Origin of the sequence: Mesorhizobium sp. B2-3-11 (genome assembly GCF_006442215.1) — a bacterium.
Classification (GTDB): domain Bacteria; phylum Pseudomonadota; class Alphaproteobacteria; order Rhizobiales; family Rhizobiaceae; genus Mesorhizobium; species Mesorhizobium salmacidum.
On record NZ_VFVS01000015.1, the window covers coordinates 1 to 112,521 of the forward strand.

At 63.3% G+C, this 112,521-nt stretch carries 107 protein-coding genes, 1 tRNA gene and 1 riboswitch (1 of these 109 only partly in view); of the genes, 36 read left to right on the forward strand and 72 right to left on the reverse strand.

Annotation, left to right across the window (positions count from 1 at the left end; genetic code table 11):
• Positions 1-298 precede the first annotated feature (298 nt).
• Positions 299-466 (reverse strand): hypothetical protein, encoded by a 168-nt coding sequence (locus FJ960_RS29550; protein ID WP_181166567.1) that lies wholly within the window; start codon positions 464-466, stop codon positions 299-301.
• A gap of 94 nt (positions 467-560) precedes the next feature.
• Here FJ960_RS29550 and FJ960_RS19845 point away from each other — a divergent pair, with 94 nt between their 5' ends.
• On the forward strand, positions 561-1,073 hold the full coding sequence (locus tag FJ960_RS19845) for a MarR family transcriptional regulator (protein ID WP_140716236.1): 513 nt from the start codon (positions 561-563) through the stop codon (positions 1,071-1,073).
• Here the strand turns inward: FJ960_RS19845 and FJ960_RS19850 are convergent.
• The 3 genes from FJ960_RS19850 to FJ960_RS19860 all read right to left on the reverse strand — a co-directional run bounded on the left by FJ960_RS19850 (position 1,070) and on the right by FJ960_RS19860 (position 4,176).
• Positions 1,070-2,038 (reverse strand): amino acid ABC transporter permease, encoded by a 969-nt coding sequence (locus FJ960_RS19850; protein WP_140716238.1) that lies wholly within the window; start codon positions 2,036-2,038, stop codon positions 1,070-1,072. The genes FJ960_RS19845 and FJ960_RS19850 overlap by 4 nt on opposite strands.
• Positions 2,035-3,339, reverse strand: a complete 1,305-nt coding sequence (locus FJ960_RS19855; protein WP_140716412.1) for an FAD-binding oxidoreductase — start codon at positions 3,337-3,339, stop codon at positions 2,035-2,037. Before FJ960_RS19855 ends, FJ960_RS19850 begins: the two co-directional genes overlap by 4 nt.
• A gap of 72 nt (positions 3,340-3,411) precedes the next feature.
• Positions 3,412-4,176, reverse strand: coding sequence for a transporter substrate-binding domain-containing protein (locus tag FJ960_RS19860; protein ID WP_245262126.1), 765 nt, complete (start codon positions 4,174-4,176; stop codon positions 3,412-3,414).
• Between the two features lie 430 nt (positions 4,177-4,606).
• Between FJ960_RS19860 and FJ960_RS19865 the strand changes: the two genes are divergently transcribed.
• Positions 4,607-5,053, forward strand: coding sequence for an Lrp/AsnC family transcriptional regulator (locus tag FJ960_RS19865; RefSeq protein ID WP_198028776.1), 447 nt, complete (start codon positions 4,607-4,609; stop codon positions 5,051-5,053).
• A gap of 66 nt (positions 5,054-5,119) precedes the next feature.
• Here FJ960_RS19865 and phhA read toward each other — a convergent pair whose 3' ends face one another.
• On the reverse strand, positions 5,120-5,956 hold the full coding sequence (phhA, locus tag FJ960_RS19870; protein WP_140716242.1) for a phenylalanine 4-monooxygenase: 837 nt from the start codon (positions 5,954-5,956) through the stop codon (positions 5,120-5,122).
• 139 nt (positions 5,957-6,095) lie between these two features.
• Between phhA and FJ960_RS19875 the strand changes: the two genes are divergently transcribed.
• The 3 genes from FJ960_RS19875 to FJ960_RS19885 all read left to right on the forward strand — a co-directional run bounded on the left by FJ960_RS19875 (position 6,096) and on the right by FJ960_RS19885 (position 8,804).
• Positions 6,096-6,572: an Lrp/AsnC family transcriptional regulator gene (locus FJ960_RS19875; protein WP_027143838.1), complete on the forward strand. Its 477-nt coding sequence runs from the start codon at positions 6,096-6,098 to the stop codon at positions 6,570-6,572.
• Positions 6,573-6,681: 109 nt separating this feature from the next.
• Complete coding sequence (gene bchE, locus FJ960_RS19880) at positions 6,682-8,268, forward strand: magnesium-protoporphyrin IX monomethyl ester anaerobic oxidative cyclase (protein ID WP_140716244.1); 1,587 nt, start codon at positions 6,682-6,684, stop codon at positions 8,266-8,268.
• Positions 8,269-8,345: 77 nt separating this feature from the next.
• Entirely contained in the window at positions 8,346-8,804 is a 459-nt protein-coding gene (locus FJ960_RS19885) for a RidA family protein (protein ID WP_140716246.1), read from the forward strand.
• Positions 8,805-8,831: 27 nt separating this feature from the next.
• Here FJ960_RS19885 and argB read toward each other — a convergent pair whose 3' ends face one another.
• The 4 genes from argB to FJ960_RS19905 all read right to left on the reverse strand — a co-directional run bounded on the left by argB (position 8,832) and on the right by FJ960_RS19905 (position 12,846).
• Positions 8,832-9,725: an acetylglutamate kinase gene (gene argB / locus FJ960_RS19890; RefSeq protein WP_027143840.1), complete on the reverse strand. Its 894-nt coding sequence runs from the start codon at positions 9,723-9,725 to the stop codon at positions 8,832-8,834.
• Positions 9,726-9,826: 101 nt separating this feature from the next.
• The gene (locus FJ960_RS19895) at positions 9,827-10,702 is read right to left on the reverse strand and encodes a hypothetical protein (RefSeq protein WP_140716248.1); all 876 of its coding nucleotides are present in this window, start codon (positions 10,700-10,702) and stop codon (positions 9,827-9,829) included.
• A gap of 88 nt (positions 10,703-10,790) precedes the next feature.
• Complete coding sequence (locus FJ960_RS19900) at positions 10,791-12,308, reverse strand: amidase (protein ID WP_140716250.1); 1,518 nt, start codon at positions 12,306-12,308, stop codon at positions 10,791-10,793.
• A 106-nt stretch (positions 12,309-12,414) separates the two neighbouring features.
• On the reverse strand, positions 12,415-12,846 hold the full coding sequence (locus tag FJ960_RS19905) for an SgcJ/EcaC family oxidoreductase (RefSeq protein ID WP_140508403.1): 432 nt from the start codon (positions 12,844-12,846) through the stop codon (positions 12,415-12,417).
• A gap of 184 nt (positions 12,847-13,030) precedes the next feature.
• Between FJ960_RS19905 and FJ960_RS19910 the strand changes: the two genes are divergently transcribed.
• From FJ960_RS19910 to msrB, 3 genes are all read left to right on the forward strand, one after another.
• A complete protein-coding gene (locus FJ960_RS19910; protein WP_140716252.1) occupies positions 13,031-13,570 on the forward strand; it encodes a sigma-70 family RNA polymerase sigma factor in 540 nt (179 codons plus the stop codon).
• Entirely contained in the window at positions 13,567-14,289 is a 723-nt protein-coding gene (locus tag FJ960_RS19915; protein ID WP_140508442.1) for an anti-sigma factor, read from the forward strand. Before FJ960_RS19910 ends, FJ960_RS19915 begins: the two co-directional genes overlap by 4 nt.
• A gap of 266 nt (positions 14,290-14,555) precedes the next feature.
• Complete coding sequence (gene msrB, locus FJ960_RS19920) at positions 14,556-15,059, forward strand: peptide-methionine (R)-S-oxide reductase MsrB (RefSeq protein ID WP_140508404.1); 504 nt, start codon at positions 14,556-14,558, stop codon at positions 15,057-15,059.
• A gap of 118 nt (positions 15,060-15,177) precedes the next feature.
• On the opposite strand, the gene FJ960_RS19925 is transcribed toward msrB, so the two are convergent.
• Both FJ960_RS19925 and FJ960_RS19930 read right to left on the reverse strand, forming a co-directional pair.
• On the reverse strand, positions 15,178-16,770 hold the full coding sequence (locus FJ960_RS19925; protein WP_140716254.1) for a DHA2 family efflux MFS transporter permease subunit: 1,593 nt from the start codon (positions 16,768-16,770) through the stop codon (positions 15,178-15,180).
• Positions 16,771-16,844: 74 nt separating this feature from the next.
• On the reverse strand, positions 16,845-18,035 hold the full coding sequence (locus FJ960_RS19930) for an HlyD family secretion protein (protein WP_140716256.1): 1,191 nt from the start codon (positions 18,033-18,035) through the stop codon (positions 16,845-16,847).
• A gap of 127 nt (positions 18,036-18,162) precedes the next feature.
• Between FJ960_RS19930 and FJ960_RS19935 the strand changes: the two genes are divergently transcribed.
• Together FJ960_RS19935 and FJ960_RS19940 are read left to right on the forward strand one after the other, a co-directional pair.
• A complete protein-coding gene (locus FJ960_RS19935; RefSeq protein ID WP_140508410.1) occupies positions 18,163-18,882 on the forward strand; it encodes a TetR/AcrR family transcriptional regulator in 720 nt (239 codons plus the stop codon).
• Between the two features lie 140 nt (positions 18,883-19,022).
• A complete protein-coding gene (locus tag FJ960_RS19940) occupies positions 19,023-19,835 on the forward strand; it encodes a tetratricopeptide repeat protein (RefSeq protein ID WP_246672880.1) in 813 nt (270 codons plus the stop codon).
• On the opposite strand, the gene FJ960_RS19945 is transcribed toward FJ960_RS19940, so the two are convergent.
• The 9 genes from FJ960_RS19945 to rpmH form a co-directional block, all read right to left on the reverse strand.
• Positions 19,832-20,347, reverse strand: a complete 516-nt coding sequence (locus FJ960_RS19945) for a hypothetical protein (protein ID WP_246672881.1) — start codon at positions 20,345-20,347, stop codon at positions 19,832-19,834. The two genes, FJ960_RS19940 and FJ960_RS19945, sit on opposite strands and share 4 nt — an antisense overlap.
• 257 nt (positions 20,348-20,604) lie before the next feature.
• Complete coding sequence (gene yihA / locus FJ960_RS19950) at positions 20,605-21,264, reverse strand: ribosome biogenesis GTP-binding protein YihA/YsxC (protein WP_027143852.1); 660 nt, start codon at positions 21,262-21,264, stop codon at positions 20,605-20,607.
• A complete protein-coding gene (locus FJ960_RS19955; protein WP_140716260.1) occupies positions 21,261-21,899 on the reverse strand; it encodes a CatB-related O-acetyltransferase in 639 nt (212 codons plus the stop codon). Before FJ960_RS19955 ends, yihA begins: the two co-directional genes overlap by 4 nt.
• A gap of 378 nt (positions 21,900-22,277) precedes the next feature.
• Positions 22,278-22,838 carry a fasciclin domain-containing protein gene (locus FJ960_RS19960; RefSeq protein WP_140716262.1) on the reverse strand — a complete coding sequence of 187 codons (561 nt, stop codon included), beginning with the start codon at positions 22,836-22,838 and terminating at the stop codon, positions 22,278-22,280.
• 215 nt (positions 22,839-23,053) lie between these two features.
• Positions 23,054-25,024: a protein-L-isoaspartate(D-aspartate) O-methyltransferase gene (locus tag FJ960_RS19965; RefSeq protein WP_140716264.1), complete on the reverse strand. Its 1,971-nt coding sequence runs from the start codon at positions 25,022-25,024 to the stop codon at positions 23,054-23,056.
• Positions 25,025-25,080: 56 nt separating this feature from the next.
• Positions 25,081-25,299 carry a hypothetical protein gene (locus FJ960_RS19970; RefSeq protein WP_140716266.1) on the reverse strand — a complete coding sequence of 73 codons (219 nt, stop codon included), beginning with the start codon at positions 25,297-25,299 and terminating at the stop codon, positions 25,081-25,083.
• A gap of 385 nt (positions 25,300-25,684) precedes the next feature.
• Positions 25,685-27,505 (reverse strand): membrane protein insertase YidC, encoded by a 1,821-nt coding sequence (gene yidC / locus FJ960_RS19975; protein ID WP_140716268.1) that lies wholly within the window; start codon positions 27,503-27,505, stop codon positions 25,685-25,687.
• Between the two features lie 14 nt (positions 27,506-27,519).
• Complete coding sequence (rnpA, locus tag FJ960_RS19980; RefSeq protein WP_015314390.1) at positions 27,520-27,873, reverse strand: ribonuclease P protein component; 354 nt, start codon at positions 27,871-27,873, stop codon at positions 27,520-27,522.
• A 14-nt stretch (positions 27,874-27,887) separates the two neighbouring features.
• Complete coding sequence (gene rpmH / locus FJ960_RS19985) at positions 27,888-28,022, reverse strand: 50S ribosomal protein L34 (protein ID WP_008833937.1); 135 nt, start codon at positions 28,020-28,022, stop codon at positions 27,888-27,890.
• Between the two features lie 277 nt (positions 28,023-28,299).
• Here rpmH and FJ960_RS19990 point away from each other — a divergent pair, with 277 nt between their 5' ends.
• Positions 28,300-29,787, forward strand: coding sequence for a HAMP domain-containing sensor histidine kinase (locus FJ960_RS19990; protein WP_140508425.1), 1,488 nt, complete (start codon positions 28,300-28,302; stop codon positions 29,785-29,787).
• Between the two features lie 250 nt (positions 29,788-30,037).
• Positions 30,038-30,114, forward strand: a tRNA-Arg gene (locus tag FJ960_RS19995).
• Between the two features lie 77 nt (positions 30,115-30,191).
• On the opposite strand, the gene FJ960_RS20000 is transcribed toward FJ960_RS19995, so the two are convergent.
• From FJ960_RS20000 to FJ960_RS20020, 5 genes are all read right to left on the reverse strand, one after another.
• Positions 30,192-31,850, reverse strand: a complete 1,659-nt coding sequence (locus FJ960_RS20000) for an FAD-binding dehydrogenase (RefSeq protein WP_140716270.1) — start codon at positions 31,848-31,850, stop codon at positions 30,192-30,194.
• A 107-nt stretch (positions 31,851-31,957) separates the two neighbouring features.
• Positions 31,958-32,944 (reverse strand): Gfo/Idh/MocA family oxidoreductase, encoded by a 987-nt coding sequence (locus FJ960_RS20005; RefSeq protein WP_140716272.1) that lies wholly within the window; start codon positions 32,942-32,944, stop codon positions 31,958-31,960.
• A 124-nt stretch (positions 32,945-33,068) separates the two neighbouring features.
• A complete protein-coding gene (locus tag FJ960_RS20010; protein WP_027143862.1) occupies positions 33,069-33,644 on the reverse strand; it encodes a YceI family protein in 576 nt (191 codons plus the stop codon).
• 70 nt (positions 33,645-33,714) lie between these two features.
• Entirely contained in the window at positions 33,715-34,284 is a 570-nt protein-coding gene (locus FJ960_RS20015; RefSeq protein ID WP_140716274.1) for a cytochrome b, read from the reverse strand.
• 52 nt (positions 34,285-34,336) lie between these two features.
• Positions 34,337-35,227, reverse strand: a complete 891-nt coding sequence (locus FJ960_RS20020) for a LysR family transcriptional regulator (protein WP_140716276.1) — start codon at positions 35,225-35,227, stop codon at positions 34,337-34,339.
• A 96-nt stretch (positions 35,228-35,323) separates the two neighbouring features.
• Here FJ960_RS20020 and FJ960_RS20025 point away from each other — a divergent pair, with 96 nt between their 5' ends.
• Positions 35,324-36,319 (forward strand): aldo/keto reductase, encoded by a 996-nt coding sequence (locus FJ960_RS20025; RefSeq protein ID WP_140716278.1) that lies wholly within the window; start codon positions 35,324-35,326, stop codon positions 36,317-36,319.
• Between the two features lie 65 nt (positions 36,320-36,384).
• On the opposite strand, the gene FJ960_RS20030 is transcribed toward FJ960_RS20025, so the two are convergent.
• The 8 genes from FJ960_RS20030 to infC all read right to left on the reverse strand — a co-directional run bounded on the left by FJ960_RS20030 (position 36,385) and on the right by infC (position 43,636).
• Entirely contained in the window at positions 36,385-36,573 is a 189-nt protein-coding gene (locus FJ960_RS20030) for a hypothetical protein (RefSeq protein WP_210243289.1), read from the reverse strand.
• Between the two features lie 326 nt (positions 36,574-36,899).
• Positions 36,900-37,502, reverse strand: coding sequence for a nucleotidyltransferase family protein (locus FJ960_RS20035; RefSeq protein ID WP_140716280.1), 603 nt, complete (start codon positions 37,500-37,502; stop codon positions 36,900-36,902).
• A 46-nt stretch (positions 37,503-37,548) separates the two neighbouring features.
• A complete protein-coding gene (gene pheT, locus FJ960_RS20040) occupies positions 37,549-39,957 on the reverse strand; it encodes a phenylalanine--tRNA ligase subunit beta (protein WP_140716282.1) in 2,409 nt (802 codons plus the stop codon).
• Between the two features lie 43 nt (positions 39,958-40,000).
• On the reverse strand, positions 40,001-41,053 hold the full coding sequence (gene pheS, locus FJ960_RS20045; protein ID WP_246672882.1) for a phenylalanine--tRNA ligase subunit alpha: 1,053 nt from the start codon (positions 41,051-41,053) through the stop codon (positions 40,001-40,003).
• A gap of 300 nt (positions 41,054-41,353) precedes the next feature.
• Positions 41,354-41,755, reverse strand: coding sequence for a 50S ribosomal protein L20 (gene rplT, locus FJ960_RS20050; protein WP_006201247.1), 402 nt, complete (start codon positions 41,753-41,755; stop codon positions 41,354-41,356).
• Between the two features lie 92 nt (positions 41,756-41,847).
• Positions 41,848-42,051, reverse strand: coding sequence for a 50S ribosomal protein L35 (gene rpmI / locus FJ960_RS20055; RefSeq protein WP_006201248.1), 204 nt, complete (start codon positions 42,049-42,051; stop codon positions 41,848-41,850).
• A gap of 182 nt (positions 42,052-42,233) precedes the next feature.
• Positions 42,234-42,860 carry an isoprenylcysteine carboxylmethyltransferase family protein gene (locus FJ960_RS20060; RefSeq protein ID WP_140506875.1) on the reverse strand — a complete coding sequence of 209 codons (627 nt, stop codon included), beginning with the start codon at positions 42,858-42,860 and terminating at the stop codon, positions 42,234-42,236.
• A 239-nt stretch (positions 42,861-43,099) separates the two neighbouring features.
• Entirely contained in the window at positions 43,100-43,636 is a 537-nt protein-coding gene (infC, locus tag FJ960_RS20065; protein ID WP_010912915.1) for a translation initiation factor IF-3, read from the reverse strand.
• 217 nt (positions 43,637-43,853) lie between these two features.
• Here infC and FJ960_RS20070 point away from each other — a divergent pair, with 217 nt between their 5' ends.
• The 4 genes from FJ960_RS20070 to FJ960_RS20085 all read left to right on the forward strand — a co-directional run bounded on the left by FJ960_RS20070 (position 43,854) and on the right by FJ960_RS20085 (position 47,230).
• Positions 43,854-44,627, forward strand: coding sequence for an alpha/beta hydrolase (locus tag FJ960_RS20070; RefSeq protein ID WP_140716284.1), 774 nt, complete (start codon positions 43,854-43,856; stop codon positions 44,625-44,627).
• A gap of 2 nt (positions 44,628-44,629) precedes the next feature.
• On the forward strand, positions 44,630-45,814 hold the full coding sequence (locus FJ960_RS20075) for a benzoate/H(+) symporter BenE family transporter (RefSeq protein WP_140506894.1): 1,185 nt from the start codon (positions 44,630-44,632) through the stop codon (positions 45,812-45,814).
• A gap of 75 nt (positions 45,815-45,889) precedes the next feature.
• Positions 45,890-46,372, forward strand: a complete 483-nt coding sequence (locus FJ960_RS20080) for a DUF2852 domain-containing protein (protein ID WP_027143871.1) — start codon at positions 45,890-45,892, stop codon at positions 46,370-46,372.
• 99 nt (positions 46,373-46,471) lie between these two features.
• Positions 46,472-47,230, forward strand: coding sequence for a M48 family metallopeptidase (locus FJ960_RS20085; RefSeq protein ID WP_027143872.1), 759 nt, complete (start codon positions 46,472-46,474; stop codon positions 47,228-47,230).
• Positions 47,231-47,305: 75 nt separating this feature from the next.
• On the opposite strand, the gene FJ960_RS20090 is transcribed toward FJ960_RS20085, so the two are convergent.
• A complete protein-coding gene (locus FJ960_RS20090) occupies positions 47,306-47,524 on the reverse strand; it encodes a hypothetical protein (RefSeq protein WP_140506871.1) in 219 nt (72 codons plus the stop codon).
• Positions 47,525-47,636: 112 nt separating this feature from the next.
• On the opposite strand from FJ960_RS20090, the gene FJ960_RS20095 reads away from it, so the two are divergent.
• From FJ960_RS20095 to FJ960_RS20115, 5 genes are all read left to right on the forward strand, one after another.
• Positions 47,637-48,296 (forward strand): phosphoribosylanthranilate isomerase, encoded by a 660-nt coding sequence (locus tag FJ960_RS20095; RefSeq protein ID WP_140716286.1) that lies wholly within the window; start codon positions 47,637-47,639, stop codon positions 48,294-48,296.
• Positions 48,297-48,387: 91 nt separating this feature from the next.
• Positions 48,388-49,608 carry a tryptophan synthase subunit beta gene (gene trpB / locus FJ960_RS20100; protein ID WP_140716288.1) on the forward strand — a complete coding sequence of 407 codons (1,221 nt, stop codon included), beginning with the start codon at positions 48,388-48,390 and terminating at the stop codon, positions 49,606-49,608.
• Positions 49,609-49,610: 2 nt separating this feature from the next.
• Positions 49,611-50,450 carry a tryptophan synthase subunit alpha gene (trpA, locus tag FJ960_RS20105; RefSeq protein WP_027143876.1) on the forward strand — a complete coding sequence of 280 codons (840 nt, stop codon included), beginning with the start codon at positions 49,611-49,613 and terminating at the stop codon, positions 50,448-50,450.
• A 48-nt stretch (positions 50,451-50,498) separates the two neighbouring features.
• Positions 50,499-51,425 (forward strand): acetyl-CoA carboxylase, carboxyltransferase subunit beta, encoded by a 927-nt coding sequence (gene accD, locus FJ960_RS20110; protein WP_140506864.1) that lies wholly within the window; start codon positions 50,499-50,501, stop codon positions 51,423-51,425.
• A gap of 168 nt (positions 51,426-51,593) precedes the next feature.
• On the forward strand, positions 51,594-52,919 hold the full coding sequence (locus tag FJ960_RS20115; protein ID WP_140506862.1) for a folylpolyglutamate synthase/dihydrofolate synthase family protein: 1,326 nt from the start codon (positions 51,594-51,596) through the stop codon (positions 52,917-52,919).
• An 18-nt stretch (positions 52,920-52,937) separates the two neighbouring features.
• Here the strand turns inward: FJ960_RS20115 and FJ960_RS20120 are convergent, their stop codons facing one another.
• The 13 genes from FJ960_RS20120 to FJ960_RS20185 form a co-directional block, all read right to left on the reverse strand.
• On the reverse strand, positions 52,938-53,219 hold the full coding sequence (locus FJ960_RS20120; RefSeq protein ID WP_140506860.1) for a cupin domain-containing protein: 282 nt from the start codon (positions 53,217-53,219) through the stop codon (positions 52,938-52,940).
• A gap of 131 nt (positions 53,220-53,350) precedes the next feature.
• On the reverse strand, positions 53,351-53,674 hold the full coding sequence (trxA, locus tag FJ960_RS20125; RefSeq protein ID WP_027143880.1) for a thioredoxin: 324 nt from the start codon (positions 53,672-53,674) through the stop codon (positions 53,351-53,353).
• Between the two features lie 74 nt (positions 53,675-53,748).
• The gene (addA, locus tag FJ960_RS20130; protein WP_140716290.1) at positions 53,749-57,255 is read right to left on the reverse strand and encodes a double-strand break repair helicase AddA; all 3,507 of its coding nucleotides are present in this window, start codon (positions 57,253-57,255) and stop codon (positions 53,749-53,751) included.
• Positions 57,252-60,386: a double-strand break repair protein AddB gene (addB, locus tag FJ960_RS20135; protein ID WP_140716292.1), complete on the reverse strand. Its 3,135-nt coding sequence runs from the start codon at positions 60,384-60,386 to the stop codon at positions 57,252-57,254. The genes addA and addB overlap by 4 nt, the downstream gene beginning before the upstream one ends.
• A complete protein-coding gene (locus tag FJ960_RS20140; protein WP_140506851.1) occupies positions 60,383-61,111 on the reverse strand; it encodes a nucleotidyltransferase family protein in 729 nt (242 codons plus the stop codon). Before FJ960_RS20140 ends, addB begins: the two co-directional genes overlap by 4 nt.
• Complete coding sequence (gene tsaE, locus FJ960_RS20145) at positions 61,108-62,619, reverse strand: tRNA (adenosine(37)-N6)-threonylcarbamoyltransferase complex ATPase subunit type 1 TsaE (protein WP_140716294.1); 1,512 nt, start codon at positions 62,617-62,619, stop codon at positions 61,108-61,110. The genes FJ960_RS20140 and tsaE overlap by 4 nt, the downstream gene beginning before the upstream one ends.
• 8 nt (positions 62,620-62,627) lie before the next feature.
• Entirely contained in the window at positions 62,628-65,183 is a 2,556-nt protein-coding gene (locus FJ960_RS20150; protein ID WP_140716296.1) for a PAS domain-containing sensor histidine kinase, read from the reverse strand.
• Between the two features lie 188 nt (positions 65,184-65,371).
• Complete coding sequence (ahcY, locus tag FJ960_RS20155; protein ID WP_140506845.1) at positions 65,372-66,772, reverse strand: adenosylhomocysteinase; 1,401 nt, start codon at positions 66,770-66,772, stop codon at positions 65,372-65,374.
• A 172-nt stretch (positions 66,773-66,944) separates the two neighbouring features.
• Positions 66,945-67,241 (reverse strand): HPr family phosphocarrier protein, encoded by a 297-nt coding sequence (locus FJ960_RS20160; protein ID WP_015314359.1) that lies wholly within the window; start codon positions 67,239-67,241, stop codon positions 66,945-66,947.
• Positions 67,238-67,639 (reverse strand): PTS sugar transporter subunit IIA, encoded by a 402-nt coding sequence (locus tag FJ960_RS20165; protein ID WP_010912939.1) that lies wholly within the window; start codon positions 67,637-67,639, stop codon positions 67,238-67,240. Before FJ960_RS20165 ends, FJ960_RS20160 begins: the two co-directional genes overlap by 4 nt.
• Positions 67,640-67,803: 164 nt before the next feature.
• Positions 67,804-68,262 (reverse strand): HPr kinase/phosphorylase, encoded by a 459-nt coding sequence (locus FJ960_RS20175; protein WP_140716298.1) that lies wholly within the window; start codon positions 68,260-68,262, stop codon positions 67,804-67,806.
• 12 nt (positions 68,263-68,274) lie between these two features.
• A complete protein-coding gene (locus FJ960_RS20180) occupies positions 68,275-70,059 on the reverse strand; it encodes a sensor histidine kinase (RefSeq protein WP_140506841.1) in 1,785 nt (594 codons plus the stop codon).
• Positions 70,060-70,142: 83 nt separating this feature from the next.
• Positions 70,143-70,844 carry a response regulator transcription factor gene (locus FJ960_RS20185; RefSeq protein ID WP_010912942.1) on the reverse strand — a complete coding sequence of 234 codons (702 nt, stop codon included), beginning with the start codon at positions 70,842-70,844 and terminating at the stop codon, positions 70,143-70,145.
• A 344-nt stretch (positions 70,845-71,188) separates the two neighbouring features.
• On the opposite strand from FJ960_RS20185, the gene FJ960_RS20190 reads away from it, so the two are divergent.
• A complete protein-coding gene (locus tag FJ960_RS20190; protein WP_140716300.1) occupies positions 71,189-72,799 on the forward strand; it encodes a phosphoenolpyruvate carboxykinase in 1,611 nt (536 codons plus the stop codon).
• Positions 72,800-72,835: 36 nt separating this feature from the next.
• Here the strand turns inward: FJ960_RS20190 and FJ960_RS20195 are convergent, their stop codons facing one another.
• A complete protein-coding gene (locus FJ960_RS20195; RefSeq protein ID WP_140716302.1) occupies positions 72,836-73,663 on the reverse strand; it encodes an oxidoreductase in 828 nt (275 codons plus the stop codon).
• Positions 73,664-73,744: 81 nt separating this feature from the next.
• On the opposite strand from FJ960_RS20195, the gene FJ960_RS20200 reads away from it, so the two are divergent.
• The 5 genes from FJ960_RS20200 to FJ960_RS20220 all read left to right on the forward strand — a co-directional run bounded on the left by FJ960_RS20200 (position 73,745) and on the right by FJ960_RS20220 (position 77,881).
• Positions 73,745-74,680 carry an AraC family transcriptional regulator gene (locus FJ960_RS20200; protein WP_140716304.1) on the forward strand — a complete coding sequence of 312 codons (936 nt, stop codon included), beginning with the start codon at positions 73,745-73,747 and terminating at the stop codon, positions 74,678-74,680.
• Positions 74,681-74,761: 81 nt separating this feature from the next.
• Positions 74,762-75,199 (forward strand): alternative ribosome rescue aminoacyl-tRNA hydrolase ArfB, encoded by a 438-nt coding sequence (gene arfB, locus FJ960_RS20205; RefSeq protein ID WP_140506833.1) that lies wholly within the window; start codon positions 74,762-74,764, stop codon positions 75,197-75,199.
• Between the two features lie 90 nt (positions 75,200-75,289).
• A complete protein-coding gene (gene lysM / locus FJ960_RS20210; RefSeq protein ID WP_140716306.1) occupies positions 75,290-75,760 on the forward strand; it encodes a peptidoglycan-binding protein LysM in 471 nt (156 codons plus the stop codon).
• 212 nt (positions 75,761-75,972) lie between these two features.
• A complete protein-coding gene (locus tag FJ960_RS20215) occupies positions 75,973-76,602 on the forward strand; it encodes an alpha-ketoglutarate-dependent dioxygenase AlkB (RefSeq protein WP_140506829.1) in 630 nt (209 codons plus the stop codon).
• A gap of 55 nt (positions 76,603-76,657) precedes the next feature.
• Positions 76,658-77,881: a glycosyltransferase family 87 protein gene (locus tag FJ960_RS20220; protein ID WP_181174276.1), complete on the forward strand. Its 1,224-nt coding sequence runs from the start codon at positions 76,658-76,660 to the stop codon at positions 77,879-77,881.
• A gap of 18 nt (positions 77,882-77,899) precedes the next feature.
• Here FJ960_RS20220 and FJ960_RS20225 read toward each other — a convergent pair whose 3' ends face one another.
• The 4 genes from FJ960_RS20225 to FJ960_RS20240 form a co-directional block, all read right to left on the reverse strand.
• Entirely contained in the window at positions 77,900-79,462 is a 1,563-nt protein-coding gene (locus tag FJ960_RS20225) for a hypothetical protein (RefSeq protein ID WP_140716310.1), read from the reverse strand.
• Positions 79,463-79,582: 120 nt separating this feature from the next.
• Positions 79,583-80,209 carry a hypothetical protein gene (locus FJ960_RS20230; RefSeq protein WP_246672883.1) on the reverse strand — a complete coding sequence of 209 codons (627 nt, stop codon included), beginning with the start codon at positions 80,207-80,209 and terminating at the stop codon, positions 79,583-79,585.
• 93 nt (positions 80,210-80,302) lie between these two features.
• The gene (locus tag FJ960_RS20235; protein WP_140716312.1) at positions 80,303-81,403 is read right to left on the reverse strand and encodes a hybrid-cluster NAD(P)-dependent oxidoreductase; all 1,101 of its coding nucleotides are present in this window, start codon (positions 81,401-81,403) and stop codon (positions 80,303-80,305) included.
• A gap of 64 nt (positions 81,404-81,467) precedes the next feature.
• Positions 81,468-82,715 (reverse strand): aromatic ring-hydroxylating dioxygenase subunit alpha, encoded by a 1,248-nt coding sequence (locus FJ960_RS20240; protein WP_140716314.1) that lies wholly within the window; start codon positions 82,713-82,715, stop codon positions 81,468-81,470.
• Between the two features lie 114 nt (positions 82,716-82,829).
• Positions 82,830-83,032, reverse strand: a riboswitch (cobalamin riboswitch).
• A gap of 492 nt (positions 83,033-83,524) precedes the next feature.
• On the opposite strand from FJ960_RS20240, the gene FJ960_RS20245 reads away from it, so the two are divergent.
• The 3 genes from FJ960_RS20245 (at position 83,525) to FJ960_RS20255 (ending at position 84,312) form a co-directional block, all read left to right on the forward strand.
• Positions 83,525-83,731 carry a DUF680 domain-containing protein gene (locus tag FJ960_RS20245; RefSeq protein ID WP_140506819.1) on the forward strand — a complete coding sequence of 69 codons (207 nt, stop codon included), beginning with the start codon at positions 83,525-83,527 and terminating at the stop codon, positions 83,729-83,731.
• 71 nt (positions 83,732-83,802) lie between these two features.
• Positions 83,803-84,006 carry a DUF680 domain-containing protein gene (locus FJ960_RS20250; protein WP_140716316.1) on the forward strand — a complete coding sequence of 68 codons (204 nt, stop codon included), beginning with the start codon at positions 83,803-83,805 and terminating at the stop codon, positions 84,004-84,006.
• 66 nt (positions 84,007-84,072) lie between these two features.
• Complete coding sequence (locus FJ960_RS20255; protein WP_140506815.1) at positions 84,073-84,312, forward strand: DUF680 domain-containing protein; 240 nt, start codon at positions 84,073-84,075, stop codon at positions 84,310-84,312.
• A gap of 79 nt (positions 84,313-84,391) precedes the next feature.
• Here the strand turns inward: FJ960_RS20255 and ugpC are convergent, their stop codons facing one another.
• From ugpC to FJ960_RS20280, 5 genes are all read right to left on the reverse strand, one after another.
• Positions 84,392-85,504 (reverse strand): sn-glycerol-3-phosphate ABC transporter ATP-binding protein UgpC, encoded by a 1,113-nt coding sequence (gene ugpC, locus FJ960_RS20260; protein ID WP_140716318.1) that lies wholly within the window; start codon positions 85,502-85,504, stop codon positions 84,392-84,394.
• Between the two features lie 29 nt (positions 85,505-85,533).
• On the reverse strand, positions 85,534-87,198 hold the full coding sequence (locus FJ960_RS20265) for an alpha-glucosidase (protein ID WP_140716320.1): 1,665 nt from the start codon (positions 87,196-87,198) through the stop codon (positions 85,534-85,536).
• Positions 87,199-87,202: 4 nt separating this feature from the next.
• The gene (locus FJ960_RS20270; RefSeq protein ID WP_140506809.1) at positions 87,203-88,357 is read right to left on the reverse strand and encodes a carbohydrate ABC transporter permease; all 1,155 of its coding nucleotides are present in this window, start codon (positions 88,355-88,357) and stop codon (positions 87,203-87,205) included.
• A 1-nt stretch (position 88,358) separates the two neighbouring features.
• Positions 88,359-89,372, reverse strand: coding sequence for a sugar ABC transporter permease (locus FJ960_RS20275; protein ID WP_140716322.1), 1,014 nt, complete (start codon positions 89,370-89,372; stop codon positions 88,359-88,361).
• Between the two features lie 176 nt (positions 89,373-89,548).
• On the reverse strand, positions 89,549-90,904 hold the full coding sequence (locus tag FJ960_RS20280) for an ABC transporter substrate-binding protein (RefSeq protein WP_140506805.1): 1,356 nt from the start codon (positions 90,902-90,904) through the stop codon (positions 89,549-89,551).
• Between the two features lie 363 nt (positions 90,905-91,267).
• Here FJ960_RS20280 and FJ960_RS20285 point away from each other — a divergent pair, with 363 nt between their 5' ends.
• Positions 91,268-92,290, forward strand: coding sequence for a substrate-binding domain-containing protein (locus FJ960_RS20285; protein ID WP_140716324.1), 1,023 nt, complete (start codon positions 91,268-91,270; stop codon positions 92,288-92,290).
• 121 nt (positions 92,291-92,411) lie between these two features.
• Positions 92,412-92,897 carry a hypothetical protein gene (locus tag FJ960_RS20290; protein ID WP_140716326.1) on the forward strand — a complete coding sequence of 162 codons (486 nt, stop codon included), beginning with the start codon at positions 92,412-92,414 and terminating at the stop codon, positions 92,895-92,897.
• A 142-nt stretch (positions 92,898-93,039) separates the two neighbouring features.
• On the opposite strand, the gene FJ960_RS20295 is transcribed toward FJ960_RS20290, so the two are convergent.
• From FJ960_RS20295 to puuE, 15 genes are all read right to left on the reverse strand, one after another.
• Positions 93,040-94,470: a S8 family serine peptidase gene (locus FJ960_RS20295; protein WP_140716328.1), complete on the reverse strand. Its 1,431-nt coding sequence runs from the start codon at positions 94,468-94,470 to the stop codon at positions 93,040-93,042.
• Positions 94,460-95,128, reverse strand: a complete 669-nt coding sequence (locus tag FJ960_RS20300) for an anti-sigma factor (RefSeq protein WP_140506797.1) — start codon at positions 95,126-95,128, stop codon at positions 94,460-94,462. Before FJ960_RS20300 ends, FJ960_RS20295 begins: the two co-directional genes overlap by 11 nt.
• Positions 95,125-95,691: a sigma-70 family RNA polymerase sigma factor gene (locus FJ960_RS20305; protein ID WP_140716330.1), complete on the reverse strand. Its 567-nt coding sequence runs from the start codon at positions 95,689-95,691 to the stop codon at positions 95,125-95,127. The genes FJ960_RS20300 and FJ960_RS20305 overlap by 4 nt, the downstream gene beginning before the upstream one ends.
• A 181-nt stretch (positions 95,692-95,872) precedes the next feature.
• The gene (locus FJ960_RS20310; protein ID WP_140716332.1) at positions 95,873-96,712 is read right to left on the reverse strand and encodes an alkaline phosphatase family protein; all 840 of its coding nucleotides are present in this window, start codon (positions 96,710-96,712) and stop codon (positions 95,873-95,875) included.
• Positions 96,713-96,794: 82 nt separating this feature from the next.
• Positions 96,795-98,381, reverse strand: coding sequence for an ABC transporter substrate-binding protein (locus FJ960_RS20315; RefSeq protein ID WP_140716334.1), 1,587 nt, complete (start codon positions 98,379-98,381; stop codon positions 96,795-96,797).
• 218 nt (positions 98,382-98,599) lie between these two features.
• Positions 98,600-100,255 (reverse strand): ABC transporter ATP-binding protein, encoded by a 1,656-nt coding sequence (locus FJ960_RS20320; protein WP_140716336.1) that lies wholly within the window; start codon positions 100,253-100,255, stop codon positions 98,600-98,602.
• Positions 100,255-101,079, reverse strand: coding sequence for an ABC transporter permease (locus FJ960_RS20325; RefSeq protein WP_140716338.1), 825 nt, complete (start codon positions 101,077-101,079; stop codon positions 100,255-100,257). Before FJ960_RS20325 ends, FJ960_RS20320 begins: the two co-directional genes overlap by 1 nt.
• An 8-nt stretch (positions 101,080-101,087) precedes the next feature.
• Complete coding sequence (locus FJ960_RS20330; protein WP_140716340.1) at positions 101,088-102,047, reverse strand: ABC transporter permease; 960 nt, start codon at positions 102,045-102,047, stop codon at positions 101,088-101,090.
• A 16-nt stretch (positions 102,048-102,063) separates the two neighbouring features.
• Positions 102,064-103,650 (reverse strand): ABC transporter substrate-binding protein, encoded by a 1,587-nt coding sequence (locus FJ960_RS20335; protein ID WP_140506785.1) that lies wholly within the window; start codon positions 103,648-103,650, stop codon positions 102,064-102,066.
• Between the two features lie 154 nt (positions 103,651-103,804).
• Positions 103,805-105,790 (reverse strand): CocE/NonD family hydrolase, encoded by a 1,986-nt coding sequence (locus tag FJ960_RS20340; RefSeq protein WP_140506783.1) that lies wholly within the window; start codon positions 105,788-105,790, stop codon positions 103,805-103,807.
• Between the two features lie 79 nt (positions 105,791-105,869).
• Positions 105,870-106,256, reverse strand: a complete 387-nt coding sequence (locus FJ960_RS20345) for a type II toxin-antitoxin system MqsA family antitoxin (protein WP_140506781.1) — start codon at positions 106,254-106,256, stop codon at positions 105,870-105,872.
• A gap of 72 nt (positions 106,257-106,328) precedes the next feature.
• Complete coding sequence (locus FJ960_RS20350; RefSeq protein ID WP_140506779.1) at positions 106,329-106,922, reverse strand: nucleoside deaminase; 594 nt, start codon at positions 106,920-106,922, stop codon at positions 106,329-106,331.
• A complete protein-coding gene (locus FJ960_RS20355; protein ID WP_140506777.1) occupies positions 106,922-107,425 on the reverse strand; it encodes an ureidoglycolate lyase in 504 nt (167 codons plus the stop codon). The genes FJ960_RS20350 and FJ960_RS20355 overlap by 1 nt, the downstream gene beginning before the upstream one ends.
• Positions 107,422-108,285: a bifunctional allantoicase/(S)-ureidoglycine aminohydrolase gene (locus tag FJ960_RS20360; RefSeq protein ID WP_140506775.1), complete on the reverse strand. Its 864-nt coding sequence runs from the start codon at positions 108,283-108,285 to the stop codon at positions 107,422-107,424. The genes FJ960_RS20355 and FJ960_RS20360 overlap by 4 nt, the downstream gene beginning before the upstream one ends.
• Before the next feature lie 9 nt (positions 108,286-108,294).
• Entirely contained in the window at positions 108,295-109,713 is a 1,419-nt protein-coding gene (puuE, locus tag FJ960_RS20365; protein ID WP_140716342.1) for an allantoinase PuuE, read from the reverse strand.
• 204 nt (positions 109,714-109,917) lie between these two features.
• Here puuE and uraH point away from each other — a divergent pair, with 204 nt between their 5' ends.
• The 3 genes in view from uraH to xdhB are tightly spaced (at most 3 nt apart) and all read left to right on the forward strand, a layout consistent with a single transcriptional unit that may run on beyond the window.
• On the forward strand, positions 109,918-110,292 hold the full coding sequence (gene uraH / locus FJ960_RS20370) for a hydroxyisourate hydrolase (protein ID WP_140716344.1): 375 nt from the start codon (positions 109,918-109,920) through the stop codon (positions 110,290-110,292).
• 3 nt (positions 110,293-110,295) lie between these two features.
• Positions 110,296-111,777 (forward strand): xanthine dehydrogenase small subunit, encoded by a 1,482-nt coding sequence (gene xdhA / locus FJ960_RS20375; RefSeq protein ID WP_140716346.1) that lies wholly within the window; start codon positions 110,296-110,298, stop codon positions 111,775-111,777.
• Positions 111,777-112,521, forward strand: the start of a protein-coding gene (gene xdhB / locus FJ960_RS20380) for a xanthine dehydrogenase molybdopterin binding subunit (RefSeq protein ID WP_140506768.1). The gene runs 1,619 nt beyond the window's last position; the window shows 745 of its 2,364 coding nt (coding positions 1-745); the start codon lies at positions 111,777-111,779; its stop codon lies off the right edge, out of view. Before xdhA ends, xdhB begins: the two co-directional genes overlap by 1 nt.

The following is a 112,521-nucleotide window of genomic DNA, read 5'->3' on the forward strand; positions in this document are numbered from 1 at the left end:
ATCCAGCCAGCATCTTGAATCACAAATCCGACCGACCGGGAATCCCTTCCGATTCAATCAAGCGATGAAACGCTCTAATGCCCGTCGGCCGTCGCAACGAGGCAGGCGGCCACAACACGGCGTCCTCAATGGTGGGCGCCAGGGTGAGAACGCACCTTCGCTAGAGGCTTCGCGCGATCGTGCCTCGAGTAGGCAGACGCCAACTGTTTGCCGACGAAGCATGGCGCAAGAGCCAGCCCGGCGACGCCGGCGCCAATGATGGCGACTGGCAATGCCTCGGTGGCGGCGACAGCCATCATTACAGGCCGTAGACGGCGATGCGCATCAGTACGGCGGCGGCTGCCAGCGACACCAGCAGGATGCCGACGCCGATGGGCGAGCCCCAGCCGTACCATTCCATCGCCAGCTTGGCATATTTGAACTCTTCCTCATGCGAGAGAGGCGCATGTTGTTGGATCGGGCTCATTTTCCACTCCTCGTTGGCGGCCGACCCTTGCCTACAGCAAGCCGCGGCCGCATATTGCTATAACAGTCTAAATGTTAGACGGATTGATAATTAGATGATCGAAACAAATTCGTCAAGCGGAGATCGCACCGAACTGGCCACCGCGATCGGCCTTGCCATCATGCAGTGGCAGGACGCGACGCAGGCCTATGACGAGGCGGTGGGGGCGAGACTCGGCCTCAACATGGCTGAGCGCCATTGCATCGGCCTGCTCCATGGCGGCCCGCAATCGGCCGGTGCGATCGCGACCGCGACCGGGCTGACACCGGCAGCGGTGACGGCGCTGATCGATCGGCTGGAGGCGCGCGGCCTGTTGACGCGCACGCGTAGCCTCGAGGACAGGCGCAAAGTGGTCATCGAGGCAACGGAGGCAACACGGGAGCTGTCGGCGCGATATTACGGCGCCATCGCGCGGGAAGGCGAGAAGGTCATTGCCTCATTCAGCGACGCCGAGCTTGCCACCATTCGGCGCTTCGTCACCGCCGCGCTCGATCTGCAACGCGACCAGCTTGTGCGGCTGAAGGCCGAGGCGCCGCAACCGCGCCGATTTGAATCGTCAACCGCCTAGCGTTCCGATCGGCCGAAGCGCCGTTCGAGATAGGCTTGGCCGAATTCTAGCGCGATCGATAGGACCCAGTAGATCATCGAGGCGGTGATCAGCATCTCGATGTGACGGAACTCCGTCTGACCCATCGTGCGGGCGAGATACATGATCTCCCAGACGCCGACGACCGATACCAGCGAGGAATCCTTCAACATGGCGATGAACTGGTTGCCGGTCGGCGGAATGATGACGCGCATGGCCTGCGGCAGGATGACCAGCGCCATGGTCTGGCCCGGACTCAGGCCGAGCGCCGTTGCGCCTTCGCTTTGGCCGCGCGGAATGCTTTCGATGCCGGCGCGGAAGATCTCGGTCATGTAGGCGCCATAACACAGCGACAGCGCCACGATGCCAGCCGGCACCGCGCCGATCACGTAGCCGACCTGCGGCAGGCCGAGATAGATGATGTAGATCTGCATCAGCAACGGCAGGCCACGAAACAGCGACGTGTAGAAGGTGGCCAGTCCGTAAACGATGCCGTTGCCAGTCAGTTTGGCGATGGCGCCGACCAGCGCGATCAAGGTCGCGATAAGGATCGAGATCGCCGAAATGTAAAGCGTCGTGGTGACGCCCTGGGTGATCAGGAAGCCGACCTTCCTGGCGATGAAGGCAAAGGAGAGGTCGAAGGAATAGAAGAACAGCATCAGCAGCGCGAACAGCTCGATCCAGACGCCGGCGATCTGCTGGCGTCGGGGCAGGAGCAGCAGCAGCTTGCAGTTCACCAGCACCAAGAGCGCGATCAACACGGCCGAGAGGGCGCGCGACAGGGCTGGGTTGGCATGCAACCAGTCGGATGCAAGCGGCATCAACGAGCCGATCCAGCTCGACTTGATACCCATGGCGTAGAGGGCCGCGGCCAGCAGCGCCGGAAAAAGCGCCGCCGCCGCGTGGCGAACAAGCCCTGGATAGGAGAGCATCAGCCTGCCGATCATGCCGTCACCTTGTCCTTGGCGGTGGCGCGGCGTTCCCGCCACCAGTCCTGCGCCTGCAGTTTCCAGTAGGTGAGCTGCGCGGCGGCCAGGCCGGCGGCGCCGCCGGCCCAGCTCAGTCCGAACGGCGCGAACTGCCGGTACCGGTCGGAAACGCCCAGAATGCCCTCCGCGACAATTTTTCCGGCAATCGCCGTGGTGTTGAGGCCATGGCCACCGAAAGCGGTGCAGTACCAGACGCCGGAGCGCAGCTCTCCGATCTGGGGCATCAGATGCCGGGCGTAGGACATCAGCCCGGACCAGGCCAGCTCGGTCCTGAGACCTGCAAGCTGCGGGTAGGTGCCGACCATCTCACGGCGCAACTCGTGCGCCAGCGCGTCGGCGGAAGCGGCGCGCGTGGTGATGCGCCCGCCCCACAAAAGGCGATTGCCGCCCTCGACCAGGCGATAATAGTCACCGGCCCGCCTGTTGTCACCGACGGCATCCGTGGTGGCGACGGCTTGCGCAATGAGGCGGGGAGCCGCCTCGGAAACCATCACATAGGTCGCGATGGCCAGAAAGGCGCGGTAGAGCTGGCCGAACACCGGGCCGGTGTAGCCGCCGGTCGCGAGCACGATCTGGGGTGCCCGAAGCGTGCCCTGTCTGGTGCGAAGCATCTTTTGCGACCCCGAGAGATCGCATTCTACGACCTCCGAGCTTTCATGGATTTTGCCACCCAGGCGCTCGATCTCGTCAGCCAGGCAACGCAGATAGTTCAGCGGATGGATGTGAAAGGCGTTCGGGTCGCGCAGGCCCTGGTGGTAACGGACGGACTTCAGCACCGCACGGACGTCTTCTCTATCGAGATACTGAAGTTCATAGCCATGGTCGCGGGCCATCTGGTCGGCATAGGCCTTCAGCGCATCGCCGTCGTCATAGCGCAAGACGCTGAGCAGGCCGGCACGCGGCAGGGCGGCCGATATTCCGAGCGTCTCGATGGTGTCGCGCACGAATTCCACGCCTTCGATCGACAGCCGATGCAGGTCGCGCGCCGCCTCCCCGCCGACCCGTGCGGCGATATTGCCGCCGCCGGTGGCGAAGCCGGGCGTGACGAAACCGCCATTGCGGCCCGAAGCGCCGAAACCGACGACCTGGGCTTCCAGCACGGCGACGTGCAGTCCGGCGCGCGCCAGCTGCAGCGCTGTCGTCAGCCCGGCCAGTCCGGCGCCGACGACGGCCACGTCACATTGCGCCTCGCCTTGCAGCGGAGGCCTCGTCTTCCGGTCGGTCAGAGTGCGGGCGTAATAGGTGTCCGGATAGGCCATCGATGACTTTGCGGTGAGGGGCATGCGTTTGGTGACGCCGCCGGCTGCCCAGGGACAGCCGGCGGAATGACTTTACTTGGCGCTGTAGTCCTTGCCGTACCACTTCGTGGTCAGTGCGGCGAGCGTGCCGTCCGTCTTCATCCCGGTGATGATGCCCGCGACCTTTGCGGTCCACTCGGGATCCTTCTTCTCGGCGATGACGACGAGCGGCTCGCGGAAGGCGTACTCGCCTTCCAGGATCTTCACGGGATAGCCGTTCTTGATGGCATTCTGCGCCGTCTGCTCCGGGGCAATCACGGCGTTCAGGCGCACGCCGTCGCCAAGCCGCAGGTCATCGAAGGGAAGCATGGAATCCGCATAGGTGCGGATCTCGCCCGGCTCGAGCTTGTATTCGATGGGAGCCAGGCCGGGTGCGTCGATTTCGAGCTTGCGGCGGATGAAATCCTCCGAGGTGGTGGCCGTCTCGACGCCGATGATCTTGCCGTTGAGATCGGCGACCGATTTCGCGCCGCTGTCCTTGTGCAGGACGTAGACATAGGGGCTGTAATAATAGATGCCGACAAAGTCGATCACCTTGGAACGGGCTTTCGTCGGCGTGACCGACCCGACGCCGAGGTCGTAGCGTCCCTGCCAGCGCCCGCCGGTCAGCGTCGCCCAATCGGGCGTTTCGAACGAGACCTCGACGCCAAGCCGCTTGCCGATCTCGCGCGAGACATCGATGTCGAAACCGGCGAGTTCGTTGCTGTCGTTGAGAAAGCTCTGTGGTGGCCAGGCCGCGTTGGTGGCGATGACCATCGCCTTTTTCGACGTGACGCGGTCCAGGGTTTCCCCCGCCATGGCAGCCGTTGTGATCGCGAATGTCGCGGCGGCAAGAACGGCTAAATCGAGTAGCTTTTTCAAAGTTATCCCTCCCTTGTGGTTGAAACTGATAGGATGCTTGACGTCGGATCTCAGCGCTTTCAGCCACAGCTTCAACGTGGACCGGTTTCGGTTTGTGCCCACCACAGCCGAAGCTGGTTCCCCTGATGGACCGGCGTTTGTGTTCCCAGACAGTCAGGTCGCAAAAGGAAGGGTTCTACCCGGCGAAATGCGGGATAATGGCGGTCGCGCAGTCATTGCGTGCCTTGAGGCGGCAAAGTGCCGGATATGTTCGCTTTGTTCCGTCCGCGCCGGCCCGTCTTCCGGATTGTCGCGGGGGCTGTTCAGCCGATAGGATCGCGCGGCGGGTGTGATGGTTGCAGCGCGGATCGAGCGAGAGGATTTGTTTGTGGAATTGACCGAGAAGGATCGTCAGCTGCTCGCGCTGATGCAGAAGAATGCGCGTGAGCCGGTCGCGTCACTGGCACGTCAGCTCGGCGTATCGCGGACAGCGTTGCAGGAGCGGATCCAGAAGCTGGAGGCCGGCGGCATCATCGAAGGCTATACCGTGCGGCTGACCAAGGCGGCGGCCCAGAACGCCGTCCACTGTTTCACGCTCGCCGCCCTGAACAACAAGAGCTATCCGGACGTCTCCAGAAAGATCAAGGCGATGCCTTCGATCCAGGCGGTCTACGCCATAACCGGCGAATGGGACCTGATCATCCACCTTGCCGCCGAGACGCTCGAGAAGCTGAACCGGGAGGTGAATGCGCTGAATGAAATCGGCGGCGTCATCAAAACCGCTTCCCATGTGGTGATGGAGACGAAGTTCAACCGGACCATCTACGCATTGTAGGAGGTGGCGGGATGTCCCGGCGGCGGAGGAGAACGCTCCGCCAGCCGGGGCCGCCATGCAGTCGGACTAGACCGTCGCCGGATCGAGCGCCGGCTGGCCCTTGCCGCGCGCGACGATCGCCTCGAAATCCGCGGTCTGGAAGGCATCGCGCAAGGCGTCGAAGGACGGCAATACGAAATAGGCGCGCTGGAATTTGTCGATCTCGTAGCCGGTGCGCATCACCGTCTCCAGGTCGAACGGCACATGGTGGGCCTCCGTGCTCTCGACCGCGAACTGCAACTCGGTAAACGATGACATCAGCCCGGCGCCAAACGCCTTCAGCGGCTGGCCAGCCTCCTGCATCAGGCCGTATTCGGCCGTGTACCAGTAGAGCCGGGTGATCATCTCGTCGCCGCCGAGCGCGATGATGTCGCCGGCCTTCTTGCCATACATCTGCATGAAGTCGGCGAACACCGGCTGCGACAGCACCGGCACATGGCCGAAGAAGTCATGGAACATGTCCGGCTCGACGATGTAATCGAGTTCCTGCCTGGTGCGCAGCCAGTTGGTGACCGGGAAGCGGCGGTTGGCGAGGTGATCGAAGAAGGGGGCGGCCGGAATGAGGCCGGGCACGGCGACTATTTCCCAGCCGGTCAGCTTGCGCAGCTTGGCGCTGACGTCCTCGAAATCGGGGATGCGATCGAGAAGGCCGAGCTTCTCGACGCCATCGAGGTAGGAGTGGTGGGCGAGCTTGCGCGTCAATTTGGTCTGGCGGTCGCACAGCGTGCGCCACACCGCCTGCTCCTCGGCCGAATAGTCATAACCCTGCGCCACGGTAAAATCGGCGCGGCATACCGAGTAGTCACCACGCAACCCCTGCGCCGCGCAGTCGCGGGCATATTCGGCAACGCTCATCGTCGTCATGGTTTTTCTCCTCGCAAAGCATCAATGGCTAACGTACGCGGAGCGTAACCGGATCTGCCGAGGCAAATCGGTTTTGATGATGGACCGCTCGCCATATTCGGGATAACATTCACTCATAATCCGCATGAGAGGAGTAAAAATGCCTCAATTCGACGATTTCGAAATCAGGATGCTCGATGTCCTGCAACGCGACGGGCGCAAGCCCGTCTCCGAGCTGGCGCAGGAGATCGGCCTCTCCACCACGCCCTGCGCGCGGCGCTTCGAAGCGTTGCAGGAAGCCGGCATCATCAAGGGATTTGCCGCAATGATTAGCCGCCGCGCGGTCGGATTGATGGTCGAGGTGTTCATCCAGGTGCGCCTCGTTAGCCATAGCGACGGCTCGCCCGAAAGCTTCATCGCCGCGGTGCAGCGCATGGACGAGGTGTCGTCGTGCTGGACGATGACCGGCGACCATGACTTCCTGCTGCATGTCATGGTGCCGTCGGTCGACGAGCTCAACGCCTTCGTCATGCACCGGCTGATGCGACTCGACGGCGTGCGCGACGTCCACACGCAACTGGTGCTGCAGAACATCAAGGGACCCGGCCACGTGCCGCTCGCGCATCTCAGACGCTGATGCTATTCCTCGTTTTTGCGGAAAAGCTGCAAGCAAACTGCTGAAACGGGCCAATCGGGCGGCACTATCGCCGGCCAGCATGCGCGGACCAACTCCCTGGAGGTCCGCCATGAACATCGTCCTGATCAATCCGCCGCACACAGCCATCGGCAGCCGCGTGCCCGACGATCATTTGCCGCCGCTTGGTCTTCTGGCGATCGGCGGCCCGCTGATAGACGCCGGCCACGAGGTGCGGCTCGTCGATGCCGAGTTCGGGCCGATGCCGCTCGCCTCGGTCGTCGCGGAAGCCCTGAAGGACTGCCCCGACTTCGTCCTGATCGGCCATTCCGGATCGACCTCGGCGCACCCGACCGCCTTGTTGATCGCGGGGATGATCAAGGCGCGCGAACCGGCGACGATCATCCTCTACGGCGGCGTGTTCCCGACCTATCACTGGCGCGACATCCTCGCCGAAACGGACGTTTTCGACTTCATCGTGTGCGGCGAGGGCGAGGCGACCGTGGTGGCGCTGGTCGAGGCGATGGAAATGCGCCAGCCGCCGGCAAGCGTTGCCGGCATCGCCTATCGCGACGATCTCAATCGTCCTTTCGCCACTCAAGCGGCGATGACCATCGCCGACCTCGACGCCTACCGCGTCGGTTGGGAACTGATCGACCACCGCAGATACAGTTACTGGGGCGGCAAGCGCGCCGTGGTCATGCAGTTTTCGCGCGGCTGCCCGCATCTGTGCAACTATTGCGGCCAGCGCGGTTTCTGGACCCGCTGGCGGCATCGCGACCCCGTCAAGTTCGCCAAGGAGATCGCCTGGCTGCACCGCCAGCACGGCGTCGAGCTGATCAACCTCGCCGACGAGAACCCGACCGTCTCGAAGAAGGCCTGGCGCGCTTTCCTGGAGGCGATGATCGCCGAGGACGTGCCGGTGCTGATCGTCGGTTCGACTCGCGCCGACGACATCGTGCGCGACGCCGACATGCTGCACCTTTACCGCAAGGCCGGCGTCATCCGCTGGTTGCTCGGGATGGAAAACACCGACGAGCAGACCTTGCAATTGATCCGCAAGGGCGGCAGCACCTCGTCCGATCGCGAGGCGATACGGCTGCTGCGAAGGCACGGCATCCTGTCGATGGCGACCTGGGTGGCCGGCTTCGAGGATGAGGGGTTCCGCGATCTCTGGCGCGGCTTTCGCCAACTCATCGCTTATGACCCAGACCAGATCCAGGCGCTCTATGTGACACCGCATCGGTGGACGCCGTTCTTCCGCATCGCTCGCGACCGCAGGATCATCCAAAGGGACGCCCGCCTGTGGGACTACAAGCACCAGGTGCTGCACATGAACCGGCTCAAGCCGTGGATGCTGTTCTTTTCGGTCAAGCTGATCGAACTGGCGGTGCAGTCGCGGCCGAAGGCGCTGGCGCGCATCCTGTTCCATCCCGACCCCGAGCAGCGGCATTCGATGCGCTGGTACACAAAAATGGGCCGCCGCGTCTGGTTCCGCGAAGTCTGGGGTTTTCTGGTGACAGACCGCCGGGTGAAAGGCGGCCCGACGCTCGCCGAATTCTGGGGCGCGCCGCAGGACGCCGAGGAGGAATCGATGGTCTTCCAGCGTCCGTCGAAGAGACCTGCAACGGTGCCTGCCGCCGTGCTGCATGTGGCGCCCGAGCAGCGTGCCTTTCGCATCTCGCAGCCGCCGGCCTGACCCGTCCCGCCCTGGCCGCCAGCGGTGCACGCGCTAATTTCCAGCGATCGGACGGTGGTGACTGGCAGGAGGAAGCGATGGACCTTGTCACGCATAAGCAGATGAAAGGCGGCCGGCTTATGCCTTGGGGCAAAGGCACCGTCGTGACCGGCGCCAAGGGATATGTCTTCCTTGCCGGCAATACGGGCACGGCAGAGAACTATGACCCGTCGAGCGGCAAGGGTGGCGCCGTTGGCGACGCGGCGACGCAATGGCGATCCATATTGGAGAACATCAAATCGGACCTGGAAGAACTCGGCAGTTCGCTCGAATATCTCGTCAAGATCACACAGTACGTCAAAGGGCCGTTTCCAGACGGCGGCGCGCTGAGCTCGCCCAACTTCCGGCTGGACGTCATGGACGAATTCTTCGCCGAGCACTGCCCGAAGCACTGCAGCTACAACAATCCGCCGCCATCGGAGGTGATCGGGGTTGCAGCACTTGCGCATCCCGATCTCGTCATCGAGATCGTGGCCGTCGCCGCTCTGCCGGACTGAGGACGCCAGGCGCCGAAGGGCAAAATATCAGGGCACGATCAGTGTGCCGGCGCCGTGTTCGGTGAAAAGTTCCAGCAGCACCGAATGCGGCGTCTTGCCGTTGAGGATGACGACGCCTTCGACGCCGCGCTCAATGGCCTCGATGCAGGTCTCGACCTTTGGGATCATGCCGCCCGAGACCGTGCCGTCCTTGATCAGCGCCCTGGCCTCGGCGACCGTCAGCTCGTCGATCAGCTTCTTGTCCTTGTCGAGCACGCCCGGCACGTCGGTGAGGAACAGGAGGCGCGAGGCCTTGCAGGCACCGGCAATGGCGCCGGCGAAAGTGTCGGCGTTGATGTTGTAGGTGTGACCGTCGCGGCCGGGCGCCACCGGCGCCAGCACCGGGATCATTTCGGAGCGTGCCAGAAGGTCGAGCAACGTACGGTCGACCTCGACCGGTTCGCCGACGAAGCCGAGATCGAGCACGCGCTCGATGTTGGAATCGGGGTCGATCATCGTCTTGCGCGCCTTTTCGGCGAACACCATGTTGCCGTCCTTGCCGCACAGGCCGATCGCCCATTCGCCCTCGGCGTTGATCAGCGCGACGATCTCCTTGTTGATCGACCCGGCCAGCACCATCTCGACGATCTCGACCGTCTTCTGGTCGGTGACGCGCAGGCCGCCCTCGAACTTGGATTCGATGCCCATCTTGGCCAGCATGGCGCCGATCTGCGGTCCGCCGCCATGGACGACGATCGGATTGACGCCGGACTGCTTGAGCAGCGCGATGTCGCGCGCGAAGGCCTTGCCGAGTTCGAGATCGCCCATGGCATGGCCGCCATATTTCACCACGACCGTCTTGTGCTCGTAGCGCTGCATATAGGGCAGCGCCCGCGACAAGAGGGCGGCCTGCATTTCGGCGGTGGCGGCGACGTCCGTCATCGGCGTGGTTCCCTGGCTGGTAAAGGGTGTGGCGGCCTCTTAGCGGGAATTGCCACGGGTCGCAAATGGCTTTGCGGTCACAATGCCGAAATCGGTTCTATTTAGGTCAGTGCCGATGGCAGAGATTTGGTCGCGACTTTCTCTAAGAACGACGCGACGAGGTCCCGTTGGCGCGGTTCGAAAGTAAATATTCCACCAACCTGATTGTCTGATGCATGGGCTAGCCGTACGCCTTCGGCGAAGGTGGCCATCGCGTCGGGCCGAACCAATTTTTGAAACAATCTCATATCGCAAGTGTGGCCATGAGCTGCCGCTGTGCCTAGCAACATTAGTCGTGATACGTGCTGCCTCGCCTGCATCGGTAAGTTTGACAATTCGAATGCCACCGCCATCAGTCCCCGGGAATCTAAAACATGACCGGCCGGCGTACGAATCGCTGCGACTGCGGGATTGGCCGCAGCGGCGAGAAGCTGAGACCTCGATGCCGCATCCAGACGGTGGAGCGGCGGAATGGCGTAAGTCCTTAGGAGAGAAGCCGATGCCACGATCGGCACTGGCTGCAAATGATGTTGCGGCCCGTGTAGCCGCATGAGTTCATTTGAGATTTCCCAGGCGGCTTGGTCAAACGTCTCATCGAAGTATCGGCGGGAGATGGAGATAGTGGCAGGTGTCGGTACACGGAGCGTTGACTGCCAGCATTCAACCGACACTAGCTGCTTCAGGTGCAGGAGTGCAGTAACAGCATACGCGCCGGAGTTGGGATGGGCGAGCAGACTCCCGTTTGCCGCGCGCCCATCGTCACTGATGACACAATCCGCCATTGCAACGATCTGGCCAGAGCTGACGGCAAGAACGACGCGGTCTGGATTCCAGGTGCCACTGGCGGAAAACCTCTGACGAACGATCTTTCGATTGAGACTGCGTACAAATTCCGTCGCGGCAGTCAGATCGTCCAGAATAAAGCTCAACTCCGGCAACGAGCGCTCCAAAACCATAGTTAGCTGTGTTTACCAAATATATGAGATATTAAAGCCGGGGGGAGATCAAAGGCTGCTTATCAACGAGTTATATGTGAGGGTCACGACCTGAGCTCGGCACCATCAGCGGCGCCCGCCGCTTCAGCCAGCCCGAGATTTTCTCCATCTGCGCGGCGAGCGACAAAAGCGTTTCCTCGTCACCCGGACGGCCGGCGGCCTGGATGCCGAGCGGCAGGCCGGCATCCGTGACATGGACGGGGAGCGCGATCGACGGCTGGCCGCTGACATTGTGGATCGCGGGCCAATGCGTGAACCAAAGGCTCTTGTCCATCAGCTGGCCGAACAGAGGTTTGATCTTGAGCAAGGAGGTGAGGTGAAGCTTGTCGAGCAGGTTTTCGATCAGTTCATCGGCGCTTTTGGGATCCATGGCACCGCAGGCGAGCGGCGGGTGCGCGATGACAGGCATCAGCACCGCATCATAGCGCGCGGTCTCCTCGATCAGTTGCCGCGAGGCGGCGTGCAGCCGCTGCAGGCCGGCATAGGTCTCGCCGGCCGAGACCATTTCGCCCAACCGGCCGAGCACCCGCGTGGCGCGCTCTATGTCGCCCGTCACGGAACGGCCGACGCGCAGCGCTTCGGACCGCAACGAGCCGGCGACGGCGGAGGCGACCGTGGTGCAGAAGTCGGCGAAGAAATCACGGCCGATGAAGGGCAGCTCGATGTCCTCGACCGAATGGCCGCCTTCACGGGCGAGCGCCACGGCAATGTCGAGCGCCCTGAGCGTCTCGGCCGAAATCGGCAGGCCAAGCGGCGACTTGCGGTACACCGCCAGCCTGAGCTTGCCGGGATCGCGCGCGGCAGCCGCAGCGAATGTGCCCTTTGGCGGCAGCGCGGCATAGGGCGCCAGCGTGTCTGGACCATGGGTGAGGTCGAGCAGCAGTGCGCAGTCGCGCACCGAGCGGGTGACGGCGTGATCGACGACCATGCCGTACCAGCTTTCGCTCACCAGCGGCGACAGCGGGATGCGGCCGCGCGAGGTCTTGAGGCCGACAAGCCCGCTGCAGGCCGACGGCACGCGGATCGAGCCGCCGCCATCCGAGGCGTGCGCCACCGGCACGACGCCGGCGGCGACCAGCGCTGCCGAACCGCCCGACGAGCCGCCGGTGGTGTGGCCGGTATTCCAGGGATTGCGGGTGATGCCGAAGGCTTTGGATTCGGTCATCAGCCGCAGCCCGTGCTCGGGCGACGTCGAGGTGACGATCGGGATCAGCCCGGCCGCGAGATAGCGCTCGGTCATCACCGAGTTGAAATCGGGCACCCAGGCCGGAATGCGGCTGCCGCCATGCGACGGCACCCCTTTGATGGCGATGCCGAGATCCTTGATGGCAAAGGGCACGCCGGCCAGCGGCAAGGAACGGTCGATGCTCTTCGCGCGGGTCCGTGCGGACTCATAGAGCGGCTCTGCCGTTGCATTGATTTCGGGGCGGGTGGCCTCGGCACGGGCGATCGCCGCGTCGGTCAACTCGATCGCCGACAGTTCACCCTTGCGCACCAGACCGGCAAGACCGGTTGCGTCTTCTTCCCACAGGATCCGTTCGACCGACATGCGCGCTCCCCCCACGTCCGCCAAGCTAGCCAGCGGCGATTCCCTTGGCAATCCAGGCCAATAGTGTCTCAGTTTGGAATTTGAGCGGCGACTTTTTGTAAGACGGCTATCTTCTAGCGGTGGGAGGGGGAGCAATCGCCCCCGGAACGATGTCGGTGTTCTGGGCAACCTTTATCCGCCAGCCCGATTGTTCTTCCTTCACAACCAGAAGCAGAATGCCTTCTCGTGTTCCGGCGGATGAGCCGTCCGGAGTGGATGCGCCGGTCAGGATCCATGTATAGTGCACAGATGCAAGGCCGGAGGATAATTCAACAACCGACGAGATAACACCCTCCAATCGGCTGTCACGAAAGATGGTTTCATGAGTTGCGCGGTGCGCCCTTTCGATCTCGGTGCGGTTCTTCCACCGGATGCCCACGACATTGACAAAATTAGCGTCGTCGGCAAACAACGCTGCGAAGTCGTCCATGTCATGTCTGTTCCAAGCATCGGCAAAGGCAGGTGCGACATCCTCAGGTTTGGCGACCACCAACCCCATGACAAATCTCCGTTGCTTTCCGCTAAAAGCCTAGCATGTCGGAGTCATCGCCTCAAATGCGATTGCCAATTTTGAATTTCAAACTGGGACACTGCCCCGAGGCACGTGTGCGGACGCCCAAACTTTAGGGGCGCGGAATATTTCCGTCGTTGCAAATACAACGCTTTTGCCTAATTTGGCGCGCATGACGCCGCAGGACATCACTAAGCTGATCGTCCGGACTTCGATGAAGGATCGGGCCGCATTCGACCTGCTCTACCGGCAGACCAGTGCGAAACTTTTCGGCGTTTGCCTTCGTGTATTGAACGACCGGGGAGATGCGGAAGAAGCGCTGCAGGAAGTCTTCGTCAAGATTTGGACGAAGGCGGACCGTTTTGCTGTCTCCGATCTGAGCCCGATCTCCTGGCTGGTGGCAATCGCGCGCAATCATGCGATCGATCGCATCAGGGCGCGGCGCAAGCCTGCCGTCGATATAGAAGCTGCGCTCGAGGTGGCCGATCCGGCGCCGGGACCTGAAGCGATGGCGGTGGCGGGCGATGAATTCGGACGCATCCACCACTGTCTCGATGAATTGGAAACGGACCGGGCGGCGGCCGTCCGCGGTGCTTACCTCAAGGGCGAAAGCTATGCCGAACTGGCGGAACGCCACGGCGTGCCGTTGAATACGATGCGTACCTGGCTGCGCCGCAGCCTGATGAAACTCAGAGAATGTCTGGAAAGATGACGCTGGCAGAGGACAACGGACCGGAACGTGGGGGCGACGACCTGTTCGCCGCCGAATACGTTCTTGGCGTTCTGTCGGCGGAAGAGCGGCAGATAGCATCCAGGCGCATCGATTCCGAAGCCGATTTCGCGCGGCTCGTCGACGATTGGGAAGTTCGCCTGTCGTCGCTGGCCGCAGCCTATCCGGAAATCGAGCCGCCGGCTTCGGTGAAGCCGGCGATCGATCGCCGGCTGTTCTCGTCGACATCGGCTACGTCACCTCAAGCACCCGCCGGCCTGTGGTCCAGCCTCGCCTTCTGGCGCGGCCTTGCGGCGGCGGCTGTCGCTGCTCTGGCGCTCTACATCGCCGTCCCCTACCTCAACCCACCGGCCGCACAGCCGCAGACGCGCCTTGTCGCCTCGCTTGCGGCCGAGGGCAGCGACGTCAAATATCTGGCCGTCTACGATGCTGCCCGCCACGATGTCGGTCTCTCTCTCGTCTCCGGCGAGCGCGCCGCCGGCAAGGACTTCGAGCTGTGGATGATCGAGGGCAAGAATGCTCCGGTCTCGATGGGCGTCATCGCGGCCGGCCAGACCGCGCATGTGACCGTTGCGCCGGCGGTGCAGCAGAAACTCGCGCGGGGCGCCGTGCTGGCCGTCAGCCTTGAGCCTGCCGGAGGCTCGCCGACCGGCCAGCCGACCGGCCCCGTCGTCGCCGCAGGCGATTTGAAGGGCATCTGATCGACCCGTTCGGGCAGGGTTCTGCTCCCGAAAACGTGATGGAGCCGAAAATGTAACAAGGAGCTTGCCGCGGACGAACCCGCTGCAAGAGCCCTCCGTCGATCGCGTCGTCTCGCTCCCCTGCTCCGCAATCGACACGAATGCTCCGTGCCGCCCACGGTCAACCGTGTACGGCGCGGAGTCTCGTTTTGGGGGCAACCGTCACCGGCTTTTGACTTTCGGGCGGCGGCATAGTTTGGCAAAACAGACGACAGGAGGAACTGGTCATGAACCGTCGCGACTTTCTTTTGAGTGGTGCCGCCGCTATCGGCGTCCTAGGGGCCGCGGCAACGATGCTGCGCATGGGCAGCCCGCAGGCCGCACAAGCCGCCGAGAAATTCGAGATCACCAAGACAGACGACGAATGGAAAGCCATCCTGTCGCCGGCCGCCTTCGACGTGCTGCGCAAGGAAGGCACCGAGTATCCAGGCACCAGCCCGCTGCTCAACGAACACCGCAAGGGCATCTTCGCCTGCGCCGGCTGCGACCTGCCGGTCTACCCATCGGAGACGAAATTCGATTCCGGCACCGGCTGGCCGAGCTTCTGGCAGGAGATCGCCAATGGCATCGGCAAGACCGAGGACCGGTCGCTGGGCATGACCCGCACCGAAGTGCATTGCCGCCGCTGCGGCGGCCATCTCGGCCATGTCTTCGACGACGGTCCGGCGCCGACCGGCTTGCGCCACTGCATCAATGGCGTGGCGCTGACCTTCAAGCCGGCGACCGCCTGACGATATCAAGGCAATAAAAAACTCCGGGCTTTGCGGCCCGGAGTTTTTTGCGTGGTCAGAGCTTTTCGGGCGTGGACTGGAGGAGCTTCCCGAAACCGCTGCCCACTTTTTCTTTGCTTCAGTGCCCGCCGCCGCCACCACCGGGCGCGCCCGGCTTCCTGATCAGCATGGTGAAGAAGCCCAGCGTCCCGAACAGTACGGTCAGCAGATAGAACACATCCATGAAAGACAGGAGCGCCGCCTGCTGGTGGACCATGCCCGACAGCTTGGAGATCGCCGCGCTTGTGGCATCCAGGCCGGTGGTCTGCTCGAAATTGAGCGTCATGTTCTGCAGCTTGGTCTGCGCGGCGGCACTGCCCCACTGCACATGCTCGGAGAGCCGGGCATAGTGGAAGGCATTGCGATCGATCAGCACGGTGTTGATGATGGCAAGACCGACCGCGCCGCCAAGGTTGCGGGTGAGGTTGAACAGTCCGGACGCGTTCTTCAACCGGTCCGGCGGCAAGGTGCCGAGTGCGATATTGTTGATCGGCACCATGCACAGCATCATCGAGCAGCCGCGCAGGATCTGCGGGATGAGCAGCTCGTAGAAATCCCAGTCCGCGGTCAGGTGCGTCATCCACCAGGTTCCGGTGGCGAAGCCGAACAGGCCGATCATCATCATCAGCCGCAGATCCATCTTGCTCGACAGGATGCCGGAGATGGGCGCGGTGAAGAACATGGCCAGACCGCTGACGAACAGCGCTTCGCCGATCATCATCGAATCGTAGCCGCGGATGCGTCCGAGGAAGACCGGGTAGAGATAGGTCAGGCCATAGAGGCCGATGCCGATGACGAAGGAAAACAGCGAGCCGAAGGCGAAATTGATGTTGCTGAAGGCTTTGAGGTCGACGATCGGTTCCTCGGCCGTGAAGACGCGCCAGAAAAAGATCACCGCCCCGATAGTCATGACGATTGCGCAGATGAACACGGCCTGGTCCTGCAGCCAGTCGTTGTTCGGACCCTCCTCGAGCACATATTCCATGCAGCCGAGGAAGGCGGCCATGCCGGCGAGGCCCCACCAGTCGAACTTCGAGAACAGCTTGAGATTGGGCCTGTCGAAATCGATCAGCGACCAGGCCGCGGTCGCGACCAGAATGCCGGGCACGACATTGACCAGGAACAGCCAGTGCCATGAAAAGGCGTGGCTGATATAGCCGCCGACGGTCGGGCCGATGGTCGGCGCCAGCGTCGCCACCAGGCCGATCATCGGCGAGACGATGGCGCGGCGCGAGGGCGGGAAGATGGTGAAGGCCGCTGCAAAGACACTCGGGATCATGCCGCCGCCGATGAAACCCTGCACGGCGCGGTAGACGATCATCTGGTCGATGTTGGTGGCGGTCGCGGCAAGGGCGCTGGCCGCGGTGAAGCCGGCGGCCGCGACGGTGAACAGCACGCGCGTGGACAGCATCCGGCTGAGGAAGCCCGACAGCGGGATCATGACCACCTCGGCGATCAAGTAGGCCGTCTGCACCCACGGTATCTCGTCGGAGCTGGCGCTGAGGCCGGCCTGGATCTCGGCCAGCGAGGCCGAGACGATCTGGATATCCAGGATCGCCATGAACATGCCGAACACCATCGCCAGGAAGGCGATGACGCGTCGGGTCGAGATGGTGTCGGGCGCGGCGGGTATCGCCGGCGGCGATCCTGCGGTGATGGTTGCGGTTGCCATGTCCTGAGCCTCCTTGAGGCAGGCCGGGCGGCTCGGTGCTTCAATCAGCCACCAAGCCGCCCTCCGAAAAGCGATTAGTTACTGGTCGCGGCAGGCGCGGTGCGGCTGTCGACGGCGACGACGACGCTCAAGCCGGCGCGCAGCTTGCCGGTTTTCAGCGCGTCGGCCGGCACCTCGATGCGGACCGGCACGCGCTGCACCACCTTGGTGAAGTTGCCGGTCGCGTTTTCCGGCGGCAGCAGCGAGAACACCGCGCCTGACGCCGGCGCCAGCGAGGAGACGGTCCCCTGGATGGGGTGGCCATCAATGGCGTCGACCGAGATGTTGACCTTTTCGCCAGGCACGAGCCGCGCAAGCTGCGTCTCCTTGAAATTGGCGACGATATAGAGCTTGTCCATCGGCACGACCACGGCGAGCTTCTGGCCGGGGCTGACCAGATCGCCCTGTTCGACGGAGCGGTTGCCGACGACGCCGTCATACGGCGCCTTGAGCACGGTGAAGGAGAGATCGCGCGCGGCCTTGTCGCGGCCGAGCTGCAGCGATGCCAGTGTGCTGGCGGATTCTGCGCGCTGCGCCTCGAGTACGCCGATATTGGCCTGCGCGGCGGCGATCTGCGCATCGGCGCCGACGAGCGCGGCCTTGGCTTGGTCGAGCGCGGTCTGGGCGTCGTCCAGCTGTGCCTGCGTGCCGACATGCGTCTTGACCAGTTGCGCGGCGCGCTGCTGGGCACGGCCGGCATTGTCAGCGGCGGCCTGGTCGGCGACCTTCTGCGCCTGTGCCTGCTGCAGGGAGGCCTGCGCGGCCTTGGTCTGCGCGTCGATGCGGTCGAGCGTCTTGGCCAGTGTGGCGATCTGCGCCTCGGCCTGGGCAACGGCGATCTTGTAATCGCCGGCATCGATCGTCAGCAGCGGATCGCCGGCCTTCACCTGCTGGTTCTCGCTGACCAGAACCTGATCGACATAGCCGGAAATTTTTGGCGAGACAAACGACATGTCGACTTGGACATAAGCATCGTCAGTCGAGATCATGAAGCGACCGGTGGTCCAGTAGTCATAGCCGTACCAGGCGCCGCCGCTCAAGAGGGCAAGGCCGATGATCGGCAGCAGGAAAGAGCGTACCGAGCGCTTGTTCTTGGCCGGAGCTTCAGCCTCCGGCGGCGGTGCGACTGCCGGCTGGACATGCACATCGGGTGCTTCCGTCGCCGGGGCAACCTTGGCGTTTGGGAAAGGACGGACTTCGGCGGTGGCGGGCGTGTTCGAGGACATGACATCTCTCTAGTGTTATAATACTGAACCGTTCGGTTCGATCCGGCCGTTGACATAGCGCGTAAAGAGGACCATATCAAGAGGCAATCGAACCGGTTGGTTCGAATTATTTCGAGGTGCGACTTATATGGGTGAGATCGTGGGCAACGCCGACATCGACGCGTGCGAGGACCTGCTGGAAGGTCTGCGCCGCGGCCGGCCGGCGGCTGGACAGGACCCGGTCAAGCGCAGCCAGATCATCGACGGCGCCCGTCGTGTCTTCATTGAAAAGGGCTTCGAGGCCGCCTCGATGAACGACATCACGCGCGAGGCCGGCGTCTCCAAGGGCACGATCTATGTCTATTTCGCCAACAAGGAAGAGCTGTTCGAGGCGCTGATCGAGGAAGAGCGCGGCACCATCTTCAAGAACATGTACGACATGCTCGAACGCGCCGACGACCTGCGCCAGACGCTGATCAAGTTCGGCAAGGTGCTGTCCATGAAGATCACCTCGGCCAGGGTCATCCAGGCGCAGCGTACGGTTATCGGCGCCTCCGACAGGATACCGGACATGGGGGCCCGATTTTACGAACGCGGGCCCAAGCGCGGCCATGACAAGGTCGTGACATTCCTCAATGCCGCCATCGAGCGCGGCCTGCTCGAGATCGAAGATGTCGACCTCGCCGCCTATCAGTTCACCGAATTGTGCCTGGCCGGTCTTTTCCGGCAGTGCATCTTCGCCTACCGAACGAAGGCCCCGACCCAGGACGAGATCGACCACATCGTCAGGTCCGGCGTCGACATGTTCCTGAAAGCCTACGGCACCGAAAGGCTGGCAGAGGAAGAAAAGACCTTACATTCGTCCTGACAGGACTCTCCGAAACGGCCGTCCATTTTTTTGCGGAAGCCGGCTTGACCTCAAGGCGCTGAGCGTCGACGTCTGGATGTGGGTAGAACCGATCATTCCGCGGGAATGGTTCTCGTTCGCGAGTGTGAAGGCAGATCGGGATGGGCGTTCCGAAGCTCCAGAATGAGATGCGACGCATCGTGGCGGACTTCAACGCCGGTCGCCACGAGCAGGCACGGCTGCTTTGCGAGGAGGCTCTTCGCCAGGGGGCGGACGACCCTGCCCTCAACCACCTCATGGCCGCCGTTCTTTTCGCCAAGGGAGAGATTTCGGGAGCCCGCTCCCATATTCAGGCAAGTCTGGCGATCCGGGCTGACAACGCGTCCGCTCAATTGCTCGCAGGCCGCTTGGCGCGGGCGGCACGGGATTTTGACCAAGCGCTGTTCCATTTCTCACGCGCGGCCGAATTGGCGCCTGGTGCCGCTGTGCTCATCGAGCGGGCGCGAACGCTCGATGAGACAGGCGATCGGACCCAGGCGCTCGAGGCATGGCGACAGGTGACACTTGCCGATCCCTTGTCGGCGGAGGCGGCAGCGCGTTTGGGCCGCATGCTGTTCGAGGAGGGAATGCCCGCCGATGCGGCACCTTTGCTGGAGCGGGCCGTAAAGGGAGACGCGCCTGCATCGGCGTGGTTCGATCTCGCCCTTGTCAGGCAGGATCTGCATGATCATGTGGGGGCAGCGGCCGCCTATCGCAAAGCGCTGGAGATACGCCCCGACAACGCCGAGGCGGCGGTCAATCTGGGGGTGGCGCTGCAGGAGACGGGCGATATGGGCGCCGCGATGGAGGCCTATCGAGCGGCCTACGAGCAGCGCGCCACAACCTTCGGCATCATCGCGATGGCCCTGACGTCAGCGCCGCACGGCAAGCTTTGGATCGATCGCGAAACGTTGAAGGGCTTGCTTGCAGGTTAGCGGGCGCGCTTTACGCGAAACTGCTTCCGGTAGACGCCGGGTTCGGCAAGAACATCGGCGACGGTTTTTTCATAGGAGGCTTTGCGCACGGCATCGAAGCTTTCGAAGACAAGTTCGGGCGCGGCGCGCGGCACGGGAAAGCATTGCGCAATCGGTGTGCCCTTCGCCAGCACGCCGGAGAAACCCTGGTCGGTCCAAATCGCCGGGAAATTGATGCCGGCGTCCTGGAAGTGATCTGAATCGACCACACCAGTCACCAGGCGGAAAGGAAGATCATCGCGGTTGACCGGATGGGTGGCGAAGAGGGACCAGCCTTCCTCCAGCTCGATCGTCCAGAAACTGTTGAATTTTATGGCCGCCAGCCCATTCGATAACGGTGCGCCGGCGAGCTGTTCAGCGACATGGAAGCTGAGCGGCGAACGCGGGTGGCCCTTCGTTGACGGCTCGGCGATGTCCCACCGCCATTCAAAGGCCCCGTTCTCAACGGTCACGTCGCATGGCAGCAGGATCATGAAGCCATGCGTCATGGCATCGACGAAGGGCGGACACTGTTTTACCGTCCTGATCTCTCGCCCATGGATTTCCGAATAGGCTCTCGGAGGCATCTTGCGGAGCCAGTCGGGCAGGACGCCGCGCGCGGGAACCGGCCGAGGCAGCATTTCGGCAAGCGCGGGATCACAACGAAAAACGATACGCATCCGGTTGCCCTCGAACGGCATTGCGATGTTGACGGATTGCCAGGGCGCGGTCAACGGATCGCGTAGGATGACTAGCCGCCATTGGCCGCAAGCACGATCGCGGCCTGCAGTTCCTCGAGACCTTCGCCTTTTTCCGATGAGGTCGCCAGCACGAACGGAAACGCCGCCGGCCGCTTCTTGATCTTGGCCAGCGTCTCCTCGATCAGCCGCGGCACGCCGGCGGCCTTGATCTTGTCGGTCTTGGTCAGCACGATCTGGTAGGACACCGCCGCCTTGTCGAGCAGCGACAGCACCTCGTCGTCCTTGGCCTTGATGCCGTGGCGGGCATCGATCAGCACGTAGACCCGCTTCAGCGTGACCCGGCCCTTGAGATAATCGAAGACCAGCTTGGTCCACTCGTCGACCTTCTCCTTGGGCGCCGTGGCGTAGCCGTAGCCCGGCATGTCGACCAGCGCCATTGGCGGCAGGTCGGCGCCCTCGCCGGAAAACCCGTCCGGCACGAAATAGTTGAGCTCCTGCGTGCGCCCTGGCGTGTTGGAGGTGCGCGCCAGCCCCTTCTGGTTGACCAGGGCATTGATCAGCGACGACTTGCCGACATTGGAGCGGCCGGCAAAGGCGATTTCGGGCGGCCCTTCCGGCGGCAGGAACTTCATGGCCGGCACACCACGGATGAAGATCCACCCGCGCGTGAACAGGTCGGTGCCGATCGCGGTGCTGTTGGGAACGTTCAAGCTGCTGCCTCCAGAAGAGAGATATCGGCGCCCCTGATGGCGTCGAGGTTGCGGCCGACCTTGTCCACCGGCCAATCCCACCATGCCACCGCCAGCAGCCGCCGGATCGTCCTGTCGTCGAAACGCATCTTGACCACTTTCGCCGCGTTGCCGGCGACGATCGCATAGGGCGGCACATCGTGCGTCACCACCGATTTGGCGGCGACGATGGCGCCATGGCCTATTTCCACGCCAGGCAGGATCACCGCCTCCATGCCGATCCAGACATCGCTGCCGACCACGGTATCGCCGCGCACTTCCTTCGACCAGGTCGCCGGGTCAAAACCGTTTTCCCAGCCATGACCGAAAATGTTGAACGGATAGGTCGAAAAGCCGGACATGGCATGGTTGGCGCCGTTCATGATGAAGCGTGCGCCTTCGGCGATGGCGCAGAACTTGCCGATGATGAGCTTGTCGCCGATGAAGGGATAGTGATGCAGCACGCATTTTTCGGCGAATTTGTCCGGCCCGTCCGGGTCGTCATAATAGGTGAAGTCGCCGATCTCGATATTCGGCACTGTCACCAGCGGTTTCAGGAAGCCGACGCGCGTGTGCATCGGGATCGGGTGCTTGATGCCGGGATTGGGTCCGTTCATGTGGGTTCGTCCGGGAACTGGCAGAGAGGCGCATCCGTGACCGGAGGCGCCTGCTCAAAATAGCGTGATCCGCCCTATAGCACCAATCGGCCGGGGAGCGAGTCTTCCGTGGCGGACAAGCTGATTTGTCGCCGCGGCGGATCACGATCGGGTTGGACAGCGCGCCTGTCGAGGCGGTGGAAGCGGTCGAAGGTGGACCGCCGCTGAGGCCAATCCGTCCTCACAGGGAGCAAAAGAAACCGGGGTCCCGCGAGGGACGACAGGACCCCGGCCTCGCCGATAGGGCTTCCCAAGAAACATGGCACCTCGTCATGAGGCGGGGACGGCGGACCGAGAAAGCCCCAACGATCCGCCAGCGCCCCTTTTCGCCGGAAGCCGCTACTTCGGCAACAGAACCTTGTTGACGACGTGGATGACGCCGTTCGACTGGTTTACGTCGGCGATCGTCACCTTCGCCTCGCCGCCGGACTCGTCCATGATGTAGAGCTTGCCTTTCTTGATCTCGACGGTGAGCGTGTCGCCCGAGACGGTCTTCATCTCGTATTTGCCGCCCATCGCCTTGGCCTTCTCCATCATCTCGGCGCCGGAAATCTTGCCGGCCACGACATGTGCGGTCAGCACCTTGGTGAGCTTGTCCTTGTTCTCGGGCTTCAGCAGCGTGTCGACCGTGCCGCTCGGCAGTGCCGAGAAGGCTTCGTTGGTCGGTGCAAAGACGGTGAAGGGGCCAGCGCCCTGCAGCGTGTCGACCAGGCCGGCCGCTTTGACGGCGGCGACCAGCGTCGTGTGGTCCTTCGACTTGACCGCGTTCTCGACGATGTTCTTGGTGGCGTACATCGGCGCGCCGCCGACATTAGGGTTCTTGGCATAGGCGGGAGCGGAAATCGCCATGCCGGCGACAAGAGCTGATACGGCGATGGTCCTGAATGTGGGCGAGCGCATGTGGTCTTCCTCCGGGTGAGGGCTGATCGGAATTGATAGCCTTTGGAAACGCACAAGCAGTCACGCCGCGCGAGCGCTTTCAGTTTCGCCGATCACGGGAACGTGAACGGATGCCCGCTCCAGAGAAAAAGCCCGGACGAGCCAGGCGCTTTCGGCAGGCCGTGCGGTTGAGGACAGTCTGACCCGCCAATGCACTGGCATCGAGTTCCGGACATTCAGATGCCGAACGGAAATGTATCCGGTACCTTGCCGGTGCTGTCGGCCGACATGCTGAGCGGCGTAACAGCGGACGTTCGATCGAACCAGACGAAGGCGTCGAACTGGCGGGAGACGGACGAGTCCATGTAATGGCTGAGCCGTTCGGTCTCCGGCCGGTAGATGACGCCGATATAGCGTTCCGGCCTCGGCGCCGCCAGATCGTCGCCGAGCTGGCCATGGTGCCCAAAATCCAGCAGGAACGATGGTTTGCCGCTGTCGTGACACAGTCGCTCGAAGCTGTTCGGCAGCGAAGGATTCACGTCCTTCACCTCCATCTCACCGTCCCAATCCGAGGCACAGGCGACAGTACCGGTATCTGTTCCGAAACCGATCAGCGCCGTCCGCACACCGAAGCGTTCCCGGCAGAGCTGGCCGATGTTCAACTCGTCGCGGACGATACCCATGTCGGTATGCCGCGCGTCGCCGATATGCGAGTTATGCGCCCACACCACGGCCTTCGAATCCGGTCCATGCGCTTCGAGAAGCTGATCGAGCGTTTCGAACATGTGCCGATCGCGGAGGTTCCAGGTCTCGGCGCCGCCATAATACATTACGCGGTAGTACCGCTCGGCCGATGCGACCAGACGTGCACTCTGTTTGGCGTCGAGCAGAGCGCCGTCACCTTCGGCCATGGATCGCTCGAACAGATCCATGCACTGTCTCACCACGGCCTCTTCGCAGGTTCTGTAGCCCGGCCGCAGCGCCGCGCGCCCGTAGGTGGTGGGCTCGTTCTGCCAGGGCATCAGACAGCCATAGCGCTCGCGCGCTACGGCGGCCGCTTCGGGATCGACCTTGTCTAGGTAGGCAAGCACCGTGGCGATCGAGCCGCTCATATTGTAGAGATCGAGTCCGTAGAAGCCTGCCTTCGCGTGATCGGGCAGGTCCCGATTGTAGTTGCGTAGCCAGCCGATGAATTCGGACACCTCGGTGTTGCGCCACATCCAGGTCGGGAAGCGCTGGAAGAACGGCTGCGCCTTCGACTGCCGTTCCTCTGCGCGCACATACCGGTTGATCTGTGCTGCATCCGGCCAGTCCGCCTCGACGGCCACGATGGTGAACCCGTGTCGCTGGAGGAGGCGTCGGGTGACAGCCGCCCGGGCACGATAGAATTCCGAAGTGCCGTGGCTGGCTTCCCCGAGCAGGACGACGCGCCGGCTGCCGAACCGGTCGAACATTGCGCCGAAGGCCGGATCGTCGATCGGCGGCAAATCTTCGGCCGCCCGCGCGATTTGCCGCGGCAATGGAGGAGGGCGTATCTCGCGCGCCGACGGCGCGTTTTCCTCGTGCCCGCCATGCTCGCCGATCAGCGGCACGAACATGACACCACCGAGATCCTCCTCCTCGAACTTGTTTGCCGCAATCCGCGTGAGGCGAACGAGGCGCTGCGAGTAAGGGTCCTCACCGACCGGAATGATCAGCCTGCCGCCGATCTCCAACTGCTCCTGCAAGCCGAGGGGAATGGACTTGGCGGCGGCCGCGACGACGATAGCGTCGAAGGGTGCCTTTTCCTGCCAGCCTTTCGTGCCGTCGCCGACCCTGACTTCGATGTTTCGGTAACCGGCGGCATTGAGCCGCCGTTCCGCCTGTTGCGCGAGCGATCGATGCCGCTCGACGGTGAAAACGTGTTCAGCAAGTTCGGCCAGTACGGCTGCCGCGTAGCCCGAGCCGGTGCCGATTTCCAGCACGCGATCGGTCGCCTCGATCTCGGCCATCTCAGCCATTTTCGCCACGATGAAGGGTTGGGAGATCGTCTGTCCGCTGCCGATCGGCAGCGGGCTGTCCTCATAGGCGAATTCCTCAAAACCCTCGTCGACAAATTGCTCCCGCGCGACCCGGCGCAACGCATTCAGAACCCGCTTGTCATTCACACCGCGGCGCGCGATGTGCGCCTCCACCATCCGATGCCTGGCGTGTTCGAAATCCAGCATGACAGCCTCCAATCAGGGCGATCCTCTGCACGTCCGACGCCGGTCGTGCCAGGCTCCTATTCGTTGGTTCGCCCGGTCTGCCGGGGATTGACCCCGCCTTGCGGCGTGGTGTCGTTATCGACATCTCCCTTGAAAGTGTTCTCGCCGTCCAGTTCCTCGTCCTCGTCGAGAAGATTGCCACCCTTGATCGTGCCCCTGGAGGCGCCAATTCCGGGATTCTGCTTCAAATCCTTGTCGGAGGGCTTGCGTGTCTTTGGGTGAATGTTGCTGCTCATCGGAATGCCTCGCTGCAAGTAGCATGATGAGGCCGATCCGCTGCACTGCCTTGAATTTGGACAGGCGCGTCGACCTGATCCTCCCACGCGGGAGCTTTAGGAAGCCTTTTGCGCGAACTCTTGAACGCAGGATAAGTTCCATGCGGGGCAATCCGGCAGCAGCGAGGTTCGGCTGGTTTGCCATCAATGACGGGAGGCCAGGAGGATGCCGGTTCGGTCCCTGGTCCCTAGCGCGTGCCGGACCACGGCATCGCACGCTGCATCACTGAAATTAAAAAGCTGAGCCCTGTGGAACACAGGACCCAGCCGTCAAATCCGCCCCTGCCCAAACCGCCCACTTACGGTTCAGTCTACCGGGCGGGCTCTTTTGCCAAAAAGGCGCCGGCTATTCCGCCGGCGAGGGTTTCTTGCGGAACAGCGCCACCAGATTGTCCCAGAGTTCGATCTTGGCGCCCTGGCGCTTCATGATCACGCCCTGCTGCAGGATCGACAGCGTGTTGTTCCAGGCCCAGTAGATGACCAGACCCGCCGGGAACCCGGCCATCATGAAGGTGAAGATGACGGGCATCCAGGTGAAGATCGCGGCCTGCGTGGGATCCGGCGGCGTCGGGTTCATGCGCATCTGCAGGAACATGGTGACGCCCATGATTAGCGGCCAGACGCCGATCATCAGCATGTGCGGCAGCGTGACCGGCACCAGCCCGAAAAGGTTGAAGATCGATGTCGGATCGGGCGCGGCCAGATCCTGGATCCAGCCGAAGAACGGCGCGTGGCGCATCTCGATGGTGATGTAGAGCACCTTGTAAAGCGAGAAGAAGACCGGAATCTGCAGCGCCACCGGCCAGCAGCCGGCGAGCGGATTGATCTTCTCGGTCTTGTACAGCTCCATCATCGCCTGCTGCTGCTTCATCTTGTCGTCCGCGTATTTCTCGCGGATCTCGAGCATCTTGGGCTGCACCTTCTTCATGTTCGCCATCGACGCGTAGGACTTGTTGGCGAGCGGGAAAAACAGCGCCTTGACGATGACGGTGGTGGCGAGAATCGCCAGGCCGAAATTGCCAAGGAATTTGTAGAGCGTGTCGATCAGCCAGAACATTGGCTTGGTGATGAAGTGGAACCAGCCCCAGTCGATCAGCAGGTCGAACCGCTTGATGTGGCGCTCTTCGGCATAGGCGTTGATCTTGGCGACTTCCTTGGCACCGGCGAAGACCTCGGTCTCGACGGTCGCCGACTGGCCGGCCTCGACATTGATCGGGTCGGTCAGGAAGTCGGACTGGTAGCGGTGGCGGCCGTCCTCGAAATAGGCATAACGCGGCTGGAACGGCTGCTTCTCGGTCGGCACCAGCGTGACGGCCCAATATTTGTCGGTGATGCCGAGCCAGCCGTCGGTCGATTTGCCAGGCTGGTACTGCTTGTCCTTCTCGACCGACGCGTATTTGTGTTCCTGCAGGCCTTCCGTGCCGGTGAAGCCGATGAGGCCTTCATGCAGCACATAGGTGCTGGCGACGGCCGGCTTGTCATAGCGCGTGACACGGCCATAATTGAACAGCGAAACCGCGCTCGAGCCGGAATTCTGCACCGTGTCCGACACGGTGAACATGTAGTTCGCGTCGACGGAGAAGGTGCGCTTGAAGGTCAGGCCCTTGTCATTGGTGTAGGTGAGCGTCACCGGCGTGGACGGAGTCAGCGTCGGATTGCCGTCCACGCTCCACACCGTTTCGGCACCCGGCACCGCGCCGGTCTTGTCGTTGCCGACAAAGCCGATCTCGGCGAAATAGCCGGTGGGCAGCGCCTGCGGGTTGAGCAGCTCGATCTCGGGCGAATTCTTGTCGACGGTCTCGGTGTAATGCTTGAGCTTGAGGTCGTCGAGCCGCGCGCCGGTCAAATTGATCGAGCCCTCGAGGCTCGGCGTGTCGATCTTGACGCGCTTGGATGCCGCCAGCGCCTGATCGCGGCCGGCCACGGTGACCACGTCACCGCCGGGCGCGTTGGGAATGGCGCCCGGGGCGGTCGTGCCTGGGGCCGGTGTCGATGCGCCCGGATTGGCCGCATCGGCCGCCTTCTTCTGTTCCTCGACGCGCTGCTGCTCGATCTTGGCGGCCTCGCGCTGCGCCTCGCTCCGCGGCAGCACGTAGAAGTACTGCCATACCGCCAGGATCAGCACCGACAGGGCGATGGTGATGAAGAAGTTCCGGTTGTTTTCCATCGAGAGCTCTTGGCCTATCGTGTTCCGCGAAGTCGGCGGGAGAGTTCGGCCTTCAACTGGCCGAAAGGGGCGCGCAGCGCATCATCGCGTCCGACGATGACATAATCATTGCCGGGCACCATGTCATCCGCGGCATGGACGCGGACGGCTTCTTTCAGCCGCCGCCTGACACGGTTGCGCACAACGGCGTTGCCGACCTTCTTGGTGACGGTGTAGCCGACGCGCGGCACCCCGCCGTCGCCGCGGTCGAGGACCTCGACGAGGAAAAACCGTCCGCGTCGCTTTTCACCACGACGGACGGCCAGGAATTCCGCGCGTTTCAGAAGCCGCTCGGGATTTTGCCCCACTGGCTTGCCGGTTGCGGGCAACGATCTCGTCTCGCTTAGGCGCTGAGCCGCTTGCGGCCGCGGTTGCGGCGAGCTGCGACGACGCCACGACCACCCTTGGTGGCCATGCGGGCACGGAAGCCGTGCCGGCGTTTGCGGACGAGTTTGGACGGTTGGTAGGTACGCTTCATTTGTTTTAATACCGCGGGGTGCGGCCCTTCTTGATTCTGTCACTTTGTAACAGGAGCTTTGCCGGGCCGGCTTTGGCGCGATCGAAACCGCGCCGGGACGAATGGCCCGAGCGTGAGCGGGCTTATAGAAAGAAGGGTTTTGGAAGTCAATCCGGCGTCGGCGCGCTAAAGACGCACCTCTTTTGGAGCATCTATTTTTCCGACCAAGGGGGAAATTGGCAAAAAAGCCGTAATCGCCTAATCTTGGCTGATCAAGTGATTGTGAAGATCGAGTCGCATGAGCGAAGCCAGCCAAGCAGGGGAAGGAACCGGAACGGCGCCAGCGGCTGTCCGCACGGTACCGCTGTCGCGCGGTCTGTCGACCAAATTGCTGCTGCTCACCATCGTTTTCGTGCTGCTGGCCGAAGTGCTGATCTTCCTGCCCTGGATTGCCAGCTATAGGCTGAGCTGGCTCAAGGAGAGGCTGAGCACGGCCGCCGCCGTGTCGATCGTGCTGGTGCAGGGCGATTCGACGTCGCTGTCGCGCACGGCCCAGAATGACGTGCTGATGGCCATCGGCGCCAAGGCGATCGCGGTGCGCGACGGCGGCGTCTCGCGGCTTCTGGTGGTGGCCGACATGCCGCCGCAGGTCGACGAGCACATCGATCTCGCCAGCGTCGGCATGGTCAAGGGCATGACCGGCGCGCTGGACACGCTGTTTTTCGGCGGCGACAGGATGCTGCGCGTTTTCGGACCGGTCGGCGACAGCGACAAGGAGTTCGAGCTGATCATGCCGGACTATTCCCTGCGCAAGGCCATGCTCATCTACTCGCGCAACGTCGCCTTCGTCTCGCTCCTGATCTCGCTGTTCACGGCCATGCTGGTCTATGCCGCGATCGACCTGATCATGATCGGCCCGATCCGCACCATGACGCGCTCGATGCTGTCCTTCTCCGAGGCTCCCGATGACCCCGGGCGGATCATTCACCCCGCCGATCGCGCCGACGAGATCGGCGTTGCCGAGCGCGAACTGTCGCAGATGCAGGAGCGGCTGCAAAGGATGCTGGCCGAGCAGAAGCATCTTGCCGACCTCGGCTTGGCGGTATCGAAGATCAACCACGACATGCGCAACATCCTGGCCTCGGCCCAGCTGATGTCGGACCGCCTGCGCCAGGTCAAGGATCCGACCGTGCAGGCCTTCGCGCCAAAACTGTTGCGCGCGCTCGACCGCGCCGTCTCCTATTCGGAGGGCGTGCTTCATTACGGCCGCACGCAGGAGCCGCCGCCTTCGCGCCGCAGGGTGAGGCTGCGCCAACTGGTCGAGGAGGTGCACGGCCTGCTCGACATCGAGGAGGGCATTGAGTTCATCAACGCCGTCGAGATGGCTTTCGAGGTGGATGCCGATTCCGACCAGCTCTTCCGGGTGCTCACCAATCTTTGCCGCAACTCGGTGCAGGCGATGGCGGCCGACACCGAAAGCGCCGTGGTGCGGCGGTTGGCGGTCTCGGCCGAGCGCATGGGCAGTGTCAGCCGCATCGCCGTCACCGACACAGGTCCCGGCCTGCCGCCGAAGGCGCGCGAAAACCTGTTCGCGGCCTTTCGCGGCTCGGCGCGCAGCGGCGGCACCGGCCTTGGCCTTGCGATCGCGCACGAACTGATCCGGGCGCATGGCGGCACGGTGGAATTGGTCGAATCGATCGGCGGGCGCACCACATTCGCCGTCACCATCCCCGACCAGCCGGTGCGGCTCGACCAGGCCCGTGGTGGCCTGCGCCGCCCGGCCTGAGGGTTTCGTGCTGTGCCTTTCCCCGTCGCTCTCCCCAACCGTTCCCGATCGTCCGCTGTCTGGATTTAGGCCGGCCCCACAGCGGCTCGAAGTGCCGAGATCGGCGCCGGCATCGCCGCGTGACAGGCTTGCGACAAAACTTTTGCCGGATCGGCTTGCTTTTCGTAAATTCAGTCGTTAGGGAACTGCACACATTCGCGGCCGGTCTTTCGGACCGGATCGCGGGGCCGTCGAAAACATGGCCTGATGCGCGCCCGTAGCTCAGCTGGATAGAGCACCAGACTACGAATCTGGGGGTCAGGAGTTCGAATCTCTTCGGGCGCGCCAAATCTCCTAAGCTGCGGTTTATTGGTTGCACGGCCGATGGCAGCGGCTCAGCCAAGTGCCGGCAAGCCGTTGCCGCCTCAGGCCACCGAGCGTGCCGCCGCCCGGCCGGCGCTGCGGCCCGAGAAGATACAACCGCCCAGGAACGTGCCTTCGAGCGCCGCGTAACCATGCACGCCGCCGCCGCCGAAACCGGCGGCTTCGCCGACGGCATAGAGGCCCGGCACCGGCTGGCCGTCGGGTCCGAGCACGCGGCTGTCGAGATCGGTCTGCAGGCCGCCCAGCGTCTTGCGGGTCAGGATGTTGAGGCGCACCGCGATCAGCGGTCCGTTCGCGGGGTCGAGCATCTTGTGCGGCTTTGCCGTGCGGATCAGCCGGTCGCCGAGATAGGCCCGCGCCCCGCGCAGCGCGGTGATCTGCATGTCCTTGGAGAACGGATTGTCGAGCTGCCTGTCGCGGGCGCGGATTTCGCGCTCAAGCCCTGCCACATCGAGCAGCGGTTCGCCGCCGGCCAGCGCGTTCATGCGGGCGACCAGCTTTGGCAATTCGGCCTCGACGATGAAATCTTCGCCCTTTTCCATGAACGCCTTGACAGGGCCGGGGATGCCCGACGTGGCGCGGCCGAGCACTTGGCGCCAGCTGTTTCCCGTCAAATCGGGGTTCTGTTCGGAACCCGACAGCGCGAACTCCTTCTGGATGATTTTCTTCGTCAGGATGAACCAGGAATAGTCGAAACCGGTGCTCATGATGTGGCTGAGCGTGCCTAGCGTGTCGAAGCCGGGATAGAGCGGCACCGGCAGGCGTTTCCCACGCGCATCGAGCCACAGCGAGGACGGGCCGGGCAGGATGCGGATCGCGTGATCGGTCCAGATAGGCGCCCAATTCTTGATGCCCTCGACATAGTGCCACATGCGGTCGCGGTTGATGATCGAGCCGCCGGCCTGTTCCGATATGGCCAGCATGCGGCCATCGACATGGTCCGGCACGCCGGTGATCATGCGCTTCGGCGCGTTGCCCAGCCGCTTGGGCCAGTTTTCCCGCACCAGCTGGTGGTTGGCGCCGATGCCGCCGGAGGCGACGATTACGGCTTGGGCATGAAGCTCGAAATCGCCTGAGACCTCGCGCGAGCTCTTGTGGCCACGCTCGGCAGTGCTCGGCTGCAGGATATCGCCCTGTACCCCGGTCACGGCTGCCCCCGTCCGCGTCAGCGCATTGACACGATGGTGGAACCTGAAGTCGACCAATCCACGCTTTTGCGCCTCGCGCACGCGCAGCACGAAAGGTTCGAGCACGCCGGGGCCGGTCCCCCAGGTGACGTGGAAGCGCGGCACCGAATTGCCGTGGCCGATGGCATTGCCGCCGCCCCGTTCGGCCCAGCCGACGACTGGAAAGAACTTCAGGCCGCGCTCGATCAGCCAGGGGCGCTTCTCGCCGGCGGCAAAGCCGACATAGGCCTCCGCCCATTTGCGCGGCCAATGGTCTTCCGGCCGGTCGAAAGCGGCGGTGCCCATCCAGTCCTCGAGCGCCAGATCATGGGAGTCGCGGATGCGCATGCGCCGCTGCTCCGGCGAATCGACGAGGAAAAGTCCGCCGAACGACCAGAACGCCTGACCGCCCAACGATTGCTCCGGCTCCTGGTCGACGATGATGATTTTCTTGCCGGCCTCGGCAAGCTCGGCGGCGGCAACCAGCCCGGCAAGGCCGGCGCCGATAATGATCACATCCGCGTCGTCAGCCATTTTTCCTCCGGTTACCGGCTAAGCAAGCAATTCCAGGAAAAGTGTGGGGCGGTTTTCCGGGGAAAAGTGCGTAGCGCTTTCCCTAGGGAATTGCGTCAAACAATGGCTCAGACGGTCTCCCAACCGCCTGTGTCTCCGGCGCGGAAGATGGCGTCGATGACTTTCTGGTTGAGCACGGATTCTTCGAGCGTGAAGACCCGCTCCTTGCCGCCAAGTGCTGCCCGCGCGAAGGTCTCGACCTCGAGCCTGTATTGCTGCGTGCCGGGGAAGCGGAATACCTGCGCCTCGGTGTGGTTCTGGTTGTGCAGTTCGACGCGGTGATGGTCGTAGAGCCCGGCATTGAAGGGCGAGAACACTTCGATGAAACCCTTCTCACCGTGGAACACCATCACTTGGCGTGCCGCCATCTGGGTCGACAAATAGAAGGACAATTCGAAATCGCCGAAATCGGCGCGGATCGAGGAATAGATGTCGGTGCCGAATGTCTTGTCGCGCTCGATCGTCGCCTGCACGCGCAGCGGCTCCTTGCCGGTCGAAAAGCGCGTCGACACGGTCGGGTAGACGCCGATATCGGGCAGCGCGCCGCCGCCCAGATCAAGCTTGTTGCGCATGTTGTTGGGGTCGACATTGTAGTAGGAGAAAGCGCCCTGCACATGGCGCAGCCGGCCGATGGCGCCGCTGGCGATGAGATCACGCACCTTGATCCATTGCGGATGGTAGATGACCATGAAGGCTTCGCAGACCAGCACCTTCCTGGCGTCGCGCAGCTTGATCAGCGGCGCGATGTCCTTGGCGTCGAGCGCCAGCGGCTTTTCGACCAGCACATGCTTGCCGGCTTCGATGGCCTTGGCCGTCCATTCGACGTGCTGCGAGGTCGGCAGTGGGATATAGACGCCGTCGACCTCGTCGGAAGCGAGCAGGTCATCATAGGAGCCGAAGGCGTGGCGCGCGCCGAAGCGGTCGCCCAATGCCTTGGCCTTCGACAGGTCGCGGCTGGCGATCGCCGAGAGCACGCCGTTTTCCGCCCCGACGATCGCCGGCAACAATTGCTCCCGGCCGATCTTGGCCGTCGACAACACACCCCATCGGAACATCACGTTTCTCCATGTCGATTTTACCGGCCACGAGGTTTGCCTGAAATCGGTGGAAAAGCCAATGCGGGTGCTCTGTTCCTCGCGCCACGAAAGTGGGCGAGGAAACCAGGTACCGCAGCCGCGCTTAACCCCTTTTCCCCGTCAGCGTCATGTCGAAATCGACGACGTTGGAATAGAGCGGCGTGCCGACATCCATGCCGTAGCGCGAGCGCAGCACCTTGCCGGTGACGTGGAATTTTATCGTGCCACCCTTCAACCCGTCGAGCTCGGCGGTGAATTTTTCCGGAAACGTCTTGCCGCGCGCCGTCAGGCGGCCGGTGACGAGCGCCGTCGTGTCGCCGGTGCGGGTCACGCTGGTCGAGCGGAACTGGATTTCGGGGCTGTTGGCCGCGTCGAACACCGCGTCGGAGCGCAGGAAGGCATCGATGCGGCCCTGGCCGGTCCCGACACTTTCGGGATAGATGGTGAGGTCGACCTTAGAGCGACCGACATCCTTGTTGTCGATGCGGATCGTGCCCTTGAAACGGGCAAAGGCGCCGTCGAAGCCGCCGCCGCCGGCTTTGCCGATGGTGAAGCGGATCGCGGAACCAGCCTGGCTAATCGTATAGTTGCCGGCAGCATCGCTAAGCACGACTGCCGCATGGACTGGCATGGCAAGGCAGGCGGCGGCAGCCGCCAATCCGAGGATTCGCGCACGCATAGGGTTGTTCCTTGTTAGGAGGCAACGCTCTCTGGCGTCCTCATCCTCACAAACGAGACCAAGGCCCGTTCTATTCCCCGGCTGACGAAGGCGTGATCATGCGCGTGAGCACGCTGTCACGCAGCAGGAAATGGTGGCGCAGGGCCGCGCAGACATGCAGCGCAACAAGTGCGATGCCGGCATAGGCGAGATACCAGTGCGCCGACGCCCAAAAACTTTCGGCGGCGTCGGATTCGGGCAGCGGCAGGTTGGGCATGACGAACAGGTTGAACGGCATGCTGGGGATTTCCAGCGTCGAAACCGACACCAGCGCCCATCCGGACAGAGGCAGGGCGAGCTGGAATACATAGAGCGCCAGATGCGCCAGCGGTGCCGTACGCCGTTCAAGGATGCCGACTGAAGGCGGCAAGGGCGGTGCCGCATCGCCGAGCCGCCAGGCGATACGCAGGATGACGAGGCCAAGCAGCAGAAAGCCCAGGGATTTGTGCAACTGGATCAATTCGAAGGCCGTGCGTTGGCTTTGGGTCCTGACCATGACGAAGCCGAGTATGAACTGGCCGATGAAGATAATCCCGATCAGCCAGTGGAGGACGATGGTTACCCAGCCATAGCGGGTCGCGGTGTTGGTGATGGTCTGCATGGGAGGCGAACGAATGCCAGGCTGGGTTTCTTCCACCCTTGGGGAGGATGGACTACCCGCTCACCTTGAAGAAGTCGACGAAAGCCCTCAGCGCCGGCCGCATTTGCCGGCGGCTCGGATAGTAGACGAAGAAACCGTCGAAGGACGGGCACCAGTCCTCCAGGACGCGGATCAGCCGGCCGTCGGCAAGCGCCGCGCGGACATACTCCTCGAAGACGAAGGCAAGGCCGGCGCCGTCGACGGCGGCCCGAGCGATCAGATGGTCCTCGTCGAGGATCAGCGGTCCTTGCACCGCGATCTCGACCTCTTCGCCGTCCTTCTCGAACTCCCAGTGGTAGAGGACACCGCTGGAGAAGCGGAAGCGGATGCAGCGATGGTCGGCGAGATCGCGTGGATGGCGCGGCTTGGGGCTTGTCTCGAAATAGGATGGCGCGCCCACCACCGCGCCACGAATGTCCGGCCCGATGCGCACCGCGATCATGTCGCGCTGCAGGCTTTCGCCGAGCCGCACACCAGCATCGAAACCGCCTTCCACCACGTCGGTGAAGCGATCCTCGATGACGATCTCCAGCACGATGTCGGGATAGGCCGACGTAAAGGCGCCGAGCCGTGGTGTCAGCACCAGATGCGCTGACGTGCGCGGCACGCTGAGCCGCAGGTTCCCGGCCGGCCGGTCGCGCGCCTCGACGGCCGTCTCCAGCGCCAGGTCGATCTCGGAAAGCGCCGGGCGCAATCGCTCGAGCAATCGCGCGCCTTCCTCGGTCGGAGCGACACTGCGCGTGCTGCGCGCCAAAAGGCGCACGCCAAGCCGTGCCTCCAGGCTGGAGACCGCGTGGCTCACCGCCGAAGGGGCTATCGCCAGTTCCCTGGCCGCGCCGCGAAAACTGCCGCATTGGGCAACGGTTGCCAGCACCGCGAGCTGTGAGAGATGTGCTCGGTTCATTGATCTATTTCATGGAACGACCCGTACGAAGAAGAGCCGATTATCGAACGTGCTGCAAGGCGTTATTTCCTCGGCATCACAACAAGGAGACGCGTGATGAAAACCCGCAAGCTAGGAACTGAACTCGAGGTCTTCCCGGTCGGCCTCGGTTGCATGGGCATGAGCTTTGCCTATGGCGGCCAGCCGGAAACCGAGGCGATCGCCACCTTGCACCGCGCCGTCGAGATCGGTGTCAACTTCTTCGACACGGCCGAGGTCTACGGCCCCTACGAGAACGAGATCCTGCTGGGCAAGGCGGTGAAATCGGTTCGCGATAAGGTGACGATCGCTACCAAATTCGGCTTCAAGATCCTGGAGGAAGGCACCGGCATCGATCGCATGGCCGGTGTCGACAGCCGTCCCGAGCACGTCAAGGCCGTCGCCGAGGCGTCGTTGAAGCGGCTCGGCACCGATGTCATCGACCTCTACTATCAGCACCGCGTCGACCCGGACGTGCCGATCGAGGATACGGTCGGCGCCATGGCCGAGCTGGTGCAAGAGGGCAAGGTGCGGGCGCTTGGCCTCTCCGAAGCAAGCGCGGCGACCATCCGGCGGGCGCACGCCGTGCACCCGATCGCCGCGGTGCAGAGCGAATATTCGCTGTGGAGCCGCGACCCGGAAGACGAGATATTCGCCGTCTGCCGCGAGTTGGGCATCGGCTTCGTGCCCTACAGCCCGCTCGGCCGCGGCCTGCTCACCGGCACCATCGCAAAGCCGGAGACCCTGAGCGACGACGATTGGCGCCGCACCTTGCCGCGCTTCCAGGCCGACGCCATGCAAGCCAATGCCAAGGTGATCGCCACGCTGGAACGGATGGCGGTGGAGAAAAGCGTCACCTCGGCGCAGCTGGCGCTGGCCTGGGTGCTGCACAAGGGCGACTTCATCGTGCCGATCCCGGGTGCGCGAAGAATCCGCCATTTGGAGCAGAATACGGCGGCGGCTGACATCGTGCTGAGCGCGGCGGAGGTCGCGGCGATCGGCGATGCGCTGTCGCCCGACAAGGTGATGGGCAAGCGCTACACCGAGGAGCTGCTGGCGCTGGTGAATGGGTGAGGGTGGCGATCGGGCTGAGACAAAAAGGCCGGGCATTGCGCCCGGCCTAATATTTACAGAGACACTCACGCGTACTGGATGAGAACCCAGGTAACCGCCTTACTCTTGTAGGGCGGGAAAATGTTGCCCTTGGCGATCGGGGCGGTTGTGGAATCATAGAGGTCGTCTACCTTCCATACGCCACTTTCGGGGCTGGTTTCACCAGTGCGTTTTTTGGTCCCAAGCGGAACCTTGGCTCTTGCGTAAATATCCACAGCTTTATTCCTTCTGTTGTGGACAACAACGCTGAGGGTTGACGCGGCGAACCAGCCGTGATTCAAGAATCACGTCTTCACAAGAGACCGGCCCAGCCCCTCAGCAGGGTTTTGCTGGGTCCGAAATCGGGGTCGGCCGCAGTTGTAGCTGTGGTCGGCCTCGTCCCGCTTCGGATCGCTGACAGGACTCGATCGATTCTTGCGGAAAGGCAAGAACCTAGATGGGTTTTCGCAGTGCGATTTCGCGCTTTTCCCCTAGATTTCCACATAATATTGGCTTTTTGCCCATAGATGTAGGCCACACGTCCGACGATCCATTTGGCGCATCACCATGGTAAAACTGATATCTCCGGCCAGTTGGCCTTCGCACGGGCGCCCTTGGTCCCGTGGGTACTTTCATTGTCCATCACCCGGTTCGGCGTGATGCGGAACGAGAAAATATCATCGAGCCCGAACGGCGCCACAAGATCGAGCTGCCCGTCGGCGTCGTATCGCACACCCACTGCATGCGTCTTCGAGGCGAAATAGCTGACGGATTCACTGGCACTCGCATAGCGCGGGCAGGGTTGCCCGAACTTCTGCGGATACCAAAGATGCACGCGGGCCTGGTTGCGCACTTCGACCGGCAGCGGCAGTCCCTCGAAATGTGCCGTCGCCCTGCGGATGACGGCGTCCTCGGCGTCATAGGAGAGGTCGGAGTCATCGAAATAGAAAAGGTCGACGTCCCTGATGCCGTAGCCCGACGGCTTGCTGGTCAGATGGTTCCAGACGCTGTTGTAGAGCGCGCCGGAAACCACCAGCCAATCCGGCAAGGCAAGGTCGCGCACTCGCGCCAGCGTTTCACACAGCAGCGGATCAGCCGCGACGATGTCGAGAAACGCCGCACGCTGTGGCTCAAAAGGAAGCCCGGAATACGCGAGATGGTCCATCGCCCTTTTGAGGGCGATTCGCCACCTGCCCGCAATCCTGAATTCTCTATGCCCTGAGCACGCCGCCCGTCTGCTTGCCGACATTGTCGACGATGCGCTTGGCCAGCGCCTCGAAATCCTCGTCTGTCAGCGTCTTTTCGACCGGCTGGATCGACACTTCGATGGCGATCGACTTCTTGCCCTCGCCGAGTGACGCGCCTTCGAAGATGTCGAAGACCGAGACAGCCGTGATCAGCTTCTTGTCGGCGGCAAGTGCGGCGCGCACCAGCGTGCCGGCCTCGACGGCCCTGTCGACGACGAAGGCGAAATCGCGTTTCACCGCCTGGAAAGCGGACAGCTCCAGCCTGGGCTTGGTCTTCGTCGGCTTGGCCTTCGGCTCGGGCACGGCATCGACGAACACTTCGAAGCCGCATAGCGGTCCGGAGACATCGAGCCCTTCCAGCGTCTTCGGATGGAACTCGCCGAACGTGCCGAGCACGGTCTTTGGACCGAGCTTGATCGTGCCGGAACGGCCGGGGTGATACCAGGCCGGTCCGCCGGCCTCGATCTGCAGCCGGTCGACCGGCGCGCCGCAGGCTTCGAGCGCGGCGATGGCATCGGCCTTTGCGTCGAACACCCCGACTGGGCCGGAATTGCCGGCCCAGTTGCGGCCTGAGCCGTCGAGCTTGGCCGTGCCGCGTCGCACGCCGGCGGCGACGCGTCGCTGCTGGTCGGCGCCATCGCCTTCATAGGTGCCCGACACTTCGAACAAGGCAACGTCGCCGATGCCCTTGTCGGCGTTGCGCTGTGCGGCCGAAATCAGCCCCGGCAGGAGCGAGGGCCGCATGTCGGACATGTCGGCTGCGATCGGGTTGGCAAGCTTCAGCGCCGTCTGGCCGCCGCCGAACAACTCGGCGTGCCTGGCGGGAATGAACGACCAGGTAACAGCCTCCATCATGCCGCGCACGGCAAGCGAGCGCTTGGCGGCACGGGTGCGGATCTGCAGCGTCGTGAGGATCTTGCCGTTGACCACGTCATGCGCGCCGAGCGGCTGCGGCGCGATATTGTCGACGCCATGGATGCGCATGACCTCCTCGACCAAGTCGGCCTTGCCGTCGACATCGGGACGCCAGGAGGGCACGGTCACGTCGACGACGTAGCCCAATCCCTGCGCGTGGAAGCCGAGACGCGACAGGATGTCGAGGCTCTCCGCCTTCGGCACCTCGATGCCGGTCAGCCGCTTCACTTCCGACAAGGGAAGAGAAACGATCTTCGGCTGATGTCCGGCATAGCCGGCCACCTCGGTCTCGGTCGGGGTGCCGCCGCAGAAATCGATCACCAGCTTCGTCGCCAACTCGATACCCGGCACCATGAATTCGGGATCGACACCGCGCTCGAAACGGTAGCGCGCGTCGGTGATGATACCGAGTGTGCGGCCGGTGCGGGCCGTGGTGATCGGGTCCCAAAGAGCGGATTCGATCAGCACGTCCGTCGTGTTCTCGTCACAGCCGGAGTGTTCGCCACCCATGATGCCGGCAATGGATTCGACGCCATTGTCGTCCGCGATCACGCACATCTCCGGCGTCAGCGTGTATTCGCGCCCGTCGAGCGCCTGCACCGTTTCGCCATCCTTGGCGCGGCGCACGACGAGATTGCCGGCGACCTTGGCGGCATCGAAGACGTGCAGCGGCCGGCCGCGGTCGAATGTGACGTAATTGGTGATGTCGACCAGCGCGCTGATCGGTCTGAGCCCAATGGCGATCAGCCGCTGCTGCAGCCATTTCGGCGAGGGGCCGTTCTTGACGCCCCTGACCAGCCTGAGCGCGAATCCGGGACAAAGCTCCGGTGCCTCGATCGTCACCTTCACCGGGCACATGCCGCTGCCGACATGCGGCATGATCGCACCGCCGACGAGGCGGCCAAGTCCGCTCGCCGCGAGATCCCTGGCGATGCCGTAGACGCTGGTGGCATCGGGCCGGTTCGGAGTCAAATTGATCTCGATGACCGGATCGTCGAGATGCGCGTAAGCGGCAAAGCCGGTGCCGACCGGCGCATCCTCTGGCAGGTCGATAATGCCATCGTGCTCGTCGGACAGTTCCAGCTCGCGCTCGGAGCACATCATGCCGTGGCTTTCGACGCCCCTGATCTTGCCGACCGTCAGCGTCACGTCGATGCCGGGCACATAGGTGCCGGGCGCGGCGAAGGCGCCGATCAGGCCGGTGCGGGCATTCGGCGCGCCGCACACCACTTGCACCGGCGGCTTGCCGTCGCCGGTATCGACGGTCAGCACCCGCAGCCGGTCGGCATCGGGATGCTGCACCGCCGTCAGCACCTTGGCGATGACGAAGGGCTTCAGGCCCGCCTTGTCGTCGACATGCTCGACCTCGAGGCCGATCGAGGTCAGCCGCTCGACGATCTCGGCCAGCGTGGCGTCGGTTTCAAGGTGATCCTTGAGCCAGGAGAGGGTGAATTTCATTGGATTGTTCCGTAATAGCTGGCAGCAGGAGGCTTCAGGACCGTCACGCGCTCAGGCCTCCGAACAGCGTCGGCATGTCGAGCGGCCGGAAGCCGTAATGCGATAGCCAGCGCACATCGGCGTCGAAGAAGGCGCGCAGATCTGGCATGCCGTATTTCAGCATGGCGATGCGGTCGATGCCCATGCCCCAGGCAAAGCCCTGGTACTCGTCGGGATCGAGCCCGCCGGCCCTGAGCACGTTGGGGTGGACCATGCCGCAGCCGAGGATCTCCATCCAGTCGGAGCCTTCGCCGAAGCGCACTTCGCCTGGCCGCGAGCGGTCGCACTGGATGTCGACCTCGAGGCTCGGCTCGGTGAACGGGAAGAAGGACGGCCGGAAGCGCATCTTGACCTGCGGCACTTCGAAGAAGGCCTTGCAGAACTCTTCCAGCACCCACTTCATGTTGGCGACGTTGGCCGACCTGTCGATCACCAGCCCCTCGACCTGATGAAACATAGGCGAATGGGTGGCGTCGGAATCCTGGCGGTAGGTCTTGCCGGGAATGACGATGCGGATCGGCGGCTTCTGCTTCTCCATGGTACGGATCTGCACCGGCGAGGTGTGGGTGCGCAACAGCTTGCGCTCGCCCTTCTCGTCCGGCTGGAAGAAGAAGGTGTCGTGCATCTCGCGCGCCGGATGGCCTTCCGGGAAATTCAGCGCGGTGAAATTATAGTAGTCGGTCTCGATGTCAGGCCCTTCGGCAATGGCAAAGCCGAGATCGCCGAAGATCGCCGCGATCTCGTCGATGACCTGGCTGATCGGATGGATGCGGCCGCGCTCGGCCGGCGACTGCCGCACCGGCAGCGTCACGTCGACCTTTTCGGCGGCAAGCCGTGCGGCGATCGCCACGTCTTTCAATTCCGCCTTGCGCAAAGCAAGCGCATCGGTGACGCGGTTCTTCAGGCCGTTGATCGCCGGGCCCTTCACCTGCCGTTCCTCGGCGCTCATCGCGCCAAGCGTCTTCAGCATTTCGGAGACCGAACCCTTCTTGCCGAGCGCCGAGACACGCACGGCCTCGATCGACGCCTCGTCGGCGGCCGAGGCGATGTCAGCCATCAGGGAATTTTCGAGTGCATCAAGGCCAATGGTTGCGTCGTTCACGATCAAACTCGCTGCGTTGGAAATCGCTCTAGACGTGAAAGTCACGTTTGGAGTGAAAGTTCAGGCATAAGAAAAACCCGCGCCAGCCGTGCCAGCGCGGGTTCCCCAAATCAAGTGTCGAAAGTGCTTGGGAAGCGCTGGGCTCGGAGCCCGATCCCGAAAAGTTGCAGACTTTTCGGAAAAGATCGCGCTCCCCGCTAATTTCCCTGGAGCATGATGTTGTCCAAAAAGTCAGAAACTTTTTGGCATCATGCTCTAGGCGACAGCGCTCTCAAAAGCATTCGGCGTGGTGTTCTTCAGATATTCGAGCGCGACCTTGGCCTTCGCGACCAGGGCGGCGAAAGCCTGCGGCTCGTGGATGGCCATGTCGGACAGGATCTTGCGATCGATCTCGATGCCGGCCTTGTTCAAACCGTCGATGAAGCGGCCATAGGTCAGGCCGTGCTCGTGGGTCGCGGCGTTGATGCGCTGGATCCACAGCGCGCGGAACGAGCGCTTGCGGTTCTTGCGGTCGCGATAAGCGTACTGCAGCGACTTTTCCACCGCCTGCTTGGCGATGCGGATGGTGTTCTTGCGGCGGCCGTAGAAGCCTTTCGCGGCTTTCAGGACCTTCTTGTGCTTGGCGTGCGAGGTGACGCCTCTTTTTACGCGTGCCATGTCATGATCTCCTTAAAAGCAATTCCAGGAAAAGTGCTTGCGGTTTTCCGTTCGGAATTGCGTAAAACAAATGCGTGTCCGGACCGAATGCCTTAGAGGCCGTTCGGAAGAAAATTCTTGATGACCTTCTTGCCATCCGGTTCAGCCAGAACCATCGTGCCGCGGGCATTTCGAATGAACTTGTTGGAACGCTTGATCATGCCGTGACGCTTGCCGGCCGCAGCCGACAGGACTTTACCCGTACCTGTGATCTTGAACCGCTTCTTGGCGGCCGATTTGGTCTTCATCTTGGGCATTTTGCTACTCCGTAATGTTGGCGCACGATCGCGCTTCTTGTTCGCTTCAGGCCGACCAAGCCCGAAAAGCAAATGAAACCGCCACGGCATGCCCTGCCGGGCGGTTTTCTTGGAACGGCGGTGCTATAGATCAAAGATGGCGCGGGCGCAACACCTCAGGCCGTGCGACGCACTGTCCCCGGTCAGGGCAGCCTGAACCACACCGGCAGCATGCCCGACAACTGCGCGCCGTCGATCAGTTCGAAAGCCGGCAGCGCGATCAGGAACACCAGTCCGTCGAGCAGCGTAGTCAACAGCAGGCGCGGCTTGAAGCTGCCGGTGTCGCCTTCCTGGTAGAGCGAAAGCTTGGGGAAGAAGCGCGGCACGCGCGCCAGATAGTCGGCATACGGTGCGCCGAGCGCTTCCTTGAGGAATTTCTCCTCGCGCAGGATGACGATATGGAAGGCGCCGGCGCACAGAACCGCGAAAAGGATGATGCCGGAGAACGAACCGATCTGCGCGCCGACGCCGGCGGCGGCCACGGTCGAGAACACGTAGAGCGGGTTGCGGGTGATCGAATAGGGCCCGCCAGTGACCACTTCGGAGGATTTGCGCCCGCCTATATAGAGCGTCGCCCAGAGGCGCCCGACGATGCCGAGGAAAATCAACAGCACGCCGAACATCTCGATCGATTCGTGCACCGGCGTGTCCGGCGGGAACGTCGATTGGCCGAACAGCAGTGCCAGAAACAGCACCGCGACGAGCACGGCAAGCACCAGCCGGCGCATCTGCTGGTAGTTGCCCAGCCCGTGTTTGTATTCTGTGTCCAAGTTTGGGTTCCGATCGTCGAGGAGCTTAGCCGGCGATCGCAGCTCTAGCCAGGAATAGGCGTCCCGCCGGTCGTCGGGACGCCCTGTAGCACAATTCAGGCGGATTTTAGCGCGATGACTAGACCTGACGTCATCGTGATCCAAGCGGGTTCCGCAAAAGCGTTCACGGTTTGCGGTGAGAACCCGCGACAACCACGGAAACTATGCAGACGACGCGTTGCGAAGCGAGCGGAGCCTGCTTAGCGCGGCGCCAGCACCATCATCATCTGGCGGCCTTCGAGCTTCGGCTCGGCTTCCACCTTGGCGATGGTCGCCACCTCCTCGCGCACCTTGTTCAGAAGCTGCATGCCGAGTTCCATATGCGCCATCTCGCGGCCGCGGAAGCGCAGCGTCAGCTTGACCTTGTCGCCTTCCTCGAAGAAGCGGCGGACCGCCTTCATCTTGGTCTCGTAGTCATGGCTGTCGATGTTCGGGCGCATCTTGATCTCCTTGATCTCGATGACCTTCTGGTTCTTGCGCGCCTCGGCCGCCTTCTTCTGGTTGGCGTATTTCAATTTGCCGAGATCGAGGATTTTTACGACGGGCGGCACCGCGTTGGGCGATATTTCAACCAGATCGAGCCCGGCCTCTTCGGCGAGCAGCAATGCGTCGTTGATGGAAACATCGCCGCGGTTCTGGCCTTCGGCGTCGATAAGCTGGACCCGGGGGACCCGGATATCACGGTTGGAGCGCGGCCCATCCTTGGTCGGCGCCGCTGCTTTGAAAGGTCTGCGAATGGTCGTGGTCTCCTTGGCCGTTTCGTTCGGGGTTCGTACAAATCTGTGTGGACGCGCCAATGTGGGAAGCGCGCGGCGCAAGTCAATAGCACAGCGTTCTCAAGAAATCACCTGATCACGAGCCTGTGCCAAGCAAAGAAACATCGCGAGCACTTTCCGCCTTGCCTCCGGCCGTGCCAAAAGCAGGCGTGAAAAAAACCAGGACCGCCCCACAGCCATGACCGCCGCTCCGATCTTTCTGGATGTTGATGGATCCGATATCGCCGTGCGCCATTCGGCGGGCTCGACGCCCGGCATCGTCTGGCTCGGCGGCTACAAGTCGGACATGTTGGGCACGAAAGCCGAGACGCTGTCGGACTGGGCGGCACGAGAAGGCCGCGCCTTCCTGCGGCACGACTATTCGGGCCATGGCGAATCCGGCGGCGCTTTTGCTGACGGCACGATTTCGACATGGCTTGCGCAAAGCCTTGCGGTTTTCCGGAATTTCGCCAGGGGCGATCAGGTCCTGGTCGGCTCGTCGATGGGTGCCTGGATCGCGCTGCGCATGGTGCAGGAATTGCGCAAGGCGGGCGACGCAAGCGTGGTCGGCATGGTGCTGCTGGCACCGGCGCCGGATTTTACCAGTGAGTTGGTCGAACCCGTGCTGACCAAGGCGCAGAAGCGCGATCTCGCCAAAAAGGGCTACTTCGCGGAGCCGTCGGACTATTCCGCGGAACCCTACATCTACACGAGCGCCCTGATCGAGGATGGCCGCCATAACCGGGTGATGACCGGGCCTATCGACACGCATTGCCCGGTTCACATCTTGCAGGGGCTGGCCGATGCGGACGTGCCGTCGAGCCACGCCTTGAGGCTGGTCAGCCTGCTGCCGGCCGACGATGTCACGCTGTCGCTGATTCCCGACGGCGACCATCGCCTGTCGCGGCCGCAAGATCTCGACATGCTGGTGCGGGCCGTCGGTGACATGGCCGGACGAGGCAGAGGCAGATGACCATGCGCCTTTCCATCCCGGTCTCCGCCTTCGTCGCGGCCATCGTCGGCTTTGGCGGCACGCTGGCCATCGTCATCGCCGCCGCTAAGGCGGTCGGCGCGACGCAGGTCGAGACGGCAAGCGGTGTGACGGCGATCTGTCTGGCCATGACGGTCGAGTGCCTGTGGCTGTCATGGCGCACGAAAATGCCTGTCATCACCGCCTGGTCGACTCCGGGCCTGGCACTGGTCGCCGCCTCGAGTGGCTTTTCGATGGGCGAGGCCGTCGGCGCCTATATCATCACCGGCGTCCTGCTGGTCACGACCGGCCTGTTTGGGCCGCTGACCCGGCTGATATCGAGAATACCGGCTTCGGTCGCTTCCGGCATGCTGGCCGGCATCGTCGTCACCTTCGCCATCAATGCCATGAAAGCCATTCCGGCGGACCCTTGGCTCATCCTGCCGCTGATCGCCGCATTCTTTGTCATCCGGCTGTTCAATCCGGCGCTATCGGTACTGGCGGTGCTGGTTGGCGGTGGCCTTGCCGCCTTCCTTACCGGCCGTGTCGGCGGCTTGCCCGCGCCCGAACTGTCGACACTGACGTTCATTGCTCCTCATTTCACCGCCAAGGCCATTATCGGCCTGGCGCTGCCGCTCTATCTCGTCACCATGGCCTCGCAGAACCTTTCCGGCCTCGCTGTGCTGCGCGCCGCCGGCTACCACCCCGAGCCAGGCCCGCTGATCGGTGTCACCGGCCTATTTTCGCTCTTGTCGGCGCCTTTCGGGGCCGCAACCACCAATCTGGCGGCGATCTCGGCGGCGATATGCACCGGGCCGGACGTCCATCCCGATCCGGCCGAACGCTGGAAGACCGGCCCGTTCTATGCGCTTGCCTATCTGATCTTCGCGATTTTCGGCGCTTCGCTGGTGGCGATCTTCGCCGTCCTGCCGCAGAGCCTGATCGTGCTTGTGGCGGGTCTCGCGCTGATGGCCTCGCTCGCCAACGCGCTGGCGATCGCGCTTAGGGATGAGGATGACCGGATGGCAGCCACCGTCACCTTCGTCGTCACCGCCTCCGGGCTGACGCTGTTCGGCGTCGGTGCGGCATTTTGGGGCCTGATCGCCGGTTTGGCCATGCTTTTCCTCGATATGCTCAAAAAGCGGCAATCATTTCAGAAGCTTGTCCGGTTTTGGCCGACATTGTCTTGAATCGCCGTTTTCGCCTTCCCATTTCGATTCCACGCAGCCGGTTCTGGCTGTCTCCAACCGAAGGAATGGGAGAAAATGAACACATCTGCATTGATCCGCCCGGCCTGGACGCCGGCGACCATCGCGTTGATGGTGATCGGCTTCATGGTGTTCTGGCCGCTCGGCTTCGCCATGCTCGCCTACATCATCTGGGGCGACCGGCTTGAGGGCTTCAAGCGTGACGTCAATCGCGCGACCGACGGCATCTTCGCCGGTTGCCGCCGTGGTTCCGACAAGGCCGCACGCTGGGGCAACGGCTCCGCCCGCACCGGCAACGTCGCTTTCGACGACTGGCGCGAAAAGGAGCTTGAGCGCCTGAACGAAGAGCGCCGCAAGCTCGACGAGATGCTGACGCAGTTCGACGAGTATGCCCGCGAGTTGCGCCGCGCCAAGGATCAGGACGAGTTCGACCGGTTCATGGCCAACCGCAACAAGTCGACCGCGCCGACCAAGACCGATCCGGGCACCGGAACGACCCCCACCAAGCGTGGCAAAGGCTCGAACCTGCTCGACGACTGAGGCCAGGCGACAGGGCCAAGGTGTAATGACGGCGTCGCGCGAGCGGCGCCGTTTCTTTTTTGTTCTATTCGTTTTCCTCGAATCGCGTATCGTCCCGCCATGACCATCGGGTTCTTCCGCAATCTGACGAAGCCCAAACCCACGCCTGCCGTGGAGCGGGAATACTGTGTCGCCGGCCGCACCCTGCCGCTCAAGATCGTCGAGAGCGCCAGGGCAAAACGCCTGACGCTGCGCATCGATTCCGGCGGTCAGGGTCTGCGCATCACCGTGCCGCCGGGCCTGCGCCGCGGCGAGGTGGACAGGTTCCTCGACCGCCACCAGGACTGGCTGGAGCAGCGGCTGGCCAAGGTGCCGACGCGGCCGCAGGTGCGGCCGGGCATCAAGATCCCGGTGCGCGGCGTGCCGCACCGCATCGTCCACGAGCCGTCAAAGCGCGGCACCGTAACCATATCGCGCGACGAGCGCGGTCCGCTGCTGATCGTGCATGGCGAGCGCATCCATCTGCCGCGCCGCATCGCCGATTTCTTGAAGCGCGAGGCCAAGAAGGAGATCGAGAAGCTGGTCGTCAGGCATACCGAGGCGCTCGGCAAGCGCGCCAAGGCGATCCGCTATAAGGACACCTCCAGCCGCTGGGGCTCCTGCACCTCCGAAGGCAATCTCTCCTTCTCCTGGCGCATCATGATGGCGCCGCAGCCGGTCATCAACTACCTCGTTGCACATGAGGTGGCGCATCTCAAGGAGATGAACCACGGGCCGAAATTCTGGAAATTGTGCGAAAAGCTCTGCCCCGACACCGAGCGCTGCAAGGACTGGCTGAAGCGCAATGGCGGCGCCCTGCAGGCGATCGTGTTTGAGTAGGGTGCGGCGGAGTCACCTGGAGTCAGGCGAAGGCTTCGCCACTTCGTCATGTATGGACGGCCCCAGGGAAGGCCGCTAGTCGTCATTCGCCGCATTCAACTCCTCCGGCCGCAGCCCCTCTTCGCCATGATGCGGCCAGGGCAGAAAGTTCCGGTCGAAGGCGTCGCCGCCGAAATAATCCAGCGCCCGATGCGCTTCGGCGCCGTTGAACGCGGCCTTGTCCATCAGATGCGCGATGACCTCGCGCGCCTGCGCGATCTTCTGCTTCAGTTCGGCAACGGTCTGGTCGGCCATGGCTGTGCTCCCGCCTTGCATGCTGTCCATCAATAGGTAGCGCCTTTCACCTTGCCGGCAAACAGCATGCTTTTTCTCGACTCTTGGCGCTTTTCGTGCCAATTCCCGCGCCATGGCGCTCGACATCAAGATCTGCGGTTTGAAGACCGACCAGGCAATGGCCGCGGCCCTGGCCGGCGGCGCCAGCCATGTCGGCTTCATTTTCTTTCCGAAAAGCCCGCGTTACGTCGAGCCGGCCGAAGCCGGCCGTCTGCGGGAAGCAGCGCGCGGCAAGGCCTTGGCGGTTGCCGTCATGGTCGATGCCAGCGACGCCGTCCTCGATGAAATCGTGGAGAAGATGCAGCCCGACATGCTGCAACTGCACGGCTCCGAAACCCCCGAGCGGGTGACCGAACTGAAAGCCCGCCATGGGCTGCCGGTGATGAAGGCGTTGCCGCTCAGCGAGGCTGCCGATCTCGACCGGATAAGGTCGTTCATCGGCGTTGCCGACCGCTTCCTGTTCGATGCCAAGCCGCCGAAGGGCTCCGAGCTGCCGGGCGGCAACGGCGTCGCCTTCGACTGGCGCATCCTCGCCGGCCTTGACGCCGGGATCGATTACATGCTTTCCGGTGGGCTCAACGCCGCCAACATCGGCGATGCCCTTCGGCTTGCCAATCCGCCCGCAATAGACATTTCGTCGGGCGTGGAAAGTGTGCCGGGCGTCAAGGATCCGGCGCTGATCGAACAGTTTTTCCGGGCCGTCAGGGCCGCGCGGGACGACCGCGCCGCCTGAACAAAATTTCGAACCCTGAGCATGTCCCGGAAAAGTGGGAACCGGTTTTCCGACAGGGACATGCTCAAAGTACAGATCTAGGAGATCGGCGATGAACAAGCCGGCGACACCCAATTCCTTCCGCACCGGACCCGACGAACAGGGCATGTTCGGCATTTTCGGCGGTCGCTTCGTCGCCGAAACGCTGATGCCGCTGATCCTCGACCTGGAGAAGAACTGGAACGAGGTCAAGAACGATCCGGATTTCAGGGCTGAGTTGACCGACCTGTCGACCCACTATGCCGGGCGGCCCTCGAAGCTCTATTTCGCCGAAGGCCTGACGAAGCATCTTGGCGGCGCGAAAGTCTATTTCAAGCGCGAGGACCTGAACCACACCGGCTCGCACAAGATCAACAATTGCCTCGGCCAGATCCTGCTGGCCAAGCGCATGGGCAAGAAGCGCATCATCGCCGAGACGGGCGCCGGCCAGCATGGCGTGGCCTCCGCGACCGTCGCCGCCCGCTTCGGCTTTCCCTGCGTCGTCTATATGGGCGCGACCGACGTTGCCCGGCAAAGCCCCAATGTCTTCCGCATGAAGCTGCTCGGCGCCGAAGTGCGGCCGGTGACCGCGGGCCACGGCACACTGAAGGACGCCATGAACGAAGCCCTTCGTGACTGGGTGACCAATGTCGAGGACACCTATTACCTGATCGGCACCGCCGCTGGTCCGCACCCCTATCCGGAGCTGGTGCGCGACTTCCAGTCGGTGATCGGTACGGAAGCCCGCGCGCAGATCCTCGAACAGGAGGGACGGCTGCCCGACACCATCATCGCCGCTGTCGGTGGCGGTTCCAACGCCATCGGCATGTTCCATCCCTTCCTCGATGACAAGGACGTTCGCATCATCGGCATCGAAGCGGGCGGGCGCGGCCTCGACGGCATCGAGCATTGCGCTTCGATGAATGCCGGTTCTCCCGGTGTGCTGCACGGCAACCGCACCTATCTCCTGCAGAACGTCGACGGCCAGATCATGGACGGCCATTCGATTTCGGCCGGCCTCGATTATCCCGGCGTCGGTCCGGAGCATTCCTGGCTGCGCGACTCGGGCCGTGTCGAGTATGTGCCTATTCTCGACGACGAGGCGCTGGAAGCCTTCAAGCTGACGACGCGCGTCGAAGGCATCATCCCGGCGCTGGAATCGGCGCACGCCATCGCTCATGCCGTCAAGATCGTACCCGCCATGGACAAGGACCAGATCGTCATCGTCAACCTGTCCGGCCGTGGCGACAAGGACGTGCACACGGTGGCCTCGATGTTGGGCATGGAGATCTGATCATGGCAACCCGCATCGACCGCCGCATGGCGAAGCTCAGGAACGAAGGCCGTCCGGCGCTCGTCACCTATTTCATGGGTGGCGACCCCGACTATGCAACCTCGCTGTCGATCATGAAGGCGCTGCCGGGCGCCGGTTCAGACGTCATCGAGCTCGGCATGCCGTTTTCCGATCCGATGGCTGACGGCCCGGCGATTCAGGCCGCCGGCCTCAGGGCGCTTAAAGGCGGCCAGACGCTGGTCAAGACGCTGAAGATGGCGTCGGACTTCCGCGCCGGCGACGATGAAACACCGATCGTGCTGATGGGCTACTACAACCCGATCTACATCTACGGCGTCGACCGCTTCCTGAAGGATGCGATTGCCAGCGGCATTGACGGGCTGATCGTCGTCGACCTGCCGCCGGAGATGGATGAGGAACTCTGCATCCCGGCGTTGAAGGCCGGCATCAACTTCATTCGGCTGGCGACGCCGACCACTGACGACAAGCGCCTGCCCAAGGTGCTGCAGAACACGTCCGGCTTCGTCTACTACGTGTCGATGACCGGCATCACCGGCTCGGCGCTTGCCGACACAGGCAAGGTCGCCACGGCGGTCCAGCGTATCAAGGGTCACACCAACCTGCCGGTCTGCGTCGGTTTCGGTGTCAAGACCGCCGAACAGGCGCGCGTCATCGGCGCCAACGCCGACGGCGTGGTCGTCGGCACGGCGATCGTCAATGCGGTTGCCAATGTGCTGGGGCCGAAGGGCGAAAAGACCGCTGATCCGGCCGAGGCGGTCGCCACGCTAGTCAGCGGCCTTGCGCAAGGCGTGCGCTCGGCCCGCCTTGCTGCTGCCGAATAGTTTTCCTACTTCTCTTCCCAACTCTTCGTCAGGACAGGAGCCGAAGCGATGAACTGGATCACCAATTACGTTCGCCCGAAGATCAACTCGATGCTCGGCCGGCGTACCGACATGCCCGAGAATCTCTGGATCAAGGATCCCGAGACCGGCGAGATGGTGTTCCACAAGGACCTGGAATCCAACCAGTTCGTCATCCCGTCCTCCGGCCATCATATGAAGATCTCGGCCAAGGAGCGGCTGAAATTCTTCTTTGATGACGGCAAGTACGAGACCCTGGACAATCCCAAGGTCATGCAGGATCCCCTGAAGTTCCGCGACGAGAAACGCTATGTCGACCGGCTGAAGGACGCCAAGGCCAAGACTGGCCTGGAAGACGCCATCATCAATGCGCTGGGGACCGTCGAGGGCCTGCCAGTCGTGGTGACGGCGCAGGATTTCGCTTTCATGGGCGGCTCGCTCGGCATGGCGGCGGGTGACGCCATCGTGCATGGCTTCGAGGTCGCCTTGCAGCGCAAGCGACCGCTGATCCTATTCGCCGCTTCCGGTGGCGCCCGCATGCAGGAAGGTATCCTGTCGCTGATGCAGCTGCCGCGCACCACGGTCGGTGTCGACCGGCTGAAGGAAGCCGGCCTTCCCTACATTGTCGTGCTGACCAACCCGACCACCGGCGGCGTCACCGCCTCCTACGCCATGCTGGGCGATGTGCACATCGCCGAGCCAGGAGCGTTGATCGGTTTTGCCGGTCCGCGCGTCATCGAGCAGACCATCCGCGAGAAATTGCCGGACGGCTTTCAACGCTCCGAATATCTGATGGAGCACGGCATGGTAGACATGGTGGTGTCCAGGCTGGAAATGCGCCAGACGATCGCGCGGCTTTTGAAAATGCTGCTCAAGATGCCCGAGGAGCAAAAGCCACTGGAACCGGAAATCATGCCGCCGGCCGTGCTTGCCGCCGAAGCCCGGCCGCAAGCTTGACGCTACAATGGCCGGCCGCGACACCGGCCTGACGTGAGACTGGCCTGACGCGACATTGGCCGCCGCGGACAGCGATTGCGCAGCATCCGTGGCGCGCTGTAGCCTTTTGATAGCCGTGGTCATTGCGGGAGCGATTCTGGCTCTCGGGCCATGCGCCGGGATTGTGCCATGACGACGCTTGCCGCCGACCGCGAAATCGAAGCCCTGATGGCGCTTCACCCGAAAGGCTTTGACCTTTCGCTCGACCGCATCACGCGGCTTCTGGAGCGGCTGGGCAACCCGCAGGACCTGCTGCCGCCGGTCATCCACATCGCCGGCACCAACGGCAAGGGTTCCTGCGCAGCCTTCTCGCGGGCGCTGCTGGAAGCTTCCGGCCGGCTCGTCCACGTCCACACCTCGCCGCATCTGGTCAACTGGCACGAGCGCTACAGGCTTGCGGCCGAGGGCGGCGGCAGGCTGGTCGACGATGACATCTTCGCCGAGGCCATTGCCCGCGTCGCAAAGGCCAATGGCGGCCAGAAGATTACCGTCTTCGAGATACTCAGCGCCGTCACCTTCGTCCTGTTTTCGGAACATCCGGCCGATGCCGCCATCATCGAGGTCGGTCTTGGCGGCCGCTTCGATGCCACCAATGTCATCGCGCGGCCGGCCGTGTCGGTGATCATGCCGGTCTCGATGGACCATGAGGCCTATCTCGGCGACCGTGTCGAGTTGATCGCCGCCGAAAAGGCCGGCATCATGAAACGCGGCTGCCCGGTGGTCATCGGCGCGCAGGAAAGCGAGACCGCGCTGCAGACGCTGATCGACACCGCAGAGCGGCTGGAATGTCCGACCCTGGTCTATGGCCAGGATTTTCTCGCTTTCGAGGAAAACGGCCGCATGGTCTACCAGGACGATGATGGCCTGATGGACCTGCCATCACCGCGTCTGCCCGGTCGCCACCAATTTGCGAATGCGGCGGCGGCGATCGCCGCGGTCAAGGCCGCCGGTTTCGAGATCAGCCACCGCGCCGCCGAGAAGGCGATGACCAACGTCGCCTGGCCGGGCCGTATGCAGAAGCTGGTGCAGGGCAAGCTGGCGGAACTGGCACCGAAGGGCGCCGACATCTGGCTCGACGGCGGCCACAATCCGGGCGCCGGCGTGGTCGTCGCCGAAGCGCTGGCCGAGCAGGAGGAAAAGAACCCGCGCCCACTGTTCCTCATCTCGGGCATGATCAACACCAAGGACCAGAGCGGCTATTTCCGCGCCTTCAAGGGCCTAGTCAAGCATGTCTACACGGTGCCAGTGAGCCAGAGCGACGCCGGCGTGCCAAACGACGAACTGGCCATCCGCGCCACGGAAGCCGGACTGACGGCCGAACCGGTAAACTCCGTCGCCAGCGCCCTGATGCTGCTGCGCGATACCTGGGACGGCCCGACGCCGCGCATCCTGATCGGGGGGTCGCTTTACCTGGCCGGCGCGGTCCTGGCCGAAAACGGCACGCCGCCTACCTGAGGTTCGCCTCAGCGCGGTTTACTTCAGCTCGATCTCGATAAAAGCGTACTCGCCCTCATTGGCGCTGATGACGTCGTGTTCGACGCCCTCCTTGCGGAAATAGGGGGAACCTTTCTTCATTTCGGCGAAGGTTTCACCGTCCTTGGTCACCAGCTTCAGCTTGCCGTCCATCAGCGGCACCACGACATAGTCGTGGCCATGGCGATGCCAGCCGGTATTGTCGCCCGGCTGGAAGCGGTATTCGGTGACGATGACGCGCTCATTGTCGATGAAGACTGTGGCCTTGGCGGATCCGGTCATTTCTCTCTCCTGCTTCTGCTGCCAACAGAAGACATGGAGAGCCCCGATGTGAGGGCCAGAGCGGCGCACCGATGACGCCAACAAAAAGCCCGGCGCGCTGGCCGGGCTCAATGCATCGAATTCAGATGGTATCAGGCGAGATTGCCATTGACCCAGTGCGACAGCGCGGTCTTGGGCGCGGCGCCAACCTTGATGTCGGCCACTTCGCCGCCCTTGAAGATCATCAGCGTCGGGATCGAGCGCACGCCAAACTGGGCGGCAAGCTCGGGATTCTCGTCGATGTTCAGCTTGGCGATCTTGACCTTGGCGCCGAGTTCAGCGGCGATGTCCTCAAGCGCCGGTGCGATCATCTTGCAGGGGCCGCACCACTCCGCCCAGAAATCAACCACGACCGGTACCTGGGCATTGAGCACATCGGCCTGGAAATTGTTCTTGTCGACCTTGACGGTGGTCATGCGGAGATCCTTTCGAAATTTTTCACCGCACCAAATGTGGTGGTTGTCGCACCCTTCTTCAAGCAGTTCTTGTGTCACGCTCCCGTGAGTCGGGCAAGGGCGTCGTCCATGGCCCGAGCCGGCAGTTCGATCAGCCTTGGCGCTTCGGTGAACAGCAGGGCCGCCTTGATCTCCCGCCCGGGATAAAGCGGCTGCAGCAGGGCGCGATACAGCGCGAGTTGGAGCAGGTAGGCCGGCGGGACTTCGGCCAGGGAAGCGGGTGCGGGCTTGTTGGTCTTGTAGTCGACGATCGAAACCGTATCCGCTGTCACCGCCAACCGGTCGATCTTCCCGGAGATGGAGCGGATTTTGCCCTTGATCTCAAGGCTGCCCATGATCGCGACCTCGGCACGTGACGACGGCGCGAACAGTTGACCGAGGCCGGGCTCGGCAAGGATGGCCACGACCGAGGCCAGAGCCTTTTGGCGCTCGGCTTGCGGCCACGCCGCACCCGTTCGCGAGAGGTAACGCTCTGCCGCACCTTGGCGGTCGCTCTCGGCAATGCCGGGCAACATCTGCAGCAGTTTGTGCAGGGCGAGCCCGCGCAGCACGGCAAAACCCGGCTCGGCATCGGAGTCCAGCACCGGCGAGGCCTTGTCGACCACCGCTTCCTTGCCTTCCTCGATCAGCGCCGAGGCGCCCGACGGCGACAATGGACGCGGCAGGTCCTCGAAAGGCGGCAAGGGCCGGAACAAAGTCGCCGGCAACGGACCGAACGCATCGACCTGCCGCGCCTGCTCGCCTGGGCTTGGCGTAACCGGCGGCAGTTTGGTGACGTGAAAACGGTAGACAGGCTCGCCACCGGCAGGATGCGGACGCTGTTCGCTTTCGGGCGCGCCGCTCAGCGCTCGGCTGACGATCGAATGCCAGGTGCCGCTGTTCGGCGCCCGCTTGCTGTGATAGCCGCAGACGATCAACCGGTCCTCGGCGCGCGTCATGCCGACATAGAGCAGCCGGCGGTACTCGTCGTCGGCGAGTTCACGGGCGCGAGCGGCGGCCGTTTTCGAAAAGCCGTTGGCGACGTCGCTCGCCGAACGCCAGAGGTAGCCCTTGCCGTCCCAATGTCGACCCGAGCCGTCGAAAGGCATCAGGCGCGGCAAATGCTGGTCGCTGAACGGGGCGGAACCGCCGTCGACCAGGAACACAACCGGCGCCTCCAGGCCCTTGGCCGCGTGCACGGTCATCACCCTGACCTCGTCACGGGTCTGGTCCATCTCGCGTTTGATCTCGGGGCCGGCGTTTTCCAGCGTCGACAGGAAGGCTTCCAGCCCGGGCAGGCCGGTCCGCTCGTCGGCAAGGCAGAAGCTCAGGAATTCGTCGAGAATATCGCCGGCTTCCGGCCCGAGCCGCGCGATCATCTTGCGGCGCACGCCATCGCGCGCCAGCAGGGCGGCATAGAACTCGAACACCGGCTTGAAGGCGGCCTCGTCAGCCCAGGCGTCGAGCTGCGCAACGATCGCCGCTAGCGCTTCGCTTTCGCCGGCATGCTGGCGCAGCGATGCCGCCAGCGACACGCCGGGCGGCCTCTGTGCGGCGAGCGTGAACAGCGTCTCCTCCGGCAGGTCGAAGACCGGGCTGCGCAGGACGGCGGCCAGCGACAGGTCGTCCTGCGGCTGGATCAGCAGATGGCCGAGCGCGATCAGGTCCTTGACCGCGATATGTCCGGGCAGGCTCAGCCGGTCGGCGCCGGCAACCGGAATGTTGCGCCGCTTGAGCGCTCGTGTCAACGCGTGGACGAAGCTGTCGCGCTTGCGCACCAGCACGAGCACGTCGCCCGGCCGCAGCCGCTTGCCACGGCCCTCGATGATTTCGCCCTTGCCGATCCAGCCGGCGATGGTGGCCGCGACATTCTCGGCGACGCGCACCGCCGGTGCATAGGCATGGTCGATGGCTTGCGCCCAGTCGTCGGGCTCGTCGACGGCCTCGGCGCCGATCGATGGCCAGACCTCGACATAGCCCGGCGCATCGCTGCGGATCGCCTTATGGTTCAGCGGATCGGGGTCGTGGCTGATGCCGCGCCGCACGATGGGATCGGCAAAGACGCGGTCGACGGCGGCCAGCACATCGTCCGTGGAGCGGAACGACCAGGTCAGCTTAAGGTCGGCGAAGGACGCCTCGGCGTCGCGCACCCGTCGGGCGAACAACAACCGGCTGTCGGCGAAAGAATCCGGTGCCGCGCCCTGGAAGGAGTAGATCGACTGCTTCTCGTCGCCGACGGCGAAGATCGTGCGGTGGACCCGTTCGCGGGCGCCAAAGCCGGCAAAGAATTCTTCCGCCAGCCGCTTCACCACCACCCATTGATCCGGGCTGGTGTCCTGCGCTTCGTCGAGCAGTATGTGGTCGATGCCCTGGTCGAGCTTGTACTGCACCCAAGGGCCGGCATCGGGCCGCGCCAAGAGGTTTACCGTACGGGTGATCAGGTCGTTGAAGTCGAGAAAGCCGCGGCTGCGTTTCAACACTTCGTAGCGCGCGATCAACCAATCGGCGATGGTCAGCGCCGCGCGTGTGCCTTCCAGCATCCTGAACAGCGCCAGCCGGTCGATGGTCTCCATGATGGCGCTGGCCGCCGAGAGATAGCGCCCGGCGAGATCTGGCAGCCGGTCGGTCAGCGCCTTCTTGAAGGCCTTTGCCGGGTCGTAGGGATCGCCATCGGTCTTGAGGAAGGCTCTTGCCAGCAACTGCAGCCGGCGAACGGGGTCGCTCTCGGCGAAGGCTAGGCGCGCATAAGGGAGGATGTTGTTCAGCGCCGATCTGGCGTCGGTGGCTTCGGCGGCCTGGGCAAAGCCGGCAAAATAGTCCGGCAGGAAGCCGGGCAGCGGCCATATCGATGCCGCTATGCCTTCGGCGGCCTGGCCGGGCTGGAAATGGAATTCATCGAACAAGGGCTGGAAGCCGTCACGCCCGACAGCATCGAGGAAATGGCGCAACCCGTCGCGCTTGCGCACGATTTCGCCGAGCAACGCGTCGAGACCGGCCTCGCCCCCACGCTCCAGCACAGTGGCGAAGGCCTCGGCCAAATTCCTGTCGCCGGCGGCGGAGATCATCTCGCGGCGCGCGGCGGCAAAAAGCGAGGCCTCCATCTGGCTGTCGAGCATTTCGAAATGGGCGGGAATGTTGGCTTCCAGCGGGAACTGATGCAGCACGGATTCGCAGAAAGCGTGGATCGTCTGGATTTTCAGCCCGCCAGGCGTCTCCAGGGCCTCGGCGAACAGGCGGCGGGCTCTGCGCATGGTGTCGCGATCGGGCCGGCGTCCCTCCAACGCCTCGACTTTGGACGCCAGGTCGGCGTCACTGAGCGTCGTCCACTCCGACAGCGTCGAAAAAACCCGGTTCGACATGTTGGCGGCCGCGGCGCGCGTATAGGTCAGGCACAGTATCTTCGACGGGTCGGTGCCGTTGAGCAGCAGCCGGATGACACGCTGGGCAAGCACATGGGTCTTGCCCGATCCCGCATTGGCCGACACCCAGGCGGAATTGCCGGGATCGGCGGCGCGGGCCTGGCTCGAAGCGGTATCGCTCGGGATCGGATAGGCTTTCTTCATGCCTCCCCTCCCTCATCCCCCGCGTCTCCGCCGGCGGACCATTCGAGCACGCGGGCGAGATGGTCGTAGTCGCCATCGGTTTCGCCTTCGCGAAACGGCAGCGCGCGCGACAGATAGCCGGCCGCCGGGTTGGCATAGTGGATCAGCAGTTTCTCCAGCCGCGCCCAGGCTTCCTCGGCGAGATCGGCCGCGGTGCGTGGCTGGCGGTTGTGTTCGAGTATGGATTCCTCGAACACCTCGCCATTCGGCTTCAGCCTGATGAAGGCCAGTTGCGACGGCTCGCGCGTGCCCAGGTCCTTGAACGCGCCACGCCTGAGCAGCGCGCCTTCCAGCGCCAGCTGAGGCGCCAGTAGCGTATGCGCCTGCGCCTTGGACGGCGAGGAGCCGGTCTTGTAGTCCAGAATGTCGGCCATGCCACCGGCCAGCAGATCGACTCGATCGGCATAGCCGGACAGCGTCACGCCGGACTGTCCGACGCCGGTCTTGCCGGCGCGCTCCTCGGCATGCCGCTGGACCACCGCGTCGGCGCGCGTGCGCTCCCATTCGATGATGTTGGCGGCGAGCTTTTCGAAACGCGGCCACCACACCGCCTCGACATCGGCTGGAAGCGCTGCCTCGGCGAAACAGGCGCGGCCGGCGGCGATGAGCCCGGCCAGCGCGTCCGGCGCGCGCGGGTCCGCCACCTCGGACGAGAAGAGATGCAGGATGGCGTGAAAAAGCGTGCCGCGCTCGGCCGCACCCGGATCGCGGATGAGCGGATCGAGCGGCATCAGGCCGAGGACCCTTCGGGCATAGACGGCGTAGGGGTCGCGGCGCAGCGTCTCGATCTCGGTGACGGAGAAATGCGTTGGACGCATCGAAAGCGGCGGTTTCGGCTGTGGCCGCGGCGCGAAATCCCGCTTCGGCCCGGTGTCGAGCGCGCGCGCCCAGGCAAGCAGCTCATCGCCGCGCCGGCGCAGTGCTGCCGCCTGGTCGTTGCCGATGAAGGTGACCAGCCGCTGCAACCAGCGCGAAGGCACCGCGGGTGCGTCGCCGGCACGCGCCGAGCGCGCCAGCACCACGTGTCTCGCGCTCATGGCCATCTGGAAATCATGCGCGGCAAGACCGATGCGCCGCTCCGGCGGCTCGAGACCGATGCCGGTCTTCATCAGCCGCGACATGAAGCGGTCGCTCTCCGGCTTGCGCGGCCAGACTCCTTCGTTGAGCCCGCCGATGACCAGCGTATCGACATCCTGCAGCCGCGCCTCGAGTGCACCCCAGATGGCGATGTTCCTGTCGGTGCCTTGCGCCGGCTTGACGGTCTCGGGCGCGATCAGCGCCTCCATCACATCGGGCCATTCGCTCGCCGCGAACGACAGCGAGGCCGAAGCCGCGACCAGCCCGCGCAGCAGTTCGGCGAGCTTTTCGCCGGCGTCGCCGGCATAAAGTTCGCCAAGGCTGCCATCAGCGGAACGGCCGAGATTCTCCAGGGCAACGACGCTGGCTTCGACCAGCGCGGCAAGGTCAGCTTCCGCCTGGCCGCGAAAGACCGAAAGCGGCGCCAGCGCTTGCTTGAGACGCCCAAGCAAATTCCGCGCGCCTTCGATGGAGCGCACGGTCAGGCGGGCAAACCAGAAGGGCGGTCGGCTATCACCGCCGAGCCCGGTGAGGCGGGCCTCGAAAAGGTCCGGCAGCGAAGCGATGTCGGGGCGGCCGGTGCCGCCGCGCAGCGCCACCAGCTCTACCAGTTCCGCCGCGTGGCGCACATCGGACCTCTCCAGACCAAGGCCGAGTAGTGGATGCTTGAGCAGCGACAACAGGCCGACCGGATCGCCCGGCCGGAACACCGCTTCGAGCGCCAGCCTGAGGAGGCTGGCTGCCGGGGTGTTGGAAAGCGGCGTGCCGCCGGAATCGTCGGCAACGACACCGAAGCGCTTGAGCTCCACGCTGACGCGGCGTGCCAGCGCGCGGTCACCGGTGACGAGCGCCGCTCTCCGGCCCGGTTCTTCGACCGCACGCTTGAGCGCGACGGCGATGGCGACTGCCTCATCGCGCTCGCTGGCCGCTTCGAGCAGCGTCACGTCGGCGAAAGCGCCGGCAATATCGGGCGCCGAAAACCCGTTTCGCGTCTCGGCCCACAATTCGGTGGTCTCGGCCGGCCGCAGCGCCTCGCCGACAAGGGCCGCGCGGAGCCCAAGCTTCGGCTCGGCCGCACCGATCTCCTCGACATCGCCGCGTAGCACGCCGATCTTGCCGATCAGCTTCGCCAGGCCGTATTGCGGATGGCCAAGCACGGCTGGACGCGCGCCGGGTGCGACGAGCGCCTGGAAGGAGGCTTCGTCCAGCATCCGGTCGAGCCCGGGCAGTACGATGGCGCCGCCGGAGAGGCCGGCAATGGTCGCAAGCAGCTCCGCCGTGGCGGGGATGGAGCCGGTGGACCCCGCGGCTATGACCGGCCCGGCGGGCGGATTGCGCCGCAGCCGCGCCGCTTCGGCACGGATCAGGGCGCTGCGATGCGCGGCCGGGTTGGAGCGGTCGTTCTCTTCGAGGAATCTCGGCCAGGCATCGGTGACGATGCCGAGGAATTCGAGCGTCACCTGCCACCATCCGGCAAGGTTCCCGCTCACCAGGCCGGCGAGTTTGGCCCAGTCGGTGCCTTCCGTCTCGATCTCGTCCATCAGCCCGGCCAGATCGCGCGCCAGCCAGATCGCGTCGGCGGTGGAGGCCGGGACGACGATCTCCTCGGCGAAGAGGGCCGCGACATGGGCGGGCAGCCGGCGTTTCCACGCCCGCACCAGCGGCGTCAGCAGTAACAGCCGCTCGGTGGCGGCGATGGGTGGCGCGAGATCGATTGCCGCGGTTGGCTCGGCATCGAACGCGGCCTCATCCTCGTCGAATTCGCCCAGCGGTCGGATCACCGGCAGGATCGCCGAACCGCCGCCGCCACGCGCCTTCAGGCTGTCGACGAAGACGCCGCGCAAGGCACGTGCGGCGCGGCGCGTCGGCACATAGATGGTGACATCGGCCAGGGCGAGCGGGTCGCCTTCGAAACGAAACCCGGGGACAAGACGGCCGTCAAGCAGCGCCTCGGCCAGCGTCGGCAGAAACGGCGCTCCAGAGGGAATGGAGAAAACGCGGCTTGAGCCGCTCATTGCGACCCGATGAGTGCACCGGCCACCGCGTCTTCGGCGAGCGGAATGGCATCGGGCGTGCCGACGGTTATCCAGTGGCCATGCATCGGCATGCCGAACAGGCGGCCGCCGGCAATCGCCTTGTCGAAATAGGCATTGATCGAATGCGGTTCGGCTGGTGCGTCCTTGAACAGGCGCGGGTGGATGATCGCGGCGCCGGCATAGATCAAGCCGGCAGGATCGCCTTTTGAACGCCGCAGGGCGCCATCCGGCGCCACCAGGAAATCGGTGCTGCCACAGTGTCCTGTCGCCCGGTGGAGATCCGCCAGCATCAGCAGAATATCCATTTTCGCGCCGTTCCATGCAAGGGCAAGCCGCCCGAGATTGAGCGGGCCGTGGTCGATCCAGAATGTATCGGCGTTGAGGATGTAGAACGGCTCCCGGCCGAGCTCCGGCAGCGCCTTGACGATGCCGCCGGCGGAATCGAGCAGCCGGTCGCTCTCATCGGAAATGACGATGCGCGGCGAGCGGCGATCGGCGACATGGGCGACGATCTGTTCGGGAAGATAATGGACGTTGACCACCGCCTTGCCGACGCCGGCCGCGGCCAGGCTGTCGAGGCCCCAGTCGAGCAGCGTCTTGCCGGCGATCTGGACCAGCGGCTTGGGGATGGTGTCGGTGATCGGCCGCATGCGCTTGCCGAGCCCGGCGGCAAGAACGATGGCGGTCTTCGGTCTTCTTGTCACAGCGCTCGTTCCTCCAGCAGCCCGTGCGCGCTGTAGAAATCCCGCAGGTCGGCGAGCGCGGGATGCGACAGCGCGCGCCTCAGATAGTCGCGGATGCGCGGCAGGTGCTTGAGATAATAGGGTTTGCCGTCGCGTTTTTCGAGACGCACGAAAATGCCCAGAATCTTGGAATTGCGCTGCGCGGCCATGATTGCATAGGCTTCGAGGAAGCCTGCTTCATCGAAGTCGCCCGCTGCATGACGCGCCGCGAGATAGGCATCGAGCGTCCGCTTCTCGATCTCGGGTGCCATGGTGACGCGGGCGTCCATGGCAAGCGAGGCGACGTCATAGGCGGCGGGCCCGATCAGCGCGTCCTGGACGTCGACGATGCCGAGCCGGTCGAGGCCGGACCGTTCGCCGCGCCAGATGATGTTGGGCGAGTGGAAGTCGCGCAGCATCAGCGTGTATTCGCTGCCTTGCAGCCGGTCAAGAAGCGCGTCCCATGTCCTGTGGTAGCCGGAACGCAGCGCGTCGCCCGCCGGGCCGCCCGATATCTCCGGCAGGTACCAGTCGATCAGCAAGTCCGCCTCGATCAGCATGGCGTCGCGATCGAAGGGCGGGACGTCATGAACGACGCCGGGAGCGGCCTCCATCCGGTGAGGCCAGGCCTTGCCATGCATCATGGCGAGCAGTTCGGCTGCCGCCTCGTAACGTTCGGCGACCGGCTCGCCATTGTCGGCGAGGAAGCCTTCCGAGCCCAGATGCTCGAGCAGCAGGAAACCCTGGTCGAGATCCTGCGCGTCGATCCTGGGCACCGCGACCCCGGCGGCTAGCAGCGCACGGTCGATGGCGACGAAGGCGGACACCGACTGCGCGGTGTGGGCGATCACCGCATAGGGTTTGCCGTCGCGCACGGGAGGGCCGAGCACCAGCCGCGGCGAGTTCATCAGCACGCGCGGCGCCTCGCCGGCAAGCGAGACGATCTCGTAGGAGCGGGCCGAGGCATCGCCGATGAAATGCCGGCGCCGCGCTTGCCCCCATCCGGCGCTCTCCAGAAAACCGCGCATGGCCAGCGAGCGCGCGACACGGTCGAAGGTCGCGCCTTGCCCCGACAGTCGGGCCAGCCGGCCCTCGCCATGCTGGACGAGTTCGATCAGCACCGCCGTCCTAGGTAGATAGCCGTCAGCCCGTTCCGGCCATTCGATAAGGGCTGCACCTTGCGCCAGCGCTTCCTCGAAGCCCAGTTCGTCCAACTCGGCCGCCGACGACAGGCGATAGAGGTCGAAATGATGGACCGGGATGCGCGTGTCGTAGCTCTGCACCAGGGTGAAGGTCGGGCTCGGCACTTCGAGACCGGCATCGTCGGCCAGCGTCCGGATGAGCGCTCTTGCCAGCGTCGACTTGCCGGCGCCGAGATCGCCCTTGAGCGCCAGCACGTCGCCCACGCGCAGAGCCAGCGAAAGATCCTCGCCCAGCCGCGCTGTCTGGGTCTCATCGGCGAGCAAACGCTCCAGCACCGGTTCCGTCATCGAGCGCGCTACTCGGCCGCTGCGCGGATACCCGGCATGTCGGGAAAGGTGCAGATGACGGTCGTGCCCTTATCCCTGCCGGTTTCGATGCGAACGGCGCCGCCATGCAGTTCGACAAAGCTCTTGACGATGGACAGGCCGAGGCCAGCGCCGCGCCGGCGACCGCCATTGGCGCGCGGCTCGAAGCGGCGGAACACCGAATCGAGCACGTCGGGCGGCATGCCGGGCCCGTCGTCGTGAACCGAGAACTCGACTCCGTCCGCCAGCCGGCGGCATGCCAGCCGGATGGTGCTGGCCTCCGGCGCGTAATTGGCGGCGTTGCTCAGCAGATTGTAGAGGATCTGGCGGATGCGGGTTTCGTCGCCATGGAAGGTCTTTGGCGCGGCGGCGGCGTCGACCGCGAGCCGGATCGAATGCTCCTCCAGCCGGTCGGCGACAAGCTCGGCGGCGGCCGCGATGGTGCGGTCGACATGCACTTCGGAAATATCGAGCTGCATGATGCCGGCATCGACCGTCGCCAGGTCGAGTATGTCGTTGACGATGGTCAGCAGCACCGATGAGGACGAGCCGACATGCTCGACATATTCACGCTGCTTCTGCGTCAAAGGGCCCGTCGCCGGCAGCGACAGCAACTCGGTGAAGCCGATGATGTTGGTCAGCGGCGACCGCAGTTCGTAGGACACATGCTGGACGAATTCGTTCTTGAGCTGGTCTGATTTCTCGAGCGCCTCGTTCCTGTCCTTGAGCGCGCGCTCGATGTGGACGCTGTCGGTGACGTCGACGAAGGTCATCATCACTTGCCCGTTGGGCAGCGGAATCACGGCGTAACGCAGCACGGTGCCGTTGTTGAGCTCGGTCTGGCCGTGGCGGTCGCGGCGCTCGTCGTCGAAACCGGTGATGGCGGCGACGAAGCCGGGCCAGGGGCTCTCGACCGCTTGCCGATCGGACAGCTCGCGTATGGCCGATACGTGCACATTGGGCTTGGCGGCTTCCGCGTCCAATCCCCACAGCGTGGCAAAGGCCGGGTTCGACAGCCGCAGCCGGCCGTCGGGGCCGAACACCGCGACGCCCTCGGCGAGGTTGTCGAGCGTTTCGCCCTGGACCCGAACCGCGGTGCGGTAGCGGCTTTCGAGATCCATCTTCTCGGTCAGGTTCTCGAACACCCAGGTGACGCCGCCCTTGGGTTGCGGGTTGGCGACGACACGGATCGTCTTGCCATCCGGCAGGTGCCACCAGTGTTCCTGCGATTCGACCGCACGATAGGCGCTGAGCAGGCCTTCCTTCCAGCGGCGCCACTCCGGCTGTTCGGCGATCTTGCCCTCGCTGCGCAGCCGGTCGAGCAAAAGGGCGTTGTCGGGCGCGCTGTGCAGGAAGCCGCTGTCGAGCCCCCACAGCTTCTGGAAAGCCTGGTTGAAGAAGCGCAGCTTCTCGTCGGTGTCGAAGATGGCGACAGCGGTGTTGAGCTGGTCGAGCGTATCGGCGTGGCTGCGCACGGTCCGCTCATATTCGCCACGGATAGCCTCGATGGCGCTGGTGTCGCAGGCAAGGCCGGCCGAACCGTCGGCGCCGGCAAAGTCGGTCACGGCGAACACGCGGCGGTCGCCTTCGATCACCGTCGAAAGCGACTGCTCGAATACCGGATGCGATTTGTGCTGCGTGGCGATGGCCTCGCGCGCCTGGCCGCCGAGGAATTCCTTGGCGTCACGCACGGCGGCTTCCGCGCTCTCGGCTTCGACCGCGTCGGCATAGGCCCGGTTGACCCATTTCAGGCGGCCATGCTCGTCACGCAGCCATGCCGGCATCTTCAGCGCCTCGAGCAGCCCGATCATCGTGTCATGATCGGTGGCCAGCCGCTGGTTATCGATCTTGAGCCGGGCCTGGCTGCGCTGCGTCTCGGAAAGCGAGACAAACCGCACCAGCACATGGGCCGCGCTCTTGCGGCCATGCACTTCCAGTGGAGCGCCGGCCTGGGATTCGATCACCAGGTCGAACGGCCTGCCTTTTTCGCGCAAACCCGCCACGGCATGTTCGAGTGCCGCCGCCGAACGCGGCATCAGCCAGCGGCCAAAAGCGAGGAACGCGGCCCGTTCCTCCGGCGCACCGCTTTCGGTCGGCAATGTGCCGATGAGTTCGGGTTTCTTGTTTTCCGAGGCCCAGACGACGACACGCTGATCGCGCAGGTTGAGCAGCGCTTCCGAACGCCGCAACGCCGCGCTGACGTCGGCGACGCGGCTTCTCAGCTCGACATTCTCCGCCGAGGTACGCGCCCGTTCGCGGATGAGAACGATGGCCGACAGGAATGCCGTACCCGTCACGCCGACGAACACTGCCAGCTGTACGACCTCGATGGTGCTGATCGAAAGACTGGCCACGGCGGCGCCGGCGGTCTGGGCATGCGCGACCGCGCCCGCCAAGGGGCAGGCGAGAGCGGAGCCGGCAAGAAACAATCCCGCACGGGCGCGCCATGAAAGGCGCTCGCCTCGCGGGGCGGAGCCCATGGTCCTCGACTCGTCATGGCCGCCGGAAACGGCCTTTCCCGCCTGAAGCGGGTTATCCCCCGGCATGTCTTGGTCCTCTTCGCCGCCTGAATGCAAGACCGCCCTGATGCGTACGCCGATCCTCGTCCCCGGATCCGCGAATCACAACAATAGCGCCTGCCGGAATCGGCGTGAAGAATCATTCGGTGCAAAAATAAAGCCGGGCGAAAAGTCAATCGCCCGGCGTCAATATCTAGTGGTAAATCCGGATTTGGTTAATAGCGGTAGTGTTCCGGCTTGAACGGACCCTGCGGTGTGACGCCGATATAGGCTGCCTGCTCGCCCGATAGTTCGGTCAGGCGGGCGCCGAGCTTGTCGAGATGCAGGCGCGCGACCTTCTCGTCGAGATGCTTGGGCAGCACATAGACCTGGTTCTGGTACTGCTCACCCTTGGTGAACAGCTCGATCTGGGCCAGCACCTGGTTGGTGAAAGAGGCCGACATGACGAAGCTCGGATGGCCGGTCGCGTTGCCGAGATTGAGCAGGCGGCCTTCCGACAGGAGGATCATCCGCTTGCCGTCCGGGAAGGTGATCATGTCGACCTGCGGCTTGACATTGGTCCACTTCAAATTGCGCAGCGACGCGACCTGGATCTCGTTGTCGAAATGGCCGATGTTGCCGACGATCACCATGTCCTTCATCGAACGCATGTGGTCGAGGGTAACGACATCCTTGTTGCCGGTGGTGGTGATGACGATGTCGGCGGTCGGGGCCGCCTCTTCCAGCGTGACCACTTCAAAGCCGTCCATAGCGGCCTGCAGCGCGCAGATCGGATCGACCTCGGTGACCTTGACGCGGGCGCCCGCACCCTTGAGCGAGGCCGACGAGCCCTTGCCGACGTCGCCATAACCGCAGACGACCGCGACCTTGCCGGCCATCATCGTGTCGGTGCCGCGACGGATGCCGTCGACAAGCGATTCCTTGCAGCCATATTTGTTGTCGAACTTCGACTTGGTGACCGAGTCATTGACGTTGATGGCCGGGAAGGGCAGCAGGCCCTTCTTCTGCAACTGGTAGAGCCGGTTGACGCCGGTCGTCGTCTCTTCAGTGACGCCGCGGATCGCCGCTTTCTGTTTGGTGAAGAAGCCCGGCGAAGCCTTCAGGCGCTTCTTGACCTGGGCGTAGAAGTATTCCTCTTCCTCGCTCTGCGGATTGGACAGCACGTCCTCGCCGGCCTCGGCGCGGGCGCCGATCAGGATGTACATGGTGGCGTCGCCGCCATCGTCGAGGATCATGTTGGAGAGGCCGCCATCGGCCCACTGGAAGATCCTGTCGGTGTAGTCCCAGTACTGCTCGAGGCTCTCGCCCTTGACGGCGAAGACCGGAATGCCGGCCTCGGCGATGGCCGCGGCGGCGTGGTCCTGGGTCGAGAAGATGTTGCAGGAAGCCCAGCGGATATCGGCGCCGAGCACCTTCAGCGTCTCGATCAGCACCGCCGTCTGGATAGTCATGTGCAGCGAGCCGGTGATGCGCGCGCCCTTGAGCGGCTTCTTGGCGCCGAATTCCTCGCGGCAGGCCATAAGGCCCGGCATTTCGGTTTCGGCGATATCGAGTTCCTTGCGGCCCCAGCCGGCAAGCGAGATGTCGGCGACCACATAGTCCTTGCTACCCGTCATGGCAGTGCTCCGATGCGAATTGTCATACTTGCGAATTGTTAGCGGATGCGCCGTGCCGGAAGACATTTCCAAGGGCGCGAATTGCCGGCCTGACTAACAGATCAGGCTTCGCGCGACAATGGGATATAAAGAAATCTTTATTCGTGCATGTCCTGGAGGGTCGACTTCGAGGTCAGCACTCCTCGCCAAAACGGGAGGCGACAAGCTGCTCCAGCGCATCCATGACCTCGAGCGCCTCGGGGCCGCTGGCGGTGACGCGAATCGAGTATCCCGGGCTGGCGGCCAGCATCATCAGGCCCATGATCGAGGTGCCGCCGACCTTGACGCCGTCCTTCTCGACATGGACTGAAGCGTTGAAGCCGCTGGCAAGCTGGACGAATTTCGCCGAAGCGCGCGCATGCAGGCCGCGCTGGTTGACGATCGGAAACTCCCGGACGATCTGGTCCTTGTCAGGCGACAGCGTGCTCATTTGCTGCTCAAAAGCTGGCTGGCGACGTTGATGTATTTGCGGCCCGCGGCCTGCGCTTCGTCGAGCGCTGCCGCCATGTTATCGCCCTTGCGGATCGACGACAGCTTGATCAGCATCGGCAGGTTCATGCCGGCGATCACTTCGGTGCGGCCGGACTCCATCACCGAGATTGCAAGGTTGGATGGCGTGCCGCCGAACATGTCGGTCAACACGATCACACCTGCCCCCGTATCGACACGGGCGACCGCATCGACGATGTCGCGGCGACGCTGCTCCATATCGTCGTCGGCACCGATCGCCACGGTTTCGAAATTGTCTTGTGGCCCGACGACATGTTCGACGGCATGTCTGAACTCGGTGGCCAGTTGACCGTGCGTTACAAGCACGAGTCCGATCATTCTTTGGTGGCTCCCGTCATCGCCGCTTCACAGGCGCATTTTATGCTCGCCAGCCAATCCAGGCGGCGGGAGCGCTATCTTGTCGACGCGAGGCCCGTTGACAAGCCCAAAATTGCGCCGGCCCATGCCATTTTGACGCATTGCAGCAAAAAACCCAGGGCGGATCATAGAAAAGGCGCGATCGACAGCCGCGCCATCACGGCGGCCAAGGCGGCGGCGACATTGCGTTCGGCCAGATCGATGCGCGCCACCGCGCAGCCGGCGATCTTGTCGCTGGCATCCTCTTGGAAGCGTGCGATTTTGACTGCCGGCAGCAGCCGCACATGCAGGTCGACGACGCAGGCCGGCTCGAATGGCAGGGGTCGTGGCCCAAGCCGTGGAACTTCGGCCAGGCCCTTGATGGTGGCGGGTGCACGGCACACCAGCCGCCCCGCATGGGCTTCGACAAAGAGCTGATCGTCGCCGACGAGCCGGGAGAACAATCCGCGTTGCAGGCAATGGTCGATCAGCGTAAGTGCCAGCGTTGTCTTGCCCGACCCGGGTGAGCCGGTGATGAGAATGCCGCGCTCGCCTATCAGCAGTGCCGTCGCATGAATGTTCTCAGGCCGCACGGCGCAATCCATAACGATCGGCGATCATCCCTCGGCCGGCAGCGTCACGACGAAGCGTGCGCCCTTGATCTCGCCGGGCTTGGTGCCGGGAATGTTTTCGGCGGTCAGCGTACCGCCATGGGCCTCGACGATCTGCCTGGAGATCGACAGGCCAAGGCCCGAGTTCTGGCCGAACGCCTCGCCGGCGGGCCGGTCGGTGTAGAAGCGTTCGAAGATGCGGTCGATGTTGTCGGCGCGGATGCCGGGACCATTGTCGTCGACGGTCAGGATGTTGAACTTGCCGGCGCGCGCCAGCGACAGGCTGATGTGGCCATGGTCCTCCGGCACGAAGGAGCGGGCGTTCTCGATCAGGTTGGTGATGACCTGGCCGATGCGCAGATCATGGCCGACGACGACATAGCCCTTGGCGCCCTGCGGCAGCTTGGCAACCTTGAGCTCGATCTCGACCGCCTTCTTGTTGCGCGTCGTTTCACGCGAAACAGCGACGAGGTCGGTAACGAATTTCTTCAGGTCGACGGTTCCCGCGTCCTCGCGCGCCAGTTCGGCGTCGAGGCGGGAGGCATCGGAAATGTCCGTGATGAGACGGTCCAGCCGTTTGACGTCATGCTGGATGATCTCCATCAGACGCGCGCGTGAGGTGTCGTTTTTCGCCAGGGGCAATGTTTCGACGGCGCTGCGCAACGACGTCAGCGGGTTCTTCAGCTCATGCGAAACATCCGCGGCGAAACTCTCGATCGCCTCGATGCGCGCATAGAGCGCGTTGGTCATGTCGCGTACGGCGATCGACAGATTGCCGATCTCGTCCTGGCGGTCGGAAAAGTCGGGGATTTCCTCGCGGCTCTTGACGCCGCGCCTGACCCGCACGGCAGCGGCTGACAGCCGGCGCAGCGGGTTGGCGATGGTGGAGGCCAGGAGCATCGACAAGATGGCCGTGACCAGCGCCGCGATGCCGAAGACGCGCAGGATCGCCTTGCGTTCCGCCGCGACGATCTTGTCGATATCGCCGCCTTCGGTCGACAGCATCAGCACACCGAGAACCGCGCGAAAACGCTGGATCGGCACCGCCACCGAGACGATCTGCTCGCCCTGTTCCGAGACGCGTACGATGGTCGACGGGCTGCCGGTCAGCGCCTTCACCACTTCCGGGAAGGCAGCGCCATTGCCGCCCGGCTGCTCGTGATAGACCGGCAGGTCGGTGTTGCGGAAGAAGTCGAAGATGAACTTCTGGATGCGCTCGACAAGGTCCGGCTCTTCCTCGTCCACCGGCGGCAGGTCGTAGCGCAGGATCTGACCGCGCGAATAGAGATGGCGCGAATCGAGCAGCAGGTTGGCGTCGCGGTCATAGATGCGGGCGCGGGTGCGGGTCGGCGAGATCAGTCGCCGCAGCACCGGCGCCACGCGCTCGGGATTGATCGGAAAATCGAGGTTGTCGAGCTGGTCCGAGCCAGGCCCCAGGCTTTCGCCGGCCTGCAGCTCGAGCAGCTTTTCCGGGTCGATGCTGATCGAGTCCGTCTCGACCGTCGCCGACGCCGCGATCGCCCCGGCGATGATCTCGCCTTGCGTCATCAGGCTTTCGACGCGCGCGTCGATCAGCCCGTCGCGGAAGGTGTTGAGATAGAGGATGCCGGTGACGAGCACCGCCAGGCCGGCAAGGTTGAGGAAGAGGATGCGCCGCGTCAGGCTGGAAAAGATGTGGTGCCCGAGGAACCGGCGCATCGGTACCGTGATTTTCGACACGAAGGAAGGCATGATGCGCGACGGCCGCCTGGCGGCGCCCGTCGGCCTGCTTCGCTGTGCTTCCACTGCCATCGAATAGCAGCTCCCGCTAGTCCCAGGTTTGAAATATGTCGCAGCCCCAAGCCGGAGGCCGCTTTTGCTCGACATACATCAAATTACGCTTCGCGGAACCGATATCCGACTCCGTAAAGGGTTTCGATCATCTCGAAGTCGTCGTCGACAGCCTTGAATTTCTTGCGCAACCGCTTGATGTGGCTGTCGATCGTGCGGTCATCGACATAGACCTGCTCATCATAGGCCGAATCCATCAGAGCATCACGGCTTTTTACCACACCGGGACGTTGCGCCAGCGAGTGCAGGATCAGGAACTCGGTGACGGTGAGCGTCACCGGTTCGCCCTTCCAGGTGCAGGTATGGCGTTCCTGGTCCATGACGAGCTGGCCGCGCTCGAGCGAGCGGGCCTGCTGGCTCGGCGCTTTTGCCGCGGCCTCGCGGGCGCTGGCCCGCCGCAATACGGCGCGTACCCGCTCGACAAGCAGGCGCTGCGAGAACGGTTTGCGGATGAAGTCGTCGGCGCCCATCTTGAGACCGAACAATTCATCGATCTCGTCGTCCTTGGAGGTAAGGAAGATCACCGGCAGGTCGGATTTCTGGCGCATCCGGCGCAGAAGCTCCATGCCGTCCATGCGCGGCATCTTGATGTCGAGGATGGCGAGATTCGGCGGCCGGGCCGCCAGGCCTTCCAGCGCGGACGCACCATCCGTATAGGTCTCGACACGATACCCCTCGGATTCGAGGGCGATCGACACCGACGTCAGAATGTTGCGGTCGTCATCGACAAGCGCGATTGTTGCCATTTCAAGCGGCTCCCTCATGAGCTGTCCCTTCTGTCGTAGAGAAGGGGCTTTTGCAGGACAAATTAGGTACAAAATGTGGCATAGGCCTTGTCCGCTGTCACGAGCGGCGTGCCGGCGGCCACAATTCTACCTCGACACCGATTGGACGAACGAGCACCGCCAATCCTTTGGGCAACCACCGAACTTTTTGCATATATAAACGATTTAAACAACTTTCAAAATATTTAAATCGATTAAATATTTGATATCATTTGCCTTTTCTGGTTCTGACGATCTAGCCTGCTTAGTAGGTGTGCCGGAAATATGCCGGCAAAGATGCGGCAAATCTTGAGAAGGGTCCCCAAATGTCGGAATTCGGCAAACGCAATCCTGCCTGCGCGATCGATCGTATCGGTCTGAAAACCTCCGGCACGGTGCGCTATAATTTCGGTGCGGCCGCCCTCTATCAGGAATCGATCCGGCGCGGTGAAGCCCGGCTGACCGCGCATGGCGCGCTTGTCGCCGAGACCGGCCAGCACACCGGTCGCTCTCCCAAGGACAAGTTCGTCGTTCGCGACGGCGCCACCGAACCGCAAGTCTGGTGGGACAACAACAAGGCGATCTCGCCGGCCCAATTCGACGTTTTGCTCGCCGATTTCCAGGCCCATGCCGCGGACAAGGACCTTTACGTGCAGGATCTGGTCGGCGGTGCCGACGCCGAGCTCAACCTGCGCACCAGGGTGATCACGGAATTTGCCTGGCACTCGCTGTTCATCCGCAACCTGCTCATCCGTCCCGACGCGGCCGAACTCGAACAGTTCGTGCCCGGGATGACCATCATCGACCTGCCGTCCTTCCGCGCCGATCCCGCCCGTCACGGCAGCCGCACCGAAACCGTGATTGCCGTCGACCTGACGCGCAAGATCGTGCTGATCGGCGGCACCTCCTACGCCGGCGAGATGAAGAAGTCGGTGTTCACCATGCTCAACTACCTCCTGCCGGAGAAGGGCGTGATGCCGATGCACTGCTCGGCCAATGAGGGACCGGCCGGCGATGCCGCCATCTTCTTCGGCCTGTCGGGCACCGGCAAGACCACGCTGTCGGCCGATCCGTCGCGCACTTTGATCGGCGACGACGAACATGGCTGGGGTCCGCATGGTATCTTCAATTTCGAAGGCGGCTGCTACGCCAAGACCATCAAGCTGTCGGCGGAAGCCGAGCCGGAGATCTTCGCCACCACGCAGCGCTTCGGCACGGTGCTGGAAAACGTCGTGCTCGATGCCGACGCCGTGCCGGACTTCAATGACGGCCGGCTCACCGAAAACACACGCTGCGCCTACCCGCTCGACTTCATCCCCAATGCCTCGAAGACCGGACGCGCCAATCACCCGAGGAACATCATCATGCTGACCGCCGACGCTTTCGGTGTGATGCCGCCGATCGCTCGGCTGACGCCGGCGCAGGCGATGTATCATTTCCTCTCCGGCTACACGGCCAAGGTGGCCGGCACCGAAAAGGGCGTGACCGAGCCCGAAGCGACCTTCTCGACCTGTTTCGGCGCGCCGTTCATGCCGCGCCATCCCTCGGAATACGGCAATCTGCTGCGCGAGCTGATCGCGCGCCATGGCGCCGATTGCTGGCTGGTCAACACCGGCTGGACCGGTGGCGCCCACGGCACCGGCAAGCGCATGCCGATCAAGGCGACGCGCGCGCTTCTCGCCGCCGCCCTCGACGGCTCGCTGAAGGCAGGCGCGTTCCGCACGGATGCCAACTTCGGCTTCGAGGTGCCGATGGCGGTGCCTGGCGTCGACAGCGCCATTCTCGATCCGCGCTCCACTTGGATCGACAAGGCTGCCTACGACCGGCAGGCGACAAGGCTGGTCGGCATGTTCGCCGTCAACTTCGAGAAATTTGAAAGCCATGTCGATGCAACCGTCATGGGCGCGGCGCCCCGCATGCAGGAAGCCGCCGAATAGGCGCCGGGCAGAACATCGATGTCGGACCGCATGCCGTCAGCCGTCGGTCGAGACGGTGACGGATTTCCACACCTCGATTTCCTGCTGGAGACGCTCGATTTTGTCCGACACGAGCTTGAGGGCATCGCTGCCAAGCAGAAGCTGCGGCGGCGGGTCACTGGATTCGACCAGGCCTAAAACGGCGGCTGCCAGTTTGTCGGGGTCACCGAGCTGCTTGCCGCTCTTTACCTGTCGCGCCTCCCGTATCGGATCAAAAAGTGCGTCATAGTCGGTGATTGATCTCTCTGTGCGGACCATTGATCGCCCAGCCCAGTCCGTCCGGAAGGAGCCGGGGCAGACCGCGGTCACGCGGACGCCGAACGGGGCCATTTCCGAACGCATCACTTCCGATATGCCTTGGAGCGCAAACTTGCTGCCGCAATAGTAAGCGATGCCCGGCATGGTAATCATGCCGCCCATCGACGTGACATTGACGATGAATCCACGACGTCGCTCGCGAAACCGGGGGAGGAAAGCCTTGGCGACGGCGACAGCGCCGAAGACATTCACGTCGAACTGACGCCGCATCTCTTCGATCGGCGACTCTTCAAGCACTCCCTCGTGGCCGTAGCCGGCATTGTTGATCAGCACGTCAATCGGTCCATGTTCGTTCTCCGCCTGCCTGACGACGTCGGGTATGATGTCGAATTCCGTTACGTCGCACAGTACCGGTCGAACTGCGGGGAGAACGTCGGCGAGCGCTGCGCGTGATGTCTCCGAGCGAACGGCGCCAACCACCGTATGGCCGATCCGGATAGCGGCAGAAGCTATGGCCAACCCGAAGCCGGAATTCGCGCCGGTGATAAAGAAGGTTTTCTGTGACATGACCCGCAAGCTTTCCTTGATTGGTGATGGATTGACAAATATTATGAGCAACCCAGCGTTTCGATTGCGGATTCCCTGAATTTGTTGCCAAATCCTATTGCCGCCAAACACGAACGATCCAGACGAGACGAGCTGGTCGAGTTGGCCGGAGCTCTCGCCCCTCGTCACGGCTATAATCCGACCGCGTTCAACCGCGTCCGCATACTCAGGACGGAAGCCGTGCTTCACGACGTCCCGGTCCTCTATAAGCCAGGCGCGGTGTTCGTATTACAGGGGAGCAAGCAAGGCATCCTCGAAAGGGAAATCTACCTCTACGACGAGGAACACTATCTGGCGGTTTCGGTGCCCGTTCCATTCCGCATGAAATCGACGGCCAGTCCGGAGCGACCATTGCTTGCGGTCTATGTTGAGTTCGATATGCAGATGGCAGCCGAGCTCCACATGCAAGCGCAGATGCATGCCGGACCGGCGAGCGGCAGACCGCGAGGTCTCGTTTCAAGCAGGATGGCCCCCGAAATGGAGGATGTCCTGCTGCGCCTTCTTGTGGCGCTTCGCAGCCCCGTTGAAGCTCTCGTCCTTGGTGACGGCATTCTGCGCGAACTGCATTACCGGGTGCTGGTCGGCCCGCAGGGCGGTGCAATGATCGCGGCACTGCAGCAGAAAGGCACGTCCGGAAGGATCATCCAGAGCCTGGCCTGGTTGCGACAAAACTACAGTTCTGAAATTTCGATCGGCGATCTGGCAAAAGACGTGGGCATGAGCGTTCCTTCCTACCACGTCCATTTCAAGAGCCTGACCGGCAACAGTCCAATGCAGTACGTGAAAGCGATACGGCTCCACGAAGCACGATTGATGATTGCAAGCCAGAACAAGACGATCGCAGAGGTCGCGGCTTCGGTGGGCTACGCGAGCCCGTCTCAATTCAGCCGCGACTTCAAACGGCATTTCGGGCGCACGGCGTCGGAAGAGACGAAATGGGTCCGTCGCCATCTTGGCGAAGCCGCCTGGGTATCGTGATCAGGATCATCATATTTGAGTTAGGGGCTGGGCTTTCGATCGGGCCTTTTCTTTTTCGGTCCGCCGCGCCATGACTGCGGCATGCCGATCGACGACGACATCATCATATCGGGCGAAGCCGTGATCCACCCGGGCGACCTGCACGAGGATTTCATCCGCTCGTCCGGTCCCGGCGGCCAGAACGTCAACAAGGTGGCGACGGCGGTGCAGCTTCGCTTCGACGCGCAGAACGCGGAGGGCCTGTCCGAGCGCGTGCGCGAGCGGACCATAAAACTTGCCGGCCAGCGCGCCACCAAGGACGGTGTCATCGTCATCGAAGCCGGGCGCTTCCGAACCCAAGAACAGAACCGCGCCGATGCGCGGGCGAGGCTCACGGCACTGGTCGCCAAGGCCGCCGAACCACCGCCGCCGCCGCGCAAGAAGACACGGCCGTCGAAAGGCGCGGTTGAGCGACGGCTGAAGAGCAAGGCGGGACGCGGCACGATCAAGAAGCTGCGCGGCCGGGTGGAGAACGATTAAGCACCACACCAGGCGCGTGTACAAAACGGCTTCCCATTTCGCATCGCAGATGCGAGGTTTCCCCATTGCCACAGCAAGGGAGACCTAGAGATGGGTATGTTCGATTTCGTCAAGAACGTCGGCAAGAAGCTCGGCATCGGCGGCGACGAAGAAGCCGCACCCACCGCCGACACGCTCAAGAAAGAGCTCGATTCACACAAGCTCGGTACCGATGGCGTGCAGGTCGCCGTCCAGGGCGATACGGCGGTGCTGAAGGGTGTGGTCAAGGACCAGTCGATCTTCGAAAAGGCGGTCATTGCCGTCGGCAACACATTGGGCGTCTCCAAGGTGCAGGCTGACGAGTTGCAGGTCGCGCCGGCTTCCGGCACGGCGGCCCCTGCCAAGGAGCCGACCTTCTACACCGTCCAGAAGGGCGATAATCTCTGGAAGATCGCCGAAAAGAGCTATGGCAAGGACCAGGGCGCCAAGAACACGGTCATCTTCGAGGCCAACAAGCCGATGCTGACCCATCCCGACAAGATCTATCCGGGCCAGGTCCTGCGTATTCCCGAGCTTGGCTGAGCCACAGGGCAGAAATCAGTGCGCCGTGCGTCCGAAAGGCCGCGCGGCGTTGCATTACCAGCGGCGCTTCGTCTTATTCGTCAACCGCCATTGGCGAATGGAAAGACGAATTCGGCGCGCGGCATCTGGCAAAAACCACGACGGCTTTCGGGTCGCCGTTTTCGTCCGCTGGTGGCATGCTGGGCTCCGAACCATTCACATGAGCCAAATCCATGCTCGTTCTGCCCAAGGGCGTACGCCACATGCCGGCCCAGCTGTCCCGCGCCGTCCAGGAGGCGCTGGTCGAGGAGGTGAGGAGCATCGTCCAGCAAGCGCCGCTGTTCGTGCCGGCCATGCCGCGGACCGGCAAGGAGATGAGCGTGCGCATGACCAATTGCGGTCCGCTCGGCTGGGTCACCGACAAGGAACGCGGCTATCGCTACCAGCCGACGCATCCACTGACCAGAGAGCCTTGGCCGCCCATCCCCGACAGCCTGCTCGACCTGTGGCGGCAGGTGTCGGGTTATCCGAATCCGCCAGAGGCCTGCCTGGTCAATTTCTACACGCCTGATGCGAAGATGGGCCTGCATCAGGATCGCGACGAGGCCGATTTCTCGGCGCCCGTCGTCTCTGTCTCTCTGGGTGACGATTGCCTGTTCAGGGTCGGCCAGACAACGCGCGATGGCGCTACCAAATCGTTCAGGCTGAAAAGCGGCGATGTCGTCGTGCTTGGCGGCGAGGGTCGCCTTGCCTTCCATGGCGTCGACCGCATCTACCCTTCGACCTCGGCGCTGCTCAAAAACGGCGGCAGGATCAATCTGACGCTGCGGCGGGTGACGAAGCCCGATGAGGCCTCCAAATAAGCCGATCTTAACGCGCGTCCCCTATCAAGACTGCCAGGTCTTGGAAAACAGCGCAATGGCACCAGTCAACCAGACTGCCCCCTTTCGATCCGATATCCGTTTCGCGGCACTTGTGCTGTGCACCGGGATTCTGATCGGGCTGCGTTATCACCTGGGATTGTGGACATCCGACGAGCGCGGCTTGTCCGTGGTCAGCCACGGAATGCCCTATTGGGACTTCACAAACCTGTGGGCGGGCGGACGCATGGCGCTCGACGGGCATGTCGCGTTCCTGTTCGATATGGACAGCTATCGCGCAACCCTGCGGCGGATGTTTTCGCCAGACCTTCCCAACCAGGAGTGGAGCTACCCGCCCAGCATCCTGATTTTCGGCGCGCCGCTCGCGCTGCTGCCGATATTTCCCGCCTATCTCGTGTGGACCTTGGGCACGGTCTTTTGTCTCTGGCTGGCCCTCCGGCCGCTGCAACTGGGCAAGGCTGCCGAAGCAGCCATCCTCTTTTGTCCGGCCGTACTGATCGACGCGGCCTTCGGCCAGAACGGCGCCCTGACGACGGCCTTGCTCATCGGCGGATTGGCGGCGGTGCCGAAGCGGCCGGTCCTGGCAGGGCTGCTCTTCGGCCTGCTGACGGTAAAACCGCATCTCGGCATACTGGTGCCGTTCTGCTTGCTGGCGATTGGCAACTGGCGCGCCATTGTTGCCGCCGCGCTGTCGTCGTCGGCCCTGTTCGTCCTGACCGGCCTGCTGCTTGGCTCCGAGGTCTGGACGCTGTTCTGGACCGAGACCCGTCCCCTGATGACGGCGATTCTCGAGGCTCCCTACCCGCAGCCCTATCAGTCGAATGCGGCGACCATGTTCTTCCTGGCTCGTGCGTCCGGTCTGGGACTGACTGCGGCCTATGCGCTGCAAGCCATTGCGACGGTCGCGGCGATCGCAACGGCGATCTGGACCTGGTTGCCATGGCGGCGGGTCGAGCATCGCGAACGGGTCGTGCTCACCGCCGTGCTGGCAACGCTGGCGACGCCTTACGGCTACAGCTACGATACGATCGGCCTAGCCGTTGCCGTCGCCTATCTGTTCTCGACGCGCAACGCCATGCCGAGGATTTTTCTGGCACTGATCTGGCTATACCCGGCTATCGCGCATCTGGTGAACAATGCCGGGCTTGGCATCGGCGTGCTGGTACCGCTGTTCCTGTCGGCATGGATGCTTGCCGACATAATAGCCGGCGAGCGCGGGCCCACGGTTGGCGGCACGCCAGGCATCGACATGCCGACGTAGGACGCTTGGTTGCGATACCTATTGGCGAGCTTTGACGTCGGCGCGGATGAGCAGGGTCACCGACCCGTTCTGAAGCAGCGGGCGGTAATCCGCCAGGCTCTTGGCGATTGCGATATTGTCCCTCAAAGGTATTGGCGCACGCGGCTCCGCCGTCCCGTCGTCGACCACAATGTCGGGCCGTTTCGCGGCAAGTTCGCCGGCGATCGCCGCGGTATATTGCTGGCGCAAGGTCTCCAGATCCAGCCGTTGGGCAGGGTCCTGCGCCAACCCGATGAGGATCTCGGCATCACTGACCATCCAGGCGGAGGGGTTGCGTGCCACGACACGGGCGCCAGTCATCCGGGCGAGCGGATTGCCGGCCTGCAGCCGCGAGCCGATCGACATGAAGGTTGGATGGTCGATTACGCGGCTGACGGCGACCGCCGCGGCGTCGAGACCGCCGCGTGGCTGAGTGAATGCCAGACCTTGTTGCGCCACGACCAATTTCACGATCGAAAACAGCCCAAGCGCGGCCCCAAACATGGCCGGCAGGGGCAGGCTTCGCAATGGTTTCAACCTGATAGACTGCAGCATCAATGCCAGGACGCCGACTGTCAGGAACGGCAGCGCCTGATACGTCCACCCCTTGCCCATGATGACGAAGGCAGGGACATAGGCCGCTCCAGCCAAAAGCAGTATTTGCGCATCGCGATGGGGCCGACCGGGATAAGCCATCACCAGTGTGGCCCCTGCCATGGCCGCGAACATAGGGATAGGCCATAGCATCAACATGTCCATGACCGGCATCCGCATCGGCAAATAGACTTGACGCAACAAGGGCAGCACCTCGGCGAAGAAAGGCTGCATGAAAACAGCGAGTGCGATCAGATAGCCAACGGTCAGAATACCACCGACCACACTCTCGGTCGTAAAAAGCGGACGCAGCGAGCGTCGCTGTAGCGCAATCACAAGGGCCGGCAGCGCCAGAGCCAGCACGCTGTAGGGTGGTTTGATCATCACGAAGATACCGGCGCCGACACCGGCAACCATCCGCTCGGCGATGCTGCCGGCACGAAAATCCGCCGTTCGATCACGTGCCGAAAGCAATGCCAGCCACGGCAGCAAGGCGATCACGGCAATCTGCTCGCGCTGGCCGAAATCCGGCGGAAACAGGAACAGCACGACAAACACCGCCGCCGGAATGATCCAGACGCACCGCTTCAGAACCTCGTCGGTCCGTGCAAGAATGCGAGCCGAAAAGCAGACGGAAGCAGCCGCGAGTGCCGCCACGCCCACACTCACCCAAAATTCCGCCGACAGCCCGGTCAGGCGTTCCATGGCGAGGAAAGGCAGATAGAGCCAGGTTGAAAAAGGTGGATTGCCCTCGGCGATATCGACGTAAAGGCGTTCGCCGTTGAGGACACGGTCGCCAACCGTCAGCAGCCAGGACACGTCGACATTGCTCGGCACCACGATGAGCGAGACGACGACCGCATAAATGGTGATCAACAGCGTTGCGACAACCGGCCCGACAAGTCGAAATACAGCCTTGCTGGATTTCAAGCTCGCCGGCTTGCCCTGAGCAACGAGCGGGGCATTCATGCAAATGGCTTTCATCACCGGAACAACCAGTATCGGTGAGTTTCTAGCAGCCAGCAGTTAAGGGCGTTCTAACCTGGCGGTTGAACGCCATTTGACCGCTACAGATTGCACGGCGCGTCGCTATCGGCCTGGATGCTTGCCGGGATCAGGGCCGCGAACGCGGGAACCGGCTGCAGGCGCGCCGATGCGGCGCCGGACCGGCGGAACGCTGATCCTGACCGTGATGTCCAGCATCATCTCTCCCACCGTCGGCGGGCAAGGTACGGTCTGCAAGAAGACCAGGGGCGACGGTCCCTCTGGCGGCTCGCGGCGGGTCGGTCCGCCGCGCCATGCTTTGCCGCGCCATGCCCTGGCGGGCGGCTCCTGCCGCAGCCGGCCGCTCTTGCGTCTCAGCCGCAACTGCTTGGCAAAGCCGCGCGACAGCCAGGCCAGCCTGCCGAAATCGGTTCGCGGCTTGGCCTGCAGCACCGCCGACCAGCGCGAAAGGCCGGTGAGGTCGGCCATGTCAAGCACGCGCGCCAGCACCCTGTCCGGCACCGCCGCGCCAATATCGAGCGCGAGGTAGGAGAGCGCCACCGCCGCGGCCACGGCAAGGCCACGCCTGGCGACAACGTCGAGGAACACGTCCCAGTCGACATCGCCGGCGCGAATGGCTACAGCGCAATCGACCAGCCAATCGCTGTGCGTGTGGGCGTCGAGCCCGCCATGCGCGATGGCGAGCGCGATGCGGTCCGCAGGCGACGGCACCAGCACGCCGACGCCGCTGAATTCGGCCGCCGCCGCTCGCCGCCAGATCCCTGGTCGTCCTCGTCGCTTTGCTGCGAACCGTCATAGGGCGGATCAAGCCTCGATTTCCAGTGCCGACAGTGGCTTTGAACAGCAGGCCAGGATGAAGCCATCATCGATCTCGTGATCGAGGATGCCGCCATTGTGGCTCATCTCGACGCTGCCGGAGACTTTCTTCACCTTGCAAGTTCCGCACAGGCCGAATTCGCAGGCCGCCGGTATCCGCACGCCCGAAGCACGCGCCGTCTGCAGCACGGTCTGGCCGGCGACACAGTCGGCGTCGACGTCCGAAAGCGCGAAGCGGATCGGCGTTGCGGCTTCGACGGGGACAGCCACACCGTCCTGCGCCGGCGCCGCGAATGGCGCCGGGATTTCCTCAACGGTCGGCGCGGCAAAGCTCTCCTGATGGTACTTTGCCATGTCGAAGCCGGCGGCTTCGAGCATGCCGCGCACGGCGCGCATGAAGGGATCGGGGCCGCAGCAGAAGATTTCGCGTTCGCGGAAATCGGGCGCCAGCAGTGGCAGCCGGATAGCGTCGATGCGGCCCATATGGCCATACCAGCCCTCGCGGCTCGACCGTTCCTCGATCATGAAGCCGAGCGACAGGCCCGGCATGTGGCCGCCGAGCAGCTCCAGCTCCTTGCGGAAGATGATCTCTTCCGGGCGCCGCGCGCAGTTGACGAAGCCGACATCGGTCCATGGCGCGCAGTCGTTCAGCCAGCGCAGCATCGACATCATCGGCGTCACGCCGGAACCGGCCGAGATGAACAGATATTTCGCCGCCGGATGGCTGTGCAGTGAAAAGTCGCCGCCTGGTCCATAGGCCTTGACGTGCGAGCCGGGTGCCAGGTGATCGAACATCCAGCGTGTGCCAATGCTGCCCACCTGCGCCTTCACCGTCACCGCGATCGAGAATGGCCGCGACGGTGACGATGACAGCGTATAGGTGCGCATCAGCGGCCCGTCCGGTGTCGGCAATTCCAGCGCCACGAACTGGCCCGGCTTGTAGCGGAACCAGGTCTGGTTGTCGGAGCGGAAGGTGAAGGTCTTCACGTCGGGCGCCTCGTCGGTGACGCCGGTCACTTCCAGCACCTGCAGCCTGTCGTTCCAGGGCGCCATCTGGTCGAGATGGCGATAGAGGCCGAGGTCCGTCATCGCATTCATCCTCTTGTCCCTTTTGTTCTGCGCATGCCCAAAACCGCCGTCTTTAGCGATATGCCTAGGCAACGCTGCGCAGGGCCGGCCGGCCGCCTTCGGCAAGCCGTGGCCCGATGAAGGACGCGTACCACTCGACGAACTGGATCACGCCGCCCTCATGCAGCTCCGAATAGGGGCCTGGCTCGTAGGCCGGCGACAGGATGCCGAAGGCGTTTTCCTCGACGATGCGGCGATCCTGGTCGTTGGTCTCGGTCCAGACATGGGTGAGTTCTGCGAGATCGTAATCGACGCCCTCGACCGCATCCTTATGCACCAGCCATTTGGTCGTCACCGCCGTTTCCGTGGCGCTGATCGGCAGCACCCGGAAGGTGACGGCGTGGTCGCCCAGGATGTGGTTCCAGGTCGTCGGATAGTGGTAAAGCAGCAACGAACCGATGCGGTTGGTTGAAACGCTGTCGGAAAGGTTCCTCTCGACCGCGCGCTTTCCCGTCATCGTATAGCTGACGGCATCGCGCAGCAGCGGTGCGCGGGTCGCGCGATACTGGCCGGCCGGATCGATGCGGAACTTGCTCGGCAGGCCGGCCGCTTCGCATTTCGCCCAGTGCGCCAGCATCTCCGGATCGCTGTCGGCGCCTTGCACGCCGGTCACCGTCGGTGCTTCCGGGAAGGTCTTGCAGAGTTCGGGATGATTGCCGGCGCAATGATAGCATTCGCGGTTGTTTTCCCAGACCAGCTTCCAGTTGCCCTTCTCGATGATGGTGCTCTCGAAGGCGACTTTTGCCTCACACAGCCGGTGCGGCAAAAGGTAGGGCTCGATCATCACCCGCATCGGCGCGAAGTCGGCTGGCTCCTTGGCCAGGCAGATGAAGACATAGCCGGCGACGCTTTCGCAGGCGACCGGCTTCAGCCCGAACTGGCTCTTGTCGAACCCATCGGCCATCTGGCGGGCGAACAGCAGCCGGCCGTCGAGCTCGTAGGTCCATTGGTGATAGGGACAGACCAGCTTGGCGGCCGTGCCCTTGTCGGAATTGCAGACGCGGCTGCCGCGATGGCGGCAGGAATTGTGGAAGGCGTTGATCTTGCCCTGCTGATCGCGCACCAGCACGACCGGATAATCGCCGATCTGCACGGTGATGAAGCTGCCCGGCTTGGGCAATTCGCAATCATGGCCGATGAACAGCCAGTCGCGATACCAGATCAACTCCATGTCCAGCTTGAAGTAGTCCGGGTCGGTGTAAAAAGGCTGTTCCAGCGAAAAGTCTTGTCTGCGGCTGCTCAAGAGCCTCAGCATGTCGTTGCGCGCGTCCATGTCCTGTCCTCAGTTTCAAGGACTGAACTGGTGGTGATTGAGGAAGGACTGGGCGCAGATCGGCGAAAAGCCGGACAAACACCATCCGCCTCTTGACCGCCCACCGCGATCAGTCGAGTTCTAGCGATCTCGGGCTGGTTTCCGGGCTCTGGAGTTGTCCTTGCGGACCATCGCGACACCTTCCCAGGCTTTAGCCCAGTGGTCTCCCGTTGCGACTTGAACTCCACCACCGTTGCGGGGGCAGCGCCGGAATCTGACCGGCTTCCCAATTCTCCGCTCCGTCGTCACGCAGCGGCACCTGAGATGCCTGATCTAATCACGACAGGCTTTGCGACATCGGCACGAAAGCGACATCGCATCCATGCGGCGCGACACGCATGCTGGATCGTCATGACAGGCTTGTAGCCGTTGGAATCGCCTTCTGCCGCCAAGCCGCGCCGGCACCGTCTTCGACCCCTTTGCCGGCAGCAAATAGGTTAACAGTTTCAAAAAGTGACTATTAGAGGAGTCTAAAATCGAACCGAACGGTTCGTTTCTGTTGACGGTGCGTGCAAGATGCTGTGAACGCCGAGCCTCCGACACAGTTGGTGATCAGGATGCTGTTTCAAGGTAACCAGCTGATATCACAAGAGAAAATAAGAGATGCGGAAAGCGCTGGTACAATTTCAAGTGGTGGAGTCATGGTCCACGCTGAACAACTTCGTGATTGGAAACGGCAAGGGTGCTCTCCCACATCGGGGCTGTCCGAACGACGCGATTTAATCCCAAGACACGCCGCTAGATGGACGGAAAAATACTGGAGTACCAAAATGAAAAAGATCATTCTCACTGCCGCCGCCCTTCTGGCTGTTTCCGGCAGCGCCTTCGCTGGTAGCGACAATTACGGTTCGAACGGCGCCAACCAGCCTGCTGCCGCGGTGGACAGCTCGTACACCGCTTCCACCTCCACCAAGACGTCGGAGCCGGGTGCTCAAACGCCTGCTCAGGGCAGCGATCGCAACCTCTTCGGCCGCTAACGGCCTGTCCCCACGGACGGCGGGCTTGCCCGCCGATCCGGTAGAATTCAAGAAATTCAGGAGTGTCTAAAATGAACAAGATCCTTATTGCCGCCGCCGCCGTTCTGGCCATTTCCGGCAGCGCTTTTGCCAGCGACAACTATGGCTCCAACGGTGCCAACCAGCCTGCCGCCGCGGTGGACAACTCGTACACCGCGTCGGTCGACAAGTCGGCTCCTGCCAGCCAGGAGCCCGTCCAGCACGGCGCCGATCGCAACCTGTTCGGCAACAACTAACATCTCTTCAAGCAAGGACGGCGCGCTCAGCCCGCCCCTTGAATTCGAAAAAATCGGAGTACCGAAATGAAAAAGATTGTTCTTACCGCCGCCGCTCTTCTGATTGCCGCTGGCAGCGCCTATGCCGGCAACGACAACGTTGGCGGCACCGACATCAACAAGCTGGCGACCGTCAACGTCGACACCTCGCATACGGGCTCGATCCGCAAGAGCGAATCGCCCGTCTACAAGCTGCTCAATTCGTCGGGCGACGTACAGAAGTCCGCCCCTCAGGGCGCAGACCGCAACCTCTTCGGCAACAACTAACCAGCCGTGGTAATATACAAAAGAGAGCGGCGGGCTTGCCCGCCGCTCTCTTTTTGCGTTGTCGAGACAGCTTGTAGTCTCAGGCGGCTTTTGCTTCCGCTTCCTGCAGGGCGAACGACCGTCCATTCGCATCGAAGATATGAAGATCTCCGGCATTGGCGGTCAGCCGCAGCGTCGAGCCGCGCTTGACCTCGACATTGCCCGGCAACTTGGTCACCAGCGGCAGGTCGGCACGGCCGATGTCGATATAGACCAGCTGAACCTCACCGAGCTGCTCGAGATAATCGACCGTCCCCTCGAACAGATAATCGCTACCACTGGCGATCGCGAGATCTTCCGGCCGCACGCCGAAGCTGACCGCCGCTCCCTTTGCCGAAGCAGGCGTCGCGATCGGTACCGTCGCCTTGCGGCCGCCGACATGACTGACGATGGTCGGATTGCCCGTCTTGTCGACCGTCGCCGGCAGGATATTCATGGCCGGTGAGCCGATGAACTGGGCGACGAAGAGGTTGCCGGGGTTCTTGTAGAGCTCCATCGGCGTGCCGACCTGCTCGATGTGGCCATCCTTCAGCACGACGATGCGGTCGGCCAGCGTCATCGCCTCGACCTGGTCGTGCGTGACATAGATCATAGTCGTGTTGGGCATCGATTCCTTGAGCTTGGCGATCTCGATGCGCGTGGCGACGCGCAGCGCCGCGTCAAGGTTCGACAGCGGTTCGTCGAACAGGAACACTTTCGGATTGCGCACGATGGCTCGGCCGATGGCGACACGCTGGCGCTGGCCGCCTGACATCGCCTTGGGCAGGCGGTCGAGATATTTAGTCAACTGCAGGATCTCGGCCGCCTGCCGTACCCGCTTGTCAATCTCGGCCTTGCTTTCCTTGCCGATCTTCATCGAGAAGGCCATGTTGTCGTAGACGGTCATGTGCGGATAGAGCGCATAGGACTGGAACACCATGGCGATGCCGCGCTTCGACGGCGGCACGTCGTTGACCACCTGACCGTCGATCCTGAGTTCACCCGAGGTGATTTCCTCAAGCCCGGCGATCGAGCGCAGCAAGGTGGACTTGCCGCAGCCCGACGGGCCGACGAAGACGATGAATTCGCCCGATTTGATGTCGAGGTCGATGCCGTGGAGAATGTTGAGATTGCCGTAGGACTTCTTCACTTGTCTCAAATTGACATCGGCCATTGATTTCCTCCAGTGATTCCTCGGATGTTTCAGCCTATGCGTCCGAACCAGGCGTCGTAACCGCCGAGTTCGACCGAACCGGTGCTCGCCTGCCCGGAAAACCCGTGTCCCACCAAAGGTTGCAGGGTTCGGTTGCCGAGGTCAACCTTCGTCGGCCTGGCGCCCAGATTGAAAACGCAGACGACCTCCTCATTGCCCGCCCGGCGGGTGAAGGCGACGGTGTCGCCCTCGCTTTCGATGAAGGTGATGTCGCCCTTTGCCAGCGCCGGATGGGCGCGGCGGAAGGCGAGAAAGCGCCGGTAATGCTCAAGCAGGGAGGTCTCGTCGCCTTGCTGCACGTTGACCGCCTGTGACAGATGCTTGGCCGGCACCGGCAGCCAGGGTTTTGCCGGGGAGAAGCCGCCATTCCTGGCGCCGCCATCCCACACCATGGGCGTGCGGCAGCCGTCGCGGCCCTTGAATTCCGGCCAGAAGCGGATGCCGTAGGGGTCCTGCAGATCCTCGAAGCGCAGGTCGGCCTCGCCGAGCCCGAGTTCTTCGCCCTGGTAGATGCAGACCGAGCCGCGCAGCGACATCAGCAATGCCGAGATGACCTTAAGATAGGCGGACGGGTCGGCTTCGTCGGCGGCCCAGCGCGAGGCCGGGCGCATCACGTCATGGTTGGAAAACGCCCAGCACGACCAGCCGTCGCTGGCGACCCTGCCAAAGGCTTCCAGCACCGAGCGCACCTTGGCGGCGCTGATCTTTTCCGGCGCCAGGAAGTCGAAGGAATAGCACATATGCACGCGCTTGCCGCCGGCGGTGTAGGCGGCGACCACGTCCAGCCCGCGCTGCGAATCGCCGACTTCGCCGACCGCGGCGGTCGCCGGATACTCGTCGAGCAGCGCCCTGAAGCGCTCGAGGAAAGCGAGGTTCTCCGGCCGGCTCTTGTCGTAGATATGATCCTGGTAGTTGTAGGGGTTGACCGCCGGCGCGGTCTGGTCGTTGCGGTCTTCCGGCGGCAGCGGCGGATTGTTTTCCAGCCCCTGGCTGTGGAAGTAGAAATTGATGGTATCGAGACGGAAGCCGTCGACGCCGCGCTCCAGCCAGAAACGGGTGACGTCGAGCAGCGCGTCCTGGACTTGGCGGCTATGGAAGTTCAGGTCGGGCTGCTCGGCCAGGAAATTGTGCAGGTAATATTGCTGGCGGCTGGTGTCCCATTGCCACGCCGAGCCGCCGAAGATCGACAGCCAGTTATTGGGCGGCGTGCCGTCGGGCCTTGCGTCGGCCCAGACATACCAGTCGGCCTTCGGATTGGTGCGGCTCGAGCGACTTTCCATGAACCAGGGATGGATATCGGCGGTATGCGACAGCACCTCGTCGATCATCACCTTGAGACCCAGCCGGTGCGCCTCCGCCGTCAGCGCGTCGAAGTCGGCCAGCGTGCCGAACATCGGGTCGACGTCACAATAATCCGAGACGTCGTAGCCGAAATCCTTCATTGGCGATTTGAAGAAAGGCGAGATCCAGATGGCATCCGCGCCAAGGGCCGCAATGTAGGGCAGCCTGCCGATGATGCCCTTGAGGTCACCGATGCCGTCGCCGTTGGAGTCCTGATAGCTGCGCGGATAGATCTGGTAGATCACCGCGCCCCGCCACCAGTCGCGATCAATGGCGGGATCTGGTTTCGAAGTCGCCTTCAAAGCCGAGTGCATTGTCTCAACCTCCTTTCACCGAGCCGGCCAGCAGCCCGCGGACGAAATAACGCTGCAGCGAGAAAAAGACGATCAGCGGCACGATGATGGTGATGAAGGCCGATGTCGTCAGGATCTCCCAGTTGCCGCCACGCGAGCCGAGCAGCGCATTGAGCTTGGCCGTCAGCACGATCTGGTCGGGCGCCGTTCCGAGGAAAACCATTGCCACCAGGAGATCGTTCCATACCCACAGGAATTGGAAGATGGCGAAGGAGGCAAGCACCGGGAAGGACAGCGGCAGCACGATCTTGACGAAGATCTCGAAATCGCTGGCGCCGTCGATGCGCGCCGATTCCATGATCTCGCGCGGCAGGCCGGCAATGTAGCTTCGAAGCAGATAGATGGCGAAGGGCAGGCCGAAACCGGTATGCGCCAGCCAGATGCCGAGATAGGTCTTGGACGGCACGCCGAAGAACGTCCCGACGCCGTTGTAGAGCTTCAGGAGCGGGATAAGCGACATCTGCAGCGGCACCACCAGCAGGCCGATGACGACAGCGATCAAGAGCGCGCGGCCTGGAAAGCGCATCCAGGCCAGTGCGTAAGCCGCGAAGGCCGCGATCAGGATCGGGATGACGGTTGCCGGGATGGTGACCGTCAGCGAATTCATGAAGGAGCGGCCGATGCCTTCGGAAAACAGCACGGTCTGATAATTGTCGGTGGTGAATTTCGGCGGCGCCGACGAAGCGTAGTAGACGCGCTGGCCCCGGTCGCCTTCGAACGCCTTTGGCGAGGCCATGACGAAGCTGCCGTCGGCGTTGAGTTGCAGGGTCACGCCGTCACCGAGATCGGCTGATGTGCCGGCAGGATACTGCGTCGGTGCCGCCGCCTTGACGCCGAAGGCGCTTATCGCGCGCTTGGCCCCGTCGCCGAAGATATTGCCCTGGAGAACGAACTTGCCGTCCTTTTCTGCTTGTGTCGAGGCGGCCGGCAGTCGCCCGGCTTCTGTTTGGCTGGAACTGGCGAAGGAATTCCACCAGCCCGAGGCGATGATCTGGTCCTTGTCGCGCAGCGACGAGACGAGGATGCCGAGCGTCGGGATGGTCCAGATCACCACGAAGACGAGCACCGCGATATGGACGCCGAAACGGCTGGCGAACGAATTTCCGGTCGCGACGGCCATCTCAGTGCCCTCCCGTCTCTTTGTTGGCCTGGCGAATGTTCCAGATCATGATTGGAATGACAGCGATCATGATGATGATGGCAATGGTCGCGCCGCGGCCAAAATCGCCGCCGCCGCGGAACATCCAGTCGAACATCAGATTGGCCAGCACCTGGCTGTTCCATTGACCGTTGGTCATGGTCAGGACGATGTCGAACACTTTCAGAACCAGGATGGTGATGGTGGTCCATACCACCGCGATGGTGCCCCAGATCTGCGGCACCATGATCTTCCAGAAGATCTGGAATGGATTGGCGCCGTCTATGACCGCCGCTTCCAGTGTTTCTTCGGGGATGCCGCGCAGCGCCGAGGAGAGGATGACCATGGCGAAGCCGGTCTGGATCCAGATCAGGATGATCATCAGGAAGAAATTGTTCCAGAGCGGCAGCGATATCCAGACCTGCGGCTGGCCGCCGAAATACTGGATGATGGCGTTGAGCAGTCCGATCTGGATCTGGCCCTCGCCACGATATTCGTAGATGAACTTCCAGATCACGCTGGCGCCGACGAAGGAGATCGCCAGCGGCAGGAAGATCAGGCTCTTGGCGATCGTGCCCCACCATATCTTGTCGGTGAGCACGGCGATGATCAGGCCGAGGAAGGTGCAGGCCGCCGGCACCACCGCCAGCCACAGGACGTTGTTCCGGATGGCGTTTCGCAGATCCGGATCGCGCAGCGCCCACTCGTAGTTGGCGGCCCCCACGAAACTCGTGCCGCCGCGGTCGAAGAAAGACAGCCACAGCGTCGCGATCACCGGGTAAATCAGGTAGATGGTCAGGATGATCAGCGCCGGACCCACGAACAACCAGGGCCGCACCAATCCCTGCCGGCGCAGATTGTTGACGGCGGCCGTCCCGGACACCCCACGCGAGGGGAAGATCAGGTCGAGCAGTTTGTTGGCGCCCCAGAAATAGGCGACGCAGCCGCCGACGCCGATGATGATGACGAATATTGCCGAGAAAATCTGAGTCGCCATGGGTCCCTCTCCCTGCGCATGACCGGCCAGGCGATGCTGGCGACTGGATACGCCGACTTTCAGTTGTTCGGAACAATCGAAACGCGAAGGCTTCCGGCATGCACCGCTGGTCGGATCCGGGCCGTAGCCCGGATCCAGTAGGAGGATCAGGAAGGATTAGGTCTCGCCGCGGCGGCCTACTTGATTGCATCCCAGCTCTTCTGGATGTCGGTTGCGACGTCCTGGGCGGACTTGCCGCCGACCAGGTCGATCATGCCGGTCCAGAAGGAGCCGGCGCCCACCTTGCCGGGCATCAGGTCGGAGCCGTCGAAGCGCACCGTCGTGGCGCCGACCAGGATCTCGCCCTGCTTCTTCAACGCATCGCTGCCATAGGCGTCCTTGTTGGCGCCTTTGAAGGGGGTGACGAAGCTCTTCTGCGCCATCCACAATTCATGCGCGAGCGGCATCTGCAGGAACTTGATGAATTCGCGCGACGCCTTGGAATCCTTGGTGATCATCACCAGCGTCCCGGCCACTTCCAGCGGCGTCCCGAGTTCCGGCTTGGAGGCGTAGGGCGGATAGGGGAAGAAGTCCGCATCCTGGCCAAGCTTCACGCCCTCCGGGAAGAAGGAAGGGATGAACGATGCCTGATGGTGCATGTAGCACTTCGGCGGCACGGTGAAGAGGCCCTTCGGGCTGTCGCGGAAGTCGGTCGCCGCGACCGCCTTGGCGCCGCCGTCGACCATCTTGTCGTCGGTGGCGATCTTGCCGAAGATGTCGATGGCGTTGACCACTGCCGGATCGGTGAACGGGATCTCGTTCTTCACCCACTTGTCGTAGACTTCAGGCGGCTGCGTCCTGAGCATGATATCCTCGACCCAGTCGGTCGCCGGCCAGCCGGTCGCGCCGCCCGAGCCAAGGCCGATGCACCAGGGCTTGCCGCCATCGGCGATGATCTTCTTTTCGAGCTCGGCCAGTTCTTCCTGCGTCTTCGGCACCTTGTAGCCGGCTTCCTCGAAATTGTCGGGCGAGTACCAGACAAGCCCCTTCACGTCGATCTTGTAGGGAAAGGCATAGAAGCCCGGCTTGCCGTCCTTGCCCGTATAGGTGCCGAGCTTGGCCCAGGAGTCGCCGGCGGCGTAATTCTCCTTGACCCAGGCCGCGACGTCGTCGCCGAGCGGGGTCAGCACGCCCTTGGAAGCAAGGTCCTGGATGAGGCCCGGCTGCGGCAGGACGGCGATGTTGGGCGGGCTGCCGGCCTGGGTGTCGATGACGATCTGCTGCTCGTAATTCTCGGACGAGGAATATTTGACCTCTGCGCCGGTGGCCTCGGAGAAATAATCGAGTACCGACCGGACAAGCGCCTCGTCCTCGCCACGCCATGGGCCGAAGATCGACAAGGTCTCACCCTTGAGGTCGACTTTCTTGAGGTCTTCATAATTCGCCCAGTGAAAGTGCTGATCTTCGCCGGGCTTGAACTTCAGTTCGGCCTGCGCGGGCGCGCTCAGGGCGAACGCGGCAGACGCAACGCCCAGCAAAAGCAACTTCTTCATCGGTATTCCTCCCAGTGGGTCACACATACAGGACGGAACCTCCATTCCGCCCGCCGACGCCGCAGGACTGTGACTCACTCGCAAGGGAACCGCAACCTTTCGAAGAGTCTTCCAAAGCGCTTTGGCTTGACCGATCTCGCCATTGAATCGATCAGGAGTCAAGAGTGCTCGCGAACTAATCGATTTAATTTCCCGCAGTCTGCGCTCGAAAGGTGCGTCGCAACATGCTTTTTTGGCGGTGCAACAGCAATTTCTGTTTCAAAGCGGACCCCCGCACGCATATGGTCTCCGCGATGTGGCCGCATCTCGGTTGGTGTTTTGGTCGGTTCAATCTAAAAGCGCTTTGAGGCAGGGAGGCCTCTCGTGAACCTCAAGCAACTCGCACATATGCTGGCGCTTTCGCAGACAACGGTAAGCCGGGCGCTGAACGGCTATCCCGAAGTCAACGAGGAAACCCGCAGGCGCGTCATGGACGCCGCCAAGCGCCACGGCTATCGTCCCAATCCGAGCGCGCGTCGGCTGGCCACGGGCAAGTCCGGAATGATCGGCTACGTGCTGCCGACGGGTGCCGCCGTCGACATCGACCCCCACTTCGTCGAATTCCTGTCCGGCCTCGGCGACTATGCCCGCTCCCACGAACTCGACCTTGTCCTGTCCCCGACCGACGCCGACGATCAGGAGACGACCTACCGGCGCGTCGTCGCCAACCGGCAGGTCGATGCCGTCTACATCTCTTCGCCCAGGCCCGCGGACCGGCGCGTGGCGCTGGTCAATACGCTCGGCATTCCCTTCATCGTCCATGGCCGCAGCGAGGGCTTGGACTTCGACTATCCCTTTCTCGACATCGACAATGAAGGCGCTTTCCACGAGGCCGCCCGGCTGCTCGTCCAGCTCGGCCACCGGCGGCTGGCGCTGATCAATGGCGATGACGGGGAAACCTTCGCCATTCATCGCGAGCGCGGCCTGCGCCGGGCACTGGCAGCAAGCGGCCTGACATTGAACGATCGCCATGTCTGCTCCGTCGTCATGACCGAGGAGAACGGCTATCGCGCCGCCCGGCGCCTGCTTGAACAGGACGGCGCGCCGACGGCAATCGCCTGCTCCAGCCTGATCATGGCGCTCGGCGCCGTGCGCGCGGTGCGCGACCTTGGCCTCAGCATTCCCGGCGACATCTCGCTGATCGCCCATGACGACGTCTTTCCCTGGCTGAAGCCGGAGAATTTTTCCGTGCCGCTGTCGACGACGCGCTCGTCGATCCGGCTGGCCGGCGCGCGCATCGCCGAGCGGCTGGCGGCGCGGATATCGGGACTGGAGGAGGGCGCGCGCGGCGAGGTCTGGCCGGTCGACCTGGTGGTCAGGGGATCGGTCGCCGGCGCGCCGGCCTAGGGTCGCCAGAGTGCCCTCGTAACCCCGCATTAGCGCGCTTAGCCCAACATGGCCGGATGAAAATCGATCAGCCAAACGCGGTTTCGGCCGGCGCGGGCGCGAAGCCAGCGTACCGGCTGCCTTGGCTGGCCGCACGGTCGAACCGACGCGCACCATAGGCCATCTTGTGCGTCTGCTTGGCTTAGTGGCGTTCCTGCTCACCGTGGCCGGCGCTGTCTTCTGGACGTTGCCTGGCATCGAAAAAATGAATCTGGAAGCCGGGCGAGCAGAGCGGAAAGTGGTCGAGATTGTCAACCAGCCGATTACGCATCTGCCCCGCTCCGGGCCGGTCTCGGTATTTGCGCCAGGCTGGTTTCACCCGGGCGCCACAACCCCGGATTTCAACAATGTTGATGTCCGTTCCACACAGGAACTCACCTATGAAGGCGATGTCACGTCAGACCTGAACCCCACCGAAATGTTCATCGGAAGTGAACTCGAATTCAACGCCATGACCAAATATTTCTATTCCGATCGAACGCTGCCCAAGAAGCGGTTGTCCAACTCGGAAATGATCGAGATCAACGGCCTTACCGGGTTATTGGCAGCGATGAGCAGGCGGTATTAATGCGATGGCTGGCAATAATCGGTTTGGCTGTCGCCGGGCTTTGTCTTGGAGTGGCGTTGCTTCTGCTATTCCGTCGAGCCCGGCAACTGGCGACAGGTTGATCGGCCGCAGATCGACGAAATCGACGCCTGAAGCGAAAAACCTACTCTCTCACGGCGTCGGCCGCCTTAAGATCCAGCAGCCCGTAGCCGAAATCATTGTCGCGCCCCTTGGGCCCGAGATCTCTCGCCGTCACTGCAAGTGCCTTCTCGATGTCGTTGGCCGAACGGTCGGGCGTGGCGTGGATGAGGTTGGCGATGGCGCCGCTGACGATCGCCGCGGCAAACGAGGTGCCCGTCACCACGTCCGAGCCGGCGCCGCTCGGTGCCACCATCTCGACGCCCGGCGCCGAGATGAAGACATAAGCGCCGCGATTGGCCTGCGGCATCAGTCCGTCACTGGCGTCGGTGGCCGTCACCGCGATGACACCGTCAAAGGCGGCCGGATAGCCATAGGGCGCCTTCGGGCCGTTGTTGCCGGCGGCGGCGACCAGCACCATGCCGAGCGCCCGTGCATTACGGCAGGCGGTGCCGAGCAGGTCGTTTTTCGGGCCGACGAAGCTCATATTGATGATGCTGACATTCTGGTCCGCCGCCCAGTCGAGCGCCGACAGGATGACGTCCATGGTCGACTTGCCGCCCTCGAAGGCACGCGCGTGGTAGATTTTCGCGCCCGGCGCCATGCCTTCCAGCGGGCCGACGCCGGCAATCAGACCATCGATCGAAGTGCCGTGGTCGCGCTTTTCGATCGGGACGTCGGGCATCGCGTCGAACTGCGCGGCGATGACCCCGGCCAGAGCCGGATTGGTATCGTCGATGCCGGTATCGATGACGGCGACACGCACGTTCTCGCCACTGGCCTGTTTGGCGTCGAGCGCGATACGGTCGAAGGCATAGTTGACGATGCCGGCCGCCTGCTGCAGCGAATAGATATGATTGGGCTCGCGGCGCTGCGTGCGGCCGTCGGCGGCAAGCTGCGCCAGCACGACGCCGACGGGGCGGCCATCGGGAATGCCGAAACGCACCAGCGTGGTGCCGAGCAGCCGGGACTGGCGCTGCGAGCGCACTTCAAGGCCGAAGGAAGCGGCGATCTGCTGCACGGCTTCGGCATCGCCATCGACGGTCACCAACACCTCGTCGGGTACGAAGTCGCCGGTCACGGCGCGTCGCGACTGGACGGCGATGAGATCGGTCGGCGAGATGATCGGGCCACCGGACGGCGGGCCTGCCTGGTTCCCGGCGGGGGCTGTCGCGGGCTCCGGTCGTGGTGCCGGAACCGGTGCAGGAAGGGCGACCGGGTTGGGGAAGAGGTCGACGATCAAGGCGGGCAGAAAAACGGCGCCGGCCTGGGCCGCACCCGACCCACCCTTATCGCCGCCGTCCTTGACGCAGTCGGCCGCCTTGGCCTCGTTGCTGCAATCGATTTTCGTCCGGTCGGGAGTGGCATCGTTGCTCTGCGCCGACGCAGGCACGGCGGCGATTGTCATCGCCGCCGCCAGGATAGCCGCAAATCGAATGACCGCCTCAACCGCCATCAACAGGTTTCCTTCCCTCGATCACAGCCTCCGCGAAAGGCTGGGCGGCAATAAGGCCCCGCAGTTTCTCATAGTCGGCGGCTGTCGTCGCCGGAATGGCGAGCCTGAAGACGCCGTCGGCGGTCGGCCCGCCGATGATCTTGAGCTTGTTGGCGTCGAGAAAGGCCGCAATGTCGGCCATCCTGGCATCCGGCTTGAATTTGATCAGCGCGAACGGCAATTTGGCCAGATCGTCTTGTGCGCCGGCGATCTCGAAATTGCCGCCCTTGCCGCCAGGCTGCACCAGAGACTGGACCGCGATCAAGGCCAGCAGGACCGCTGCCGCCGCCCAGGCGACGCCGACCGGCACCGCCATAAGACGGCCCCAGGTCTGCGCCAACCAGGATGCGCTTGCGGGCGCCCGAACCGGCCCTGCCTCCGCGTCGAGCGCCTTGGCGAAGCGGCTGAGCGCATCGGCCGGCGGGCGGATCGCCTCATTGGCCGCCGCCGTGCCGGAGAACTCGGCTTCCGCCTCGCCGAGCGCGACAAGTGCCGCCGGATCGGTGGCCAGCCATTCTTCGATGGCTTCCAGATCCGAACCTTCGAGCGAACCGTTCAGGTAGAACGGCAGCAGCGTTTCCATTTCGTCGCGGCGCGACATCTTTTCAGCGGCGCTCATGGCCACCCCCTGTCGTAACCGGCGGCCTTCAAGGCTTCGCCGAGTTTCTTGCGGGCGTAGAACATACGGGTCTTGACGGTCGCGACCGGGATGCCGAGCACCTGTGCGATCTCGGTCACCGATTGCCCTTGATAATAGGCGAGGTCGATCACCGTGCGGTGCTCCTCGGGCAAGGCGTCGATGAGGCGGCGCAAGGCGGCGGCCTTGTCCTCCTTCATGGTGACGACCTCAGGCGTGTCGGCGCTATCGGGCACCGCCGCGGCGGCCTCGTCGTCGATCCAGTCTTCCTTCTTCTTGCGCAGCAGCGAGAGCGCCTTGAAGCGGGCGATGCCGAGCAGCCATGTCGAGACTTCGGACCGCCCTTCGAAGCTCGGCGCCTGGCGCCACAGTTCGAGGAATACTTCGTTCGCGATATCGTCAGCCATCATTTCCGATCCCGTCTGGCGCGCCACGAAGCGGTAGACCCGCGCGTGATGACGCATGAACAGGAGCCGCACGGCAGCCCGGTCGCCCTTCGCGACGCGGTCGACAAGCGCGCGATCGGTCTCCGTCGCCGCCGTCATGGCCGGTCGAGCCGCCTGGCTCCTGTCCGCTCTGTCGCCGATCGATCCAAAAAGGTTCATCCTCCGCCAAGGAATTCAGGGAGGCTAACCGAAGAGCGGGACGGTTGCCAGAGCATCCCTTTTCGCCATTTACGGAGAGAAGGTGCCGGCAGGCGGATGAGGGGCGGCGCCAGCCACTCGATCAGGACAGAAAAGCCTTCGCTTTCATCGTCGCCGGCACCGGCACGCCAAGCCGGCTCAGAACCGTTGGCGCCAGTTGCAACTGGTCGAGCAGCGTATCGGCTTCCGGCCCTTCGCCCTGTCCGAAATAATACAGCGCGAAATCCTGCATCTCGTCGTCATGGCCGCCATGGTGGCCGCGGTCGGTCTGGCCGTGGTCGGCGGTGACCATGACCTCGTAGCCGGCCTCGATCCAGCCCGGCAGGAAGGCCGCCAGCATGCCGTCCATGGCGTAGCAGGCATGGTCCATCTCGTGGCAGTCATGGCCGAAACGGTGGCCCATCGAGTCCAGCGTGCAGGTGTGCAGGACACCATAGTCGATGCCGTGGCGCCGGGTGAGCATGGTCAGCGTCGCGAACAGGTCGACATCGCTCGGCGTCATCTGGTTCTTGAGATTGTAGCCGGTCATGGTGTGGAAGCGGCCATGCGTGATCGGGCCGTCCGGCTCGTCATATTCCATGTCCTCGACGAGGTCGAACGGGTAGGAGCGGAAGAATTCGGACCAGTGGGAATGGGTGACCGCGCCGGTCTTGCCGCCGGCCTTGCTGACTTCCGAGAAGATGTCGGGCTGCACGACGCGAAAGCGGTTCTCGTTGGACAGGATGCCGTGCACCTGCGGCGACACGCCGGTGTGGATCGAGGCATAGCAGCAGGCCGAGGTCGACGGCAGCACCGAGCGCATCTTCCACACTCGTGCCCCGCCCGACTGCACCCAGCCTTCGAGATTGCCCATCAGCCGGCGCCAGTTCCGGTAGGGAACGCCATCGAGGATGAGCAGCAGAAGCTTGGATTGGATCGCCACGGGCTGCTCCATGCGATTGTCTGTTGAAACGAGTGCGCCGCGTGTCGTTCGGACACGCGGCGCTTTCGCTATGAGACAGATGTCACGCGTTCAGCCAGCATTCTCCCAGCGCGTACCCATCCATCATTTCGCCGATCGGGTTCTTGACCCATCCGCTGATCTTGTTGGTGGCGGCCGCGTCGATGAACTGGTTGAAGAAGGGCACGATCAATCCGCCTTCATCGCGCATCATCACCGCCATGTCGTGGTAGATCGCCTTGCGCTTGTCCTGGTCGAGTTCGCCGCGCGCCGCGAACAGCATCTTGTCGAATTCCGGCCGCTTGAAGCGCGTGTCGTTCCAGTCGGCCGTCGAGACATAGCCGGTGGAATACATCTGGTCCTGCGTCGGGCGTCCGCCCCAGTAGGAAAGAGAGAAGGGCTGCTTGTTCCAGACTTCCGACCAATAGCCGTCGCCCGGCTCGCGCTTGATCTCGATCTTGATGCCCGCCTTTGCGCAGGACTGCTGGTAGAGCTGGGCGGCGTCGACGGCGCCGGGGAAGGCGACGTCGGAGGTGCGCAGCAGGATGGAGCCGCTGTGGCCCGATTTCTTGTAGGCTGCCGCGGCCTTTTCCGGGTCGAACTTGCGCTGTTCGATGGCGGTAAATAGCGGATAGGCCTCGTTGATCGGGAAGTCGTTGCCGACCGAGCCGTAGCCGCGCAGGATCTTCTCAAGCATTTCGTCGCGGTCAATGGCGAGCTTAAGCGCCATCCTCAGATCATTGTTGTCGAACGGTGCGGTGTCGCAGAACATGTTGAACGGGTAATAGCCCCGGCCCGACACGTTCTCGATGCTGACGCCTGGAATGCGCTTGACCAGGTCGACGACCTTCGGCTCGATACGGTTGATCATGTGGACCTGGCCGCCCTGCAGCGCCGCCAGCCTGGCCGTGGCGTCGTTGATGACGACGATCTCGATCTGGTCGGCATGCCCCGCCTTGTCGCCACGCCAGTAATTGGCGAAGCGCTCGCCGCCATGGCGCACGCCGGGCTGGTTGACGGTGACTTTGTAGGGACCGGCGCTGATGCCCGCGTTGGGGTTGTCCTTGCCGCCATTCGGCTGGATGACGAGATGGTAGTCGGCCATCAGATAGGGGAAATCGGCGTCGGCGGCGCCGAGCGTGACGATGACTTCCTTGCCGCTGGCCTTGATGCCTTTGATGTTCTTGAGAACGCCGAGCGCGCCCGACTTCGATTTCTCGTCGGCATGGCGCTCGAGCGTGGCGGCGACGTCTTCGGCGGCAACGGTCTTGCCATTATGGAATTCGATGCCGTCGCGCACCTTGATCGTCCAGGTCTTGGCGTCCTTGGATGCGCCGATCTCCTCGGCAATCAGGTGAGTCAGGCTGTTGTCCGGCATCAGCCGGACCAGATATTCGCCCCACTGCTTGCAAAAACTGTAGGTGACCTGGCTGAGGTTCAGCGCTGGATCGAGGCTGTTGGTCGATTCGCCGCCCTGCAGGCCGGCCTTGAGGACGCCGCCCTTGACAGGCGTCTGTGCGAAGGCCCTGCCGGCCAGCGTCGTGGCCAGCGCCGCCGACATGCCCAGTGCCGCGGTACGGCCAAGGAAGTCGCGGCGCGATATCCGGCCCCGGCCGGCGAGTTCAGCGAGATGGTCGAGTTCAGTTTTCATGTCCTACCCCTTGTTGAAAACAACGTCGCACCAGTGGCGCCCGTCCAAAGGACGTGTGGCGTCCTAGTATTGCATGCGGATGACGGCCGCCATCTCCCCTGGCTGGCGGATCGCCGGCTGGCTAGAGCAATTCCAAAAGTGTGAACGGGTTCCGTCCGGAATTGCGTAAAAACAAAGAGATAGAGCAGTTCATCGTTTCCGTGAAACGGTGAACCGCGCTAGTTCCCCGCGCTGGCCATGCGCCGCCCCTTGATCGCCTTTTCCAGCCAGCCGATCTCCATCTCCGGGACCGATGACAAGAGAAGGTCGGTGTAGTCATCGAAGGGGGGCGTCAGCACCTTGCTTTTCGAACCATAGCGCACCACCTCGCCGCGATACATCACAGCGATCGAATCGGCGATCGACTTCACCGTCGCCAGATCGTGGGTGATGAACAGATAGGCGACGTTCTCCTCCTTCTGCAGTTCAAGCAGAAGCTTCAGGATGCCGTGCGCCACCAGGGGGTCAAGCGCCGAGGTCACCTCGTCACAAATGATCAGCTTGGGTTTTGCCGCGAGCGAGCGGGCGATGCAGACACGCTGCTTCTGGCCGCCGGAAAGCTCGGCCGGGTAGCGGTCGACAAAGCCCTTGCCCATTTCGATCTTGTCGAGCAGTTCGGCGACGCGGGCATCGCGCTGCCTGCCGCGCATGCCGAAATAGAATTCGAGCGGCCGGCCGATGATGGTGCCGACGGTCTGGCGCGGGTTCATCGCCACGTCGGCCATCTGATAGATCATCTGCAGCTGGCGCAGGTCTTCCTTCGGCCGGTCGGCAAGCCGGTTGGCCAAGGGGCGCCCGTCGAATGTAACGGTGCCTTGCTCGGGCGGCAAAAGTCCGGTTATGGCGCGCGCCAGCGTCGACTTTCCGGAGCCGGATTCGCCAACCACGGCCAGCGTCTGGCCGGGGTAGATGTCGACCGAGACGTTCTTCAGCACCTTGACGTGGCCGCCGCCATAGGCGGCGGTCACGTTCTTGACCGACAGGAACGGCGCGGTGCCGGGTTTTTGTTCGGCATGTTCGATCTCGTGCACCGAAACCAGCGCATTGGTGTATTCCTGCCGCGGTTCCTTGATGATCTGGCGGGTGCCGCCCCATTCGACCAGCCGGCCGTGACGCAGCACCATGATCTCGTCCGAAACCTGGGCGACGACGGCCAGGTCGTGCGTGATGTAGAGCGCCGCCACATGGGTGTCGCGGATAGCATCCTTGATCGCCGCCAGCACGTCGATCTGCGTCGTCACATCGAGCGCCGTGGTCGGCTCGTCGAAGACGATCAGGTCAGGCTCCGAGCACAGTGCCATCGCCGTCATCACACGCTGCAGCTGGCCGCCTGAAACCTGGTGCGGAAAGCGTTCGCCGATGGCTTCCGGGTTGGGCAGGCTGAGCTTCTTGAACAACGCGATCGCCCGTTTCTCGGCCTCCGCCCGTGTCGCCGTCCCGTGCAGCAGCGTGGCTTCCACCACCTGGTCCATCAGCCTGTGCGCCGGATTGAAAGCGGCCGCCGCCGACTGCGCGACATAGCAGACCTCGCGACCGCGCAGCTTGCGAAAGTCCTCCTTGCCGCCCTTGAGGATGTCGCGGCCGTTGAGGAGCACCTCGCCGCCGGTGATGCGCACGCCACCACGGCCATAGCCCATGGATGACAGGCCGATGGTCGACTTGCCGGCACCGGATTCGCCGATCAGGCCGAGCACCTTGCCCTTCTCCAGTGTCAGCGAGACATCGTGCACCAGCGTGATGGTCTTCGGCGCCTCACCGGGCGGATAGACCGTCGCCTCGATGCGCAAATTGCGGATGTCGAGCAGAGGGGTGGACTTTGCCTTGCCGTCGGCCATCACCCGCGTCCTCCCTTCAGGCTTGTCGTGCGGTTCAGCACCCAGTCGGCGACAAGATTGACCGAGATCGCCAGCGCCGCGATCGCGGCCGCGGGAATGAGCGCTGCGCCTATGCCGAACACGATGCCGTCCTTGTTCTCCTTCACCATGCCGCCCCAGTCGGCGTCCGGCGGCTGCACGCCAAGGCCGAGAAAGGAAAGCGTCGACAGGAACAGCACCGCGTAAATGAAGCGCAGGCCGAGCTCGGAGATCAGCGGCGACAACGCGTTGGGCAGGATTTCACGGAAGATGATCCAGACGCTGCCCTCGCCGCGCAGCTTGGCGGCTTCGACATAGTCCATGACGTTGATGTCGACGGCGACCGCGCGCGACAAACGATAGACGCGCGTCGAGTCGAGAATGCCCATCACCAGGATCAGCGTCACCAGGTTGGTTGGCAGCACCGAGAGCACCACCAGGCCCATGATCAGTGTCGGGATCGACATCAGGAGGTCGACGAGGCGCGACAAGATTGTGTCGAACCAGCCGCCGAACACCGCAGCCGAAAAGCCAAGGATGGCGCCGAGCGAGAACGACAGCGCGGTGGCCAGCACCGCGATGAACAAGGTGATGCGGGCGCCATAGATCATCCGGGACAGCAAATCGCGGCCGAGATTGTCGGTGCCCAGCCAATGCGCCGCCGACATCGGCTCCCAGACATCGCCCACAATTTCGGCGTTGTCATGCGGTGAGATCCAGGGCGCGAAGATCGCCGCCAGCACGAACAGTGCCGTCAGGACAATGCCGATCAACGCGGGGATGGGGATGCGTTTGATATCGAGCATGCCCGCCCCTATTTCGGATGTCGCAGACGCGGATTGGCGACGATCGCCGCTATGTCCGCGATGATGTTGAGACTGATGTAGACGGCGGCGAAGATCAGGCCGACAGCCTGTACCACCGGCACGTCACGCTTGGTCACGTGATCGACGAGATATTGTCCCATGCCGGGATAGACGAAAATCACCTCGACCACGACGACGCCGACGATGAGATAAGCGAGGTTGAGCATGACGACGTTGATGATCGGCGCGATGGCATTGGGGAAGGCATGCTTGCGGATGACGTCGAACGCCGACAGGCCTTTCAGCTCTGCCGTCTCGACATAGGCCGACTGCATGACGTTGAGGATCGCCGCCCGCGTCATGCGCATCATGTGGGCGAGCACCACCAGCGTCAGCGCCGTCGCCGGCAGCGCGATCGCCTGCATCCGCTCACCGAAGGGCATGCCTTCGTAGACGGTCGAGATGCCGGGAAAGATCTGCCACTTCACGGCAAAGAAATAGACCAGCACATAGCCGATGAAGAATTCGGGGAAGGAGGTCGAGGCGAGCGCCAGGCCGGAGATCAGCTTGTCGACCCAGCCATTGCGGTAGCGCACCGCGATCAGCCCGAGAATGATGGCCAGCGGTACAGCCACGATCGCCGCCCAGAAGGCGAGGAACAGTGTGTTCCACAAGCGCGACTTGATCGAGGTCGCGATATCCTGCCCGCTCGACATCGCAGTGCCGAGGTCGCCGGTCAAGACGCCGCCGAGCCAATGGAAATACCTGACATAGGCCGGGTCGTTCAGCCCAAGCTGCTCGCGCAAATTGGCCAGCGACTCGGGTGTCGCCGATTGTCCCAAAATGGCTTGCGCGACGTCGCCGGGCAGGATCTGCGTGCCGGCGAAGATCAGGACCGAGATGGCCAACAGAAGCAGGATGCCCAGCGCAATGCGCTGGGCAATTAGTTTCAGGATGGGTGAAGACATCTCTGCAAAGCCGGACTCAGGCCTGCAGCCAGCACTTCGCCAGGGCGTAGCCGTTCATCAGCTCCTGATGCGGATCGTCCACCCAGCCATCGACCTTGGCGCCGGTGGCGTCGATGAACTGGTTGAACATCGGCAGGATCAGGCCGCCTTCGTCGCGCACCATGACAGCCATGTCGTGGTACATCTGCTTGCGCTTGGCCTCATCGAGTTCGGCACGAGCCGCCAGCACCATCTTGTCGAAATCCGGGCGCTTGAAACGCGTGTCGTTCCAGTCGGCTGTCGACAGATAGGCGGTCGAGTACATCTGGTCCTGCGTCGAGCGGCCGCCCCAATAAGAAGCGCAGAAGGGCTGCTTGTTCCAGACTTCGTTCCAGTAGCCGTCGCCGGGCTCGCGCTTGAGCTCGATCTTGATGCCCGCCTTGGCCGCGCTCTGCTGGAAGAGCTGTGACGCGTCGACAGCACCCGGGAAGGCAACATCCGAGGTCCTGAGCAGCACGGTGCCGTCATGGCCAGATTTCTTGTAGTGGAACTTGGCCTTGTCGGGATCATACTTGCGCTGCTCGATCTCGCTGAACAGCGGATAGGACGCGTTGATCGGGAAGTCGTTGCCGAGCGAGCCGTAGCCGCGCAGCACCTTGGTCAGCATCTCCTCGCGGTCGATCGCCAGCTTCAGCGCCATCCTGAGGTCGTTGTTGTCGAACGGCGCCGTGTCGCAATGCATGATGAACACGTAGTGGCCGGGGCCAGCGTGGTTGCGGATGGTGACGCCCGGCACGCGCTTGATCAGGTCGACGATCTTCGGCTCGACGCGGTTGATCATGTTGACCTGGCCGCCCTGCAGTGCTGCCGTGCGCGCCGTCGCGTCGTTGATGACGATGACTTCGATCTGGTCGGCATGGCCCATCTTGTCGCCCTGCCAGTAATTGGCGAAGCGCTCGCCGCCATGGCGCACGCCCGGCTCGTTGGTCTTGACCACGTATGGACCGGCCGAGATGCCGGCGTCGGGCTTGTCCTTGCCGCCATTGGGCTGCACGATCAGGTGATAGTCGCTGAGCAAATACGGAAGGTCGGCGTTGGCTTCCTTCAGCGTCAGCACCACTTCCTTGCCGCTGGCCTTGATGGTCTCGATGCCCTTCATATAGCCGAGTGCGCCGGATTTCGATTTCTCGTCCGAATGGCGCTCGAGCGTGGCGGCGACATCTTCGGCGGTCACCGTCTTGCCGTTGTGGAATTCGACGCCGTCGCGGATCTTCAACGTCCAGGTCTTCGCATCGTCCGAAGAGCCGATCTCTTCGGCGATGCGGTTCTCGAGCTTGCCGTCCGGCGACAGCTCGACGATCAATTCGCCCCAGCACTTGCCGAAAGCGAACGGCACCTGCGTCATCATCAGCGCCGGATCGAGGCTGTTGGTGGATTCACCGCCGACCAGGCCGGCCTTCAGCGTACCGCCCTTGACCGGACCCGCCGCGCGCGCAGCGCTTGAAAGCAGCGCGTTGGCGAAGGGTGCGGCGATGCCGAGCGCGGCCGCCCGGCCGAGAAAATCACGACGGCTCAGTTTGCCCGACGCAACCCGCCGGCTAAGGAATTCCAGTTCATTTGACATTTGAGTTCCTCACTCTGTTGGTTCGACTCTGCGGTCGATTTTCTTGCTTGTTGTTAAAGGGAATAATGACCGCAAGGGAAAGCGGTAAGCAAGACCGAATGCGACATGCCGTGGCGTAAATCGCACGTCGCATTTGGACCAACGATTTCAGCACTCAAACCAGCGCGCGCGGGACCTTTTCGTCGAAATCGCGCTCGAAGACGAGGTTTTCACCTTCGTAGGCCTCGATTCTGGCGCTGACGATGAAGTTTTGTGCGTCCGACCGCATCTGGGCCCATGTTTCGGTGCGGACCGACCATCCATTTCGCGACAGGGTCTGCGTCCAGTGTGTTTTCCCCGAGGCTGACAGAGGATCGTCGGGATGGATGGTCCAGGTTTCGCGGGCGATGCTGCCGTTGACCAGGCCGTGGTCGAGATCGCGCACTTCGCCGAAATCATCGGCAATGGAAAGCGTGACGATTCCCGTCTTTTCGTCGCGGTCGACATGGCGTTCGGAATTGGCCGGACGGATCGTCTCGGTCGCCCAGGGCGCGGCCCCTTCCGGCTCGGCGAAAACGGCTTCGTCACCTGTTGCCAGCAGTCGCAACGGCACCGATAGCGTGGCCTCCGACAAGGTCAGTCGTGCCGGTTCCGGCGAAGGCCAGATCATTGGCCAGTAGGCGGTCGAAACGGCGACGCGCAGACGGTGGCCGGCCGGCACGCGGTAGGCGCATTGGTCGAGCACGACACGCGCCGAAACCTCCTCCCCGGGAACCAGCACCTCGGGCAATTCATGCGAGTTGCGGTGCGTCAGATTGAGCACGCCATAGGAGATAAGTTCCGAGGCGCCGTCGGGATGCACGTCGCAAAGCCGGACCGCGATGTTGGCCTGGGGCCGATCGGAGGCAAGCAGGACCTCAAACTCCGGCGCGCCGACGATCTCGATCGGCTTGGTGAGCTCAGGCTGGTCGAAACACGCCGACAGCCCATCGTCAGGGCGCTGATCACCCGGCAATTCCGGCCCGAAGGTGAACGGAAAGTATTCGCCGCCGGCAAGCCCGCAGGTCTGCGGCGAAGCGACGGTTGAAGGCCCCGCATCAGGGGAAATGAGTTCGATCGCTTCGACCGCTATATTGGACGACGGCCACTCCTGCTCGGCTATCCAGCGGCCAGGCCGCTCCGGATGCCATCGGGCGGGACGCACGCTGTCCATCACATAGGCGCGGTAGTCGGGATCGGCCTCGACGCCGGTCTCGGCGCCCTTCAGCCAGTGGTCCCACCAGCGCAACGCTTCCTGCAGGAAGCCGATCGCGGGCTTGGGTTCGGCATAGTGCGGGTATTTGTGAATCCACGGTCCGACGATGCCCTTGACTGGTGCCTCGATGTTGCTGACGAGGTGCGATATCGTGTTGCGGTATCCGTCGTGCCAGCCGCCGATCGAGAGCACTGCAGCATGAACAGCGGAAAAATCCTCGCAGATCGAACCGCGCTTCCAATAGGCGTCGCGATGCTGGTGGCTGAGCCACAGCGGCAAAAGGAACGACTGGTTCTCCAGCCGTTTCAGCCACAGATCGCGCCATTTGTCGTCGCCGGCAATCAGCGGATCCGGTGGCCGCGACGAATAGGACAGCATGGTCGAGGCCCAGCCGAAATTCTCGAGCAGCAGGCAGCCGCCCTTGTAGTGGATGTCGTCGGCATAGCGGTCGACGGTCGAGCACAGGCTGATCACTGCCTTCAGCGCCGGCGGCTGTTTGGCCGCCACCTGCAGGCAATTGAAGCCGCCCCAGGAGATGCCCATCATGCCGACATTGCCGTTGCACCAGGGCTGCGCCGCCGCCCAGGCAATGACATCGCAGGCGTCCTGCAGTTCCTGCTCGGAATATTCGTCGTCCATCAGCCCTTCGGAATCACCGTTGCCGCGCATGTCGACGCGGATCGAGGCGTAGCCGTGGCCGGCGAAATAGGGATGGGTAAGCTGATCGCGAAAGATCGTGCCGTCGCGCTTGCGGTAAGGCAGGTGCTCAAGGATGACAGGTACTGGATCGTCGCCCGCATCCTCCGGCATCCATACCCGCGCCGACAGCCGGCAGCCATCGGGCATGACGATGCCCATGTCGGGAAATTCGACGACCTTGCGGGGAAATTCGGTGATGGTTTTCATGGCAGGCATAACGCTCCGCGGCACGAGAACTTTCAATCGTCATTCGCGACTGGAGCAGCGAAATATGCGACCTGTGCCGCTACCGCAATTCGTCGAGCAGTTCGGGATGTTTCTCCAGCAATGTCATCAATTGAATGGTCGGGCCACTCGGTTCGATCAAGCCTCTTTCATACTTGTCGAAGGCGTTCTCGCCGACCTTGAACAGGGATCCGGCCTCGCGTTGCGACAGCTTGAGCTTCGTGCGCATGCGGCGGATGGTTGACGGCGCCGGCACGCCGTCGACCTTCTCCTTGAGCGCGCGCAAGGCGGCATCGACAGCGGCCATGTCGTCGCCGACATGCACACCCTCGCGATCCGATGGCGGATAATAACCGGGCAGGTCGATGATCATGCTCTCGCCCTTATAGGTTACGGTGAATGAACGGACCCCGCCCATCAGCATCTCCCCGGTTTCGGGGGAAATCATGGTCCTATTCTCCATATCTCAATTTGCCACCATAAAGGTGGCAACTCAAGTTCCATTCATATGAGATCCGCGTCAATTTAGCGGAATGTCGTTTTCGGCCTTGTTCGCCTGATAGGCGCCGGACAGCTCGTCATAGCGTCTGGAAATCCTGCCGATCCGCTCCTCCAGCCGCTGGCGCTCGACCTCGGGCAGCGCTCTCACCAGCCTGCGAATCGAAAAACTTTTCCAATAGGCGTTCTCGGCGTTGTAGCCGCCGGGGTCGAGGGTGAAGACCTCTTTCAGGATTTTGAGATCATGCGGGATGGCGAAACTGTCGCGCGAATCCTCGTGGCTGAACAAATAGTAGAAATTGTCGAAGCCGGTCCAGGTGATCGCCGACAGGCAGAGCGAACAGGGTTCATGCGTGGCAATGAAGATGGCATCTTTCGTGTCGACACGTTCGGCCTTGGGCATTTCGTAAAAGCGCTTCAGGCAATGCACCTCGCCATGCCAGAGCGGGTTTTCCATCTCGTTGTTGGTTTCGGCCAGCACCAGCGACCGGTCGCCCTTGCGCAGGATCGCCGCGCCGAACAGCTTGTTGCCGTGCGCGACGCCTTCTGCCGTCTTCGGCACGATTTCGTGCTCGATCACGTCGAGCAGGCGGTCGATCAGCGAAATGTCGGTCATCACAAGCTCTCGTCGGGGATATGGATCTCGTAGGCGTGCGAGAAATGGAATTCCTCGAGATTGGCGCCGTCGCCGCCACGGTCGACAATCAAAAAGTCCTGAGGCTCTCTGATGGGCGTCAGCACGCCGTGCCACAGATTGCGGGAATAGTTGATGCCTTGCCCCGGTGCGGTGATGAAGGCATGTGGTTCGCCCGGCCCCTCCTTGCCGTCATGGCAGACGACGACCAGGAACGGACGCGGCGACAGCGGGATGAACGCCTGACTGCCCAAGGGATGACGCTCGACCATGGTTAGCTTCAGCGGCATCTCGTAGGGCGTGCCGCGTACCATGGAAATCAGCACGCGGGCGTTATGCCCTGCAGCTTCAGCGGTGGCGAGGGCGTGGTAGCGCTCGGCCTTGCCGCCATTGATCGGATAGTGATTGTCGCCGCCCATGTCGATGACGTCGCCGAATTCGGCAAAGGCCTCACGGGTAAGCGGCCGCGCGACGATGCGGGTCATGACGTCCGCTTCGCGATGCCAGCCCCGCCGAGCTTGGCATGCCGGTTGACATCCTTGTAGAGCAGATAGCGGAATTTGCCGGGGCCGCCGGCATAGCAGGCCTGCGGGCAGAAGGCGCGCAGCCACATATAGTCGCCGGCCTCGACTTCGACCCAGTCCTGGTTGAGCCGGTAGACAGCCTTGCCTTCGAGCACATAGAGCCCGTGTTCCATGACATGTGTCTCGGCGAAAGGAATGACCGCGCCGGGCTCGAGCGTGACGATGGTCATATGCATGTCGTGGCGCAGATCGGCGGGATCGACGAACCGCGTCGTTGCCCAGCGGCCTTCGGTGCCCGGCATCGACGTCGGCGCGATCTCCTGTTCGTTGGCGAAGAAGGCCCTGGGAATCTCAAGGCCATCGACCTCCTCATAAGCCTTGCGTATCCAGTGGAAGCGGACAGCCGCCTTGCCTTCGTTGCGGACCGTCCAGCTGCTGGCCGGCGGCAGGAAGGCAAAACCGCCGGGGCGCAACACATGTTTCTTGCCGTCGAGCAGAACCGTCAGTTCGCCCTCGACCACGAACAGGGCGCCCTCGGCGCCGGCATCGGGCTCGGGCCGGTCGCTGCCGCCGCCGGGCGCGACCTCGACGATGTATTGCGAAAACGTCTCGGCGAAGCCGGACAGCGGCCGCGACAGGATCCAGACACGCGTCTTGTCCCAGAACGGCAAGGCGCTGGTGACGATGTCCTGCATCACGCCCTTGGGAATGACGGCATAGGCCTCGGTGAAGACGGCGCGTCCGGTCAGAAGTTCGTTCTGGCCGGGATGGCCGCCCTGTGGGGCATAATAGGTGCGCTCGGGCATCCTGATCGTATCCATGGTTCAAACCTATTGTGGAAGCATGTCCTTGAGGCGGAGCAGCGCGATGCGCTCGACCTGCTTGCAGGCGGTTTCGAATTCGACGCCGCGGCCGTTGCCGATGCGGGCTTCGAATTCGGCGAGGATTTCCTCCTTTGTCTTGCCTTTCACCGCGATGATGAAGGGGAAGCCGAAGGTGGTGACATAGGCGGCGTTGAGCTTGGAGAACAATTCACGCTCCTTGTCGGTCAGCGCGTCGAGACCGGCGGAAGCCTGTTCCCTGGTCGATTCCGCCGTCAGCCGCCTGGCTTTGGCCAGCTTGCCGGCGAGGTCGGGATGGGCGTTGAGCACGCCGAGCCGCTCGGTTTCGCTGGCGGAACGGAAGATACGGCAGAGCGCATTGTGCACGCCGCCGGCCGTGTCGTGCGCCGGGCCGAGCTCCAGCTCGTAGGCACGTTCGGCAATCCAGGGCGAATGCTCGAACACGCCGCCGAAGGTGTGAACGAACGTCTCGAATTCCATTTTCGACGGGCGCAGAGCGGCCGGCTTATAGGGATGGTTCTCTTGCCAGTGCTTGGCGATGTCGATGCGCCGTGCCAGCCAGACCTTGTCGTGCGATTTGACATAATCAACGAAGCGTTTCAGCGCCGCCACCCGGCCCGGCCGCCCGACGAGGCGGCAGTGCAGACCGATGTTCATCATGCGCGGCCTGCCTGCCTTGCCCTCGGCATAGAGCGTATCGAAACTATCCCTGAGGTAGGCAAAGAACTGGTCGCCCGAGTTGAAACCCTGCGGCGTGGCAAAGCGCATGTCGTTGGCGTCGAGCGTGTAGGGGATGATGAGCTGCGTGCCGTCCGCATGCTCGAACCAGTAAGGCAGTTCGTCGTCATAGGTGTCCGAGACGTAATCGAAGCCGCCTTCTTCGGCCACCAGCCGCACCGTGTTGACCGATGTGCGGCCCGTGTACCAGCCGGTCGGGCGCTGGCCGGTCACCTCGTAATGCAGCTTGATCGCCGCTTCGAGGTCGCGGCGCTCGTCCTCGGCGTCGTGGTCGCGGTAATCGATCCACTTCAGCCCGTGCGAGGCGATTTCCCAGCCGGCTTCCTGCATGGCCGTGACCTGGTCGGGTGAGCGCGCGAGCGCCGTGGCGACGCCATAGCAGGTCACAGGCACTTGCTCTTCGCTGAACAGGCGCAGCAGCCGCCAGAAGCCGGCCCGCGCTCCATATTCGTAGATTGATTCCATGTTCCAGTGGCGCTGGCCCACCCAGGGCGCCGCACCGACGATTTCCGACAGGAAGGCTTCCGAAGCCTTGTCGCCGTGGAGCACGCAGTTCTCGCCGCCCTCTTCGTAGTTGACGACGAACTGCACGGCGACATGCGCGCCGCCAGGCCATTTCGGATCCGGCGGATTGGCTCCGTAGCCACGCATGTCCCTGTTGTAACGCATCGTCCCTCCGCGCCCGGCATCACCGGAAGTATGATCAGGATATCGAAAGGGTGCTTCTCGCATTCCCCTCAAAATTTTTGAAAGTGTTTTTGTCGCACTCCGCTCGACCGGGACTTATGCATCGCCTTTAATTGGCGCACAATTCATCGTTAGTGCTCGATTGTACCGACCAATTTATTCATATTGGAAAATGGGAGGCGGCCAATGGCAGAAACGTCGAAAGCCGATGGCGGGCGTCTGACGACCCATGTCTTGGATACCGCGACCGGCAGGCCGGCGGCGGGATTGTCGATCGCGCTCTACCGTCTCGACGGTGCCGATCGCACGCTTCTGAAGGAGGTCGTCACCAACGCCGACGGCCGCTGCGACGCGCCGCTGCTGGCGGGTGCCGACTTCCGCACCGGCGAATACGAACTGGTGTTCGCGGCTGGCGACTATCTGCGCGGCCAGGGCACGAAGCTGCCCGCGCCTGCCTTCCTGGACAGCGTGCCGATCCGCTTCGGCATGGCGGAGGCGGTGCATTATCATGTACCATTGCTGATCTCGCCGTACGGCTATTCCACCTACAGGGGGAGCTGAGGCATGGCCAAGGTCAACATCCGCAACGAAATCCGCTTCATTCTCAATGGCAGGGATATCGCGCTGTCGTCCGTGGCGCCCGATGCGACCTTGCTCGACTGGCTGCGGCTCGACCGTTCGCTGCGCGGCACCAAGGAAGGCTGTGCCGAGGGCGATTGTGGCGCCTGCACCGTGCTCATCGGCAAGCTTTCGGCCGCCGGACTGGTCTATGAAAGCGTCAATGCCTGCATCCGCTTCCTCGGCTCGCTCGACGGCACCCATGTCGTGACGGTCGAGCATCTGCGTGGCGAAGCTGGCCAGTTGCATCCTGTGCAGCAGGCGATGGTCGATTTCCACGGCTCGCAATGCGGCTTCTGCACGCCGGGTTTCATCATGTCGCTCTATGGCCTGTGGATGAAATCACCGGACCCTTCGAACGCGGCCATCGAAAAAGCCTTGCAAGGCAATCTCTGCCGTTGCACCGGTTACGAGGCGATCATGCGCGCCGCGCATGCCATATCGGGCTACGGCAAGGCGGCAAAAGACGTGCTGGCGGTGGAGCGCCGGGACATCACGACACGGCTGCAGGCGTTGCGCGATGGCGCCAGGATCGAGATGGGCTCCGGCAGGACGCGACTGGTTGTGCCGGCCGATGCCGACGATTTCGCGACTGTCTTCGAAAAAGAACCGACCGCCACCGTCGTCGCCGGTTCGACCGACGTTGGCCTGTGGGTGACCAAGCAGATGCGCGACATCTCGCCGGCGATCTTCATCGGCAATCTGCCGGGGCTTTGCACCGTCACGGAAGACAATAGTGTCATATCGATCGGCGCCGGCGTCACCTATACCGAAGCTTTTTCGACACTGTCGAAACGCATCCCGGCGTTGGGGCCGTTGTTCGACCGCATCGGCGGCGAACAGGTTCGCAACATGGGCACGATCGGCGGCAACGTCGCCAACGGCTCGCCGATCGGCGACACGCCGCCGCCGTTGATCGCACTCGGCGCACGGCTGACTTTGCGCAAGGGCAAGACGCGGCGCACGATCCCATTGCAGGATTTCTTTATCGCCTATGGCAAGCAGGACCGCCAGCCAGGCGAGTTCGTCGAGGCCGTGCATGTGCCGGTGCCGGCAAAGGACGTGAAATTCGCCGTCTACAAGGTCACCAAGCGCCGCGACGAGGACATCACCGCGACCCTTGGGGCCTTCTGCCTGGCTCTGGCTAAGGACGGCACGGTGGCCGATATCCGCATCGCCTATGGCGGCATGGCGGCAACGCCGAAGCGGGCTACGGCCGTTGAACAGGCTTTGATCGGCAAGGCCTGGAGCGAAGCGACGGTGGAGGCTGCGATGGCCGAATACGCCAAGGACTTCACGCCGCTCACCGACATGCGCGCGAGCGCCGAATATCGAGCGCTGGCAGCGAAAAACCTTTTGTTGCGCTTTTATGTGGAAACCACGGGCACCAAGGTGCCGGTGCAGGTATCGCGCAGCGAGGCGGCCTGATGAACAAGCACGCCACATCAAACCTCAAAGCCGAGAAGATCGTCGGCGGCATCGCTACCGACCAGCGGCATGATTCCGCCCACAAGCATGTCAGCGGCGGCGCCGTCTATATCGACGACATGCCGGAACCGGCCGGCACGCTGCATGCCGGCCTTGGCCTGTCCAAGGTGGCGCATGGCGTTCTGAAAAGCGTCGATCTCTCGGCGGTACGCGCGGCCCCTGGTGTCGTCGACGTGCTCACCTATGCCGACGTACCGGGCGAAAATGATGTCTCGCCCAGCAATATGCATGACGATCCGGTGCTCGCCGAAGGCAAGGTGCAGTTCTTCGGCCAGCCGATCTTCGCGGTGATTGCCGAGACGCGCGAGGCAGCCCGACGCGCCGCGCGCCTGGCCAGGATCGAGTATGACGAGCTTCCCGCCGTGATCGACATCTGGGACCTCGATCCAACGAGGGACAAACAGGTGACCACGCCGCTGGTCCTGAAGCGCGGCGATGCGGCCGCGGCAATCAAGGCAGCGCCCCGCCGCATTAGGAGCCGCATGTGGCTTGGCGGCCAGGACCATTTCTACCTCGAAGGCCAGGTGTCGCTCGCCATCCCCGGCGAGGACGACGAGGTGACCGTCTACTGTTCGACCCAGGGGCCGAGCGAGACGCAGCATCTGGTCGCCCACACGCTCGGCGTGCCGAGTAACGCGGTGACGGTGGAGGTGCGTCGCATGGGCGGCGGCTTCGGCGGCAAGG

What these genes read in the sequence shown, in the direction of transcription:
- FJ960_RS29550 (WP_181166567.1), bottom strand. Translation starts at nt 466, where the DNA reads ATGAGCCCGATCCAACAACATGCGCCTCTCTCGCATGAGGAAGAGTTC.
- FJ960_RS19845 (WP_140716236.1), top strand. Translation starts at nt 561, where the DNA reads ATGATCGAAACAAATTCGTCAAGCGGAGATCGCACCGAACTGGCCACC.
- FJ960_RS19850 (WP_140716238.1), bottom strand. Translation starts at nt 2,038, where the DNA reads ATGATCGGCAGGCTGATGCTCTCCTATCCAGGGCTTGTTCGCCACGCG.
- FJ960_RS19855 (WP_140716412.1), bottom strand. Translation starts at nt 3,339, where the DNA reads ATGGCCTATCCGGACACCTATTACGCCCGCACTCTGACCGACCGGAAG.
- FJ960_RS19860 (WP_245262126.1), bottom strand. Translation starts at nt 4,176, where the DNA reads ATGGCGGGGGAAACCCTGGACCGCGTCACGTCGAAAAAGGCGATGGTC.
- phhA (WP_140716242.1), bottom strand. Translation starts at nt 5,956, where the DNA reads ATGACGACGATGAGCGTTGCCGAATATGCCCGCGACTGCGCGGCGCAG.
- FJ960_RS19875 (WP_027143838.1), top strand. Translation starts at nt 6,096, where the DNA reads ATGCCTCAATTCGACGATTTCGAAATCAGGATGCTCGATGTCCTGCAA.
- bchE (WP_140716244.1), top strand. Translation starts at nt 6,682, where the DNA reads ATGAACATCGTCCTGATCAATCCGCCGCACACAGCCATCGGCAGCCGC.
- FJ960_RS19885 (WP_140716246.1), top strand. Translation starts at nt 8,346, where the DNA reads ATGGACCTTGTCACGCATAAGCAGATGAAAGGCGGCCGGCTTATGCCT.
- argB (WP_027143840.1), bottom strand. Translation starts at nt 9,725, where the DNA reads ATGACGGACGTCGCCGCCACCGCCGAAATGCAGGCCGCCCTCTTGTCG.
- FJ960_RS19900 (WP_140716250.1), bottom strand. Translation starts at nt 12,308, where the DNA reads ATGTCGGTCGAACGGATCCTGTGGGAAGAAGACGCAACCGGTCTTGCC.
- FJ960_RS19905 (WP_140508403.1), bottom strand. Translation starts at nt 12,846, where the DNA reads ATGGGGTTGGTGGTCGCCAAACCTGAGGATGTCGCACCTGCCTTTGCC.
- FJ960_RS19910 (WP_140716252.1), top strand. Translation starts at nt 13,031, where the DNA reads ATGACGCCGCAGGACATCACTAAGCTGATCGTCCGGACTTCGATGAAG.
- FJ960_RS19915 (WP_140508442.1), top strand. Translation starts at nt 13,567, where the DNA reads ATGACGCTGGCAGAGGACAACGGACCGGAACGTGGGGGCGACGACCTG.
- msrB (WP_140508404.1), top strand. Translation starts at nt 14,556, where the DNA reads ATGAACCGTCGCGACTTTCTTTTGAGTGGTGCCGCCGCTATCGGCGTC.
- FJ960_RS19925 (WP_140716254.1), bottom strand. Translation starts at nt 16,770, where the DNA reads ATGGCAACCGCAACCATCACCGCAGGATCGCCGCCGGCGATACCCGCC.
- FJ960_RS19930 (WP_140716256.1), bottom strand. Translation starts at nt 18,035, where the DNA reads ATGTCCTCGAACACGCCCGCCACCGCCGAAGTCCGTCCTTTCCCAAAC.
- FJ960_RS19935 (WP_140508410.1), top strand. Translation starts at nt 18,163, where the DNA reads ATGGGTGAGATCGTGGGCAACGCCGACATCGACGCGTGCGAGGACCTG.
- FJ960_RS19940 (WP_246672880.1), top strand. Translation starts at nt 19,023, where the DNA reads ATGGGCGTTCCGAAGCTCCAGAATGAGATGCGACGCATCGTGGCGGAC.
- FJ960_RS19945 (WP_246672881.1), bottom strand. Translation starts at nt 20,347, where the DNA reads ATGATCCTGCTGCCATGCGACGTGACCGTTGAGAACGGGGCCTTTGAA.
- FJ960_RS19955 (WP_140716260.1), bottom strand. Translation starts at nt 21,899, where the DNA reads ATGAACGGACCCAATCCCGGCATCAAGCACCCGATCCCGATGCACACG.
- FJ960_RS19960 (WP_140716262.1), bottom strand. Translation starts at nt 22,838, where the DNA reads ATGCGCTCGCCCACATTCAGGACCATCGCCGTATCAGCTCTTGTCGCC.
- FJ960_RS19965 (WP_140716264.1), bottom strand. Translation starts at nt 25,024, where the DNA reads ATGCTGGATTTCGAACACGCCAGGCATCGGATGGTGGAGGCGCACATC.
- FJ960_RS19970 (WP_140716266.1), bottom strand. Translation starts at nt 25,299, where the DNA reads ATGAGCAGCAACATTCACCCAAAGACACGCAAGCCCTCCGACAAGGAT.
- yidC (WP_140716268.1), bottom strand. Translation starts at nt 27,505, where the DNA reads ATGGAAAACAACCGGAACTTCTTCATCACCATCGCCCTGTCGGTGCTG.
- rpmH (WP_008833937.1), bottom strand. Translation starts at nt 28,022, where the DNA reads ATGAAGCGTACCTACCAACCGTCCAAACTCGTCCGCAAACGCCGGCAC.
- FJ960_RS19990 (WP_140508425.1), top strand. Translation starts at nt 28,300, where the DNA reads ATGAGCGAAGCCAGCCAAGCAGGGGAAGGAACCGGAACGGCGCCAGCG.
- FJ960_RS20000 (WP_140716270.1), bottom strand. Translation starts at nt 31,850, where the DNA reads ATGGCTGACGACGCGGATGTGATCATTATCGGCGCCGGCCTTGCCGGG.
- FJ960_RS20005 (WP_140716272.1), bottom strand. Translation starts at nt 32,944, where the DNA reads ATGTTCCGATGGGGTGTGTTGTCGACGGCCAAGATCGGCCGGGAGCAA.
- FJ960_RS20010 (WP_027143862.1), bottom strand. Translation starts at nt 33,644, where the DNA reads ATGCGTGCGCGAATCCTCGGATTGGCGGCTGCCGCCGCCTGCCTTGCC.
- FJ960_RS20015 (WP_140716274.1), bottom strand. Translation starts at nt 34,284, where the DNA reads ATGCAGACCATCACCAACACCGCGACCCGCTATGGCTGGGTAACCATC.
- FJ960_RS20020 (WP_140716276.1), bottom strand. Translation starts at nt 35,227, where the DNA reads ATGAACCGAGCACATCTCTCACAGCTCGCGGTGCTGGCAACCGTTGCC.
- FJ960_RS20025 (WP_140716278.1), top strand. Translation starts at nt 35,324, where the DNA reads ATGAAAACCCGCAAGCTAGGAACTGAACTCGAGGTCTTCCCGGTCGGC.
- FJ960_RS20035 (WP_140716280.1), bottom strand. Translation starts at nt 37,502, where the DNA reads ATGGACCATCTCGCGTATTCCGGGCTTCCTTTTGAGCCACAGCGTGCG.
- pheT (WP_140716282.1), bottom strand. Translation starts at nt 39,957, where the DNA reads ATGAAATTCACCCTCTCCTGGCTCAAGGATCACCTTGAAACCGACGCC.
- pheS (WP_246672882.1), bottom strand. Translation starts at nt 41,053, where the DNA reads ATGGCTGACATCGCCTCGGCCGCCGACGAGGCGTCGATCGAGGCCGTG.
- rplT (WP_006201247.1), bottom strand. Translation starts at nt 41,755, where the DNA reads ATGGCACGCGTAAAAAGAGGCGTCACCTCGCACGCCAAGCACAAGAAG.
- rpmI (WP_006201248.1), bottom strand. Translation starts at nt 42,051, where the DNA reads ATGCCCAAGATGAAGACCAAATCGGCCGCCAAGAAGCGGTTCAAGATC.
- FJ960_RS20070 (WP_140716284.1), top strand. Translation starts at nt 43,854, where the DNA reads ATGACCGCCGCTCCGATCTTTCTGGATGTTGATGGATCCGATATCGCC.
- FJ960_RS20075 (WP_140506894.1), top strand. Translation starts at nt 44,630, where the DNA reads ATGCGCCTTTCCATCCCGGTCTCCGCCTTCGTCGCGGCCATCGTCGGC.
- FJ960_RS20080 (WP_027143871.1), top strand. Translation starts at nt 45,890, where the DNA reads ATGAACACATCTGCATTGATCCGCCCGGCCTGGACGCCGGCGACCATC.
- FJ960_RS20085 (WP_027143872.1), top strand. Translation starts at nt 46,472, where the DNA reads ATGACCATCGGGTTCTTCCGCAATCTGACGAAGCCCAAACCCACGCCT.
- FJ960_RS20090 (WP_140506871.1), bottom strand. Translation starts at nt 47,524, where the DNA reads ATGGCCGACCAGACCGTTGCCGAACTGAAGCAGAAGATCGCGCAGGCG.
- FJ960_RS20095 (WP_140716286.1), top strand. Translation starts at nt 47,637, where the DNA reads ATGGCGCTCGACATCAAGATCTGCGGTTTGAAGACCGACCAGGCAATG.
- trpB (WP_140716288.1), top strand. Translation starts at nt 48,388, where the DNA reads ATGAACAAGCCGGCGACACCCAATTCCTTCCGCACCGGACCCGACGAA.
- trpA (WP_027143876.1), top strand. Translation starts at nt 49,611, where the DNA reads ATGGCAACCCGCATCGACCGCCGCATGGCGAAGCTCAGGAACGAAGGC.
- accD (WP_140506864.1), top strand. Translation starts at nt 50,499, where the DNA reads ATGAACTGGATCACCAATTACGTTCGCCCGAAGATCAACTCGATGCTC.
- FJ960_RS20115 (WP_140506862.1), top strand. Translation starts at nt 51,594, where the DNA reads ATGACGACGCTTGCCGCCGACCGCGAAATCGAAGCCCTGATGGCGCTT.
- FJ960_RS20120 (WP_140506860.1), bottom strand. Translation starts at nt 53,219, where the DNA reads ATGACCGGATCCGCCAAGGCCACAGTCTTCATCGACAATGAGCGCGTC.
- trxA (WP_027143880.1), bottom strand. Translation starts at nt 53,674, where the DNA reads ATGACCACCGTCAAGGTCGACAAGAACAATTTCCAGGCCGATGTGCTC.
- addA (WP_140716290.1), bottom strand. Translation starts at nt 57,255, where the DNA reads ATGAAGAAAGCCTATCCGATCCCGAGCGATACCGCTTCGAGCCAGGCC.
- addB (WP_140716292.1), bottom strand. Translation starts at nt 60,386, where the DNA reads ATGAGCGGCTCAAGCCGCGTTTTCTCCATTCCCTCTGGAGCGCCGTTT.
- tsaE (WP_140716294.1), bottom strand. Translation starts at nt 62,619, where the DNA reads ATGACGGAACCGGTGCTGGAGCGTTTGCTCGCCGATGAGACCCAGACA.
- FJ960_RS20150 (WP_140716296.1), bottom strand. Translation starts at nt 65,183, where the DNA reads ATGCCGGGGGATAACCCGCTTCAGGCGGGAAAGGCCGTTTCCGGCGGC.
- ahcY (WP_140506845.1), bottom strand. Translation starts at nt 66,772, where the DNA reads ATGACGGGTAGCAAGGACTATGTGGTCGCCGACATCTCGCTTGCCGGC.
- FJ960_RS20160 (WP_015314359.1), bottom strand. Translation starts at nt 67,241, where the DNA reads ATGAGCACGCTGTCGCCTGACAAGGACCAGATCGTCCGGGAGTTTCCG.
- FJ960_RS20165 (WP_010912939.1), bottom strand. Translation starts at nt 67,639, where the DNA reads ATGATCGGACTCGTGCTTGTAACGCACGGTCAACTGGCCACCGAGTTC.
- FJ960_RS20175 (WP_140716298.1), bottom strand. Translation starts at nt 68,262, where the DNA reads ATGGATTGCGCCGTGCGGCCTGAGAACATTCATGCGACGGCACTGCTG.
- FJ960_RS20180 (WP_140506841.1), bottom strand. Translation starts at nt 70,059, where the DNA reads ATGGCAGTGGAAGCACAGCGAAGCAGGCCGACGGGCGCCGCCAGGCGG.
- FJ960_RS20185 (WP_010912942.1), bottom strand. Translation starts at nt 70,844, where the DNA reads ATGGCAACAATCGCGCTTGTCGATGACGACCGCAACATTCTGACGTCG.
- FJ960_RS20190 (WP_140716300.1), top strand. Translation starts at nt 71,189, where the DNA reads ATGTCGGAATTCGGCAAACGCAATCCTGCCTGCGCGATCGATCGTATC.
- FJ960_RS20195 (WP_140716302.1), bottom strand. Translation starts at nt 73,663, where the DNA reads ATGTCACAGAAAACCTTCTTTATCACCGGCGCGAATTCCGGCTTCGGG.
- arfB (WP_140506833.1), top strand. Translation starts at nt 74,762, where the DNA reads ATGCCGATCGACGACGACATCATCATATCGGGCGAAGCCGTGATCCAC.
- lysM (WP_140716306.1), top strand. Translation starts at nt 75,290, where the DNA reads ATGGGTATGTTCGATTTCGTCAAGAACGTCGGCAAGAAGCTCGGCATC.
- FJ960_RS20215 (WP_140506829.1), top strand. Translation starts at nt 75,973, where the DNA reads ATGCTCGTTCTGCCCAAGGGCGTACGCCACATGCCGGCCCAGCTGTCC.
- FJ960_RS20220 (WP_181174276.1), top strand. Translation starts at nt 76,658, where the DNA reads ATGGCACCAGTCAACCAGACTGCCCCCTTTCGATCCGATATCCGTTTC.
- FJ960_RS20225 (WP_140716310.1), bottom strand. Translation starts at nt 79,462, where the DNA reads ATGAATGCCCCGCTCGTTGCTCAGGGCAAGCCGGCGAGCTTGAAATCC.
- FJ960_RS20235 (WP_140716312.1), bottom strand. Translation starts at nt 81,403, where the DNA reads ATGACGGACCTCGGCCTCTATCGCCATCTCGACCAGATGGCGCCCTGG.
- FJ960_RS20240 (WP_140716314.1), bottom strand. Translation starts at nt 82,715, where the DNA reads ATGGACGCGCGCAACGACATGCTGAGGCTCTTGAGCAGCCGCAGACAA.
- FJ960_RS20245 (WP_140506819.1), top strand. Translation starts at nt 83,525, where the DNA reads ATGAAAAAGATCATTCTCACTGCCGCCGCCCTTCTGGCTGTTTCCGGC.
- FJ960_RS20250 (WP_140716316.1), top strand. Translation starts at nt 83,803, where the DNA reads ATGAACAAGATCCTTATTGCCGCCGCCGCCGTTCTGGCCATTTCCGGC.
- FJ960_RS20255 (WP_140506815.1), top strand. Translation starts at nt 84,073, where the DNA reads ATGAAAAAGATTGTTCTTACCGCCGCCGCTCTTCTGATTGCCGCTGGC.
- ugpC (WP_140716318.1), bottom strand. Translation starts at nt 85,504, where the DNA reads ATGGCCGATGTCAATTTGAGACAAGTGAAGAAGTCCTACGGCAATCTC.
- FJ960_RS20265 (WP_140716320.1), bottom strand. Translation starts at nt 87,198, where the DNA reads ATGCACTCGGCTTTGAAGGCGACTTCGAAACCAGATCCCGCCATTGAT.
- FJ960_RS20270 (WP_140506809.1), bottom strand. Translation starts at nt 88,357, where the DNA reads ATGGCCGTCGCGACCGGAAATTCGTTCGCCAGCCGTTTCGGCGTCCAT.
- FJ960_RS20275 (WP_140716322.1), bottom strand. Translation starts at nt 89,372, where the DNA reads ATGGCGACTCAGATTTTCTCGGCAATATTCGTCATCATCATCGGCGTC.
- FJ960_RS20280 (WP_140506805.1), bottom strand. Translation starts at nt 90,904, where the DNA reads ATGAAGAAGTTGCTTTTGCTGGGCGTTGCGTCTGCCGCGTTCGCCCTG.
- FJ960_RS20295 (WP_140716328.1), bottom strand. Translation starts at nt 94,470, where the DNA reads ATGGCGGTTGAGGCGGTCATTCGATTTGCGGCTATCCTGGCGGCGGCG.
- FJ960_RS20300 (WP_140506797.1), bottom strand. Translation starts at nt 95,128, where the DNA reads ATGAGCGCCGCTGAAAAGATGTCGCGCCGCGACGAAATGGAAACGCTG.
- FJ960_RS20305 (WP_140716330.1), bottom strand. Translation starts at nt 95,691, where the DNA reads ATGACGGCGGCGACGGAGACCGATCGCGCGCTTGTCGACCGCGTCGCG.
- FJ960_RS20315 (WP_140716334.1), bottom strand. Translation starts at nt 98,381, where the DNA reads ATGAAAACTGAACTCGACCATCTCGCTGAACTCGCCGGCCGGGGCCGG.
- FJ960_RS20320 (WP_140716336.1), bottom strand. Translation starts at nt 100,255, where the DNA reads ATGGCCGACGGCAAGGCAAAGTCCACCCCTCTGCTCGACATCCGCAAT.
- FJ960_RS20325 (WP_140716338.1), bottom strand. Translation starts at nt 101,079, where the DNA reads ATGCTCGATATCAAACGCATCCCCATCCCCGCGTTGATCGGCATTGTC.
- FJ960_RS20330 (WP_140716340.1), bottom strand. Translation starts at nt 102,047, where the DNA reads ATGTCTTCACCCATCCTGAAACTAATTGCCCAGCGCATTGCGCTGGGC.
- FJ960_RS20335 (WP_140506785.1), bottom strand. Translation starts at nt 103,650, where the DNA reads ATGTCAAATGAACTGGAATTCCTTAGCCGGCGGGTTGCGTCGGGCAAA.
- FJ960_RS20340 (WP_140506783.1), bottom strand. Translation starts at nt 105,790, where the DNA reads ATGAAAACCATCACCGAATTTCCCCGCAAGGTCGTCGAATTTCCCGAC.
- FJ960_RS20345 (WP_140506781.1), bottom strand. Translation starts at nt 106,256, where the DNA reads ATGATTTCCCCCGAAACCGGGGAGATGCTGATGGGCGGGGTCCGTTCA.
- FJ960_RS20350 (WP_140506779.1), bottom strand. Translation starts at nt 106,922, where the DNA reads ATGACCGACATTTCGCTGATCGACCGCCTGCTCGACGTGATCGAGCAC.
- FJ960_RS20355 (WP_140506777.1), bottom strand. Translation starts at nt 107,425, where the DNA reads ATGACCCGCATCGTCGCGCGGCCGCTTACCCGTGAGGCCTTTGCCGAA.
- FJ960_RS20360 (WP_140506775.1), bottom strand. Translation starts at nt 108,285, where the DNA reads ATGGATACGATCAGGATGCCCGAGCGCACCTATTATGCCCCACAGGGC.
- puuE (WP_140716342.1), bottom strand. Translation starts at nt 109,713, where the DNA reads ATGCGTTACAACAGGGACATGCGTGGCTACGGAGCCAATCCGCCGGAT.
- uraH (WP_140716344.1), top strand. Translation starts at nt 109,918, where the DNA reads ATGGCAGAAACGTCGAAAGCCGATGGCGGGCGTCTGACGACCCATGTC.
- xdhA (WP_140716346.1), top strand. Translation starts at nt 110,296, where the DNA reads ATGGCCAAGGTCAACATCCGCAACGAAATCCGCTTCATTCTCAATGGC.